Annotated in this window: 110 protein-coding genes (1 of these 110 running past the window's edge); 49 read left to right on the top strand and 61 right to left on the bottom strand. The window is 68.2% G+C overall.

Features of this window, described 5'->3' with window-relative positions:
- On the bottom strand, positions 1-86 hold the start of the coding sequence (locus tag EV653_RS02175) for an S-(hydroxymethyl)mycothiol dehydrogenase (protein WP_134097427.1). The gene continues 1009 nt to the left of window position 1, outside the view; 86 of the gene's 1095 nt are visible here — the first part of the coding sequence; its start codon is at positions 84-86; the stop codon falls past the left edge of the window.
- A gap of 249 nt (positions 87-335) precedes the next feature.
- On the opposite strand from EV653_RS02175, the gene EV653_RS02170 reads away from it, so the two are divergent.
- The 4 genes from EV653_RS02170 to EV653_RS02155 all read left to right on the top strand — a co-directional run bounded on the left by EV653_RS02170 (position 336) and on the right by EV653_RS02155 (position 4028).
- Positions 336-1238 (top strand): ABC transporter ATP-binding protein, encoded by a 903-nt coding sequence (locus tag EV653_RS02170; protein ID WP_134097425.1) that lies wholly within the window; start codon positions 336-338, stop codon positions 1236-1238.
- Entirely contained in the window at positions 1238-2050 is an 813-nt protein-coding gene (locus EV653_RS02165) for an ABC transporter permease (RefSeq protein ID WP_134097423.1), read from the top strand. The genes EV653_RS02170 and EV653_RS02165 overlap by 1 nt, the downstream gene beginning before the upstream one ends.
- A gap of 122 nt (positions 2051-2172) precedes the next feature.
- Positions 2173-3390: a sensor histidine kinase gene (locus tag EV653_RS02160; protein ID WP_238159511.1), complete on the top strand. Its 1218-nt coding sequence runs from the start codon at positions 2173-2175 to the stop codon at positions 3388-3390.
- Entirely contained in the window at positions 3387-4028 is a 642-nt protein-coding gene (locus tag EV653_RS02155) for a response regulator transcription factor (protein ID WP_134097418.1), read from the top strand. Before EV653_RS02160 ends, EV653_RS02155 begins: the two co-directional genes overlap by 4 nt.
- Here EV653_RS02155 and EV653_RS02150 read toward each other — a convergent pair.
- Complete coding sequence (locus EV653_RS02150; RefSeq protein ID WP_134097416.1) at positions 4025-4933, bottom strand: hypothetical protein; 909 nt, start codon at positions 4931-4933, stop codon at positions 4025-4027. The two genes, EV653_RS02155 and EV653_RS02150, sit on opposite strands and share 4 nt — an antisense overlap.
- Before the next feature lie 124 nt (positions 4934-5057).
- Positions 5058-5837, bottom strand: a complete 780-nt coding sequence (locus tag EV653_RS02145; protein WP_370357934.1) for an isoprenyl transferase — start codon at positions 5835-5837, stop codon at positions 5058-5060.
- 799 nt (positions 5838-6636) lie between these two features.
- Between EV653_RS02145 and EV653_RS02140 the strand changes: the two genes are divergently transcribed.
- The 4 genes from EV653_RS02140 to EV653_RS02125 all read left to right on the top strand — a co-directional run bounded on the left by EV653_RS02140 (position 6637) and on the right by EV653_RS02125 (position 9602).
- Positions 6637-7638 (top strand): hypothetical protein, encoded by a 1002-nt coding sequence (locus EV653_RS02140; RefSeq protein WP_134097412.1) that lies wholly within the window; start codon positions 6637-6639, stop codon positions 7636-7638.
- A gap of 233 nt (positions 7639-7871) precedes the next feature.
- A complete protein-coding gene (locus EV653_RS02135) occupies positions 7872-8309 on the top strand; it encodes a hypothetical protein (protein ID WP_134097410.1) in 438 nt (145 codons plus the stop codon).
- Positions 8310-8385: 76 nt separating this feature from the next.
- Positions 8386-8883: a hypothetical protein gene (locus EV653_RS02130; protein ID WP_134097408.1), complete on the top strand. Its 498-nt coding sequence runs from the start codon at positions 8386-8388 to the stop codon at positions 8881-8883.
- Positions 8880-9602, top strand: a complete 723-nt coding sequence (locus tag EV653_RS02125) for a hypothetical protein (protein WP_134097406.1) — start codon at positions 8880-8882, stop codon at positions 9600-9602. The genes EV653_RS02130 and EV653_RS02125 overlap by 4 nt, the downstream gene beginning before the upstream one ends.
- A gap of 42 nt (positions 9603-9644) precedes the next feature.
- On the opposite strand, the gene recO is transcribed toward EV653_RS02125, so the two are convergent.
- From recO to EV653_RS02110, 3 genes are read right to left on the bottom strand one after another with little or no spacing between them, the layout of a single operon-like run.
- Complete coding sequence (recO, locus tag EV653_RS02120; protein ID WP_134097404.1) at positions 9645-10379, bottom strand: DNA repair protein RecO; 735 nt, start codon at positions 10377-10379, stop codon at positions 9645-9647.
- A 12-nt stretch (positions 10380-10391) separates the two neighbouring features.
- On the bottom strand, positions 10392-11285 hold the full coding sequence (locus tag EV653_RS02115; protein WP_134097402.1) for an SDR family oxidoreductase: 894 nt from the start codon (positions 11283-11285) through the stop codon (positions 10392-10394).
- Positions 11282-12271 (bottom strand): aldo/keto reductase, encoded by a 990-nt coding sequence (locus EV653_RS02110; RefSeq protein ID WP_134097400.1) that lies wholly within the window; start codon positions 12269-12271, stop codon positions 11282-11284. The genes EV653_RS02115 and EV653_RS02110 overlap by 4 nt, the downstream gene beginning before the upstream one ends.
- 166 nt (positions 12272-12437) lie before the next feature.
- Between EV653_RS02110 and EV653_RS02105 the strand changes: the two genes are divergently transcribed.
- From EV653_RS02105 to EV653_RS02095, 3 genes are read left to right on the top strand one after another with little or no spacing between them, the layout of a single operon-like run.
- The gene (locus tag EV653_RS02105) at positions 12438-15533 is read left to right on the top strand and encodes an FtsX-like permease family protein (RefSeq protein WP_134097398.1); all 3096 of its coding nucleotides are present in this window, start codon (positions 12438-12440) and stop codon (positions 15531-15533) included.
- Positions 15530-16366, top strand: coding sequence for an ABC transporter ATP-binding protein (locus EV653_RS02100; protein WP_134097396.1), 837 nt, complete (start codon positions 15530-15532; stop codon positions 16364-16366). The genes EV653_RS02105 and EV653_RS02100 overlap by 4 nt, the downstream gene beginning before the upstream one ends.
- Positions 16363-17010, top strand: a complete 648-nt coding sequence (locus tag EV653_RS02095; RefSeq protein ID WP_134097394.1) for an ATP-binding cassette domain-containing protein — start codon at positions 16363-16365, stop codon at positions 17008-17010. The genes EV653_RS02100 and EV653_RS02095 overlap by 4 nt, the downstream gene beginning before the upstream one ends.
- Here the strand turns inward: EV653_RS02095 and EV653_RS02090 are convergent.
- From EV653_RS02090 to leuA, 9 genes are all read right to left on the bottom strand, one after another.
- Positions 16988-17257, bottom strand: coding sequence for an SAV_915 family protein (locus EV653_RS02090; protein ID WP_134097392.1), 270 nt, complete (start codon positions 17255-17257; stop codon positions 16988-16990). The genes EV653_RS02095 and EV653_RS02090 overlap by 23 nt on opposite strands.
- A gap of 63 nt (positions 17258-17320) precedes the next feature.
- Complete coding sequence (locus EV653_RS02085; protein WP_134097390.1) at positions 17321-18778, bottom strand: bifunctional GNAT family N-acetyltransferase/NUDIX hydrolase; 1458 nt, start codon at positions 18776-18778, stop codon at positions 17321-17323.
- Between the two features lie 41 nt (positions 18779-18819).
- A complete protein-coding gene (locus tag EV653_RS02080) occupies positions 18820-20682 on the bottom strand; it encodes an ABC transporter substrate-binding protein (protein ID WP_134097388.1) in 1863 nt (620 codons plus the stop codon).
- 59 nt (positions 20683-20741) lie between these two features.
- Positions 20742-20951 carry a hypothetical protein gene (locus tag EV653_RS02075; RefSeq protein WP_134097386.1) on the bottom strand — a complete coding sequence of 70 codons (210 nt, stop codon included), beginning with the start codon at positions 20949-20951 and terminating at the stop codon, positions 20742-20744.
- Positions 20951-22006: an ABC transporter ATP-binding protein gene (locus EV653_RS02070; protein ID WP_134097384.1), complete on the bottom strand. Its 1056-nt coding sequence runs from the start codon at positions 22004-22006 to the stop codon at positions 20951-20953. Before EV653_RS02070 ends, EV653_RS02075 begins: the two co-directional genes overlap by 1 nt.
- Complete coding sequence (locus EV653_RS02065; RefSeq protein ID WP_134097382.1) at positions 22003-23106, bottom strand: ABC transporter ATP-binding protein; 1104 nt, start codon at positions 23104-23106, stop codon at positions 22003-22005. The genes EV653_RS02070 and EV653_RS02065 overlap by 4 nt, the downstream gene beginning before the upstream one ends.
- A 2-nt stretch (positions 23107-23108) precedes the next feature.
- Positions 23109-24005 (bottom strand): ABC transporter permease, encoded by an 897-nt coding sequence (locus EV653_RS02060; RefSeq protein ID WP_134097380.1) that lies wholly within the window; start codon positions 24003-24005, stop codon positions 23109-23111.
- Between the two features lie 4 nt (positions 24006-24009).
- Positions 24010-25104 (bottom strand): ABC transporter permease, encoded by a 1095-nt coding sequence (locus EV653_RS02055; protein ID WP_238159510.1) that lies wholly within the window; start codon positions 25102-25104, stop codon positions 24010-24012.
- A gap of 247 nt (positions 25105-25351) precedes the next feature.
- Positions 25352-27025 carry a 2-isopropylmalate synthase gene (leuA, locus tag EV653_RS02050; protein ID WP_202871623.1) on the bottom strand — a complete coding sequence of 558 codons (1674 nt, stop codon included), beginning with the start codon at positions 27023-27025 and terminating at the stop codon, positions 25352-25354.
- A 309-nt stretch (positions 27026-27334) separates the two neighbouring features.
- Here leuA and EV653_RS02045 point away from each other — a divergent pair, with 309 nt between their 5' ends.
- Positions 27335-27751: a PPOX class F420-dependent oxidoreductase gene (locus tag EV653_RS02045; RefSeq protein ID WP_134097376.1), complete on the top strand. Its 417-nt coding sequence runs from the start codon at positions 27335-27337 to the stop codon at positions 27749-27751.
- Here EV653_RS02045 and EV653_RS02040 read toward each other — a convergent pair.
- Positions 27741-28715, bottom strand: coding sequence for an AraC family transcriptional regulator (locus tag EV653_RS02040; RefSeq protein ID WP_134097374.1), 975 nt, complete (start codon positions 28713-28715; stop codon positions 27741-27743). The two genes, EV653_RS02045 and EV653_RS02040, sit on opposite strands and share 11 nt — an antisense overlap.
- 84 nt (positions 28716-28799) lie before the next feature.
- On the opposite strand from EV653_RS02040, the gene EV653_RS02035 reads away from it, so the two are divergent.
- Together EV653_RS02035 and EV653_RS02030 are read left to right on the top strand one after the other, a co-directional pair.
- Complete coding sequence (locus EV653_RS02035) at positions 28800-29783, top strand: oxidoreductase (RefSeq protein ID WP_134097372.1); 984 nt, start codon at positions 28800-28802, stop codon at positions 29781-29783.
- 41 nt (positions 29784-29824) lie between these two features.
- Positions 29825-30814, top strand: coding sequence for a GNAT family N-acetyltransferase (locus EV653_RS02030; protein ID WP_238159509.1), 990 nt, complete (start codon positions 29825-29827; stop codon positions 30812-30814).
- A gap of 53 nt (positions 30815-30867) precedes the next feature.
- On the opposite strand, the gene EV653_RS02025 is transcribed toward EV653_RS02030, so the two are convergent.
- From EV653_RS02025 to EV653_RS01990, 8 genes are all read right to left on the bottom strand, one after another.
- Entirely contained in the window at positions 30868-31821 is a 954-nt protein-coding gene (locus EV653_RS02025) for a hypothetical protein (protein ID WP_134097370.1), read from the bottom strand.
- A 355-nt stretch (positions 31822-32176) separates the two neighbouring features.
- Entirely contained in the window at positions 32177-32845 is a 669-nt protein-coding gene (locus tag EV653_RS02020; protein WP_202871456.1) for a GNAT family N-acetyltransferase, read from the bottom strand.
- On the bottom strand, positions 32845-33774 hold the full coding sequence (gene era, locus EV653_RS02015) for a GTPase Era (protein ID WP_134097368.1): 930 nt from the start codon (positions 33772-33774) through the stop codon (positions 32845-32847). The genes EV653_RS02020 and era overlap by 1 nt, the downstream gene beginning before the upstream one ends.
- Positions 33758-34093 carry a cytidine deaminase gene (locus EV653_RS02010; protein WP_134103796.1) on the bottom strand — a complete coding sequence of 112 codons (336 nt, stop codon included), beginning with the start codon at positions 34091-34093 and terminating at the stop codon, positions 33758-33760. Before EV653_RS02010 ends, era begins: the two co-directional genes overlap by 17 nt.
- A 30-nt stretch (positions 34094-34123) precedes the next feature.
- Positions 34124-35428 (bottom strand): hemolysin family protein, encoded by a 1305-nt coding sequence (locus EV653_RS02005; RefSeq protein ID WP_134097366.1) that lies wholly within the window; start codon positions 35426-35428, stop codon positions 34124-34126.
- An 18-nt stretch (positions 35429-35446) separates the two neighbouring features.
- The gene (gene ybeY, locus EV653_RS02000) at positions 35447-35926 is read right to left on the bottom strand and encodes an rRNA maturation RNase YbeY (RefSeq protein WP_134097364.1); all 480 of its coding nucleotides are present in this window, start codon (positions 35924-35926) and stop codon (positions 35447-35449) included.
- On the bottom strand, positions 35923-36849 hold the full coding sequence (locus EV653_RS01995) for a PhoH family protein (protein ID WP_166679420.1): 927 nt from the start codon (positions 36847-36849) through the stop codon (positions 35923-35925). The genes ybeY and EV653_RS01995 overlap by 4 nt, the downstream gene beginning before the upstream one ends.
- Positions 36850-36998: 149 nt before the next feature.
- Positions 36999-37949, bottom strand: coding sequence for a hypothetical protein (locus EV653_RS01990; RefSeq protein WP_134097360.1), 951 nt, complete (start codon positions 37947-37949; stop codon positions 36999-37001).
- A gap of 103 nt (positions 37950-38052) precedes the next feature.
- On the opposite strand from EV653_RS01990, the gene EV653_RS01985 reads away from it, so the two are divergent.
- On the top strand, positions 38053-38562 hold the full coding sequence (locus EV653_RS01985) for a SigE family RNA polymerase sigma factor (RefSeq protein ID WP_238159508.1): 510 nt from the start codon (positions 38053-38055) through the stop codon (positions 38560-38562).
- Positions 38559-39701 (top strand): Gmad2 immunoglobulin-like domain-containing protein, encoded by a 1143-nt coding sequence (locus EV653_RS01980; protein WP_134097358.1) that lies wholly within the window; start codon positions 38559-38561, stop codon positions 39699-39701. Before EV653_RS01985 ends, EV653_RS01980 begins: the two co-directional genes overlap by 4 nt.
- Here EV653_RS01980 and EV653_RS01975 read toward each other — a convergent pair.
- The 5 genes from EV653_RS01975 to EV653_RS01955 all read right to left on the bottom strand — a co-directional run bounded on the left by EV653_RS01975 (position 39694) and on the right by EV653_RS01955 (position 42894).
- Entirely contained in the window at positions 39694-41088 is a 1395-nt protein-coding gene (locus tag EV653_RS01975; RefSeq protein ID WP_134097356.1) for a sensor histidine kinase, read from the bottom strand. The genes EV653_RS01980 and EV653_RS01975 overlap by 8 nt on opposite strands.
- A 10-nt stretch (positions 41089-41098) precedes the next feature.
- Positions 41099-41788 carry a response regulator transcription factor gene (locus EV653_RS01970; RefSeq protein ID WP_134097354.1) on the bottom strand — a complete coding sequence of 230 codons (690 nt, stop codon included), beginning with the start codon at positions 41786-41788 and terminating at the stop codon, positions 41099-41101.
- 23 nt (positions 41789-41811) lie between these two features.
- A complete protein-coding gene (locus tag EV653_RS01965) occupies positions 41812-42030 on the bottom strand; it encodes a hypothetical protein (RefSeq protein ID WP_134097352.1) in 219 nt (72 codons plus the stop codon).
- Positions 42030-42458, bottom strand: a complete 429-nt coding sequence (locus EV653_RS01960; RefSeq protein WP_134097350.1) for a hypothetical protein — start codon at positions 42456-42458, stop codon at positions 42030-42032. Before EV653_RS01960 ends, EV653_RS01965 begins: the two co-directional genes overlap by 1 nt.
- Positions 42459-42564: 106 nt before the next feature.
- The gene (locus EV653_RS01955; protein ID WP_134097348.1) at positions 42565-42894 is read right to left on the bottom strand and encodes an ArsR/SmtB family transcription factor; all 330 of its coding nucleotides are present in this window, start codon (positions 42892-42894) and stop codon (positions 42565-42567) included.
- Positions 42895-42959: 65 nt separating this feature from the next.
- Between EV653_RS01955 and EV653_RS01950 the strand changes: the two genes are divergently transcribed.
- On the top strand, positions 42960-43442 hold the full coding sequence (locus tag EV653_RS01950) for a YybH family protein (RefSeq protein WP_134097346.1): 483 nt from the start codon (positions 42960-42962) through the stop codon (positions 43440-43442).
- A 109-nt stretch (positions 43443-43551) separates the two neighbouring features.
- On the opposite strand, the gene EV653_RS01945 is transcribed toward EV653_RS01950, so the two are convergent.
- The 5 genes from EV653_RS01945 to EV653_RS01925 form a co-directional block, all read right to left on the bottom strand.
- Positions 43552-44268 carry a 16S rRNA (uracil(1498)-N(3))-methyltransferase gene (locus EV653_RS01945; RefSeq protein ID WP_134097344.1) on the bottom strand — a complete coding sequence of 239 codons (717 nt, stop codon included), beginning with the start codon at positions 44266-44268 and terminating at the stop codon, positions 43552-43554.
- 210 nt (positions 44269-44478) lie between these two features.
- Positions 44479-45621 (bottom strand): molecular chaperone DnaJ, encoded by a 1143-nt coding sequence (dnaJ, locus tag EV653_RS01940; protein WP_134097342.1) that lies wholly within the window; start codon positions 45619-45621, stop codon positions 44479-44481.
- A 25-nt stretch (positions 45622-45646) separates the two neighbouring features.
- Positions 45647-46669 carry a heat-inducible transcriptional repressor HrcA gene (gene hrcA, locus EV653_RS01935; protein ID WP_134097340.1) on the bottom strand — a complete coding sequence of 341 codons (1023 nt, stop codon included), beginning with the start codon at positions 46667-46669 and terminating at the stop codon, positions 45647-45649.
- Positions 46670-46774: 105 nt separating this feature from the next.
- On the bottom strand, positions 46775-47878 hold the full coding sequence (locus tag EV653_RS01930) for a Gfo/Idh/MocA family protein (RefSeq protein WP_134097338.1): 1104 nt from the start codon (positions 47876-47878) through the stop codon (positions 46775-46777).
- Positions 47863-48513: a ThuA domain-containing protein gene (locus tag EV653_RS01925; protein ID WP_238159507.1), complete on the bottom strand. Its 651-nt coding sequence runs from the start codon at positions 48511-48513 to the stop codon at positions 47863-47865. Before EV653_RS01925 ends, EV653_RS01930 begins: the two co-directional genes overlap by 16 nt.
- 109 nt (positions 48514-48622) lie before the next feature.
- Between EV653_RS01925 and EV653_RS01920 the strand changes: the two genes are divergently transcribed.
- The 3 genes from EV653_RS01920 to EV653_RS01910 all read left to right on the top strand — a co-directional run bounded on the left by EV653_RS01920 (position 48623) and on the right by EV653_RS01910 (position 52169).
- Positions 48623-49393, top strand: coding sequence for an MBL fold metallo-hydrolase (locus EV653_RS01920; protein WP_134097336.1), 771 nt, complete (start codon positions 48623-48625; stop codon positions 49391-49393).
- A 90-nt stretch (positions 49394-49483) separates the two neighbouring features.
- Positions 49484-51019 (top strand): NCS1 family nucleobase:cation symporter-1, encoded by a 1536-nt coding sequence (locus tag EV653_RS01915; protein ID WP_134097334.1) that lies wholly within the window; start codon positions 49484-49486, stop codon positions 51017-51019.
- Between the two features lie 325 nt (positions 51020-51344).
- On the top strand, positions 51345-52169 hold the full coding sequence (locus tag EV653_RS01910) for a DUF3097 domain-containing protein (protein WP_134097332.1): 825 nt from the start codon (positions 51345-51347) through the stop codon (positions 52167-52169).
- Here the strand turns inward: EV653_RS01910 and EV653_RS01905 are convergent.
- The gene (locus EV653_RS01905) at positions 52144-54720 is read right to left on the bottom strand and encodes a DUF3376 domain-containing protein (protein ID WP_134097330.1); all 2577 of its coding nucleotides are present in this window, start codon (positions 54718-54720) and stop codon (positions 52144-52146) included. The genes EV653_RS01910 and EV653_RS01905 overlap by 26 nt on opposite strands.
- Before the next feature lie 118 nt (positions 54721-54838).
- Between EV653_RS01905 and EV653_RS01900 the strand changes: the two genes are divergently transcribed.
- Positions 54839-55435: a hypothetical protein gene (locus EV653_RS01900; RefSeq protein ID WP_134097328.1), complete on the top strand. Its 597-nt coding sequence runs from the start codon at positions 54839-54841 to the stop codon at positions 55433-55435.
- Position 55436: 1 nt separating this feature from the next.
- A complete protein-coding gene (locus EV653_RS01895; protein WP_134097326.1) occupies positions 55437-56273 on the top strand; it encodes a hypothetical protein in 837 nt (278 codons plus the stop codon).
- Between the two features lie 28 nt (positions 56274-56301).
- On the opposite strand, the gene EV653_RS01890 is transcribed toward EV653_RS01895, so the two are convergent.
- From EV653_RS01890 to EV653_RS01880, 3 genes are all read right to left on the bottom strand, one after another.
- On the bottom strand, positions 56302-57309 hold the full coding sequence (locus tag EV653_RS01890; RefSeq protein WP_134097324.1) for a LacI family DNA-binding transcriptional regulator: 1008 nt from the start codon (positions 57307-57309) through the stop codon (positions 56302-56304).
- A 105-nt stretch (positions 57310-57414) separates the two neighbouring features.
- Positions 57415-58740, bottom strand: a complete 1326-nt coding sequence (locus EV653_RS01885) for an ABC transporter substrate-binding protein (protein ID WP_134097322.1) — start codon at positions 58738-58740, stop codon at positions 57415-57417.
- A gap of 200 nt (positions 58741-58940) precedes the next feature.
- The gene (locus tag EV653_RS01880) at positions 58941-59804 is read right to left on the bottom strand and encodes a LacI family DNA-binding transcriptional regulator (protein ID WP_134097319.1); all 864 of its coding nucleotides are present in this window, start codon (positions 59802-59804) and stop codon (positions 58941-58943) included.
- A 73-nt stretch (positions 59805-59877) separates the two neighbouring features.
- Between EV653_RS01880 and EV653_RS01875 the strand changes: the two genes are divergently transcribed.
- From EV653_RS01875 to EV653_RS01850, 6 genes are all read left to right on the top strand, one after another.
- Complete coding sequence (locus EV653_RS01875; protein ID WP_134097317.1) at positions 59878-61092, top strand: ROK family transcriptional regulator; 1215 nt, start codon at positions 59878-59880, stop codon at positions 61090-61092.
- Between the two features lie 216 nt (positions 61093-61308).
- On the top strand, positions 61309-63003 hold the full coding sequence (locus tag EV653_RS01870) for an ABC transporter substrate-binding protein (RefSeq protein WP_134097315.1): 1695 nt from the start codon (positions 61309-61311) through the stop codon (positions 63001-63003).
- Between the two features lie 9 nt (positions 63004-63012).
- On the top strand, positions 63013-64002 hold the full coding sequence (locus EV653_RS01865) for an ABC transporter permease (protein WP_134097313.1): 990 nt from the start codon (positions 63013-63015) through the stop codon (positions 64000-64002).
- A 15-nt stretch (positions 64003-64017) separates the two neighbouring features.
- Entirely contained in the window at positions 64018-64938 is a 921-nt protein-coding gene (locus EV653_RS01860; protein WP_238159506.1) for an ABC transporter permease, read from the top strand.
- The gene (locus EV653_RS01855; protein ID WP_134097311.1) at positions 64935-65837 is read left to right on the top strand and encodes an ABC transporter ATP-binding protein; all 903 of its coding nucleotides are present in this window, start codon (positions 64935-64937) and stop codon (positions 65835-65837) included. The genes EV653_RS01860 and EV653_RS01855 overlap by 4 nt, the downstream gene beginning before the upstream one ends.
- Positions 65834-66634, top strand: coding sequence for an ABC transporter ATP-binding protein (locus EV653_RS01850; protein WP_134097309.1), 801 nt, complete (start codon positions 65834-65836; stop codon positions 66632-66634). The genes EV653_RS01855 and EV653_RS01850 overlap by 4 nt, the downstream gene beginning before the upstream one ends.
- A 66-nt stretch (positions 66635-66700) precedes the next feature.
- On the opposite strand, the gene hemW is transcribed toward EV653_RS01850, so the two are convergent.
- Positions 66701-67912, bottom strand: a complete 1212-nt coding sequence (gene hemW / locus EV653_RS01845; protein WP_134097307.1) for a radical SAM family heme chaperone HemW — start codon at positions 67910-67912, stop codon at positions 66701-66703.
- Positions 67913-67998: 86 nt separating this feature from the next.
- Here hemW and EV653_RS01840 point away from each other — a divergent pair, with 86 nt between their 5' ends.
- From EV653_RS01840 to EV653_RS01815, 7 genes are all read left to right on the top strand, one after another.
- Positions 67999-70014 carry an MDR family MFS transporter gene (locus tag EV653_RS01840; RefSeq protein ID WP_134097304.1) on the top strand — a complete coding sequence of 672 codons (2016 nt, stop codon included), beginning with the start codon at positions 67999-68001 and terminating at the stop codon, positions 70012-70014.
- 32 nt (positions 70015-70046) lie between these two features.
- The gene (locus EV653_RS01835; protein ID WP_134097302.1) at positions 70047-70733 is read left to right on the top strand and encodes a Crp/Fnr family transcriptional regulator; all 687 of its coding nucleotides are present in this window, start codon (positions 70047-70049) and stop codon (positions 70731-70733) included.
- 104 nt (positions 70734-70837) lie between these two features.
- Complete coding sequence (locus EV653_RS01830; protein ID WP_238159505.1) at positions 70838-71734, top strand: N-acyl homoserine lactonase family protein; 897 nt, start codon at positions 70838-70840, stop codon at positions 71732-71734.
- On the top strand, positions 71731-72165 hold the full coding sequence (locus EV653_RS01825) for an SRPBCC family protein (protein WP_134097300.1): 435 nt from the start codon (positions 71731-71733) through the stop codon (positions 72163-72165). Before EV653_RS01830 ends, EV653_RS01825 begins: the two co-directional genes overlap by 4 nt.
- A 38-nt stretch (positions 72166-72203) precedes the next feature.
- Positions 72204-72521: a response regulator transcription factor gene (locus EV653_RS40925; RefSeq protein ID WP_166679238.1), complete on the top strand. Its 318-nt coding sequence runs from the start codon at positions 72204-72206 to the stop codon at positions 72519-72521.
- 17 nt (positions 72522-72538) lie between these two features.
- Positions 72539-73414: an alpha/beta fold hydrolase gene (locus EV653_RS01820; RefSeq protein ID WP_134097298.1), complete on the top strand. Its 876-nt coding sequence runs from the start codon at positions 72539-72541 to the stop codon at positions 73412-73414.
- 3 nt (positions 73415-73417) lie between these two features.
- Positions 73418-74098 carry an IMP cyclohydrolase gene (locus tag EV653_RS01815; protein WP_134097296.1) on the top strand — a complete coding sequence of 227 codons (681 nt, stop codon included), beginning with the start codon at positions 73418-73420 and terminating at the stop codon, positions 74096-74098.
- 22 nt (positions 74099-74120) lie between these two features.
- Here the strand turns inward: EV653_RS01815 and EV653_RS01810 are convergent, their stop codons facing one another.
- The 4 genes from EV653_RS01810 to EV653_RS01795 all read right to left on the bottom strand — a co-directional run bounded on the left by EV653_RS01810 (position 74121) and on the right by EV653_RS01795 (position 77919).
- Complete coding sequence (locus tag EV653_RS01810; RefSeq protein WP_134097294.1) at positions 74121-75956, bottom strand: AMP-dependent synthetase/ligase; 1836 nt, start codon at positions 75954-75956, stop codon at positions 74121-74123.
- Positions 75957-76133: 177 nt separating this feature from the next.
- Positions 76134-77159, bottom strand: a complete 1026-nt coding sequence (locus EV653_RS01805) for an aspartate-semialdehyde dehydrogenase (protein WP_134097292.1) — start codon at positions 77157-77159, stop codon at positions 76134-76136.
- A 125-nt stretch (positions 77160-77284) separates the two neighbouring features.
- Positions 77285-77470 carry a tautomerase family protein gene (locus EV653_RS01800; protein WP_134097290.1) on the bottom strand — a complete coding sequence of 62 codons (186 nt, stop codon included), beginning with the start codon at positions 77468-77470 and terminating at the stop codon, positions 77285-77287.
- Positions 77471-77508: 38 nt separating this feature from the next.
- A complete protein-coding gene (locus EV653_RS01795; protein ID WP_202871455.1) occupies positions 77509-77919 on the bottom strand; it encodes a hypothetical protein in 411 nt (136 codons plus the stop codon).
- 148 nt (positions 77920-78067) lie between these two features.
- Between EV653_RS01795 and kduI the strand changes: the two genes are divergently transcribed.
- Genes kduI through EV653_RS01780 form a run of 3 tightly spaced genes read left to right on the top strand, consistent with a single transcriptional unit; the run spans position 78068 to position 80429 of the window.
- Entirely contained in the window at positions 78068-78892 is an 825-nt protein-coding gene (gene kduI / locus EV653_RS01790) for a 5-dehydro-4-deoxy-D-glucuronate isomerase (RefSeq protein WP_238159504.1), read from the top strand.
- Positions 78889-79641 (top strand): SDR family oxidoreductase, encoded by a 753-nt coding sequence (locus EV653_RS01785; protein ID WP_134097288.1) that lies wholly within the window; start codon positions 78889-78891, stop codon positions 79639-79641. Before kduI ends, EV653_RS01785 begins: the two co-directional genes overlap by 4 nt.
- Before the next feature lie 23 nt (positions 79642-79664).
- Positions 79665-80429 (top strand): IclR family transcriptional regulator, encoded by a 765-nt coding sequence (locus tag EV653_RS01780; protein ID WP_238159503.1) that lies wholly within the window; start codon positions 79665-79667, stop codon positions 80427-80429.
- Between the two features lie 3 nt (positions 80430-80432).
- Here EV653_RS01780 and EV653_RS01775 read toward each other — a convergent pair whose 3' ends face one another.
- Genes EV653_RS01775 through EV653_RS01760 form a run of 4 tightly spaced genes read right to left on the bottom strand, consistent with a single transcriptional unit; the run spans position 80433 to position 84301 of the window.
- Positions 80433-81686, bottom strand: coding sequence for an MFS transporter (locus EV653_RS01775; protein ID WP_134097286.1), 1254 nt, complete (start codon positions 81684-81686; stop codon positions 80433-80435).
- Positions 81683-82309, bottom strand: a complete 627-nt coding sequence (locus EV653_RS01770) for an MOSC domain-containing protein (protein ID WP_134097284.1) — start codon at positions 82307-82309, stop codon at positions 81683-81685. The genes EV653_RS01775 and EV653_RS01770 overlap by 4 nt, the downstream gene beginning before the upstream one ends.
- A 40-nt stretch (positions 82310-82349) precedes the next feature.
- Positions 82350-83732 carry an MFS transporter gene (locus EV653_RS01765; RefSeq protein ID WP_134097282.1) on the bottom strand — a complete coding sequence of 461 codons (1383 nt, stop codon included), beginning with the start codon at positions 83730-83732 and terminating at the stop codon, positions 82350-82352.
- On the bottom strand, positions 83729-84301 hold the full coding sequence (locus tag EV653_RS01760) for a TetR/AcrR family transcriptional regulator (RefSeq protein ID WP_202871454.1): 573 nt from the start codon (positions 84299-84301) through the stop codon (positions 83729-83731). Before EV653_RS01760 ends, EV653_RS01765 begins: the two co-directional genes overlap by 4 nt.
- Positions 84302-84492: 191 nt before the next feature.
- Between EV653_RS01760 and EV653_RS01755 the strand changes: the two genes are divergently transcribed.
- A complete protein-coding gene (locus EV653_RS01755; RefSeq protein ID WP_134097280.1) occupies positions 84493-85485 on the top strand; it encodes a glycosyltransferase in 993 nt (330 codons plus the stop codon).
- Complete coding sequence (locus EV653_RS01750; protein WP_134097278.1) at positions 85482-88019, top strand: YfhO family protein; 2538 nt, start codon at positions 85482-85484, stop codon at positions 88017-88019. The genes EV653_RS01755 and EV653_RS01750 overlap by 4 nt, the downstream gene beginning before the upstream one ends.
- Before the next feature lie 20 nt (positions 88020-88039).
- On the opposite strand, the gene EV653_RS01745 is transcribed toward EV653_RS01750, so the two are convergent.
- Both EV653_RS01745 and lepA read right to left on the bottom strand, forming a co-directional pair.
- Positions 88040-88942: an aminoglycoside phosphotransferase family protein gene (locus tag EV653_RS01745; protein ID WP_134097274.1), complete on the bottom strand. Its 903-nt coding sequence runs from the start codon at positions 88940-88942 to the stop codon at positions 88040-88042.
- Complete coding sequence (gene lepA / locus EV653_RS01740) at positions 88943-90832, bottom strand: translation elongation factor 4 (RefSeq protein ID WP_202871453.1); 1890 nt, start codon at positions 90830-90832, stop codon at positions 88943-88945. It abuts the gene before it with no gap.
- 105 nt (positions 90833-90937) lie between these two features.
- Between lepA and EV653_RS01735 the strand changes: the two genes are divergently transcribed.
- Genes EV653_RS01735 through EV653_RS01725 form a run of 3 tightly spaced genes read left to right on the top strand, consistent with a single transcriptional unit; the run spans position 90938 to position 93584 of the window.
- Positions 90938-91834, top strand: a complete 897-nt coding sequence (locus EV653_RS01735; RefSeq protein ID WP_134097272.1) for a phosphotransferase — start codon at positions 90938-90940, stop codon at positions 91832-91834.
- 50 nt (positions 91835-91884) lie between these two features.
- A complete protein-coding gene (locus EV653_RS01730) occupies positions 91885-92412 on the top strand; it encodes a sigma-70 family RNA polymerase sigma factor (protein WP_238159502.1) in 528 nt (175 codons plus the stop codon).
- The gene (locus EV653_RS01725; protein ID WP_134097268.1) at positions 92409-93584 is read left to right on the top strand and encodes a hypothetical protein; all 1176 of its coding nucleotides are present in this window, start codon (positions 92409-92411) and stop codon (positions 93582-93584) included. Before EV653_RS01730 ends, EV653_RS01725 begins: the two co-directional genes overlap by 4 nt.
- Positions 93585-93637: 53 nt before the next feature.
- On the opposite strand, the gene EV653_RS01720 is transcribed toward EV653_RS01725, so the two are convergent.
- The gene (locus EV653_RS01720; protein WP_238159501.1) at positions 93638-96634 is read right to left on the bottom strand and encodes a S8 family serine peptidase; all 2997 of its coding nucleotides are present in this window, start codon (positions 96632-96634) and stop codon (positions 93638-93640) included.
- A 127-nt stretch (positions 96635-96761) separates the two neighbouring features.
- Here EV653_RS01720 and EV653_RS01715 point away from each other — a divergent pair, with 127 nt between their 5' ends.
- Entirely contained in the window at positions 96762-97238 is a 477-nt protein-coding gene (locus EV653_RS01715; protein ID WP_166679264.1) for an SRPBCC family protein, read from the top strand.
- 120 nt (positions 97239-97358) lie between these two features.
- Positions 97359-97619 carry a 30S ribosomal protein S20 gene (gene rpsT / locus EV653_RS01710; RefSeq protein ID WP_134097262.1) on the top strand — a complete coding sequence of 87 codons (261 nt, stop codon included), beginning with the start codon at positions 97359-97361 and terminating at the stop codon, positions 97617-97619.
- Positions 97620-97852: 233 nt separating this feature from the next.
- Here the strand turns inward: rpsT and holA are convergent, their stop codons facing one another.
- A complete protein-coding gene (gene holA / locus EV653_RS01705) occupies positions 97853-98836 on the bottom strand; it encodes a DNA polymerase III subunit delta (RefSeq protein ID WP_134097260.1) in 984 nt (327 codons plus the stop codon).
- 69 nt (positions 98837-98905) lie between these two features.
- Between holA and EV653_RS01700 the strand changes: the two genes are divergently transcribed.
- Positions 98906-99460 carry an isochorismatase family protein gene (locus EV653_RS01700; protein ID WP_134097258.1) on the top strand — a complete coding sequence of 185 codons (555 nt, stop codon included), beginning with the start codon at positions 98906-98908 and terminating at the stop codon, positions 99458-99460.
- Between the two features lie 231 nt (positions 99461-99691).
- Here the strand turns inward: EV653_RS01700 and EV653_RS01695 are convergent, their stop codons facing one another.
- From EV653_RS01695 to EV653_RS01675, 5 genes are all read right to left on the bottom strand, one after another.
- On the bottom strand, positions 99692-102055 hold the full coding sequence (locus EV653_RS01695) for a ComEC/Rec2 family competence protein (protein WP_238159500.1): 2364 nt from the start codon (positions 102053-102055) through the stop codon (positions 99692-99694).
- A 121-nt stretch (positions 102056-102176) separates the two neighbouring features.
- Positions 102177-103493, bottom strand: a complete 1317-nt coding sequence (locus EV653_RS41945; protein ID WP_238159499.1) for a ComEA family DNA-binding protein — start codon at positions 103491-103493, stop codon at positions 102177-102179.
- Between the two features lie 101 nt (positions 103494-103594).
- Entirely contained in the window at positions 103595-104509 is a 915-nt protein-coding gene (locus EV653_RS01685; protein ID WP_134097254.1) for a M56 family metallopeptidase, read from the bottom strand.
- Positions 104506-104883 (bottom strand): BlaI/MecI/CopY family transcriptional regulator, encoded by a 378-nt coding sequence (locus tag EV653_RS01680; RefSeq protein ID WP_305000362.1) that lies wholly within the window; start codon positions 104881-104883, stop codon positions 104506-104508. The genes EV653_RS01685 and EV653_RS01680 overlap by 4 nt, the downstream gene beginning before the upstream one ends.
- A 64-nt stretch (positions 104884-104947) precedes the next feature.
- Positions 104948-105832 (bottom strand): class I SAM-dependent methyltransferase, encoded by an 885-nt coding sequence (locus tag EV653_RS01675; RefSeq protein WP_202871452.1) that lies wholly within the window; start codon positions 105830-105832, stop codon positions 104948-104950.
- A 197-nt stretch (positions 105833-106029) separates the two neighbouring features.
- Here EV653_RS01675 and EV653_RS01670 point away from each other — a divergent pair, with 197 nt between their 5' ends.
- A complete protein-coding gene (locus tag EV653_RS01670; protein ID WP_134097252.1) occupies positions 106030-106275 on the top strand; it encodes a hypothetical protein in 246 nt (81 codons plus the stop codon).
- Entirely contained in the window at positions 106272-106904 is a 633-nt protein-coding gene (locus EV653_RS01665) for a DedA family protein (RefSeq protein WP_134097250.1), read from the top strand. Before EV653_RS01670 ends, EV653_RS01665 begins: the two co-directional genes overlap by 4 nt.
- Before the next feature lie 49 nt (positions 106905-106953).
- On the opposite strand, the gene EV653_RS01660 is transcribed toward EV653_RS01665, so the two are convergent.
- A complete protein-coding gene (locus EV653_RS01660; RefSeq protein WP_134097248.1) occupies positions 106954-107796 on the bottom strand; it encodes a DegV family protein in 843 nt (280 codons plus the stop codon).
- 53 nt (positions 107797-107849) lie between these two features.
- On the opposite strand from EV653_RS01660, the gene EV653_RS01655 reads away from it, so the two are divergent.
- Complete coding sequence (locus EV653_RS01655; RefSeq protein ID WP_134097246.1) at positions 107850-108362, top strand: pyridoxamine 5'-phosphate oxidase family protein; 513 nt, start codon at positions 107850-107852, stop codon at positions 108360-108362.
- A gap of 724 nt (positions 108363-109086) precedes the next feature.
- Here EV653_RS01655 and EV653_RS01650 read toward each other — a convergent pair.
- The 4 genes from EV653_RS01650 to leuS form a co-directional block, all read right to left on the bottom strand.
- The gene (locus EV653_RS01650; protein ID WP_134097244.1) at positions 109087-111657 is read right to left on the bottom strand and encodes an ATP-binding protein; all 2571 of its coding nucleotides are present in this window, start codon (positions 111655-111657) and stop codon (positions 109087-109089) included.
- Between the two features lie 170 nt (positions 111658-111827).
- Positions 111828-112022, bottom strand: a complete 195-nt coding sequence (locus EV653_RS01645) for a hypothetical protein (RefSeq protein ID WP_134097242.1) — start codon at positions 112020-112022, stop codon at positions 111828-111830.
- 100 nt (positions 112023-112122) lie between these two features.
- Positions 112123-112527, bottom strand: a complete 405-nt coding sequence (locus tag EV653_RS01640) for a YjbQ family protein (RefSeq protein ID WP_134097240.1) — start codon at positions 112525-112527, stop codon at positions 112123-112125.
- A gap of 10 nt (positions 112528-112537) precedes the next feature.
- Complete coding sequence (gene leuS / locus EV653_RS01635; RefSeq protein WP_255510598.1) at positions 112538-115018, bottom strand: leucine--tRNA ligase; 2481 nt, start codon at positions 115016-115018, stop codon at positions 112538-112540.
- Positions 115019-115077 lie beyond the last annotated feature (59 nt).

Raw genomic sequence — 115077 nt, 5'->3', positions numbered from 1 at the left:
GGACCCGGGTCCGGGATCGTGATCTCCTCGATCGTCACCGGCGCACCCTTGCCCGCCGCCACCACACCACGCACCGTCTGAGCCATTCCCCGAACCTAACCGCCCCACCACCCCTCCGTCACGCCGCACGCGTGGCGCGCCACCCCCACACCCCGACTTTGAGAAGCCACCGACCATTTTCCGGGCCGCGAAATGGTTGGTGGCTTCTCAAAGTCGGACCTGACGACGGTGTGGGGACGGCCGCTGTCCACACGGCTGCTGTCCACCGGTCGGGGGACAGCGAGTCCGCCGGGTGGTGCTCCCTCGGGAGGGTGGCGCGACGGGAGAGTTGAGGCATGGAGAACGACAACGCAGTGAGGGTGCGCGGCCTGGTCAAGCGGTACCCGGACAAGGTCGCGGTCGACGGTGTCGATCTGGACATCCACCGGGGCGAGGTCTTCGCCCTGCTCGGCCCGAACGGGGCCGGGAAGACGACGACCACGGAGATTCTGGAGGGGTATCGCCGGGCCGACGACGGTGAAGTGAGCGTGCTGGGGACGGACCCTGTGCACGGCGACCGGTCCTGGCGGGCGCGGCTCGGGATCGTGCTGCAGACCTCGCGTGACGAGGCCGAGTCGACGGTGTTCGAGCTGGTCAACCACTACGCCGGCTACTACCCGAACCCGCGCGATCCGGACCAGGTCATCGCCGCCGTCGGCCTGGAGGAGAAGCGCAAGACCCGGCCACGCAAACTGTCCGGCGGGCAGCGCCGGCGGCTCGACGTCGCGCTCGGGGTCATCGGCAACCCGGAGCTGCTGTTCCTGGACGAGCCGACGACCGGCTTCGACCCGGAAGCACGCCGGCAGTTCTGGACGCTGATCGAGGAACTTCGCACCGAGGGCACCACGATCCTGCTCACCACGCACTACCTGGACGAGGCGGAGCACCTGGCCGACCGGGTCGGCGTGATCGCGGACGGCCGGATGATCGAGATCGGTACGCCGGAGACGCTCGGCGGGCGCGGGGCCCGGACCGCTCGGGTCTCCTGGTCCGACGCCGACGGACCGCACGAACTGCGCACCGACCAGCCGACCGCCGAGGTCGCCGCGCTGATGGCCCGCTTCGGCGGCGAGGTGCCCGAGCTCGAGGTCCGGCGCCCGAGCCTGGAAGACATCTACCTGGACCTGATCGGCAAGGCCGCCGTGACCGCCGTGGCCGCCGACGCCCCTGCCGTTGCGATGGAAGCTGGAGCACTCTGATGGCCGACACCAAAGCCCTGCCGTCCACTCTCTCGGTCGGCCTGGCCCGGACCAGGCTCGAGGTCCGCGAGTTCTTCCGCGAACGGGAAGCGCTGATCTTCACCTTCTTCTTCCCGATCATCTTCCTCGCGATCTTCTCCGCCGTCTTCGGCAACACCGACTTCGACGGCGTCAACGCCGCGACCTACTTCACCCCCGGGATGATCGCCTCCGGCATCTTCCTGAGCAGCTTCCAGTCACTCTCGATCAGCATCGCGCTCGAGCGTGACGAGGGTCTGCTGAAGCGGCTCCGCGGTACGCCGATGCCCCCACAGGCCTACTTCATCGGCAAGATCGGCCAGGTCCTGATCACCTCGGTCCTCCAGATCGCGCTGCTGCTGGCCATCTCCGGCCTGCTGCTCGGTGTCGACCTGCCGACCGAGCCGGACCGGTGGCTGAACTTCGTCTGGATCTTCATCCTCGGCACGGCGTCGGGTTCGGTGCTCGGGATCGCATTCAGCGTCGTACCGAAGTCCGGCAAGGCGGCGTCCGCGGTGATCACGCCGATCGTCCTGCTGCTGCAGTTCATGTCCGGCGTGTACTTCGTCTACAGCAGCTTGCCGGCGTGGATGCGCAACGTCGCCGCGGTGTTCCCGCTGAAGTGGCTCGCCCAGGGGATGCGGTCGGTGTTCTTGCCGGACGGGTTCGAACTGACCGAGCCGGCCAAGTCCTGGCAGCTCGGCACCGGCGCGATCGTGCTCTCGATCTGGCTGATCGTCGGCCTGTTCCTCGCCCAGCGGGTGTTCCGCTGGACCCGCCGGGACGCGGGCTGATGAACGGGATCACCGGTACGACGTCGGACCTTCCGGACCGGCGTCGTACCGGGCTGTCTTCAGAGGTCTCCGCGGCGCCGGCCTGGACTGGACCTCGTGTGTGGATCCTGATGTGGAGGAAGATGGGGTCCGTGCAGAGCTCGAGCGGTGGCGCCGGTCAGCCCGTGTGGACCCGGGCGTTGATCGGATGGCACATCGTTTTCTGGGTGCTGCTCGGGATGACGCTGGCGCTGTCGTTCCTCGGGCACCTCGGTGCGCTTCGGCAGACGGTGTTCGCCGGTACGGTCGTGGTGCTCGGAGCGGCGTACCAGTTCATCGGGATGCCCGCGATCCGCTCGCGGCGGGCGCTCCCGTCGTACGCCTATCGACTGGTACTGATCGCGTCGCTCGTGGTGCTGATCGGGATCTATCCGCAGTCGGTGTTCCTGATGTTCATCGGGTCGGCCCAGATCTGGTTGCTGTGCGAGGACGTCCGCGAGGGGATCGGGCTCAGCCTGCTACTGGTGGTCGGCGTGGGTACGGCGCAGTTGTGGAGCGCAGGCTGGGGCTGGGCGGCGTTCTGGGAGATCCTGCCGTGGATGCTGGTCAGCCTCGTGGTCAGTCTGCTGTTCGGGATCTGGATCGAGAAGGTCATCACGCAGAGTCAGCAGCGGGCCGAGCTGATCGAGCAGCTCGAGGCCGCGCGCGACGAGCTCGCCGAGGCGCACCACAGTGCGGGTGTGATGGCTGAGCGGGAGCGGATGGCGCGGGAGATCCACGACACGCTCGCGCAGGGGATGACGAGCATCGTAATGCTGGCGCAGGCGGCGGCGGTGGAGTTGCAGCGCGGCGCCGATGCGTCGGCGCGACTGGCGGCGATCGAGGACACCGCCCGGGAGAACCTCGCCGAGGCGCGGGCGTTGGTTGCCGCGTTCACCCCGGTTGCGTTGTCGGAGGCAACGTTGACCGAAGTACTGCGGCGGCAGGCGGAGCGGTTCGCGGCCGAGACCGGAGTCGACGTCCAGGTCTCGCTGGACCTGCCTGATGACGAGGTCGCGGCGCTGCCGCAGGCGCAGCAGGTCGTGCTGTTGCGGTCGGCGCAGGAGGCGCTGGCCAACGTACGCAAGCATGCGCGGGCGACGCAGGTGCTGATCACGCTCGGGTTGTCGGACGACGGGGTGTGGATCGAGATCCGCGACGACGGGTCCGGGTTCACGCCGGGCGCCGAGTCGGCCGGATTCGGGTTGAACGCGATGCGCGGGCGGGTCGAGGAGTCGGGCGGCTCGGTCCAGGTGGAGAGTGCGCCGGGACGCGGTACGCGTGTGCAGGTGTTGATCCCGGCTGTGCAGGAGGATGCGTGATTCGGGTTCTGGTGGTCGACGATCATCCGGTCGTACGGTCGGGGCTGACCGGGATGTTGTCGGTGACCGAGGACATCTCCGTCGTCGGTGAGGCCGGGGACGGTTCGGAAGCGGTGGCGCTGGTCGAGTCGACGCGGCCCGACGTCGTACTGATGGATCTGCGGATGCCGCGGATGGACGGCGTGACTGCTACCGGGGCGATCGTGTCCGGCTATCCGTCGACTCGGGTGCTGGTGTTGACGACGTACGACACGGACACCGACATCCTGCATGCCGTTGAGGCCGGCGCGGCCGGGTATTTGCTGAAGGACACTCCGCACGCGGAGCTGCTGAACGGGATTCGCGCCGCCGCTCGAGGTGAGACTGTGCTGGCTCCGCCTGTTGCGGCTCGGCTGATGTCCCGTCTTCGTACGCCGCCCGCGCCCGCCGCCGCGTCGCCGTCGCCACGTGAGCTGGAGGTGCTGGCCGCTGTGGCCCGAGGTCTCAGCAATGCGGAGATCGGCCGGGAGCTGTTCATCGGCGAGGCCACCGTGAAGACCCATCTCCAACGCCTCTTCGCCAAACTGGACGTCGACGACCGCACGCGAGCCGTCACCGTGGCCATCGAACGCGGGTTGCTGCCTTCGCCAGGGCGTTAGAGCTTCAGGCCGCCTTCCTTGGCCGGGCCGTTGAGTCGACGGCTGAGGTCCGATTGCGCCTGGTGCGCCACGGGGTGCTGGTCGGCGCGCGCGGTTGGATTGACGCCTGCGCGCACCGCGTCGGCCAGCTGCTCGGCTTCCTGGTCGGCGTGTTGCTTCTCGGCCAGCGCACCGTTGGCGACGTCGACGGAGAACTCGGCAACCGCCTTGAATCCGTCGCTGTTCTTGGCGAGGGCATCGTGCAGCCGGCGCGCGTGGTCGCGGGTGTCGGCGATCGAGTCCTCCATCCGGCCGATGGTCCGGCCGAGGTCGGCGGACGGCTCGAGCTCGCCGGGCGCGGCGGTGTGGAACTTGTACGCCGCCTGCCGACCGGCCGACAGCTGCTCGGTCATCCGCTCGACCCGGCTGTCGACGTCGTCCACGACCTTCTTCAGGTATTCGACGCCCGAACGAAGCTTCGTCACGTCGTCCGTCGAGCGATCGGGCATCTGCTCGATTCTTTCCAGATTCTTCAGCGCGCTCTCGAGGGCCTGCGAACTGGCCTGCAGAGTGTGGCGGTCCTGCGGGTTCGTGCCGGCACTTTGAGCGCTCAGCTCCCGCTGGACGGCCCCGATCTGCGCCGACTGCTGTTCGACGACACCCTGGTACATGGCGAACCTACCGGAAAGGCTCTCCCTGGCCGGCGCCACGCCGGCGCCTTCGGCTCGCTGAACCTCCTGCTCGGCCGCGGCCAGGCTGTCGACGCCCGGTCGGACTGTCGCGAGGTCTTCCGACCGGTGCTTCAGCATCCGGCCGATCTCCTCGTCGCCGAGCGCATGGGTCACCGACCGCAGCGTTGCGTGCACCTCGATCACCGCCCTCGCGATCTGGTCGGTGTAGTGGGCGTACTCCGCCTCGTTCGCCATCAGCTCGCCTTCGTCCGCCGCGCGCCGGTCCGGCCCACGCTGCCGTCATGATTGATGCCTCGCACAACGAGCGTAGACGCAGCGGGGCCGACGGCAGGTTCCCACCCCACTTACGAGTCAAGCGTCAGTTGCCGCCGGTGACCTCGTTCGGGATCGCGCCGCCGTACCTGCGGTCGCGCTGCGCGTACAGCTCGATCGCCCGCCACAGATCACGGCGGTCGAAGTCGGGCCAGAGCGTGTCCAGGAACACCATTTCGGCGTACGCCAGCTGCCACACCAGGAAGTTGCTCGTCCGCTGCTCCCCCGACGAGCGGACGAACAGATCCACCTCGGGGATGTCCGGCGCGTACAGGTGCCGCGCGATCGTCTTCTCGGTGATCCGGTCCGGCTTGAGCTTGCCTGCGGCAACTTCCGCCGCGATCGACTTCATCGCGTCGGCGATCTCCGCCTGACCGCCGTAGTTCACGCAGAACTGCAGCGTGATCGTGTCGTTGTCCTTGGTCCGCTCCTGCGCGTACTCGAGCTCGTCGATCACGCTCTTCCACAACCGCGGCCGCCGTCCGGACCACACCACCCGGACGCCCATCGCATCCAGCTCGTCACGGCGCCGATGGATCACCTCCCGGTTGAATCCCATCAGGAACCGGACCTCCTCCGGCGAGCGCGCCCAGTTCTCCGTCGAGAACGCGTACGCCGAGATGTACTTCACGCCGATCTCGATCCCGCCCTTGATCACATCGAGCAGGCTCGCCTCCCCCGCCTTGTGCCCCTCGGTCCGCGGCAGCCCTCGCTGCTTGGCCCACCGCCCGTTCCCGTCCATCACGATCGCCACGTGCCTCGGCACCAGCTCCTTGGGAATCTCCGGCACCCGAGCCCCCGAAGGATGCGGCTCCGGCGGCACCACCACCTTCTTCTCCCCCGAACCCCCCAAAACCCCTCGACCCCGACGACGACCAATAGGCGACATACCCCGCATCCTCCCACCCCCTCCCGCACCCCACTGCAGGAACCTGCAACCTGTGGATAACCCACCCCCGCGAACACCCTCCGTATGCAACCCTTACACCACTAGCAACCCAAGAACGGAGCCCCATGCCCCGCCGACCATCCCTCGGACGCGCCCTCGTAGCCCTCTGCGCCCTCACAGCGCTGACCGCCTGCAACGGATCCCCGGAGGCCGGCAGGCCGAACACCACCCCAGCCCCGTCATCCGCGTCCAAGACGCCCGCTCCGACATCCACTGCGCCCACCAGCCCAGCCTGGACCCCTGAGGAACAGACGGCGATCACGGCGGCGACCGCGCGTTATGTCGCTGCGCGCCGGGCGACAGAGCTGGCTCTGCAGAACCCAGCAAAAGCCGATAGGACCGCCCTCGAGCGAACCGGCAACGGCGGGAAATGGCTTGCCGACATCATCGACGACCTCACGTTCTATCGAGACAACGGTTGGTATCAGGCAGGTTCAGTCAAGCTGTCCTCGCCCAGTGTTAAGTCGGTTCGGCTGGGAATACCGCAACCGGAAGTCGCCTTGACCAGCTGCGTCGACTCCAGCGCCGTTGTCGTTCGGTACCAGACCACGAAGAAGCCTGTACCGCTCGGCCCAGACAACGGCTCGCGCCATCTGACACAGGCTCGGATGGTTCTCGCCCCGGGACCTGACGGTCAGAAGGCGTGGTATCTGATCGACGAGAGCGGCGATGCGAAATGCTGATCTCCAGACGTCTGGTGCGTCAGTTGCTGCCGGGAACGCTTGCCGTCATTCTCAGCGTTGCCGGATCCACCGCCGGTCCATCTCTGCCGCCGAAGCCCAAGGGAGACGTTGTCCTCAAATGCAGTAAGCAGCTCAGAAAGTGCTGGTGGGTGCCAAGATCCCTCATTCATGTAGGTGGCAAGCCACCGAAGACAGGCAAGCCCGGTGGGACCCAAAAGATCACCAAACCGGTATGCGAATTCAAAGGCGCGGCTCAGGCATGCACGGATGGGCTCAACGGCAACTGGTCTAACACCCAGCAGTGTTACATGCGGCGCGAGGTGCCTCAGCCACCGTTTGGCGATCCCCGCTGGCAGGGACACACGGATGGCAGTATCTGGGCCTGCGTGCGGGAGCAGGGCTATGACGACGGCAAACACCTGGTGACGAAATGGGTCTGGCTACCGGGCAAGCCCGATACCGTCGTCGTTGATCCGCTAACCCTCGTGTACGAGGCAATCGCCACCATGCAACTCGCGCCCCCGTTGATAAAGACAGCACCAGGAGCGGGACAGATCGGGCTCGTGAACATGCCCGTCTGGCTGTGGCTGACCAAAACCGAGAACACATGGGGACCCATAGTGCGATCGGCGAGCGTTCCGGGGTTGTCGGTGACCGCGACGGGGCACGTGAAAGCGGTGGACTGGACCTTGGGAGACGGCAGCACCGTTCGTTGCGAGGGGGCTGGGACGCCGTACGACAAGTCTTCGGGCGTCAAAGACTCGCCGGATTGCGGACATCGATACAAGACGACGTCGCGCGATCTGCCCCACTGCATGTACCCGGTGACGGCTACAGCTCAATGGGAGATCACCTGGCGGAGCACACTAGGCGACACCGGCCAGATCGCAATGACCGAGCAGGCCGCGACGCAGGTACGAATCGGTGAGGCCGTGCCGGTGTTGGTTGATCCGGGTGGTGGGGATGCGGTTGCGCCTGCGAAGTCCGGGTGTTGAGGCAGCGATCACGCCGTACGACGGTGCCGAGCGTTAAGGACGGACATCAACTCATGCGCCGCGGACTGGCTCTTGCTGCGCTTGCGACGCTTGGGCTGGTGAGCGCTTGTGGCGGCTCCCCAGAAACAGGAGGACCTGAGGCGGCGCCTGTGACTAGTACGCCTTTCGAAGGCCGATCAGCGCCTACGCGGACGCCGAGCGGGGTGTCGACGTCGGCTTGGAGTTCCGCGGAGTTGGCGGCTGTTGAGGCTGCGAAGGCGCGGTACCTGGCTGCCCGGGCTGCCGTCAACGAGGCGGTCAAGCGACCGGGGGACGTCAGCGCATCTGCTCTCGCGCTCGCGGGGAACGGGGGCACCTGGCTCCCGCGAGTCGAGGCGGTGCTCGCCTTCTCGGTCAAGAACGGCTGGTACGAGACCGGCGATGCCAGGATCACCATGCTCGCGGTCCGCGCGGTGAAGCTCGACCTGGCGCAGCCTGAGGTCAGGCTCACTAGTTGCATCGACAGCTCCGCAGTCGTGAGCCGCTATCGATCGAACAGCAAGCCGATCCCGGTCGTCAGCGACAACGGCGACCGTCACCGGTTCGAATCACGCCTCATCTACACGAAGAGTGCCGAGACGGGACGGCGCATGTGGATCCTCGTGGACGAGCAGACAACGAAGACCTGCTGACCCTGACATCGCGGTTCCGGCTCGGTGCTGTGGATAACTGACGCGGGCGAAGGGCCGGAGGCAATAGATTCGGGGTATGACGACTTGGGCTTCTGTTGAGGGGATTCGGGGGGATCTGGCGGGGGTGCTGTCGCGGTTTCGGGAGGGGCGGACGCGGGCGTTCAGTTTTGGGGATGGCGGGCCTGAGGCTGTGATGCTGACGTACGACGAGTTTGAGGATCTTGGTGGGGAAGGGAAGTTCACGGTCGGGGATGAGGTGGTTGAGCCGGCCGCGCTTGCGGAGCAGTTGCCGGGGCTGATGGAGGCTTTGCGGGCGGGGAGCGGTACGCCGGTGGTGTGGGGCGACGACGGCGAGCCGGAGGCCGTGGTGATGTCTACGACGCAGTACCGCGATCTCCGGGGGGACGACCATCCGCCGGCGGGCGTTGTGGACGACCCGACGGTGCGGACTTATGCGACGGAGCCGCTCCCGGATAGCCGGCCGCTGGATCTGGATGAGTGGGCGGCTCGGATGGGGCCGGACACGCAGGAAGTGTTGGAGGAGTTGCGCCGTGAGGACCGCGAGGGGTCATGAGCGCTGGGGTCGGGTACCAGTTGGTGGCTGGGCCCGGCTTCGATCTGGACTATCGCCGGATCGATGTCGCGGCGAGCAAAGACCGCTCCGGTCCTGCTGCCGAGCTCCGACGGCAGGTGCTGCGGACGATGCTCGACCTCGCGAGCGGGAAGTCCGACGGTCACCATGCCTTGAGCTACGCGCCGGGCAAAGGCGATCTGCGTGATTGCGTGACGGCGTACCTCCGGTCAGACCCGCAGAAGCCGGCTGATTACCGCATCGTGTTCCGGGAGATGGGACCGACAGCGCCGGGCGGGTTGGCGCGGCGGGAGTTGCTGGCGATCAAGCCTCGTCGCAGGCCGAACAACATCTATGCCCACGTCTGTGCTCGCCTGCACCGCCATCTTGGCGATAGGCAACCCGGCCTCGACCGGTTCGACAGTTGGCAGGATCTGAGCGGCGGGGTCGCGACCCGGCAGGCGGAGCTCGACGCGAAGCGTGCGATCGCCCATGCGTGGGTTGGGCAGCAGCCTCTGCAGTTCGCGCGGCCCATCGTCATCGGCGCGCCTCTCGGCGCACGCCACGAGGCGACACTGCGCCAGGCTGCCATGGCACAGGACGGCGATGCGACCAGGACGTCCGAGCCGACCGGGCATCCAACGACGCGATCTGTTTCGCCTCGGGCGTTTGGCGGTCGGCCGAGGCAAGGACCAACCGGGTGGCCTGACCGGAATAAGTAACGCTGAGGCAGTTGGCTCGCGACTATCCGCAGCCAAAGGCTGCTAGGAGGTCAGGTCCAGGTGGGGGAGGGAGCGGAGTTGGTTTTCTTGGTGGTAGGTGAAGAAGGCGGCTATTAGGCCGGTGGATTCTCGGCGGGTTCTGGGGTCGGCTTTGAGGGCGGTGGGCCAGTCGCCGGTGAGGAGGGCGGCTAGGTGGGTGACGGTGGCGGAGGCGGGCATGGCTGAGGCTGGGGGGCGGCAGGTGGTGCAGACCATGCCGCCGGAGGCGGGGTTGAAGGCTCGGTGGGGGCCTGGTTCGCCGCAGCGGGCGCAGTCGTCGAAGGACGGGGCGTAGCCGGAGATCGCCAGGGAGCGGAGGAGGAAGGAGTCGAGGACGAGGCCTGGCTCGCGTTCGCCGGTGGAGAGGACGCGGAGGGCGCCGGCCAGCAGGAGGTGGTGCTGGGTGGCGGGTTCCTTCTCCTCGACGACGAGGCGGTCGGCGGTCTCGAGCAGGACGGTGCCGGTGGTGTACCGGGCGTAGTCGCCGACGATGCCCTCGCCGTACGCCGCGATCGACTCGGCCTGCGTGACCACGTCGAGGGTCCGGCCGGTGGCGAGCTGCAGGTCGACGTGGCTGAACGGCTCCAGGCGGGCGCCGAAGCGTGAGGACGTACGGCGGACTCCTTTGGCGACCGCTCGGACCTTGCCGTTGGCGCGGGTCAGGAGCGTGGCGATGCGGTCCGCCTCACCCAGCTTCTGGGTGCGCAGCACGATCGCCTGATCCCGGTAGAGCGGCACTGCACCAGTCTCTCACTGAGCGCGGACATACTCCTCGAACCCGGTCGGCTCGACGCCGGTGATGTCGCGTACGGCGGTGGACACCTGGCTGAGCTCGCCGCTGGCGATGGCGGCGTACGACGTGACCCAGCCGGCCACCTCCCAGGCGGGAGCGCCGTAGGACTCGCGGGATCGGTAGGCCTCGTCGAGCGTCTCCGGCTCGTAGCGGATCTTGCGGCCCCAGACGTCGGTCAACACCGCGGCCGCCTCGGCGAGGGTGAACGCCCGCGGCCCGGTCAGGTCGTACGTCGCCCCCACGTGCTCGTCACCCGAGCCGCCCGAGGCGGACGAGGCGGACGAGGCGGACGAGGCGGACGAGGCGGACGAGGCTGAGTGAGCAGCGCGGAGGATTGTGGCGGCTACGGCGGCTACGTCGTCTCGGGAGACGGCTGCGACTCGGCCGTCGCCGGCCGGGCCGCGGATGACGCCGTCCTCGCCGACGCCTCCGAGGACGAAGTCGAGGTACAGGTTGTCCCGCAGGAAGGTGAAGTCGACGCCGGTCGACCTGATGTGCTGCTCGGTGTGCCAGTGGTCGCGCGCAAACGTGAACGTCGCCCCCGGCGACGCGCCCACGAACGACGTGTAAACGATCCGCCGCACCCCAGCAGCAACGGCCGCGTCGACGGTTGCCTTGTGCAACGCCACCCGATCGGCCGACTCCGATGCGCTCAGCAACATCAGTACGTCGACCCCGTCGAGCGCGTTGAGCAGCGCCGCATGCTCGCCGTACGCCGCCTGCGCGACCGTTGCACCGGGCACCGAAGGAGCCCGGCCCGGATCACGCACGATCAACCGCAGCGGTACGCCGGCCAACCGCGCGACGATCCGGGAACCGAGCTGTCCGGTCGCCCCGGTGACACCGATCACTTGCCCACCAGGCCCATCCCGCTGTCGGTGTACCGCTGCCCGGCGACCGCGTCCGGCGGGAACGCCTCGTCCAGCTCGGCCAGCTCCGACTCCGACAGCACCACATCCAGAGCACCGAGGTTCTCGGCCAGGTACGTCCGCCGCTTCGTCCCCGGAATAGGCGCCACGTCATTGCCCTGAGCAAGCAGCCACGCGAGCGCCAGCTGTCCGGGTGTCACGCCCTTCGCGGCAGCCAGGGCCTGCACCTGCGCGACCAGGTCGAGATTGCGCTGGAAGTTCTCACCCTGGAACCGCGGCAGCCCGCGCCGCATGTCGTCCTCCGGGAAGTCCGCCTCCGACTTGATCTGCCCGGTCAGGAACCCGCGACCGAGCGGGCTGAACGGCACGAACCCGACGCCGAGCTCCCGCAGCGTCGGCAGTACGACGGTCTCCGGGTCGCGCGTCCACAACGACCACTCGCTCTGTACGGCGGTGATCGGATGTACTGCGTGCGCCGCCCGCACCGTGTCGCCGTTGACCTCGGACAGCCCGAGGTACCGGACCTTGCCCGCCTCGACCATCGAAGCCATCGCCCCGACGGTCTCCTCGATCGGCACGGCCGGGTCGCGCCGGTGCAGGTACCACAGGTCGACATGGTCGACGCCGAGCCGTCGCAACGACGCATCCAAGGCCTCCCGCGCATAAGCAGGCGAGCCGTCGACAACAGTTGGCACGGCCGAGTCCGCGGACGCCCGCTTGAAGCCGAACTTCGTCGCGAGCACCACCTCGTCGCGGCGCCCCGCCAGCGCGCGGCCGACGAGTTCCTCGTTCGCGCCGTCGCCGTACACATCGGCGGTGTCGATGAAGGTGCAGCCCGCGTCGAGCGCCGCGTGCAGCGTCGCGATCGACTCGGCGTCGTCCGCGCGGACGCCGTACGACTGGGACATTCCCATGCAGCCGAGGCCGAGGGCGGAAACGGTCAGGTCACCGAGCTGGGATTCACGCATGTCCCGAACCTACCGCCGCGACGCGCCGACCGGGGGCACGGGGCACGGGGACGTGAGACATGTTCCTGCCTAGACAACAGTAATGTGACATTTTGCCGCCGCGAGGCACACAGGCCGCAACATTCCATATCTTCGGCTGGCACGAGTGAGCCGCAAAGGGGTGGACATGTTCCTGCGTCGGGCGCTGCGGTACCGCTGGGCACAGGCCCTGGTACTGACCGGCATCAGCCTGCTGATCGGCGCCTGCGCCGTCTTCGGGCCGTGGTTCGCCCGCGCCGTCGAGCAGACCGTGATGACCGAGACGCTGTCCGGCCAGCGCCTGCCCGCGTCCTGGCTACTCGCCTCGACGGGGCCGCAGACGGGGCCTGCCACGCGCCCGGAGGACCTCGACAAGCTCCTCCCCGACGATCTCAAGCCGCTCTTCACCCCGCCCCTGCACGGCATCTACAACGACGTCGGCTGGAGCACTCCGGCTACCGAGGGTGACCAGCCGCCCAGCGCGCGCCTGCGCTGGCGGGACGGGTACTGCGCTCAGCTCACCCTCACCGAGGGCCGCTGTCCGCAGGCGGCGAACGAGGTGATCGCGTCAAGCGTCGACAAGACCACCTGGGACTTCCGCGTCGGCACGACCCTGACCGCGACGCCGAGTGACGTCGGCAAGGGCGGCGGCCGGCTCACCATCGTCGGCTTCTACCAGCCCAAGGAGGAGCGCGGCGACTTCTGGTACGGCGACTATCCGACCGGCCACTCGCACCAGCCGGCCGACAAGGACCCAGGCGCCACCAACGAGTTCTTCACCGACAGCGCGACCTTCGCCGGCACCCAGTGGTCGCAACGGGTCACGTCGGACTTCCGGCCGATCCCCGGAGTCGCCCGGCTCGGTGACCTGGATCGCCTCAAGGAAGCGACCGAGACCGTCAACGGCAACGCCCGGGAGATCGGCGTCGCCGCGCAGAACACGTCGTCACTGGCCACGCTGGTCGACCAGATCCAGGCGGAGCGCAAGCAGGCGACCACGATCATCCCGCTGGTGATGGTGCAGGTCGCGTTGTTCGCGGTCGTCGTACTGGCGCTTGCGCTGGCTGCCGTCGTCGACCAGCGACGCCCCGAGATCGCGCTGTCCCGCTTGCGTGGATCCTCGACCAAGCGAACCCAGCGCGCTCTGAGCATCGAACTCGGCCTACCCGTGCTGGTCGGCACTCTGCTCGGCGGGCTGGCAGGCTTCGGGTTGCTGCTGATCGTTCGCGCGACCTGGCTACGGCACGGCGCCCCGATCGAGCTGCCCTGGACGGTTCCGGCCGCGCTCGCGGTAGCCGCCGTACTCGCGCTGATCGTCGTGGTACTCCAGGTCCGGGGCACCGTCCGGCAGTCGATCTCCAACCTGCTCAGGCGTGTGCTTCCCCGCCGCCTCGGCCGGACGATCGGTGTCGCCGACCTGTGCATCATCGTCTTCGCCGTGGCCGGGCTGATCGCCGCGCTCACCGGCGACGGCCGCGGCCCGCTGCCGGTCCTCACACCCGCTCTGCTCGGGCTCGCGGCCGGCCTGATCTTCGCGCACCTGCTGCTTCCGACGGCCGGGTTGATCAGCCGCAGCGCACTCCGCCGAGGGAGGCTGGGCCTCGCGCTCGGCGCACTGCAGATCTCGCGCCGCCCGGCCGTGACCCGGATCGTCGCCGCTGTCGCGGTGGCCGCCGCGCTCCTCACGTTCGCCGGCCAGGCCTCGTCGATCGCCGCCGCCAACCGGGAGACTCGCTCCGGCTACGAGACCGGTGCCGAGGGCGTACTGCGGATGAACGCCCTGTATCTCGGATCGTTCCTGCAAACCGTCAACCAGATCGACCCCGATCGCCGCTGGCTGACGCCGGTGGTGATGGCTCACCCGCCCTCCCCCGACACGCTGCAGTCGGAGATGATCGAGCCGGCCAGCTTCCGGCGGATCGCGTTCCAGGGCGACCGGCTCACCGACGAGCAGGGCTGGCAGACGTTGCAGGCACCGGCCGACGTGCCGCCGATCCAGTTCCGCAGCTCGCAGCTCACCGCCACGGTCGCGGTGAACGCGATCAAGCCGCTCATCAGCCGTGCCGCCAACGGTGACAAGATTGACGGCGGTACGCCGAAGTCCGTCGTCCTGCGGGCGAACGTGGTCAGCCATCGCGACGGCTCCCGCTTCCTGGTCTCCTTCCCGCCGGTCCGCTTCCCGGCGACGAAGCCGGTCGTACTGCGGGCAGCCGTCGAATGTCTGGGCGGATGCGACCTATTGCGGCTCGGCATCGGCCGCGAGGCGCTCGACCCGGCCGGTCTGCAGGGCAATCTGGTGATCAGCAAGCTTTCCAGCGACGACCACCCGACGATCGCGCTGGGCGGGGCGGACGCCTGGCGGACGGTCCCGCAACTCGGGTCCGATCAGAGCTCGGTCACGGCCAAGCCAGGCGGTGAGCTGACGATCGCGATGAAGAGCTTCGGCAACGACGAGTTCCTCCAGTACGCGACCGTGCCGCCGATCGTGCCGGCCTTGGTCACACCGGAGTACCACTGGGTCGACGGTGCCACCAGCAGCCCGGCGGCCGACGGCAGCCCGATGACACTGGCGAGGATCGACCGGCTGCGCGGGCCGGTGAACAGGCACGGCGATCGCACCGCGGTGGTCGATCTGGAGACGGTACGGCGGCTCGGCGGCGTCGTGGACGAAGGCGGGACCGACTTCGAGCTGTGGCTGAACAAGGACGGTCTCGCGAACGTCGACACGATCACCGTCAAGCTCGCGAAGGCCGGATACAACGCCGACCTGGTGGATCGCCGGGACGACCGGATCGCGGCGTACGGGCGTTCGGCGAGCGCGCTGGCGTTGCAGCTGACGCCGGTGGTGGGGATTGCGGCGTGGGTGCTGGCGATCGTCGTACTCCTGCTGACGGTTGTCACGTCATGGCGGTCGCGAGCGCAGGACTACGCGAGCCTGAAGATCACCGGCGTACCGGCGAGGGCTACCGGGCGAGCCGCGCGCTGGGAGCAGACCGGTCCGGTCGCACTGGCCGTCCTGCTCGGGACGATCTGCGGGCTGGTAGGCGTGCATGTCGCGCTGCCGCTGATACCGCTGTTCGCGACCAGCGGCGGCCCGGTGCCGCTCGACCTCGGCATCAGCTGGACGGTCGCAGTGATCCTCTGGGCCGGAGGTACGGCGATCCTCGCAACTGTGACGTTGTTCCTCGGCAGCGGCGTCAACAGACGCTCCACCTACAACCGCATCCGGGAGGAGCTGACATGACCGGTCTCGCGATCAGTACGACGGGATTGGTGCACATCTACCGTGCGCACGGTCACGACGTCGCCGCGCTGTCCGGTATCGGGATCACTGTCCGGCCCGGCGAACTGGTCGGACTGCTCGGACCGTCCGGTGCCGGGAAGTCGACGTTGCTCCAACTGTGCGGCGGTCTGCTCACGCCCAGCGCGGGCCGGCTGCAGATCGGTGAGCACAACGTCGCCACGATGACCGACGCCGAGCTGGACCGGATGCGGTCCGGTGACGTAGGCATCGTGCTCCAAGGTGCCGGCCGCAACCTCATCCCGTACCTCACGCCGGCCGACAACATCCGCTACGCCCAGCAGGCCGCGTCCGACGATCGCGACCTCCCGACGCCGGAGACCATCCTCGAACTCGTTGGCCTGGGCAACCATGCGGCGACTCCCCTGTCCCAGTTGACACCTGGCCAGGTGCAGTTGTGTGCCGTTGCCGTCGGCATCGCAACCCTTCCCGGCCTGCTGCTCGCCGACGAACCGACCAGCCAGCTCGACCACCACGCCCGTGACGAGGTCCTCGCGGCGCTCCGCACGATCAACACCGAAACCGGGATGACCGTCCTGCTCGTCACCCACGACCCGGAAGTCGCCGCGACCCTCCCCCGCACCATCACCATCCGCGACGGCCGGATCGCCTCCGAGGGCAGGTCCGGTGAGGAGTACGCCGTGGTCGCGGTGGACGGATCGTTGCCCCTACCACCGCATGTGGCAGAGCTGTTGCCGGCCGGAACGCTCGTCCAAGTCACGACCGACGACGGCGTCATCCGGCTCACCCCCGTGGAGCAGGAGGGGAACCGGTGATCAACGTCAGCCAGGTGACCGTGCGGTACGGCGACTTGACCGCGGTGTCGGACGTGTCGTTCACCGTCCCACCGGGCTTCGTGCTCGCGGTCAGCGGGCCGTCGGGTGCAGGCAAGAGCTCGTTGCTGTGGGCAATCGCCGGTGCGGTGCCGGTGGCGAAAGGACAGGTCGAGATCGACGGGCTGGTGATCACCAACCGTCCGGCGGCGGCCGCGCACGGCGTCGTACTGATCCCGCAGGGCAACGGACTCGCGCGGGTGCTGACCGCACGCGAGAACCTGTCGATCCCCTTGCTGGCCGAGCGCAAGCCGAGTGAAGAGGTCGAGCGGACGATCGAGCAGGCGCTAGCGGGTGTCGGACTCGAGGAGAGCGGTGACCACCTGGTCGAGGAGCTGTCCGGCGGCGAGCAGCAGCGCGTCGCAGTCGCTCGCGGGATCGCCCAGCAGGGCCGGGTGATCCTTGCGGACGAATCGACCAGCGAACTCGACAGCACCAACCGCGAGCGCGTCCTCGGCCTGCTGCAGGAGGAGGCCCGCCGCGGCGCGGCCGTCGTGATCGCCACCCACGACCCGAATGTCGCGGACAGCGCCGACGGCCACGCCGTGATGGACGAGGGCCACCTCAGCTGGCTACGGCGCCTCTGACCGGTACGGCGACCACCGTCGGGTCGAGCTGGATCCTCACGATCCCCACCTGCTCGAGCATGTCGTGCAGGCCGTCCTCCGAGAGGCGCATGAACTCCTGTGCACCGGAAGCGGCGCGGAGCCGTTCCAGCGAGCTGAAGGCGATGCCGACGCGGAGCCCGTCGGGCAGCCTTCCGGTCTGGAGGGTGGCGATATCGCCGACGCAGCGGACGGGGACGAACCAATCATCGGTATGTCGAGTGCTCACACCTCGAAGCTAGGCCGTTTCGTTGCCCGCATCCCCTGTTCTCACAGGGTTCGCACGGCATTCTCACAGCGCGAGCTGGGTGGGTGTGGTCGGTGGGCCGGCTGTCAGCAGGCGGTCGATCAGGGCGGGAAGGTCGCGCGGGGCGAAGCGGCCCTTGTGGGCCGCCAGCTCGGATCGGGTCCACCACTTCATCGCGTGGACGTTCTCGGCGCGGAGCTCGGCTGCGCTGAGCGTGCCGGCCGGGTCGAACGCCGCAGTACGGATCAGGAAGTAGTCGTTGAGGACGCCGTCGTAGCCGGTGGCGTGGCCTTCGGCAACGACTTCCTGGTGCCAGAGGTGTGGCGGGTCGGTGAAGTCGCGCAGGCCGACCTCCTCCACGAGCTCGCGGCGGAGGCCTTCGACCACGGTCTCGCCGGGCTCGAGACCGCCGCCGGGCGTCGCCCACAGCGGGCCGTCGTCGAACTCGAACCGGACCAGCAAGATGCGCTCGTCCTCGTCCACGATCACCGCACGGGCCGCCGGGCGCAACCTCGGCAGGCGCAGCTCGAGTTCGCGGTGCTCCTCGACCGGGCGGAAGCCGAAGCGGGCGTTGACCTTGCGCATCGGGGCGTTCGACAGCGCGGTCCAGGTGTGCAGATAGCGTTGCGTCGTGCGGTGTTTCGCCAGCTGCTCGAGGTTCGCCAGCTTCAGGTGGGTGCCGAGTTTGTGGCCGCGGTGCTCGCGCAGTACGAGCGTGTCGTCCTGCTGGGCGTGCTCGGCGTCGGCCCGCGGCAGGTAGAGCAACGTGTACCCCGCCGGCCTGCCGTCCAGCGTGTGGGCCATCGTCACCAGGGCGAGGTAGTTGCGGTCGATCCGCGCCTCGCTCGCCTCGAGCTTGTCGACCGTCCACGGCACCAGCTCGCGCGTCATGCCACCTGTCGGCACATCCAGATCCATCGCGGTGTGCAGATCGGCGTACGCCTGCTGATGCTCCGGCGGGCACACGCCCGCCCACGAGGTCAGCTGGTATCCGTCCAGGCGCCCCACTGATTCCCGCAGCTCGTCCAGCCGCAGGTCGTCGTACGGCAGCGGCACGACGAGGTGCTCCTCGACGTGCTCCACCTGGAAGCCGAGCCGCTCCGCGAACGCGGCGCCCGCCCAGGGCTCACACGGGACACCGAGCTCCGCCTGGACGATGGTCCGCCCGAGCTGGGCCGAGCGCGTCGCGGCCCATTGCCACAGCGCAGTGCCGATCCCGCGCCGCCGGTGCTCCGCGGGTACGTCGATGTCGACCTCGACCGTGTCGAGGTTGTCGGTCAGGCGGTACTCGAACAGCATCCCGCCGAGCACGCGGTCGTCCTCGAAGGCGCCGACAGCGATCCGCTGCTTCAGCGGGCTGGGGTTGCGCAGCGAGTAGCCGAGCGTCTCGCGCCCGGCCACCAGCGCGGCCTTCCGGCCGGCGACCGCGCCGGCCCGGAAGGCGTCGTACCACTCGTCGAACAAGGCCAGGTCGGCCGGGTCGATCTCGCGTACCAAGATCACCCGGCCGACCCAATCAGACAAGCAGGTCAAAAAGCCAGTGGTTAGACCGGCGCGACCTTGCCCTGGTACATGTACATGATCACGAAGTTGTCCGCGTACGGCGCGTTCTTCAGGATCGGGTCGTCGTCGGCCGGGAACTTCGCCACCCGGGTGCCCTCGAGCGCGGGGTTGTTACCGTAGCGCTCCCAGAGCGGGATGATCGGCAGCAGTTCGTTGAAGGCCATCGCCGCGGCGGTGACGTTCTTCTTCTGCTCGTCGATGTTCAGTCCCTGTGCGGACTTGTCCACCACGGCCTGCAGGTCGATCGGACCGGCCGAGGTGGTCTGCTTCAGCGGGAAGTTCATCCCCTTGCCGCCCGAGTTCGCCGCCGTCACGTAGTTGAACGTGTACAGGTTCTGCACGAACGCGAAGTACGGGTGCGGGTGGTTCGACGCGCCCCAGGTCTGGATCGCGAAGTCGAACTTGCCGGCCAGGACGTCGGGGTTCAGCTGGGTGAAGGTGATACCCCGCTTGGTGATGTTGAAGCCGAACTTGTTCAGCTGGTCGGCCGCGTTGGTGGCGGCCGGGTTCCAGTCGGCGAACTCGGTCGGGAACTTGATGTCGTACGCCGCCGGCTTGCCGTTCGGCAGCATCCACTTGCCGCCGGACTGCTTCCAGCCCGCCGACTGCAGCAGGCTGGTGGCCTTGGCGAGGTCCTTCTCGTAGGCGTTCAGCTTCTTCTGGTCCGCGTCGGAGATCCAGTCCGGCACGGAGATGTCGGAGAAGCCGGCCATGAACTTGCACGGCTTGCCCGAGTCGCCGAGCGCGACAGTGCCGTTCTCGTTGCGGTCGAGGACGTAGGCGATCGCCTGGCGTACCTTCGGGTCGGACAGCTCCGGGTGCGCGGTGTAGTTGAACACGAGCGCCGGGCCGGAGTACACCGGCGGCCGGAGGATCCGGAAGCCGCTGGACTGCAGCGTCTTCTCGGTCGCGACCGCGAAACCGTGGGTCGCGTAGTCGACGTCCTTGTTCAGGACGACGGGGGTGATGTCGGAGGTCTCACCGTTGTACAGGAGAACCTTGCTGAAGCCGATCTTGTCGGCGAACAGGCCCTTGTCGTTCTTGACCAGCGTCATCTGCGAGTTGGTCATGTTCTTCGCGTCGAAGTTGAACGGACCGGACACGACCGGGTTCTCCGGACGGAACTTCTGGAAGTCGCCGTTGAGCTGCTTGCCCTCGGCGCTGTCCAGGCTGGTCTTGGCCTTACGCATCGTCTCGGCCTTGGTGGCCCACTCGCCATACACCGAGTCGGGCATGATCGGCGCGCGGAGGATGTACCGCTCGAGCACGGTGGACGGCGTACCGATGGTGAAGGTCACCGTGGTGTCGTCCTTGGCGTTGACGTCGGACAGGAACGTCCACGACTGCTGGCGCATCAGCCAGTGCAGGTTGAACGTCGACACGACGTCCTTGGCGGTGACGGGCTTGCCGTCGCTCCAGGTCAGCCCGGACCGGAGCTTCATCGTGTACGTCTTGGCCGCCTCGTCCAGCGTGCCGGACTCGGCCATCATCCATTCCCACTTCTTGTCGGCCCAGTAGTACAGGCCGCCGCTGGGGTAGACGAGGTCGAGGTACGGGCTCTGCTGCTGGATGCCGTCGGTGACACCGGCGGCCAGGTTGAAGTGACCCTTCGGCGGCAGCTGGTACGGGTACGCGCCGTGGAACTCCTTGGTGGCGTTCTTGCTGCTGTCCCCGCTGTTGCTGTTCGGGGAACTCGGCGAGCAAGCCTCCAGCGACCCGATGCCGGCCACGCCGACGCCGGCGATGCCGAACAGCTGGAGCACGTGCCGGCGCGAGATCGCGTTGGTCCGGGGGCTGGGCCCCGGGGGGTTGGTGCCGGAATCGTTGGTGCCGGTGGGACTCATTCCTTCGTCCTTTCTGATCTGACCGCACGACTGTGTGGGTCAGGCACTACTGGTTTGAGTTACTGCGAACCGCCCTCGCGTTTTTCCCGCCGCCGGGTCCAGACGACCCCGACGACGACGATCAGGCCCAGTAGCAGGCCCAAACACAAGGTGAACAGGGTGACGACGAACTCCGGAGTGCCGGGCGACAGCGTGAGCAGCAACGCTCCGCTGGCCAGGATCAGGAACGTCGCCCAGCCGAGCGCCGCCCGGCCGATCTGCGGTGACATCAGGCCACCGGCTCATCGGGCCGGACCTCCCCGGCGCCGTCGCGGGCCACCACGTGGCAGGCCGCGGACTGACCGGGACGGATCTCGACCAGCTGCGGAACCTCGCCGTCGCACAGCCCGTCCTCGAACAACGGGCAGCGCGGGTGGAACGAGCATCCGCTCGGCAGGTGGGCCAGGCTCGGGATCTCCAGGCTGCGCAGGGATTCCCGGCCCTTGGTCTTGGTCAGGTCCGGATCCGGCTCGGGGATCGCGTCGATCAGCGCCCGGGTGTACGGATGCGTCGGCGCGTTGATGATCTTCGGCGTCGGACCGAACTCGACGATCCGGCCGAGGTACATCACCGCGGTCTTGCCGTTCCAGCCGAAGTACTTCGCGATCGCGAGGTCGTGGGTGATGAACAGGAACCCGACCCCGAGGTCGTCGCGCAGCCGGCCGAGCATCGCCAGCACGCTGATCCGGATCGACACGTCGAGCATCGAGGTCGACTCGTCCGCGATGATCAGCTTCGGGTCCAGCGTGAGCGCCCGCGCGACCGAGACCCGCTGGCGCTGTCCGCCGGACAGCTGGTGCGGGAACTTCGGCAGGTAGTTCTCCGGCGGGGTCAGGTCGACCTTGGTGAGCAGCTCGGCGGCCTTGTCGGCGGCCGCTTTGTTGCCCTTGACAACACGGTGCTTGAGCAGCGGGGCGGTGATCGTCTGCAGGATCGTCCGGGTCGGATTCAGCGACGCGTACGGGTCCTGGTGGACGTACTGCACGCCGCGGCGGAACCTGCCGAAGTCGCTGCGGTTCATCGACCAGATGTCGTTGCCGGCGAACTCGACCTTCCCGTCGGTCGGCCGCGCCAGACCGGCCGCCATCCGGGCCGCGGTGGTCTTGCCCGAGCCGCTCTCGCCGACCAGGCAGAGCACCTCGCCGGGGTTGACCGACAGATCGATGTTGTCGACCGCGCGGATCGGACCGGCCTTGGTGTCGAACACCTGGCTGACGCCGGCCAGCGTCATCAACGGCGTACGGCTCTCCGCGGTGGTCTCCGGGGTCTTCTCCAGCGCGCTCATGACGCGGTCCCCAAGTCTTGGTTGGGCACCTCGCGGTCGAGGTGCACGTCCTTCCAGTGGATGCAGGCGACGTCATGGGCGCTGCCCGGCTCGTCGGTCACCGGGAGCAGGTCCGGTTCGGCCTCTCGACACTCGTCCGTGGCGAACTTGCACCGCGGGTTGAAGGTGCAGCCCTTCGGCAGCGCGGCCAGGCTCGGCGGACCGCCCGGGATCGACTCCAGGTCGGGCAGATCACCCACGATCGGCGGCACGGCCTTGATCAGTCCGAGCGTGTACGGGTGCCGCGGGCGGTAGAACAGATCCCGTACGCCGCCGGTCTCGACCAGCCGTCCGGCGTACATGGTGGCGACCCGGTCGGCGAGCTCGGCGGCCAGCGACAGGTCGTGCGAGATGAAGATCATCGAGAAGCCGAGCCGCTCCCGCACCTCGTGCAGTACGTCGACGATCGACCGCTGCGTGAGGATGTCGAGCGCCGTGGTCGGCTCGTCCAGGATCAGGACCTCGGGCTCGAGCAGCAGGCTCATCGCGATCAGCACGCGCTGCCGCATACCGCCGGACAGCTCGTGCGGATAGCAGTCCATCACCCGCTCCGGCTCGAGCCGCACCAGCCGGAGCAGCTCACCGGCGCGGTCCTCGATCTCCTGGCGGGTCGCCTTGGTGTGCGCGCGCATCGTGTCATGCATGTGTGCGCGGATCTTCAGCACCGGGTTGAACGCGTTCATCGCGCCCTGGAAGACCATCGCCGCGTCCCGCCAGCGGAACTCCCGCAGGTCGCGCCCGTCCAGGCCCAGGATGTCGATCTCGGTGCCGTCGCCGCGGTTGAAGATCACCTTGCCGCTCGCGTGACCGAGCCGCGGCAGCAGCCGGAGCAGCCCGAGCCCGAACGTCGTCTTGCCGCAGCCACTCTCCCCCACCAGGGCGAGGCTCTCGCCCGGGTAGAGGTCGAGGTCGACGCCGCGGACCGCCTGCACCGTCGCGCCGCCGCCGGTGCGGTACTCGACCTTGAAGTCGCGGATCGACAGCAGCGGCTTGCCCTCGCCGCCACGCACCGCGCGGGCGGTCGCCGTGCTTGTCTTACCCGAGGGAGTCGTCGTCACCATCGTCACCGGTCCCGGAGACGCGGGTTGAGGATCTCTTCGAGGGATCTCGTCATCATCACCAATCCGAGCAGCAGCAGGATGATCGCGACAATCGGGCTGAGGATCCAGGCCAGGCTGTTGTCGTTGAAGATCGCGCCGGCGATCCAGGCGCGGTTGAGCATGATGCCCCAGTTCGACCCGGTCAGCGGGGCCAGACCGAGAAGGTAGAGGCCGACCAGCTGATAGATCGCGTTCGTCACGCCGATCATGAAGTTCATCAGGATGAAGCTGGCCATGTTCGGCAGGATCTCGACGAACACCACTCGCGGCGTGCCGAGATCCAGCAGTCGTGCGGCTTCGACGAACTCACGTTCCTTCAGTGAGAACACCTGGGCCCGGACGGCCCGGGTCAGCACCGGCCAGGACAGGCCGCCGACCAGCAGCGCCAGCAGGACCGGCGAGTCGAGCTTGAAGAACGCGCCGAGGACCGCGAGCAGGACGATCTGCGGAACGGTCAGGAAGACGTCGGCGGCCGTGACGACGACCGAGTCGACCCAGCCGCCGAGGTAGGCGGCCAGGGAGCCGAGCACGATGGCGATGATGGTGGAGATCGCCGCGGCGACGAAGCCGACGAAGATCACCGTCCGGCCGCCGGCGATCATCTGGATCAGGACGTCCTTGCCCTCGTTGTCGGTGCCGAGCAGGTGCCCGGGCGTTCCCGCCGGGAGCAGGATCTCCTTGACGTTCGGCGCCACTTCCGGGGTGAAGAACGGCCCGATCGCGCTGATCAGCACCAGCAGGGCCACCAGCACGAAGCCGATGAATCCGGCCGGACTGCGCCGCAGCGACTTCATGATGCCGGCGAAGCGTGACACGCCGGTGGTTCCGATCGCGGTGACCGGGATCGTTGCTTCAGTCATCTCGTCACCCCTTGCCCTGGACGCGGATCCGCGGATCCAGCCGGCTGTAGAGAATGTCGGCGAGCAGGTTGGCGGCCACCACCGAGATCGTGATGACCAGGAAGATCCCCTGCAGGACGGCGTAGTCCCGACCGTTGACCGCGTTGAAGAGACTGAACCCGATGCCCTGGTACCCGAAGATCTTCTCCACGAAAATCGCCCCGCCGACCACGAATCCGAGCGAGACCGCGAGCGCGCTGAACAGCGGCAGGACGGCGTTGCGGCCGACGTACCCGTTCCTGATCCGCGAGTCGGACAGGCCGCGGGCCCGGGCGACGGTCACGTAGTCCTCACCGAGCGTCTCCACGGTCGACGACTTCATCACCAGCGCCCAGGAGCCGACCGTGGTCAGCGTGTAGGCCAGGATCGGCAGCGCCGCGTGGTAGAAGATGTCGTTCAGGAAGGACAGGCTGAACGACGGATGCACGCCTGGTGTGTACGAGCCGCGCGCCTCGGTCAGGTTGAACCATTGCAGTTTCACCCCGAGGAAGACGACGATCAGGATCGCCAGGATGTAGTTCGGGATCGCGTGCAGGAACGCGCCGATCGAGGTGAGCGAATGGTCGACCCAGGTCTCGCGGCGGTACGCCATGATCATGCCCGCGACGATGCCGATGACGAACGCGAGCACCGTCGCCACCCCCACGGAGAACAGCGTCCAGGGCAGGTAGGTCTTGATGACCGAGGCAACGGACGTGCCCGGCGAGAGCGCCGAGTTGCCGAAGTCGCCTTTCAGCAGGTTCACCATGTACGTCGCGTACTGCTGGATCAGCGGGGCGTTCGGATCCAGGGAGAACAGGTTCTTCGCCTGCGCTGCGGCGGCCTCGTACGAGATGCCGGTCTGCGCGATCTGGGTCTGGATGTAGGTGTCGACCGGGTTACCCGGCAGCAGCCTGACCAAGAAGAACGTACCGCTGGTGACGATGAAGACGGTCAGGACGGCCTTGAAGAGTCTTCGGACAAGCCAGGCGTTGAAGAAGCGCGAAACAGCCGAGGGTCTCGGTTCGACAACCGGTCCTTCGATCAGTTTCGACGCGGGTGTCTCGACCGCACCGCTCACTGCTCACCTCCACGCGACTGCCAGGGAAAGTCGGTGGCGCAGACCACTCAACAGCACGACTTAGTAACGCTGTCTTGCAAGGATCTGCGCATAGTGACGACAGTGTGCGCAACCTCGGTCATCGAGTCAACGTCTTGAGGCAACGTTGAGACAACGTTGCGGTCAGTGACGCAACGGTACCGGGGCGTACTGGAAACGCCCGCCTCTGAAACAGAGACGGGCGATTCGCCGGAAGAATGTGACGCGGTCAGCGCGTGGCGCGGTTGACAGCCGAGACCACGGCCTTCAGCGAGGCTGTGAGAATGTTCGCATCCCGCCCGACACCCCAGAAAACGTCCTCGCCGACCTCGCATTCGACGTACGCGGCGGCGAGCGCGTCACCGCCGGCGGACAGCGCGTGCTCGTGATAGTCCAGTACGCGTACGTCGTACTTGAGCGGCTTGAGCGCGTCCACGAAGGCCGACACCGGTCCGTTGCCCTCGCCAACCAACTCGTGGGGCACACCATTGGAATAGACCTGAACCCGGAGCTGGTCGCCCTGCCCCTCGCCGGAGGTCGAGTTGACGCTCAGCAGCGACAGCTTGCCCGGTGCAAGGTACTCGGCCGCGAAGATGTCCCACATCTGCTGCGGGCCGACCTCGCCGCCCTCGTTGTCGGTGTGCTGCTGGATCACCCGGCTGAACTCGATCTGCAGCCGGCGCGGCAGGTCGAGGCGGTGCTCGGACTTCATCATGTACGCGACGCCGCCCTTGCCGGACTGCGAATTGACCCGGATCACGGCCTCGTAGCTGCGGCCGACGTCCTTCGGGTCGATCGGCAGGTACGGCGCCTCCCAGGCGATGTCGGCGACCGGCCTGCCCTCGGCCGCGGCCTGCTTGTCCAGCGCCTCCAGGCCCTTCTTGATCGCGTCCTGGTGCGAGCCGGAGAAGGCGGTGTAGACCAGGTCGCCGGAGTACGGCTGGCGCTCGGGAACGCGCATCTGCGTGCAGTACTCGACCGTACGGCGGATCTCGTCGATGTCGGAGAAGTCGATCTGCGGGTCGATGCCCTGGCTGAACAGGTTCATCCCCAGCGTGACCAGGTCGACGTTGCCGGTGCGCTCACCGTGCCCGAACAGACAGCCCTCGACCCGGTCGGCGCCGGCCATCAGCGCGAGCTCGGTCGCCGCCACCGCCGTACCGCGGTCGTTGTGCGGGTGCAGGCTGATCGCGCTGTGCTCACGCCGGGTCAGGTGCCGGCCGAACCACTCGATCTGGTCGGCGTACACGTTCGGGGTGCACATCTCGACGGTGGCCGGCAGGTTCAGGATGATCTCGCGGCCCTCGGCGGGCTGCCAGACGTCGCTGACCGCCTCGCAGACCTCGAGCGCGAACTCCAGTTCGGTGCCGGTGAAGATCTCCGGGCTGTACTGGTACCCGAACTCGCAGTCGCCGAGCATCTCGTCGGCGTACTTCATCACGGTCTCGGTGCCGCGGACGGCGATGTTGCGGCACTCGGCCTTGTCGACGTTGAAGACGACCCGGCGGAACAGCGGCGCGGTCGCGTTGTAGAGGTGGATCGTGGCCTTCGGCGAGCCCTGCAGCGACTGCACGGTCCGCTCGATCAGCTCCTCGCGGGCCTGGGTCAGCACCGAGATCGTCACGTCGCCCGGGATCGCGTCGGACTCGATCAGGCTGCGGACGAAGTCGAAGTCGTACTGGCTGGCGCTCGGGAAGCCGACCTCGATCTCCTTGTAGCCCATCTTCACCAGCAGGTCGAACATCCGCCGCTTGCGGGCGGGCGACATCGGCTCGACCAGGGCCTGGTTGCCGTCGCGGAGGTCGGTGGACAGCCAGCGCGGCGTGCGGTCGACGGACTTGGCCGGCCAGGTGCGGTCCGGCAGGTCGATCGGCGGGAACGCGCGGTAGCGGTGGGTCGGCATACCGGACGGCTGCTGGACGGGCTTCGGCTGGTTTTTGGGTGCCACGGGGTTCTCCTCGAGAAGCTGTCTACTGCGGGGTCGCTAGGACGACCGGCGGCTGCACGAACGGCGCAGGCAGAACTCCGCGGCGAGGGAACCGGCCTTAACAGGCCTCGCCGCGGCAGCGAAGGAGGAGAAGCTGGTGCCGCATGATGGCAACCACTCTATGCACAACTCCCCCGGCCCGTCGAACCGGGGGTCTCCCGGACGAGACACTCAGAGTGACGTCGTCCTTGCCTTCAAGGGCACTTGAAATTTTAAGCTGTCGGTATGACGGAATCCCTCCTCGACCGGATCGGCACGCACGGGCTCGGCGTCCTGGTCACCATCAAGCGCGACGGACGGCCGCAGCTGTCCAATGTCACCTATGTGTTCGACGGCACCCGGGTCCGGGTCTCGCTGACCGACGACCGGGCCAAAACCAAGAACCTGCGCCGCGATCCGCGCGCCAGCCTGTACGTCGACGGTCCGCGCGGGCGCACGTACGTCGTACTGGAAGGCAAGGCCGAGCTCAGCCCGGTCGCCGCCGACCCGCACGACGCCGTTGTCGAGGACCTCGTCGACTACTACCGGACCGCGTCGGGCGAGCACCCGAACTGGGACGAGTACCGCGCGGTGATGGTCGAGGACAAGCGGCTGATGTTCTCGATGACCGTCGACCACGCCTACGGAATGCCTAAGCCGTAGCTTCGTCCACTTCCGGAGCTGCCCGGGTCGCCCGCGCGGCCTCGCGGAATCGCCGGGGAGCGACGCCGTTGACGCGTTTGAAGGCGTTGCTGAAGGCGCTGTCGGACGTGTAACCGAGCGAGTGCGCGAGGGCGGACAACGACTGATCGTCGTCGCGCAGCGCTCGCTCGGCGAGGCGCATGCGCCAGTTGAGCAGGTAGGTGAGAGGCGGCACGCCGGCCACGGAGCGGAAACGCTCGGCGAACGTCGTACGCGACATCGCGGCGGCCCGGGCGAGCTCGTCGAGCTGCCACGCCCGACCGGGCTCGTCGTGCATCAGACGCAGGGCCGGGGCGATGCGCTCGTCGGCGATCGCGCGCAGCCAGCCGACCGGGAGGTCCTCGGCCTGCGCGAGGCAGGCACGCAGCGCCTCGAGGAAGAGCAGGTGCGCGACGTCGTCGGCGGCCAAGCTCGCGCCGAGTTCGGCGGTTGTTGCCTCATGCAACAACCGGTTCAGCAGCCAGTGGAACGTCGACGACTGCTCGTCGGTGGCGCGGAGATGGATGACCGGCGGGAGGGCGCGCATCAGCAGTTCCTCGCCGGTGCGATTCAGGCTGACGTGGCCGCCGACGCCGACGACCCGTGGACCTTCTCCGGTCAGGGTGCCGCTGCCGAAGCGGGCGATCGGCCCGTCGGTGGCGCCGAACGCGGCGACCGCGTCCTCGACCGGTACGGCGTCGGAGTTGCCCTTCACGAACTCGTGCCGGCCGTCGAACAGCACGACATCCCCCGGCTCGAGCTCGATGCGGCCCGTGGCGAGCTCGTCGTCGAAGTCGATCCAGCACGTCCCCTCGACGGCGGCGGTGAACTTGAGCCGGTTGGTCGCCGGATAGTGCAGCGCCCACTCGCCGGTCGCCTCGAAGCCGCGCGAGACGTGGCAGTGTGCCTCGGTGAGCGCGAGGGTATCGGTGAGCGGATCAGCCATACCTCCACTATATCCGTACGATCACGCAAGTTATCGGCACTCTCAAGCATTCTGCGTCCGGATATCCCGGCATACCGTCGAAGTATGCAAACACCGATGGGTTCAGGATTCAGCGCGGCTTCCACGACGTACGACGTACTCGAAGGCGTCGAGTTGCACGGGAAGGTCGCGATCGTCACCGGCGGGTACTCCGGGCTGGGCAAGGAGACAGTCCGCGCCCTCCGGTCCGCGGGAGCCGACGTCATCGTGCCGGCGCGGGATGTGGCGCGGGCATCTGCCGAGTTGGCGGATATCGACGGAGTTGCCGTGGAACAGCTGGATCTGCTCGATCCGGCGAGCATCGACGCGTTCGCGGACCGGTTCCTGGCGTCGAGGCGGCCGCTGCACATCCTGGTGAACAGTGCGGGGATCATGGCGAATCCGCTGACCCGGGATGGCCGCGGGTACGAGTCGCAGTTCGCGACGAACCACCTCGGGCACTTCCAGCTCACGACGCGGTTGCTGCCGGCGTTGCGGCAGGCCGGCGGCGCGCGGGTGGTGGCGGTGTCGTCGCGCGGGCACCGGTACAGCGCGGTCGATTTCGACGACCCGAACTTCGAGCATCGCGAGTATGCGCCGTACTCGGCGTACGGGCAGTCGAAGACCGCGAACATCCTCTTCGCCGTCGAGCTGGACGAGCGGGAGCGGGCGAACGGGATCCGCGCCTTCGCCGTCCATCCGGGCAGCATCATCACGCATCTGGCCCGCTACTCGAACCGCGAAACGTTGCGCGAGGGCGGGTTCCTGGACGAGAACTACGAGCCGATCATCGATCCCGCGCGCGGGCTGAAGACTGTCGAGCAGGGCGCGGCGACGCAGGTGTGGTGCGCGGTCAGCCCGCAGCTCGACGGGTACGGCGGGGTGTACTGCGAGGACGTGGACATCGCGGCGGTGCATGCGTCCGACGTACCGGACACCGACGTGCTGGCGGTGACGCCGGGCGCGTTCGGCGTACTGCCGTATGCGATCGACCCGGAGAACGCGCGGCGGCTGTGGAAGCTCAGCGAGGAACTTCTCGACCGCGGATAAACCAGTCGCGGTAAACCGGTCGCCCGGTGGACGCTGGGCCTGTGGAGATCACGAGACTGTCCCCCGACGACGAAGCCGGGTGCACCGAGGCCGTTGCGCTGAAGAGCGCCGGCCTCAAGCTCGACTGCCCGGAGATGCTGGAGCCCACGGCGCGTGGGTTCGCGAACATGCTGCGCTACGGGTGGGACATGGAGCCTGAGTATGCCTACCTGGCGCGGGAGGCGGACGGGACCGCCGTCGGACTCCTGGCAGTGGGCGTCAACACCTACGACAACACGAACCAGATCTGGGTCGACGTCGACGTCCATCCGGATCATCGCGGTCGTGGTGTCGGGTCGGCGCTGATCGAGTACGCCGAGGGGTTCGCCCGCGAGCTCGGCCGGGACACGATCGGCTACGGCTGCATCGACCTGCCCAAGGCGGACGCGTTCGCCCGGCGGCACGGGTTCGTCCAGAAGGCCGTCGAGGTGAACCGCCGGCAGGACCTGACAGGGCTGGACTACGGCGTGGTGCAGCGGCTGTACGACGACGCGGTCGCGGCGTCCACGGCGTACGAGCTGACGAAGCTGACCGGCCCGCTGCCGGAGGAGTTGCTGGAGGACATGGTCACGCTGACCGCCTCCATCAACGACGCCCCGAAGGACGACCTCGACATGGAGGACGACGTCTACAGCCCCGAGCGGCTGCGGGCGTACGAAGAGGCGCAGTCCAGGAGCGACCACACCGTCTACCGCGTGATCGCCCGCGAGAAGTCCACCGGCGCGTTGGCCGGTCACACGGTCATCTCGGTCGAGCGCGAACGCCCCCACATCGGCGAACAACACGACACCGCGGTCGACCGAGCCCACCGCGGCCACCGCCTCGGCGCCCTGGTGAAGTCCGCCATGCTCCTCTGGCTCCGCGAGGCCGAACCGGCCCTGACCCAGGTCGACACCTGGAACGCCGAATCCAACAACCACATGATCAGCATCAACGAACAACTCAACTACAGGATCATCGCCCGCATCCTGGCCTACCAGAAGAAGCTCTGAACAGACCGGGGGCGCCGCAACCAGCGACGCCCCCGGCTTCTACTGCTGAAAGCTCACTCGCCGATCAGCTGGTTCCAGTGACCGGTGATCGAGAAGATGCCGGTGCCCGGGATGGTGCCGCCGGTGACCCGGCCGTAGGACGTGACAGCCGTCGCCGAGCCGTTGAACTTGCTCATCGCGTACTGGTACGCCGAGTCGGTGTCGTTGTCGAAACCGGTCACCAGCGTGCCGCCCTTGACGCCGCACTCCCTGGCGGCCAACGACTCGTACGCCGCGAAGCCCGTGCTCCGGACCAGCTTCAGGATCGGCTTGGTCGAGGCCGCGGCCGGGATCCGGACCGTCCAGAGCGCGCCTGCCTTGGTGGTCATCAGCAGCGTGTCGTAGGTCGGGGTCTCGGAGATCACGGTCATCGCCTTGAAGCCCTCGAAGCCCGGGAAGTGGCCGAGCGCCCGGAAGGTGGCACCCGACGCCGCGTAGCGGTAGAGGCTGCCGTTGGTGCTCAGCCCGTACAGGTACGAGCGGTTCGGCGCGGTGATCGCGTAGTTCGACGTCACGAGCTGAGTGAAGCTGGTCCAGCCGGAGCCGATCCGCGCGTACGTCGGCCGGGCGTTGTCGGTGTCGAAGTAGGTAACACCGCGGTACAGCGTGCCGCCCTGCACGAACAGGCTGTGGTAGTAGAAGTGCGTGTCGGTCAGCACGCCGTACCACGTCGTGTTGAGACGGGTGCCGACGAACTTGAACTCCCCGAACCACTCACCGCGCGGGGGCTTGGCCGGCGTGACCAGGACGTCGTTGATCCCCGGCGTCGGGGTGTTGAAGCCGACATCCTGCAGGCATCCCGCGGAGGCGAGCTTGGTGTTCGGCGTCGTCTTCAGGTTGCCCTCGGCCGAGTGGGCGATCGCCGGCGTCGGGTTGGACCGGACGGCGGCGGTCGCCGGGCCGGCAGCAGCCGTGGCGGCGAGCATGCCGACCCCGGCCAGGGCGAGCGCGAAGCGCTGCAGTTTCATACTGGGAGTCCCCCTCAGGACATGTGTGACCTCGATGGGCCTCGAGATCGTGCGCGAGCTTAACGCGCGCGGGGGACACAACGCGCCGCATTTGCACCTTGTTGCAACAGTTCCAGGCTAGACCGCCTGAACCACTGTGACCTTCATCTCGCTGGAGAGGGTGAAACCCAGCAAGCGGTACCCAGGCTCAAGGGTTTGAGGCAGCAACCGGCGCTGGGGACAGGAACTGGGGTCCGGAGACAGGTTATTGCCTGTCTCCGGACCCCACAGCATGTCCACAGCCCCGAGAAGTGGTGAGCATCCGGTCGCGCTGCAACAGGTTGCCCAAGGCCCGTTCTGGCGTGGGCGAGGTCGTTCACGCCGGCTGGACGATGGTTACGTGCATCTGGTTGGTGAGGGTGAAGCCTACTTTGTTGTAGAGGGCTATGGCGGTGGTGTTGGAGGCGCCGGTGTGGAGGAACGGGGTCCGGCCTGACGTGGCGATCTGGGCGGCTACTGCGCGGATGAGGCGGGTGGCCAGGCCTTGGCCCTGGTGGGCCGGGTGGGTGCAGACGGCGCTGATCTCGGTGTGGGCGGGGAGGGCGAACCGCGTCCCCGCCATTGCGATCAGCTCGCCCTCGCGGCGGATGCCCAGGTAGGTGCCGAGCTCGATCGTGCGGCCGCGGAAGGGGCCCGGGTCGGTGAGGGCGACGAGCGCGAGCATCTCGGGTACGTCGTCCACGCCGAGAAGCACGACCTCGGGATCGGGAGCAGGCAGCGACGCGGGGGCGACGAACTGGACCAGCGGGATCTCCAGGTCCACCTTCAGGCTGTCCGGCACCGGAAGCGCCGGTCGCATCAGGGCGCCCGTCGTACCGGGACCGAGCAGCGCGGTCGCGTCGGCCCAGTCCTGCTCGGTGGGCCGGTCGGGCAGCGCGAGGAACGGCGCTACGGCCGACGGGTAACGGCGGGCGTTGCCGCGGAACTCGGCGAGCTGGGAGTGCGGGCCGGTGAGAGCGGCGTACACGGGGTTCTGCAGATTCATCAGAATCCCAGTTTGCGCAGGTTCTTCGCGTCTGTCTGCCAGTTTTTGGCGATCTTGACGTGCAGGTCGAGGTACACCGGCGTGCCGAGCAGGGCCTCGATCTGCTTCCGGGCCGCCGCGCCGACCTCGCGCAGGCGGGCGCCCTTGTGGCCGATCACGATGCCCTTCTGGCTCTCCCGCTCGAGGAAGATGTTCGCGTAGATGTCCAGCAGCGGCTTGTTCTCGGGACGGTCCTCGCGCAGGTTCATCTCGTCGATGGTGACCGCGATCGAGTGCGGCAGCTCGTCCCGCACACCTTCCAGCGCGGCCTCGCGGATCAGCTCGGCGACGAGCGTCTCCTCCGGTTCGTCGGTGATGTCGCCGTCCGGGTAGAGCGGGAAACCCGCCGGCAGGAGCTTCACGAGCTCGTCGGCGACCACGTCGACCTGGTAACCGGACGTCGCCGAGACCGGGACCACGGACGCCCACTCGATCCCGACCGACTCCCCCAGCTTGGCGATGTCGGCCAGGTGCTCGACCATCCGATCCGGCTCGACCAGGTCGGCCTTGGTGGCAAGCGCAACCTTCGGCGTCTTCGCGACCTTCGCCGCCTCCGTCACCAGGAACCGGTCACCGGGCCCGATCTTGTCGCTGGCCGGCAGGCAGATCGCGATCACGTCGACCTCGGCCCAGGTGGTCTTCACCAGATCGTTCAATCGCTCGCCGAGCAGCGTGCGCGGCTTGTGCAGCCCCGGGGTGTCGACCAGGATCAGCTGCGCGTCCGGCCGGTGCACGATCCCGCGGACCGCGTGCCTCGTGGTCTGCGGCTTCGACGAGGTGATGACGATCTTCTTGCCCACCAGCGCGTTGGTGAGCGTGGACTTGCCGGCGTTGGGCCGACCCACGAAGCAGGCGAACCCTGCCTTGAAGTTCTCAGGTGTGGACGACATCGCGGGCCTCTCCGGTGCCATTGGCATGTACGACGGGAATGTTGGCGCCGGCGAAGTGCCGTACGACCCCGACATCGACGGAATCGGCGTCGGTGACGACCGCGGCGGCTTCCAGACCCTTCACACCCGACGCGAGCGCCATCGCGACCGCAAGCTGCAGTGCGGTCAGCTCGACCGTGTCGAGCGCGACCGTGCACGCGGCGTACGTCCGTCCGTCGGAGTCGCGGACCGCGGCTCCTTCAGCGGCCCGTGTCCGGGCCCGGGCAGCCCGTGCGAGCGTGACGAGTTTGGCGTCCTCCGCCGAGAGGTCTGACAACAAAAACTCCAAAGGAAGGAAGGAAGGAAGGGGCTAGGCGTGCTGGTGGTTCTGGTCCTGGGGCGCGGGAGTGGGCTCCTCGCGTCGTACCAGAACCGTACCTACCTGGTTGCGGCGGCCGGACGGCCGCTCCGCCGTCAGCGACAGGCCCGCGATCGCGACCTCGGCGCCGGGGATCGGCACCTTGCCGAGCAGCTTGGCCATCAGGCCGCCGACCGTGTCCACATCGTCGTCGTCCAGCGGTACGCCGAACAGCTCGCCGAGCTCGTCGATCGGCAACCGGCTCGACACCCGGTACGAGCCGTCGGACAGCTCCTGCACCGAGTCGGGATCCTCGTCGTACTCGTCGGTGATCTCGCCGACGATCTCCTCGAGGATGTCCTCGATCGCCACGAGTCCCGCCGTACCGCCGTACTCGTCGACGACGATCGCCAGGTGCATCCGGGCCGCCTGCATCTCGCGGAGCAGCTCGTCGACCGGCTTGGAGTCCGGGACGTACATACACGGCCGCATCACCGACTCGACCCGCTCGGTCGACTCGGCCTGCGCATTGTCGTAGACGCGGCGCATCACGTCCTTGAGGTAGGCGACGCCGAGGATGTCGTCGAGCGACTCGCCGATCACCGGGATCCGCGAGTAGCCGGACCGCAGCGCCAGCGAGGTGAGCTGGCGGAGCTTCTTGTGCCGCTCGATGTAGACCATATCGGTCCGCGGCACCATCACCTCGCGGACGATCGTGTCACCGAGCTCGAAGACCGAGTGGATCATCTGCCGCTCGCCGGACTCGATCACCGCGGACTTCTCCGCGTAGTCGACCAGCGCCCGCAGCTCGGCCTCGGTCGCGAACGGGCCTTCGGCGAACCCCTTGCCCGGGGTCAGCGCGTTGCCGATCAGGATCAGGAACTTCGGCAGCGGCCCGAGGATCTTGGTCAGCGCCATCACCGGCCCGGCCGAGATGATCGCGAACCGGTCCGAGTGCTGCCGGCCGAGCGTCCGTGGCGCGACCCCGATGATCACGTACGACACCAGCACCATCACCACGGCGGTGATCAGGATGTGCTCCCAGGTCACCGAGAGGACTCCGGACAGCGCCTGGGTGACCAGCACGATCGCAGTGATCTCGCAGATCAGCCGCAGCAGGAGCAGCGAGTTCAGGTACCGCGGGGCGTCGGACAGCAGGTCCCGCAGCCGAACGGCCCGCAGGTTGCCCAGCTCGACCTGCTCGTTCGCGCGCACCTTCGAGTACGACGACAGCGCTGCCTCGGCGCCGGCGAACAAGCCGGCGAGCAGGACAAGCACCGCAGCCACAACCAGGAGAACGAGGTCGTGGGAGGTCACCGCAACGTCACTCCTGCCTCAGACACTCTCGAGCCGGTTCCCAGGTGCCCGCCATGCTTCCAGCAGGCGGCCCTGGACGTCCCACATCTCCGCTTTCTCGGCGGGTTCCGCGTGGTCGTACCCGAGCAGGTGCAGGATGCCGTGCACCGTCAGCAGTTCCAGCTCGGCCCACGTGCCGTGGCCGGCCTTCGCGCCCTGCGCGGCCGCGACGGTCGGGCAGAGCGCGATGTCGCCGAGATGTCCGAGCGGCAGGTCGCCGTCGTCGTCGTCGGACGGACCGGGGCGCAGCTCGTCCATCGGCCACGACATCACGTCGGTCGGACCCGGCAGGTCCAGGAACTCGACGTGATACCGCGCCATGGTGTCCTCGTCGACCAGCTTGATCGACAGCTCACACTCCGGGTGCAGCTTCAGGGACGACATCACGAACCGGCTGAGCCGCATCAGTCCGTGGGCGTCGATCTCCACCCCGGACTCGTTGTTGACCTCGACGTTCATCGGTGGTTGTCAGCACTACCTTCATAGTTTTCGTACGCCGAGACGATCCGTCCGACCAGCTTGTGCCGGACCACGTCGTGCGAGGTCAGCCGGCAGAAGGTCAGGTCCTGCACGCCCTCGAGGATGTCCTGGACGACGCGCAGACCCGAGTTCGTCCCGGTCGGCAGGTCGACCTGGGTGACGTCGCCGGTGACGACCATCTTCGAGCCGAAACCGAGCCGGGTGAGGAACATCTTCATCTGCTCCGGCGAGGTGTTCTGGGCCTCGTCCAGGATGATGTAGGCGTCGTTCAGCGTCCGGCCGCGCATGTAGGCCAGCGGCGCGATCTCGATCGTGCCGGCCGTCATCAGCCGCGGGATCGACTCCGGGTCGAGCATGTCGTGCAGGGCGTCGTACAGCGGGCGCAGGTACGGGTCGATCTTCTCCGACAGGGTGCCGGGCAGGAACCCGAGCCGCTCGCCGGCCTCGACGGCCGGCCGGGTCAGGATGATCCGGTTGACCTCCTTGGCCTGCAGCGCCTGGACCGCCTTGGCGACCGCCAGATAGGTCTTGCCGGTGCCGGCCGGGCCGATGCCGAAGACGATCGTATTCTTGTCGATCGCGTCGACGTACCGCTTCTGGTTCAGCGTCTTCGGGCGGATCGTGCGGCCGCGGCTGGACAGGATGTTCTGCGTCAGCACGTCGGCCGGGCTCTCGGCCGTGGCCTGCTTGATCATCGCGATGCTGCGCTCGACCGAGTCGGCGGTCAGCCCGTGCCCGGTCCGGACCACCGCGATCAGCTCGTCGATCAGCCGCTCGGCCAGGGCCAGTTCGGCCGGCTCACCGTTGAGCGTGATCTCGTTGCCGCGGACCATGATGTCGGCGGCGAACTCCTTCTCGACGATGCGGAGGAACTCGTCCCGGGCTCCGAGCAGGGCCACCATGTCGATGCTGTTCGGCACGACGATCTTGTGTGATGCCTGCGCACTGGCGGCGGCGCCTTGAACTGTGCCGTTCGCGCGCGCCTCCGGTTCGATACTGCGTGGCCTGGACAGGCTCTTCCTCCTGAGTACGGGTGATGTGACCTCCCATGCTAGCCGCCCCGTCCGACAGCCTCACTCGTAATTCCCCGGGACACGCTCCCGGAGGGCCTCCGGGGCGTTGCCTGCTGCTTGCCCGCCCGGCCCGGCGCGGCGCTCGGGGCCAGGATCCCGCTCAACCGGGCGACTTCGTCCGCCTCCGGACCGGGCGTGATCACACCGTGCTCGAGCGCGAGCCGCCGGTTCCGTTCGAGGGTCCACTCCCGGCTCGGGTGCAGGCTGACGGTGACACCGGCCGGGGACGGTTGAAGCATCGGGCCGAGGTCGGCCTGCAGCGCATTCTCCAGCGAAGATCCCCGGTTGAGCTCGTAGGAACGCAGCATCCGGTACGTCGCCTCGACCGCCGCACGAGTGGACCCGGAGGTCGCCGGCGGGGTGTCGAACTCGTCGGAGTGGGTGTTCCTGCCGTCGTCGACTCCCACCGCGTGCGCCGGTGTGAACACGTGCAGCGAGACGACCGGGGCGGTCGGATCACCGTCGTACACCGAGTCCTCGCGCCAGGCGTGCGCTCCGGAATAGCTGTCCTGCAGGGCATGAGCGGCCGCACCGAGATGGCCGAACTCGAGGTGTGGCGAGGCGTGCGCGGCCGTCAACTGCTCGAGGATGTACGCCGCGTTCGTGTCCAGGTTGTCCCAGCCCTTGCGGAACGGGTCGGCCATGAAGTGCTCGCGCTGCGCGTCCGGGTTCGAGTACGCCGAGTGCGTGGTCGGGCCGAGGCCGACGTACGGGAAGGACTTGCCGAGTCCGCCGAAGTTCGTGATCACGCCCACGCCGAACGGGCGGTCCTGATAGGCCTGGGCCTTGTCGACGGCGGCGGCGTACTCGTCCTGTCGCAGACCGCGGACAGTCCGATCCGGTGCGGCAACGTGCTGGTACAGCCGCGCCACCGCGGCGTACGTGATGTCGTGATGGCCCGACCACCGGCCGTCACCGCGCTGCTTCATCCCTTCAGGTTCCCACCAGATCGGGCCAACCTGTTGTCAACCTGGGACGGGGTCTTGGCGTCGTCTTTTCGTGGCTCAACCGGCCGTGGTGTACGAAGAGTGCGTGACACATGAGTCCTCGTGGGATGCCGACGAGGCGCTGACGGCTGTCTACACCGCTCATTACACCTCGCTCGTCCGCCTCGGCGCCCTGTTGCTGCGCGACACCGGCGCGGCGGAGGAGATCGTGCAGGACGCGTTCGTCGCGATGCACGGACGCTGGCACCGGCTGCGCGACCCCCACAAGGCACTCGCGTACCTGCGGACCGCGGTGGTGAACCGCTGTCGGTCCCGCCAGCGGCACCTGGTGGTGGTGGACAAGCACACCCCGAAGACCCTTCCCGATGAGCCGAGCGCGGAGCAGGCGGTACTGCGGACCGCCGAGACCGACCGCGTCATCGAGGCGATGCGGACCTTGCCGGAGAAGCAGCGCACCGTGATGGTGCTCCGGTACTACGGCGACCTGTCGGAGGCCGAGATCGCCGACACGATGGGCATCAGCCGGGGCTCCGTGAAGAGCCACGCCGCGCGCGCGACCAAGTCGCTGCGCCAGCTCCTGGAGCAGAACCTATGAACGACCAGAACCCGAACGATCCGTTCGACGAGCTGATGCGCCGGGCCCTGCGGGACGAGGCGGACCGGATCGAGCCGGCCGACGCGCTGCCGGAGATCCGCGCCCGCGCGCACGCCCAGCGCCGGCCGGTCGCCCGACGCCCCTGGCTCCTGACCGCCGGCGTGGCCGCACTGGGTACGGCCGCGGCGGTCGGCGCGTTCACGGTGTTCAACGGGAACGACACCACCGCGAACGACGGCGACGCGGTCGCCGGCCCGGGTACGACGACCAGCGCGACCGGCGTACTCCCCAGTCAGACGCCGTCCGTCGCCTCCCCCGCACCGTCGCCGGTCCCGACCGCGGCCACCCAGCCGCCGACCGCGTCGACATCGGCAGCGGTGAAAACGGTCGGCCCGACCGCAGGCGGCGTCCCCGAGCAGCCGGTCCGTAGCGCCCTCGTCCCGGTCTACTGGCTCGGCCAGCAGGTCGGCGTACCGAAGAAGTCCGCCGCGAAGCTGTACCGCACGTGGGCGAAGGTCAGCGGCCGCCCGGCCGAAGAAGCGGTCCGGATCATGACCACCAAGCAGCCCGAGGACCCGGACTACTACTCGGTCTGGCGCGGCGCCGCAGTGAACCGGGTCACCCGCTCGGACGGCGTCGTCACGGTCGATTTCAAGCAACTCCCGAAGACCGACCTGGACCCCGATCTCGCCAAGGTCGCCGCCCAGCAGCTGATCTACACCGTGCAGGGCGCGCTCCAGGACGACACCACGTCGATCCAGGTCACCCAGGCCGGCCGGGCGGTCCAGAAGCTCTTCGGCCAGGTCGACACCAGTACTCCGCTCGGCCGCGCGCAGGCGGCGGATGTCCAGGCGCTCGTCTGGATCACCTCGCCCAGCGAGGGCGCGGTCACCGGCGGCAAGGTCACCGTCCAGGGCACCGCGAGCGCGTTCGAGGCGACCGTCAACTACCAGCTGACGAACCTGAAGACCCGCGAGACCAAGAAGAGCTTCACCACCACCACGGAAGGTCAGAAGTTCTCGCCGTTCGCGTTCTCGGTCTCGCTGACGCCCGGGCCGTGGCAGATCGAGGCGTATCTGATCTCCGACGCCGACGGCAGCGTCACCAACACCGATTCGAAGACGATCCTGGTCAAGTAGCCGGCAGCACGATCGTGAACCCGGCGCCGCCCTCCGGCGCCGGTCCGGCCGTGAGCGTGCCGCCCAGTCTGGTGACCAGCCCCTGAGCCAGCGCGAGCCCGATCCCCGAACCGACCGGCCGTCGCCCGCGGTACTTCTGGTTGAGTACGCCGGGCTGGAAAGCGACCGCGTAGTCCTCCGGCGACAGGCCCGGACCGCCGTCGCGGACCTGGATCGTGACGTGTCCCGGCGTCCGCCCCAACCACATCGTCAGCTGTGCGCCTGCCGGGGTGACGCGGAGAGCATTCTCGGCCAGACCGTCCAGGACCTGCCGGATCCTTCGCGGGTCCGTGGTCGCGACGGCCGGCACCGGCGGCAGCTCGAGGTGGAACCGGACGCCCTGGCGCTCGCAGCGCACGCGCCAGACTTCGGCGCAGGCGACGAGCGTCTCGCGCAGATCCACCTGGGCGAGGTCGAGCCGGAACTGATCCGCACCGATCCGCGCCAGGTCCAGCAGGTCGCTGACCAGCCGTTCGAGCCGCTGCGATTCCTGCTGGATCACCTGACCGGCATGCCGCGGATCGGTCGCGACCCCGTCGGCGAGCGACTCGGCGAACCCGTGAACCGCGGTCAGCGGAGTACGCAACTCGTGCGAGACCGACAGCAGGAACTCGCGCTGCCGCGCCTCGCTGTGCTGCAGGGCGATCGAGAGTTCGTTGACCGCGGCCGCGACCTCGGCGACCTCGGTCGGTCCTTCGACCGGTGCTCGGAGATCACGCCGGCCCTGACGCATCGCGGCCGCGACGTCCGCCGTACGGCGCAGTGGACGGCCCAGGAGCCGTCCGAGTAGGGCACCAGCGAGAGTGGCGACCAGCAGACCGGCGCCGAGTGCGAACAGGATGTTGCGGATGAGGATCCGCTGGGTGTCGGCGGCCAGCCGGACCGGTTCGACCAGAGCGAACCCCGAGCTGTCGCCGAGACCGCGAGCTTCGACCAGGTAGTCGGTACCGCCGACCCGTACCTCGGTGGAGATCCGTTGCGTGCTGCCGATGCCCTCGAGGCCGGCCGTGATTGCAGCCTGGGTCGAGGATCCGTCGGTCGACTGGATCCCCCTCCGCGGCAGGAGCAGTACGACGACGATGCCCTGGCCGCGGACGACCTGCGCAACCCTTCCGAGCCCGGCCGCACGCGAACTCAGGCCACGCTGATCCACCTGGCCGGCGATCACGTCCGCCTGCGCGGCCAGCGACTGCTGCAGCACGGTCTGCGCGGACCGCTTCGCGAGCCCTGCCATGACCAGACCCGCCACCAGCACAGCGACCCCTGCGACAGCCACACACGTCAACACGATCCGGGTGGCCAGGGAGCCACGGCCGGCCTCGTCGGGGGCCCGGACCTCGACGGGCATCAGTCGGCCATCAATCGCGGTCGGCCGCGTAGCCGACGCCGCGGACGGTACGGATCGGGCTGGCCGCCCCGAGCTTCGCGCGCAACTGGGCGATGTGCACGTCAACGGTCCGCGTGCCTGCGGCGGACTGGTATCCCCAGACCGAACTGAGCAGCTCGTCGCGTTCGAACACCCGGCCCGGGCGCCGGAACAGCTGCGCCAGCAGGTCGAACTCGGTCGACGTCAAGCTCACCTCGGTCTCACCCGCCCAGGCCCGGCGGCGGCCGATATCGACCCGCACCAGACCCACCGAGAGCACCTCGCCCGCCGCCGGAACGCCGCCTGCCGTGCGCCGGAGGACGGTCCGGACGCGGGCGGCCAGCTCGCGCGGGCTGAACGGCTTCGTGATGTAGTCGTCCGCGCCGAGTTCCAGCCCCAGCAGACGATCGACTTCGTCGTCCCTGGCGGTGACGAACAGGACCGGCGTCCAGTCCCCCGCCGCCCGCATCGTCCGGCACACGTCCGCGCCGTCGCGGCCCGGGAGACCGATGTCGAGGATCACCGCGACCGGGTGCAACCGACGCCACGCCGCGAGAGCCGCCTCGCCGTCGGACTCGATCCGGACGTCGAAACCGTCCCGGCGCAGGTACAGCTCGATCACCTCGGCGATCGCTGCCTCGTCCTCCACCACCAGAACCAGCCCGCGGCCGGGTTCGGCCATCCTCTGCTCCTGGAGACTCTCGGTCAGGGTGCGTCCCCGGCCAGTTCGCGATCGATCGCGTCCAGGGTAGACCCGATCTGATCCAGCTCCTGCTCCGGCGACCCCACCTGTTGGGTCGCCGGAGCAGGACCGGTGCCCTGCCCACCGGGCTGGTTGCCGTGCCTGTCCCCCGAGCTGCCACAGGCGGACAGTCCGAGGCCGAGACACGCCGTACCGAGCAGCACGGCCAGCGCCTTACGCATCACTTGGCTACCTGGCAGTGCTCGGTCTTGAAGGACTCGAGCTTGGTCTTCACCATGCCGAGTTCCTTCAGTCGCTCCGAGCGGCGCTCGGCCCGCTTCTCGAGTCGCGCGGCCACCTTGTCGTGGCCGTCCGCCTTCTGCTTGGCCGCGCGCGCCTTGAGCCACGCGACCGAACCCTTCACGTCGGCGCCACCGTTGATCCGCTGCGCCAGCTTGTCGCGCCGGGCGATCATCTTCGGCAGCCGCTCCGCGCACAGCTTCTGCGACTCCTCGGGGCTCAGCGTGACTGGCTTGTACGACGTAGCCGCCGAGGGCGACGGGGTCGGAGTCGGATCGGCCGCGGCGATCGTCGTACTCCCGACGAGTCCGCCCACCAGGACGACGGCCGACGTACCGGCCGCGATCGCGCCGCGCACAGACCTGCGCATGTTCTGCTCCTCGTTCTCGTTCGTGCTTGTCGTGCTGACGAGAACAACTCTCCCCGGCAGGCGTTCGAGGAGGTTCGGGACAGTGTTCGGGGTTTGTAAGAGTTCGTCAGTCCGCGCGGTCGATGGTGGCGGACAGCAGGCCGGGGAAGGACCGGTCGAACTCCTCGCGGCGGAGGCGGTTGAGGCGACGGGCGCCTTCGTCGCGTTGCTCGATCAGGCCGGCGGAACGCAGTACGGCGAAGTGGTGGCTGGCGGTCGCCTTCTTGACCGGGAGGTCGAACGTGCCGCAGGCGCGGGTCCAGTCGTCGTGGGTGGCGAGGTCGCGCAGGATCGAGCGCCGGACCGGGTCCGCGAGCGCGTCCAGGGCCGACTGCAGCGGCACCTCGGCCGGATCCACGTGGCTGAGCGTGCGGGCGCGGGCTGACTCGACGACCATGGTGTTCGATCCTTGTCGTACAGTTGTGTTCGGTTCCTGTCTAACAGTCTAGCGAGGGGTTCGCGATGATCGAGCTGGTCGACTACGGATTCGGGCCGGGAGCGCGGTTGCGGGCGGACGAGGCGCGCCTGCCGGGTCGGGAGGGTGCGCTGGCGGCGCTGGAGACGTTCTACTACGCGCTCAACGGGAAGGACCTGGAGACGCTGGTCGCCGGCTGGGCCGATGATCCGCTGGTGCAGTTGAACAACCCGATCGGCGGGATCCTGCGGTCGCGGGAGGCTGTGCGGTCGCTCTACGAGCGGGTGTTCGCGGGCTCGCTGGATGTGCAGGTGACGTTCGGCGACGCGGCGACGTACTGGCTGGACGGCTCGGTGGTGTTCGCGGGACGCGAGGTCGGCACGTACCGCCATCCGGCGTTGGGCGAGCAGCCGCTACACATCCGGACAACACGGATCTTCCGGTACGACGGGGTGTGGCAGCAGGTCCACCACCACGGAAGCATCGACGACGCGGATGCGCTCGCGGCTTACCAACGAGCGGTGACCTAAGGACAGGTAGTACACCGGCGAGACACTGTACGCGCGGACGCCACCACGCTCAGGTGCACTATCCGCGCGTCCGACACCTCCTGTCGTTGGCGCAGGCGACGGCCGTGGGTCAGGCCCACCGGGTCGGCGCGAGGAGAGCGGCTGCGGCGGCGACGCCGGCGGTCGAAGTCCGCAGTACGGTGTCGCCGAGGCGTACCGGTTCGACGTCGAAGGTCTTCAGCTCGGTCGGGGCAATACCGCCTTCGGGGCCGATGACGAGCACGATGTCGCCGGACGACGGGACCTGCAGCGACGCCAGCGGGGCGGTTGCGTCTTCATGCAGTACGACGGGCAGCGCCGCGCGGGCGAGCCGTTCCGCGACGTCGGCCGTGGACGCGATCGGTGCGACCTCCGCGAACCACGTACGCCGCGACTGCTTACTCGCCTCGAACGCCCACGCCCGCCACTTCGCGACCGTCTTCTCCACCCGCTCGGGGTTCGCCCGGAACTGACTCCGCTCCGCGTTCCACGGCACGATCACATCAGCGCCGACCTCGGTCAGCATCTCTACCGCAAGCTCGCCCCGCTCCCCCTTGGGCAACGCCTGCACCACGACCACCCGCGGATCAGCCGCCGGCACCGTCCCGCGCTCGTCGACTGCCACCGTCAGCGCAGCCTTCGAAGCAGCCACCACCGGCCCTTCGGCCCAGGCGCCACACCCATCCGTCAACCGAACGCGCTCCCCGGGCCCGATCCGCCGTACGACCGCCGCGTGCCGACCCTCGGCGCCGTCGAGCACCAGCTCCTCGCCGCCCAGCTCCGCCCGGAAAAACACCGCGACACCCACCTACCGCACACCTCCACACCGTCGGCCATCTGAGGGGTCAACCCCTGAGATGGTGCGTTGCCCCCTCAGATTCTCAGGGGGCAACCGACCAGCCGAGGGGTTGACCCCTGAGACGTCCAGGTGAGCCGGACGGCCGGACCGGGCGCGTGCCGGGCCGGGGGTTCGACCGGCCGGCGGCGCGGGAGTGCGCCGGCGGCGCCGGTTTGGCATCTAGTGGGTGCCGAAGGCGTCGCGGAGGCGGCCGAAGACGCCCTTGTGGGTGGCTTGGACCTGGCCCTGGGGGCGTTCCTCGTCGCGGGCTACGGCGAGCTGGCGCAGGAGGTCGGCTTGGGCGTCGTCGAGCTTCGTCGGGGTTTCGACGATCACCTGGACGATCAGGTCGCCGCGGCCGGCGTGACGCAGCCTCGGTACGCCGCGCGCGGTCAAGGTCAGTCCGGTCCCGGACTGCGTACCCGGCCGGATCTCCAGCGGCGTCGTCTCGCCCTCGAGGGTCGGCAGGTCGATCGTCGTACCCAGCGCGGCCGCCGTCATCGGGAGCGTGACCGTGCAGTGCAGGTCGTCGCCGTTGCGGGTGAAGATGTCGTGCGGTTCGACCTCGATCTCGACGTACAGGTCGCCGGCCGGTCCACCGCCGGGGCCGACCTCGCCCTGGCCGGACAGCTGCACCCGGGTCCCGCTGTCTACGCCGCCGGGGATCTTCACGGTAACGGTCCGGCGCGAGCGCACCCGCCCGTCGCCGGCGCACTCGACGCACGGGCTCGGGATCGTGGTGCCGTAGCCGCGGCAGTTCGGGCACGGGCGCATCGTCCGCACCTCGCCGAGGAACGACCGCTGCGTGTGGGTGACCTCGCCACGCCCGTGGCAGATCTCGCACGTGACCGGCTCGGACCCGGCAGCAGCGCCGGACCCGCTACAGGTCGGACACAGTACGGCGGTGTCGACCTTGAGCTCCCGCGTCGTACCGAAGGCCGCCTCGGCCAGGTCGATCCGCAGCGGGATCAGTGCATCCTGGCCGCGCCGCGTCCGCGGTCGCGGCCCACGGGTCGCGCCGCCGGTCTGGCCGAAGAACGCGTCCATGATGTCGGTGAACGTGAACGCCTGCCCGAACCCGGCACCGCCGGGCCCGGCGCCCGCGGTCGCGAACGGATCGCCGCCGAGGTCGTGCATCTGCCGCTTCTGCGGATCGCTGAGCACCTGGAACGCGCGCCCGATCTCCTGGAACTTCTGGTGCGCATCCTCGGAGTCGTTCACATCCGGGTGGTACTGGCGTGCCAGCTTGCGGTACGCCTTCTTGATCTCGTCCGCTGACGCGTCACGGCTGACGCCGAGGACGGCGTAGTAATCGGTGCTCATACTCCAGACCAGGGGGTTGTAATCATCAGGATTCGGCCAGGATCTGGCTGACGTAGCGCGCGACAGCCCTCACCGCGCCCATTGTGCTCGGGTAGTCCATGTGGGTCGGGCCGACGATGCCGAGGGTGGCCAGCGCCTCCGACTTGGACCCGTAGCCGGTCGCGACCACCGAGGTGGTGGCCAGCTCCTCGAACGGGTTCTCGTGACCGATGCGGACGGTCAGGGTCTGCGGGTTGGTCGCCTCGCCGAGCAGCCGGAGCAGGATGACGTGCTCCTCGAGCGCCTCCAGCACCGGCTTGACGTTGCGCTCGAAGTCGTCGCCGTACCGCGTCAGGTTGGCGGCGCCGCCGACCGCGATCCGCTGCTCGCCGACCTCGTCGGTGAACGCTTCGAGCAGCGTGGTGACGATCGACGCGACCAGCGACCGGTCCGCAGGCGCGAACAGCTCGGGCACGCCGGCCAGCGACGTGGTCGCGTCGGTCAGCCGTTGCCCGGCCAGGACGGTGTTGAGCCGTGAACGCAGGTCGGCGATCAGCTGCTCGTCGACGTCGTGCGGGTGCTCGACGATCCGCTGCTCGACGCGGCCGTTGCTGGTGATCAGCACCAGCAACAGCCGCCGCGGGCTCATCGTGACGACCTCGATGTGCCGCACGCTCGACCGGTTGAGCGACGGATACTGCACGATCGCGACCTGGCGGGTGATCTGCGCGAGCAGCCGGACCGTACGGCGGACGACGTCGTCCAGGTCGACCGCACCGGCCAGGAACGACGTGATCGCCTTCTTCTCCGCGACCGACAACGTCTTGACCGTGCTCAGCTTGTCCACGAACAGCCGGTACCCGGCGTCGGTCGGGATCCGGCCGGCGCTGGTGTGCGGCTGGGTGATGTACCCCTCCTCCTCCAGCGCGGCCATGTCGTTGCGGACCGTGGCCGGCGAGACGCCGAGGTTGTGCCGGTCCACCAGCGCCTTCGACCCGATCGGCTCATGGGTCGCCACATAGTCCTCGACGATGGCGCGGAGCACATCCAGCTTGCGGTCGTCCAGCACGCGCGCACCACCCTTTCTCGATCGACCTTGGCACTCGAAAGTTCCGAGTGCCAGTCTACCGAGCCGTGGGAGCCGACACGGACACGTTGCGGCGTGGGGCGGATCTCATGCTGTCTCGGGCGACGCTCCCAACGGTACGGCGGCAGGCCGCTCGACCGTACTCGCGACGTCCACAGGCTGATCCTGGACCGCCGCGTCGAGCAGTGACTCGAGTACGTCGAGCACGTGGTACGCCAACGCTCCGTCAGCACGGTGTGGCTCACCGCGACGCAGTGCCCGCGCCATGTCCGCCACACCGACGCCCCGACCAGCACCGGCGTACCCACCGGCGACGGAGACCTCGGTCCACTCGCGCTGCGCCGCCGTGGCGATCTCGACCGTGCCGTCGAAGGTATTGGGGTCCGGCACCGACAGGCTGCCCTCGGTCCCGTGTACTTCGATCCGCGGCAGCCGGGCGGCCCAGACGTCGAACGACATCAACACCGTGGTCAACGCACCGGACTCGTGCTCAAGCACGCCGGTGACGTGCGTCGGCACCTCGACCGGGAACGTCGTACCCGCCCGCGGACCGGTGTGGATCTTGCGCTCCTGCTTCGACTGACCAGCTCGCGCGGTGACCCGGCGTACCGGACCGAGCAGGGTGACCAGACTGGTCACGTAGTACGGCCCCATGTCGAGGACCGGGCCGCCACCCGGCTGGTAGTAGAACTCCGGCGCCGGGTGCCACAGCTCGTGGCCTGGTGTGGTGAAGGCCGCAAAAGCCGCATGCGGTACGCCGATGTCGCCGCGGTCGATCACTGCGCGAGCGGTCTGGGTTCCCGTCCCGAGCACGGTGTCCGGTGCGCAGCCGACCCGGAGGTTGTTCGCGGCGGCGTACTTGAGCAGCGGCTCCGCGGCGGTGCGGTCCGCAGCCAGCGGCTTCTCGCCGTACACGTGCTTGCCAGCTTCCATCGCGGCCTGGTGCACCGGAGCGTGCGCCGCCGGGATGGTCAGGTTGAGCACGATCTCGACGTCGTCCGCGGCGTACAGCTCGTCCGGTGTGAGTGCGCGGATGCCCTCGTGCTGGTCCGCGATCGCTTCGGCGCGGCTACGGTCCAGGTCGGCCACTGCGACCACGTCGACACCTGGCAGCTTGCCCAGGTGGTCGAGGTACGTGCCGGAGATGACTCCGGTGCCGACGATGCCGATGTTGGTCACTTGCTCGCCCACAGCAGCCCCCGCTCGATGATCGTGCGTACCTCGGGCGTCTCCAGGTCGTCCAGCTTGTGGCCGACCGTGCAGACGAAGACCTTGCCCTCACCCCAGGTGCGGGTCCAGACCGCCGGCATCACCGCGCCCTCGATCCACGGGTAGTCCGGGTGCGACTCGAACGTCGTCGTCGCGAGCACGTTGTTGGTCGGGTCGTAGTGCACGTAGTACTGCTCGGTGTGCACGTCGAAGTGCTCGATGCCCTGGACGATCGGGTGGTCGGCCTTCTCAGGCACGATGTCGACCCGGTAGTCGGTGAAGCCGTGCGGGTGTGAGATGAACTGCCCGCCGGTGATGAAGCTGTAGTCAACGTTCTTGCGGAACGAGTCCGCGATACCGCCGTGCCAGCCGGCGAACCCGGTGCCGCGCCGGATCGCCGCCTCCAGGCCCTTGAAGTGCTCGGGCTCGATCTCGCTCATCGTCACGCACTGCACGATGAGGTCGACGCCGTCGAGCTCGAGGTAGGTCGCGGTCGTGTCGGAGACCGTGACCTCGTAGCCGTTCTCCTTCAGGAACGGGATGAACAGGTCGGTCGCCTCGACCGGGGAGTGCCCTTCCCAGCCGCCCCGGACCACCACAGCACGTCGTGTCGTCACACCGACCACCCTTCGAAAGTTTCGACGTTCCGATCGGAACACTTGCGAGCCTAAGTCCCGGGGAGAGGGCTTGCCAAGGGCGACGTGCTCAGCAAGTAGTGTCGGGGGCATGAGTGAGTGGGCCGAGATCGGCGATCGCACCTGGGTTCGGCGGTACGACGAATGGGACCTGAACGTCGGCCTGGTCGTCGGATCCGATGGCGCACTGGTGATCGACACCCGCGCCACCACCGAAGAGGCCGAGCAGCTGCGTGAACACATCCGCGAGCTGACCGACCTGCCCGTCCGCTGGGTCGTCAACACCCACGCACACTTCGACCACGTCGCCGGTAACGGCGTCTTCACCGACGCCACCGTCTACCTGCACGAGAACGCCGCGGCCGAGGAGAACCTCGCCGGTACGACGTTCGCCGCCGCCAAGGTGATCGACCTCGGCGACCGTCGCGTCGAGCTCCTGTACGTCGGCAACGCGCACACGTCCGGCGACACGGTCGTCGTCGTACCGGATGTGGAAGTGGTCTTCGTCGGCGATCTGCTCGAGGAGTCGGCGCCGCCGTCGTACGGCGAGGACTCGTTCCCGCTCGAGTGGCCGGACACGATCGAAGCCGCGGTCGGGATGATGACCGCGGCAACCAAGATCGTCCCCGGGCACGGCGCCGTCGTCGACATCGAGTTCGCCCGCGACCAGGCGATCGACCTGGGCAAGGTCGCCAACACGATCTCGACGCTGCACCACGCCGGTACGCCGCTCGACGACGCGCTCAAGCACACCGAGGACTGGCCATGGCCGGTCGAGAAACTCCAGGACGCGATCCGTCGCGGCTACCAGGTCTTGGGCACGCCGCAACGCCCGAGCCTGCCGCTTCTCGGCCCGGGATGACCTTTCGGGTAGTTGTCCGTTGACACGACGTCATCTCGTCGCGCAACTTGTTCGGAACGGACATCGCCCGACCGGATGGGGTGGTACCTCATGGCCACGATTGAGCAGACTGTTCACTCCGACGGACGGGTCGAACTGACCGATCCCGGCGCGCTGGCGAACAGTCCGTACGCGAATGCCGAGCTCGCGCCGACCCGGTTGCCCGAGCGGACGTGGACGACGTACAACTACGCGGCGCTGTGGATGGGGATGGCGCACAACATCCCCAGCTACCTGCTCGCGTCCGGGCTGGTCGCGATCGGGATGAACTGGTTGCAGGCGTTCCTCACCATCACGCTGGGGAACCTGATCGTGCTCGTCCCGCTGCTGCTGAACAGTCACGCGGGAACGAAGTACGGCATCCCGTTCCCGGTGTTCGCGCGGGCGTTCTACGGCGTCCGCGGCGCGAACTTCCCGGCGCTGCTGCGGGCGTTCATCGCCTGCGGCTGGTTCGGGATCCAGACCTGGATCGGCGGCCAGGCGATCTACGTGATCGTCGGCGAGCTGTTCGGCAAGGGCTGGCTGAACGCGTCGGCGATCGGCGGTCATCCGTGGACGATGTGGCTGAGCTTCGCGTTCTTCTGGGTGCTGCAGATGGTGCTGATCTTCCGCGGTATCGAGGGTCTGCGCCGGTTCGAGAACTGGGCGGCGCCGCTGGTGACGGTCGCGTTCGTGGCGCTGATGGTCGCGATCCTGGTCAAGGCCGGCGGTTTCGGGCCGATCCTGTCGCAGCCGTCGAAGCTCGGCTGGGACGCCGACTTCTGGAAGATCTTCGCACCGTCGCTGATGGGCATGATCGCGTTCTGGGCCACGCTGTCGCTGAACATGCCGGACTTCACCCGGTTCGGAAAGGGCCAGCGGCAACAGGTCTGGGGGCAGATCATCGGCCTGCCGACGACGATGTCGTTCATCGCGCTGGTCTCGATCATCACCACCTCCGGCACGGTCGTGCTGTACGGCTCGGCGATCTGGGACCCGGTCGAGCTCACCCGCCGGTTCGAGAACCCGGTGATCGTCACGATCGGCCTGATTATGGCGATCCTCGCGACGATGTCCTGCAACGTCGCAGCCAACGTGGTGAGTCCGTCGTACGACTTCGCGAACGCGTTGCCGCGCTGGCTGAACTTCCGGACCGCGGGTCTGGTGACCGGCGTGATCGGCATCGTGATCCAGCCGTGGCGGCTGATCTCGGACCCGTCGATCTACATCTTCGTCTGGCTGTCGTTCTACGGCGGTCTGCTCGCATCGGTGGCCGGTGTGCTGATCGCGGGGTACTGGCTGATCGACCGGACCAACTTGTTCCTCGCCGACCTCTATCAACCGAACGGCCGCTACTGGTACGCCGCCGGCTGGAACTGGCGCGGTGTCGTCGCGACCCTCCTCGGCTCACTGCTCGCCGTCGGCGGCGCGTACTCGAACCCGGGCGCCGGCCCGTTCCCACAGGACGGCCTGATCCCGTTCCTCAAACCGCTCTACGACTACTCGTGGGCCGTCGGCCTGGCCGTCGGTTTCCTCGCGTACTTCGCCCTCACGGCGACCGCTTCCAGCCGGCGGACCACAGCCACGCACGCCGCTCCCACGTACTAGCAGTTGGGGTTTCTGGGCCGGATGTGGTCCGTCCCCGGGCTGCATGATGCTGCCGGTCGTTGCGGTGTGAGGCGTGGACACGGGCGTGATGTGGTTCCTCTAGGTGGATAGTGCGGTGGCGGGAGACATCCCATGGGGCCTGGAGACAAGCTATTTCCTGTCCCCATCCCCCAGACAATGTCCACACTCCCGAGACAATGTCCACACCCCCAGACCATGTCCACACCTCCCGGGACCCGGAACCCCGCCGTCATCTGCGCGACTCGGCGAGAAAGGGGTGTGTGGTTGAGGGGGAAGGACAGACGGGGGTCATAGCGTTGGGCGCGTGGCTGACAGGTATGGGAACGACGTGCTCAGTGGGGACTGGCGTAAGCCGAAGAACGGGCGGACCGTCGAGGTCGAGATCGAGAAGGGGATGGTCGTCGAGGAGCCCACGTCGGGGTTCGTCGGCGCGATCGTGCGCTGGGAGCACGGCGTCGTCGACCTCGAGGACCGGCACGGCAAGATCCGCACGTACCCGCTCGGTCCGGGCTTCTGGATCGACGGCAAGCCGGTCAGCCTGAAGCCGCCGAAGAAGGCCGGCCCGGCGAAGAAGACCCGCACCGCGTCCGGCTCGGTCGCGGTCGACAACGTCCGGGCCAAGGTCGCGCGCGCCAGCCGGATCTACGTCGAGGGCCGGCACGACGCCGAGCTGGTCGAGAAGGTCTGGGGCGACGACCTGCGGATCGAGGGCGTCGTGGTCGAGTACCTCGAGGGCGTCGACGATCTGGTCGAGATCGTCAACCGGTTCCAGCCCGCCCCCGGCCGGCGCCTCGGCGTACTCGTCGATCACCTGGTCGAGGGATCGAAGGAATCGAAGATCGCCGCGCAGGTCAGCAACCGCTATGTGCGCGTTGTCGGCCACCCGTTCATCGACATCTGGGAAGCGGTGAAGCCGTCGTCGGTCGGGATCAAGGCGTGGCCGCGGATCCCGAAGGGTCAGGACTGGAAGAAGGGCGTGCTGCAGTCCTTCGGCTGGCCGGCCACCGATCAGGCCGACGTCGCCGCCGCCTGGAAGCACATCCTGTCCAAGGTCAACAGCTTCGCCGACCTCGACCCGGCGCTGCTCGGCCGGGTCGAGGAGCTCATTGATTTCGTGACTCTGGACTGATCTCCGGCATCCGCCGCTCGAGCCACCCGCGGATCCGCCGGCGGGCGCGCCGTACGTACCAGGTGACGACACCGAGTACGGCGCTCAAAGCAAGCACCGCTCCGGCGAGAAGCGCTGTGAGGAGCCGTAAGGAGTCGACGGTGCCCGCGAGGATCAGCAGCAGGATGCCGATCACAGCTGTTGCTACAGGCAACCATGGCTCGAAGATCTGCGGCCGCTGCGCCGGAGTCAGCTTGGCGCCGCGGACCATCCGCTCCCAGGCCGTCTGCCGGGCCGGCTCGGTGAACCAGCGCGCCGTGCGCAGCAGCCACGAACCGGGCTGATGCTTGCGGCCCGCGGCAGCCTTCACCCAGTTGCCGACCTCGGGACCGAGACCGGACGAGACGTCGACCATCCGGTCCGCAATGCCCTTGGTGATCGCACGGCCCTCGGGCGACGCGTTGAGCTCGTTGCGCATCGTCACCAGCGCCCCGATCCCGGCATCGACCGGGAAGTCCTGGGCCAGCCGCTCGATCCGCTCGGCGACAGCTTTGATCTCCCAGCCCTCGGCCTGAAGCACCTGCCGCTGGGTCTCGCGGATCCAGTCCCCGTCCGCACCGAGCATCGCGCCGAGATGCGCGACGCAGTGCAGCCGGCCCATCAACCAGTCCCACCGCCGCCAGTCGGCCGCGCCGAACGCGCCGAAATGCCCGACCTGACTGCCGTACAGGATGCGCTCGTTGAGCTGGTTCGCGATCGAGCCTTCCTGGAGTTCGTCGAGTACGGCGAGTGGAATGTCCGGCCCGAGCCGCAGGAACTGGAACGGCGCGCTGCGCTGCTGCGGCGTGCGCGCCGACGTACAGCGAGACACGATCTCTACTTCGAGCGCTGTGTCGACGAGCTCCCAGCCGACGATCGCGACCAGCTCGGCGAAGGCGTCACCGAGCGCCCGCTGGATCTGCAACTGCTCGAAGATGTCGTTCAACCCAACCGCAACCGCCTCCGCCCCACCGGCCGGTCGCAGGTCCAGATGCGCCGCAGCCAACGCGTCGTCGAGAGCGTCGCGGACAGCCTGCACCTTCATCAGACAGTCGCTCGTGGCGGTCAGCCGTTTGTCCAACTCCGCACGCTCGGCGCGCGGCGCCTTGCTGATCTGATTCCGCAGCGAACGCAGGATCAGCCGGACGGTGCGCTCGGCCGCCCCGGTCCCCCACAGCCAGCTCGGGTTGCCGTCGGCATCGTTGCGTACGGCGGTCGTCGAACCGTCCGGCCCCGGCACCCACGGATGGTCGGTCGCGAGGATCTCGTCGATCTCCGGCTCCGACAGCGCGGTCGCGGCATCCAGCACGGTCGACTGGTCGTGGCTCGCGATCGTCACGGCCTCCCACACGCCGCCGGCCGCACGACCGCGCGAGTACGCCGGTTGCAGCGCCGTCGCCGCCGCCTTCAACCGGGCCCGCTCTTCTGGTTGCTTCAGGCAACGGTCAAAGAGCCGCTGGGTGTCGGACCAGGACGCGTCCGCCTCCAGCAGCAACCGCTCGAGCTGCTCGACGTCGGACCGGAAGTCCACTTCGCGCGGGAACTGCACCGCGGACAATGCGGCCACCCGCCAGCTCGGCTCCTTTGCACCGGGCAACGCAGTCGACGCGTGCCCGATCCCCGCGGACGGTACGACGTACAGCACGTAGCGGGTGGCCTTGCCGGTCACCGGCCGCCGGGCGACCACGTCGAGCACGGGACCGAACGGCGCGTTGTCGAGCACGCCGCCGTCCACCAGCCACGATCCCGCCTCGGCCGGACCGGGCTGCATCCGCGGCGGGCTCGCGGCCAGCTCGGGCGTCTCCAGAACCGGACCGAACGCGGCCGGGAACGACGCGGATGCGCGCGCCGCCCGCGCGAGCAGCTCGGTGTCCTTCAGCCCGTTCTTGTCCTTGACCGAGAACTTGCGCCTGGCCCCGTCGTACGTCGGCGCGTCCTCGCTCGTGAACCCGTACAGGTACCGATGATCCGGTACGACGAACGCCTGCCCGGCCGCGTCCTTGGCCTTGAACTGCTGCACGCCCAGCCCCGACGCCGTGACGAACAACGTCACCGGCTCCTCGGCGTCGCTGTCACCCGCGTCGGCCACGCCCTTGAGCAGGTCCTCGAGCTGCTGCAGGAAGTACTTGCCGTCGAGCACCGATGTCGTCTTCACGCCGGCCGACGGCACCAGCTTGCCGACGTCGAGCGATCCGAGCCCGACCCACTTCTGTCGCAGCCAGGGACCGTTGTCGCCGTCGGGGTCCAGCGTCGAACCGTTCGCGATCGCTGTCGCCAGCAACGAACCGTTGAGGCCGCCGGCACTCGTCCCCGCGATCACGTCGACCACCACACGCCGCCGCTCCTCGCCCCGATGGCACAACTCCCGCCAGCGGTCCGCGAGCACAGCGTCGTACGGCTGGGACGGCGGCGCATCGGACCCGCCGGACGCACGCCGGATCAGATCCAGCTCGTGCGTCACCCCGCCCATCCAGACCGCCAGGCTGACGCCACCGTTCAGAACCAGCGCGATCCGGATCTCGTGGTCGGTCATTCACGTCCCCCTTTTGTTCTTAGGGATATCACGGATGCACCGTTGTCGCAGCGGAGAGTGAACAAAAGGTTGTCGCGGTCTGCACAGAGGGTCATTCTGGGTCGTGGGGGTGGTTGTCATGCGAGCGTTGGTTGCGACGGTTTCGGTGACAGTGCTGTTGCTGACGGGATGCTCGTCGAGCGACGGGGGTACGCCGACGCCGGTGGTGACCGCGACCGCCGACGACACCGCCGAACCGGCACCCGAACCGACCGCTGCCGAGTCGACCCAACCGGAACAGAAGCAACCGTCGATCAGCATCGCCTCGCTCCCGATCGGCGGCTCGTCCGTCGACGACCAGCATCCGAACTGCTACTCGGTCAGCTTGACCGACACCTCGCTCCCGGACGGCACCACGATCGAGTTGGGCTCGGCAACCTTCAAGCCCGAGGGGGTCTTCGCGGCCGACCAGCAGTCCTGTCCCGGTGACCTTCCGGCCTGCAGCGGCGTTCGGTGGACAGCCGATCAGCACGACACCTGCTATGTCGGTGTCCGCCAGCTCGCCGGCTCCGGCAGCACCACTCTCGAGGTTCCGGGCCAGGCAACGTGCGAGAGTCAGTCGGACTGCGACAGTCTGCTCGGCCGGAGTGGCAGTCAGATCGTCCTGACGGCCTTGCCGAGCGAGACTCCTGAAACCCCTGAAACCCCCGAAACGCCTGAAACACCGACGAGCTGAGATGGCCGACGAACGGTCGCAGGCCGAGCGCTGGATCAGCTTCGCCGCCGGCATCATCACCCCGGTGACGCTGCTCAGCGCACTGCTGTTCTACTTCGGGTACGTCTCGTCGCGTTCGCAGTACGAGTACTTCGGGATCGACGTCGACACGATCGGCCTGAGCACGCAGGACTACGTGATGCGCAGTCCACAACCGCTCCTGGTCCCGCTCCTGGTGATCACGTTGCTCGCGGTGGCCGCTCTTCTTCTGCACAACGCGATCCACCCGACCCCGGGCGCCGTACGCCGCGCCGCCCGCGTCGCCGTAGTGATCCTCGTGGTGGGCGTAGCCGGCCTCCTCGCCTATCCACTCATCGGCCAGCTCCCGTACTACGCCCTGATCGTCCCCGTCGTGATCGGGTTCGCGGCCGCGGCGCTTGCCTACCTCACCTATCTCCGCCGCAAAGCCGACCCGACCCTCGGCCCGCAACACATCCTCATCGCGCTCCTCGCCGTCGCGACCGTCACCTGCGCCTTCTGGGCAACCGCGACCACGGCGCAGTACTCCGGCCGTGGCCTGGCCCGCGCCGACGCCCGCCACCTGAACCGCTTCCCGGTCGTCATCCTCGACACCAAGGAGAAGCTGGCCCTCCGCTCCCCCGGCATCGAAGAAACCACCCTCCGGGCGGGCACCGGCCAGACCTTCAACTACCGCTACCGAGGCCTCCGCCTCCTCGTCGTAGGCCAGAACCGCCTCTTCCTGGTCCCCCAGACCTGGTCGCCGTCCAACACCACCGTCGTCATCCCCCTCGACGACTCGATCCGCGTCCAGTTCCAGTTCCAGAACGACCCGCCCTAGCCCCGAGCTCCCCCAGGTCGGACGGAGGTCAGGCGCTGTCGCGGATGATGAGTTCGGTGTTGTAGATCTCGGGGCTGGTGAGGTTCGCTCCGCCGATCTTGGCCAGGAGGATTTCGGCCAGGCGGGCGCCGAGTTGTTCGACCGGTTGGCGGACGGTGGTGAGTTTGGGGGTGGTCATGGTGGCCAGGACCGAGTCGTCGAAGCCGACCACCGCGACATCGGAAGGAACCCGACGCCCGCGCTCGGACAGCACGCGAAGAGCAGCAGTCGCCATCAGGTCCGACGCGACGAACAGCCCGTCAAGATCCGGATGCGCATCCAGCAACCGCAGCGTCGCCTGCTCGCCGCCGTCAGCCGTGAAGTCGCCGTACTCGATCAGCGCCGGCAGGCCGGCTTCCTTCATCACGTCCTTGTAGCCGGTCAGGCGGTCAAGACCAGCAGTCATGTCGAGCGGCCCGGCAATCGTCGCGACCTTCCGCCGACCGATCGCGAGCAGATGCTCGACACCCGTCCGCGCGCCGGCCACGTTGTCCACGTCGACGCTGGCCACCGGTACGTCGACCCCGAGCGGCCGCGCGCTGAAAACGATCGGAAGCGGCAACTGCGCCAACTCCTGCAGCACGTTGTCACGACCGTGATGGCTGATGATGATCGCGCCATCCACATGCCCGCCGCGCAGGTACCGCATGAACCGCTGGTCGTCCCCCTCAGCCGGCTCGATCAACAGCACCAACTGCGACGACGTCGGCGCCAACGTCCGGCTGACCCCGCTCAGCATCCCAGCGAAGAAAGGGTCCGAGAACACCCGGCTGTCCGGCTCGGGTACGACGATCGCCACCGAATCCGTACGACGTGTCACCAGCGCGCGAGCCGCCCGGTTCGGTACATACCCCAACTGCCGGATCGCCTGCTCAACCGCGGCGACCGTCTCCGGCAACACCTTCGGCGAGCCGTTCACGACCCGCGAGACCGTGGCGCGCGACACCCCGGCGACGGCCGCGACCTGTTCCAGCGTCGGAGAACCAGACCCGTCCATCGGCCCTCCTCGGCTGTCGATCGGCCTGCGTTCACACGGTAGTACGTCCTCGGTCGAACGCGCGTCAGCCGTTGGCCACCCCACGGGGCGTGTTGACAGATTTCTTCAGTTCCCGACCCGCGTCTCCGCAACCTTCTCTGCCTGGTCGAGGGCCTGCTCCCATGCAGCATCCGGCGACTGCTTGCCGTTGTCCACCCGAGCGAGCGCGGCGCTGAAGATCTGGTTGATCTCACCGTCGCGAGGACCCTTGTGCTGCTTGAGGATCACGTTCCGAGCCCGGTTGATGAAGATCTGTCCCACTGGCGCCTTGTTGAAGTACGCATTGACCTGAGACTTCACCTGCGGGTCGTTGTACGCGTCGAGCGTCGACGGGAACGACCCGATCTTCTTGAACACCTTGACCTGCTGCTCGGGAGCGGTCAGCCAGGCAGCCAGCTTCGCTGCCTCTTCTGGCTGGGGCGACTGGATCGGCACGGTCAGGTACGAGCCGCCCCAGTTGCCGCCACCGCCGGGGAACACGTCGGCGACGTCCCACTTGCCCTTCCCGAAGCTGCCCGCGTTGTCCTGGATCACGCCGAGCAGCCAGCCCGGGCATGCCATCGTCGCGAACTTGTCGGTGCGGAAGGCCGCGTTCCACTCGTCGCTCCAGGCGACCAGCCCGGCGGACAGACCGTCCTTGCTCCCGGCCACCACCTGCTTCCAGGTCGACTTCAGTCGCGGGTTCTCGTCGGCGAGGAAGCGGTCCTCGTTCGAGTAGTACGCCTGGATCAGCTGGTTGCGCATCGCCTCCCAGGTCAGTACGGCGGAGTCGTACCACGCCGAACCGGGAACCCGCTGCTTGAACTTCCGCCCGGTCGCGAAGTACGACGGCCAGTCCTGGAACAGCTTCGCCACCTGCGTCCGGTCGGTCGGCAGCCCGGCCTTCGCGAACAGGTCGCGCCGGTAGCAGATCGCCTCCGGCCCGATGTCGGTGCCGTACCCGATGATCTTCCCGTCCTGCGTGGTCGCGCCGGCCACCTTCCAGTCCAGCCAGCGGTCCTTCAGGTCGTTCGCGCCGTACTGCCGCAGGTCGACGAACTTGTCGGCCTTGGCCAGGTACTTGTAGATCCAACTGACCTCCATCGCCTCGATGTCGGCCAGCCCGGTCCCGGACGCCAGGTTCGCGTCGAGGTTCTTGACGTGGTCGTCGACCGTCTTGGCGTGCTGCTCGACGATCGTGATGTTCGGATGCGCGGCCTCGTACTCCGCGTACAGGTCGTCGTACCCGAACTCGTTGAAGGTTGCGATGGTCAGCTCGATCTTCGGCCCGTCCGTCGCGGCGGCGCTCGGATCGGACGAACTGGAACCGCCGCCGCACGCCGCGGTGACGAGCACGACCGCGGCGCAGGCCAGCAGTCCGGCGATGGGGCGGTAGCGGGCACTGGGCCGCATGTGACGTGCTCCCTGGAACTTGGACGGAGTTGAGAGCGCTCTCGGATCGCGAAAGTGACCTGAGTCTCAATCGTCCAAACCGGATATGTCAAGCACCCCCCGGTCACGCTGAGATACGAGCCCCACCAGGTCCTGACATAGTGTCACCCCTGGTCACGCTGCGAATCCCGACGATCACCGAGGGATGCACTACCTGCGAGTTAGCTGTGAGTGATCACCGCGCGGCTGACCGATTGCGTCAGCCGGATCGTCGGCTTCGGCACGTGGTACGTCGTCACGTCGGCGCCGTCCATCGCCGCGAGGATCGCCTCGCCGACGATCGCGCCCAGCCCGTGGACGTCGACCGTGACCACGCTCAACGGCGGATGCGCGAGCCGGGCCACGGCGGTGTCGTCCCACGCGATGATCGACAACTCCTCGGGAACCGCGACTCCCAGCTCCTTCGCGACACTGAGGCCACCGATCGCCATCAGGTCGTTGTCATAGACAACAGCACTCGGCATCGGGCCGCCGGTCAGCAACTGCCGGGTCGCCTCCCGGCCGGACTCCTCGGAGTAATCCCCCTCGATCACCTGCCCTTGTACGTCGCGCTCCGCACAGGTGGCGATGAACGCCTCGTCCCGCGCCTGGCAATGCACCATGTCGCGTGGACCGCTCACCCTGGCGATCTCCCGGTGCCCGAGGTCGGCGAGCGCCCGAACGGCCGCCCGGGCGCCTTCGGCGTTGTCGACCAGCACGTTAGTGATCGGCGCCTGGAGTTCAGGTCCGCCGAGCAACACCCCCGGCGTCCGCAGGCGGACCAGCTCGTCCAGCCGGGGGTCGTCGCTGCGGAGATCGACCATGACGATCCCGTCGACGTACTCGTGCGCCACCCAGCGACGCCAGATCTCGATCTCGCCGGCGACGTCCGCGGTGAACTCGATCAGCAGGCTGCAGCGCCGCCCGGCGAAGTACTCCTCGATGCCCTGGACGACATCGGCCATGAACGGCTCCATCCCGAGGACCCGGTCAGGACGCGCCAGCACCAGCCCGGCAATACGATCCCGGGGCTTCGTGTCCTGCATAAACTGCCCTCCAAGACGGCTGTTCCCACTATATTCACAGATCTAACTAACCGGACAGAAGGCGGATGGACCGATGCAGCAGGTCAGCGACTCCTCGCAGTCGCCGGGCTACGATCCGGCGCCGACGAGCAGTCGCGGCCTCATCGTCGACCGCATCCGCTCCGCCGGCACCCTCAGCCGGGTCGAACTTACCCAGCTGACCGGCCTGAAGGCACCATCGGTCACCGCGGTCGTCCGCCGGCTGATCGACGACGGCCTGGTCGCCGAGACCGGTCGCGGCGCCTCGACGTCCATCGGCGGCAAACCCCGCACCCTGCTGCAGATCCGCGCGGCGGCGCGGTACGTCGTCGGCGTGCATCTGAGCGAGGACCACCTGACGTACGTGCTGGTCGACTACGCCGGCGGCGTGGTCGCGCGCTGGCGGCGGGACGGTCCGGGCGACGACAGCGACCCCGAGCAGGTCGTCGCGCGGGTGGCGATCGAGACGGGCGAGCTGATCGCGAGCTCCGGCGTCGATCCGGCGCTCGTGCTCGGGCTCGGCTTCGTCTGCCCCGGCCCGCTGATCCGCAACCGCGGAGTGACGTCGGCGCCGCCGTCGATGACGCGCTGGGTCGGCTTCCCGATCCGCAGCCGCCTCGAGGAGCGGCTCGGCATGCCCGTACTCCTCGAGAACGATGCGACCGCGGCCGCCGCGGGCACCCGCCTCACCACCAGCCACGACGTCTCGGTGATGGCCGCGTTGTTCATGAGCGAGGGCATCGGTTCCGGCCTGCGACTCAACGGCAACGTCTACCAGGGCGCGCACGGCAACGCCGGCGAGGTCGGGCACATCTGCGTCCAGATCGGCGGTCCCCGCTGCTGGTGTGGAGGCACCGGCTGCCTTGAGGCGCTCGCCGGTCCGGCCGCCGTCGTCGCGAAGGCCCGCGCGGCCGGGCTCGATCTCGGGTCGCACCGGCATTCCGGTGTTGCGGCCTTCGCCGCCATCGCGCGGCTGGCCTTGAGCGGGGACTCGCGCGCGGAGGCGATCATCCGGGACAGCGCCGCCTGGATCGCGCTCGGCGCGCAGACGATCGCGAACATGTACGACGTACAACTGCTGGTCCTCACCGGGCCGGCCTTCGCCGTCGCCGGGACGATCTACCTGCCGATCCTGCAGGAGCGGATCCTGAGCTCGGTCTTCGGGCGCAGCGTCGGCACCAAAGTGGTGCTGGACGAGCGCGGGCACGACGCGGCGGCGATCGGCGCCGCGCTGATGATGCTCAAGTCCGAGCACGCCATCTCCGCCTAGCAACCGCCTCGCGGCATCGCACTCTCGCGCCGCCCTCAGGCGCGCGCCGTCGCCCGCTCGCGACCCTGCGCGGTCAAATCGTTACCCCCGCGAACCCTTGCGCCGAGTTTATTAGGCCAACTAAGTTACCGCCCAGCTTCCCTGGCCGGTGCCGGGTGACGCGTTCCAAGGACCGCGTTCGGCGCGGTCCCTGCATGCCCGGAAAGGAATCCCCCCATGCTCCGGAACTCCACGAACCGCCCGCCGCTACGACGCCTGGTGAGCGCCGTCGCCGCCGTGACCGCGACGGCCCTCACGCTCGGCGCCTGCTCGGGCGCCGCCACCGGTGGCCAGGCGACCGCGAAGGACGCCTCGATCACCGTCGCGGCCGGCGACATCACGGCCAAGAACTTCAACCCGTTCAGCAGCACCGCGCTGCAGCCGACGCTCGGCGTCATCTACGAGCCGCTGTACTGGTACAACTTCGCCAAGCAGTCCGAGGCGACCCCGGTGCTTGCGACCGGCTACTCCTGGAACGCCGCCGGCACCGAGCTCACCATCAAGCTCCGCCACGGCGTCAAGTGGAACGACGGCCAGCCGTTCACCGCGAAGGACGTCGCCTACACGTTCAACCTGGTCGCGAAGACCCCCGCGCTGAACCCGTCCGGCCTCGCCGCGACGGCCAAGGCCACCGCGGACGACACCGCCGTACTGACCTTCAAGTCGAAGTCCCTGATGCAGGAGCCGGCCGTCCTCGCGAACCAGGCGATCGTGCCCGAGCACATCTGGAAGGACATCAAGGACCCGACCACGAACCTCAACGAGAACCCGGTCGGCACCGGCCCGTTCAAGCTGAAGTCGTTCACGCCGCAGAGCTACGTGCTGACCAAGAACGACCAGTACTGGGAGACGGGCAAACCCACGATCAAGGAGGTCCGCTATCTGCCGGTGCAGTCGGCGGACGCGGCCAGCGCGGCACTCGTCGCCGGCAAGGTCGACTGGGCGAGTGCGTACCTGCCCGGGATCGACAACATCATGAAGTCCAACAAGGACCTGACCTACGTCAACACCCCGGTCATGACGACGGTGATCGTGACGTGCTCCAACGCCCAGCTCGGATGTTCCGGCCCACAGACCGATCCCGCCGTACGCAAGGCGATCTACCTGGCGATGAACCGCGAGCAGCTCGCCAAGCTGGCCGGCGGCGGAGTCGCAGGTGTCGGATCGCCGACGCTGTTGCTCCCGGGCCGGGACGACCAGTGGATCGCGGACCCCGGTTCCGCCAAGCTTCCGCAGAGCGCCAACGCCGACGAGGCGGGCAAGCTCCTCGACGCGGCCGGCTGGACCAAGGGCAGCGACGGCGTACGGACCAAGGCCGGCAAGCGCCTGACGCTGACCGTCCAGACCGTGACGGGCTGGAGTGACTACATCTCGATCAACGACACACTCAAGCAGCAGCTGGCCGCGGTCGGCATCGAGCTGAAGCCCAGCCAGGTCTCGTGGAACGAGTGGAACGCCGCCCAGACGAACGGCAAATTCCAGTTGTCGCTCGACTCCGTCGGACTCGGCGCCTCCACGAACCCGTACTTCACCTACGACAGCAAGCTCGCCTCGACGAACACCGCCGCGGTCGGCAAGAGCGCCTCGGCCGGCAACCAGTCGCGGTTCTCGAACCCGACCGTCGACGCCGCCCTGACGGCGGCTGCCGGGACCACGGACCAGGCCGCGCAGAAGGCGGCGTACGCGAAGATCCAGAGCATCATCGCCGACCAGCTGCCCTACATCCCGGTCTACGTGAACTCGATGCTGACCGAGTTCAACACCTCGCGCGCGACCGGCTGGCCGACCAAGGACAACACCTACGTCCTGCCCGCGGCCTGGAAGGCGTGGGACGCCGGGATCGTGCTCAAGACGATCACCCCGGCGAAGTAGCGGCCGACTGTGCGCTATCTGCTGCGAAAGCTCGTCTTCTACGTCGCCGCCCTCTGGGCAGCACTGACGCTGAACTTCCTGATTCCCCGGCTGATGCCGGGGAACCCGGTCGACCTCATGCTGTCCAAGCTGGCGACGAAAGGTCCGGTCACCCCGACGACCCGGGCGGCCATCGAGGCGCTGCTCGGGACGGACACGCACTCGTCCCTGTGGGCGCAGTACTGGACGTACTTGCACCAGCTCGTGTCCGGGAACCTCGGGACCTCGATCGCGTACTTCCCGGAGCCGGTTTCCCAGGTCATCGGCCAGACGCTGCCCTGGACCGTCGGCCTGATCGGGCTGGCGACGGTGATCTCGTTCGCCGTCGGCATCCTGCTCGGCCGGGCCGCCGGCTGGCGCCGCGGATCGTGGATCGACAACCTGATCCCCGTCACCACGATGCTGCAGTCGGTGCCGTACTTCTGGCTGGCGTTGCTGCTGCTGTTCCTGCTCGGCAGCACGTGGCCGGTCTTCCCCCTCAACGGCGGGTACGACGTGTACTCCGTGACGCCGGGGTGGAACCTGCCGTTCGCGCAGTCGGTCGTGTACCACGGCGCGCTCCCGGCGCTGACCATCGTCATCTCGTCGATCGGCGGCTGGATGCTCGGGATGCGCAACATGATGGTCTCGACCCTGTCCGAGGACTTCGTCGTCACCGCCGAGGCGAAAGGACTCACGCCACGCCGGATCCGTTCGCGCTACGTGGCCCGCAACGCGATCCTGCCGTCGATCTCCGGGTTCGCGATCTCGCTCGGCTTCGTGGTCGCCGGTTCGATCGTCACCGAGGCGGTGTTCACCTACCCCGGGATCGGCTCCGCCCTGTTGCTTGCCGTCGGCAACAACGACTACGCGCTGATGCAAGGCGTCTTCCTGATCATCACGCTCGCGGTCCTCGGAGCCAACCTGCTCGTCGATCTGCTGTACGGCGTCATCGACCCGCGCACCCGCGCGCGATCCTGAACGGGGTGAACTGATTTGGCCATCACCACTGAAGGGGCGGCGCAGGCGGCGACCTCGCAAGCGGCGCCGGCCCGGCGCCGGCTGCCGCCGATGACGCTCAAGCTGGCCGTCGGCCTCGGCATCGCCGGCATCATCGTCGTGTTCGGTGTCGTCGGCCCGCTGCTCGTCGGCAATCCGTCGACCGTCCGGGACCTGGGACTGACCGGCCCCGGCAACGGCTTCCTGCTCGGCACCACGCAGACCGGTCAGGACGTCTTCGCCCAGCTCGCCTACGCGACCCGCGGATCGCTGATCATCGGCGTCGTGGTCGGCGCGCTCACCTTGCTGCTGTCGTCGTTCTTCGGCATCGTCGGGGCGTTCGTCGGCGGCTGGGCGGACGAGGCGTTCTCGCTGTTCACCAACATCATGCTCGTCATTCCCGGCCTGCCGCTGGTGATCCTGATCTCCAGCTACGTGCCGAACAAGTCCATCTGGCTGGTGGCCGCGGTCCTCGCGATCACCAGTTGGGCCGGGTCGGCGCGCGTCCTGCGCGGCTTCACCCTGAGCGTGCGCAGCCGGGACTACGTGCTCGCCGCCCGGATCAGCGGTGAGAAACGCTGGCGGATCCTGTTCGTCGAGATCCTGCCGAACCTGATCCCGCTGCTCGCGTCGCAGGTGGTGTTCGCGGTGATCTTCGCGATCCTCGGGGAGGCCGGGCTGTCGTTCCTCGGCCTGGGCGCATCGGGATCGTTCACGTGGGGCACGATGCTGTTCTACGCGCAGAACGGGCTCGCGCTCCGGCTCGGCGCCTGGTGGTGGTTCGCGCCACCCGGTCTGGCGATCGCGCTCTTCGGCGCGGCCTTGTCGCTGATCAACTTCTCGATCGACGAGATCATCAACCCGAAGCTGCGCTCGCAGACGCGCGCCGAGCGCAACAAGTGGAGCGTGAAGTCATGAGTCCTGTACTCAGCATCGAGAATCTCAGCATCGACTACCTGGCCGAGACGACCGTGCACGCGGTCCGGGAGGTCTCGCTCACGCTGGAACGCGGCGAGATCCTCGGCCTGGCGGGCGAGAGCGGCTGCGGGAAGTCGACGCTCGCGTACGCGATCACCCGGCTGCTCAAACCGCCGGCGCAGATCACCTCCGGACGCGTGGTGTTCTCGTCGCGCGAAGGGTACGACGTCGACCTGTCGAGGCTCGCCGGGGACGACCTACGGGCGTTCCGCTGGGACAAGATCGCGATGGTCTTCCAGGGCGCGATGAACTCGCTCAACCCGGTACTGCGGATCTCCGAACAGCTCGAGGACGTGTTCATCACGCATCGGCCCGAGTTGACCAAAGCCGAACGCCGGATTCGCAGCGGCGAGCTCCTCGAGCGGGTCGGTGTCGACCGGAACCGGCTCAGGGCCTATCCACACGAGCTGTCCGGCGGGATGCGGCAGCGGGTGATGATCGCGATGGCACTCGCGCTCGAGCCGCAGGTGCTGATCATGGACGAGCCGACGACTGCGCTCGACGTCGTCGTACAGCGGGAGATCCTCCTCGAGATCACCAGGCTGCGTGCGGAGCTCGGGTTCGCGGTCATCTTCATCACCCACGATCTGCCGCTGCTGCTCGAGATCAGCGACCGGATCGCGGTGATGCGGGCCGGCCTGATCGTCGAGCTGGACGACGCGCTCACGCTCTACACGAAACCCAAGCACCCTTACACGCGGCGCCTGCTCTCGTCGTTCCCCAGCCTGACCGGCGAACGCGGCGGATTCGTCCGCAGTGGCGACCTCGGCGACCTAGACGGCACGGAACTGGACGAGACGGAGCAGACCGTGGAGGCCGTCGAAATGGAGAGCCGATGAGTGTCCTCGAAATGCGCGAGATGGTGAAGGAGTACCGGCTCCGCGAAGGCCTGCGGACGACGCGATTGCGAGCGGTCGACAACGTCAGCTTCGAGCTGACGCCGGGGCGCACGATCGCGCTCGTCGGTCAGTCCGGCTCGGGCAAGTCGACGATCGCCAAGCTGCTGATGCAGCTCGAACGGCCGACGTCCGGATCGATCCTCGTCGACGGCGAGCCGATGCAGTATCGCGGTGCGCGCGCGGCGGCGTACCGGAAGGCTGTGCAGATGGTCTTCCAGGACCCGTTCGGGTCGCTGAATCCCTACCACACGATCGGCCATCATCTGGCCCGGCCGGTGACACTGCACCATCCGGACTTCACCCGTGAGCAGGTGGACGAGCGCGTACTGGAGCTGCTGCGGCGGGTTCGGCTGGACGAGGACTACGTCGGCCGGAAGCCGCACGAACTATCTGGTGGCCAACGGCAACGAGTGGCGATCGCACGGGCGCTCGCACCGGAGCCGGCGATCCTGGTCGCCGACGAGCCGGTGTCGATGCTCGACGTGTCGATCCGGCTCGGCGTGCTCAACCTGCTGGCCGCCCTGCAGCGGGAGGAGAACCTCGGGGTTCTCTACATCACCCACGACCTCGCGACCGCACGCCATTTCAGCGACGAGATCATGGTTCTGTACCACGGCGCAGTGGTCGAGCACGGGTCGGCCGACGACGTGATCCTGAACCCGCAGCACGAGTACACGCAGCTGCTCGCCGAGGCGTCTCCCGCACCGGAGCGCCGATTGGCCGAACTCGGCCACTGAGGACATCCTTCGAGGGGTCTGCTCACAACAGTCGTCAACGGCCTGCTGTGATCGCTTCTGATCAATTCACGGCAAGAGATCCCGAACCACCGCGTCGGCCAGCAGCCGGCCTCGGTCGGTCAGCACCAGGCGGTCGCCGTTGAGCACCGCGAGACCGTCCTCGACTACCTGGTCGGCGGCGGCGCGGCCGGGCTCGTCCAGGACCTCTCGCGGCAGACCGGCTTCCAGACGCACCTCGAGGAGGACTCGTTCGATGCGGCGGGTTTCCTCGTCGAGGGTTTCGCGGGCTTGAGCTGGGCTTTCGTCGGTGTTGAGGCGTTCGGCGTACGCGCTGGGGTGCTTCACGTTCCACCAGCGGGTGCCGCCGACGTGGCTGTGGGCGCCGGGGCCGATGCCCCACCAGGTGTCGCCGCGCCAGTAGAGCTCGTTGTGGCGGCAGCGGGCCGCCGTACTGCGAGCCCAGTTGGAAACCTCGTACCAGCGCAGACCCTCGGCGGAGAGCAGCTCGTCGGCCAGGATGTACTTGTCGGCCAGATCGTCGTCGTCCGGCATCGGCAGTTCACCGCGCCGGATCCGCCGCGCCAACTGCGTCCCGTCCTCGACGATCAACGCGTACGCGCTCACGTGATCCGGCTGAGCGGACAGCGCCGACTCGAGCGATGCGCGCCAGTCGTCCAGTGACTCGCCCGGGGTGCCGTAGATCAGATCGAGGTTGACATGCTCGAAGCCGGCCGCGGTCGCCTCCTTGACAGCCTGCAACGCACGCCCCGGCGTGTGCTGGCGGTCGAGGATCCTGAGCACCTGCGACGACGCGCTCTGCATGCCGAAGCTGACCCGGTTGAAGCCGACGGCCCGCAGCTCGTCGAGGTACGCGGGATCGACCGACTCGGGGTTGGCCTCGGTCGTCACCTCCGCGTCGGGAGCCAGCCCGAACTCGTCCCGAACGGCGGCCAGCATCTTCCCGAGATCGGCGGCCGGCAGCAACGTCGGCGTACCGCCGCCGAAGAACACGGTGTCGACCGGACGGTCGAGCTCCCCCAGCACGCGACGAGCCAGTCGCACCTCGCGGACGGCGGTCTCGGCGTACGACGCCTGCGACCCACCGCCACCGAGCTCCTTGGCGGTGTAAGTGTTGAAGTCGCAGTAGCCGCACCGCGAGGCACAGAACGGCACATGCAGGTAGAACCCCAACGGCCGGTCCGCGGCTTCGCGCACGGCAGACTCCGGCAACGCCCCGTCCCGGGGCGCAACCTCCCCCTCGGGCACTGTTGACGGCACCCACCCATCCTACGGACCTATTTTTCTTGACCGGATCTCCGTCGTTTCGTGGTCACACGATGTCCGGAAATGGCTACATTCGGCGTATGGACACCGAGGCCCAGCCTGTCGGACGTCGCACCCGGAACGCGGTCGTGGTCGCGATCATGCTCGGAATGTTGCTCGCGGCCCTCGATCAAACGATCGTCGCAACCGCACTGCCGACCATCGTCAGTGACCTCGGCGGCGCCAACCACCTGTCCTGGGTCGTCACGTCGTACCTGCTCGCCGAGACGATCATGACCGCGCTGGTCGGCAAGTTCGGCGACCTGTACGGACGCAAGCCGATGTTCCTGATCAGCGTCGTGCTGTTCCTCGGCGGCTCGGCCCTGTGCGGGATGGCCGACTCGATGCTGTGGCTGGTCGGCTCCCGCGCGATCCAGGGCCTCGGCGCCGGCGGGATCATGGTGACCGCGATGGCCGTGATCGCGGACGTCGTACCGCTGAGCGAACGCGGGAAGTACCAGGGCGTGATGGGCTCGGTCTTCGGTGTCTCGACCGTCGCCGGACCATTGCTCGGCGGGTTGTTCGTCGACCACCTCAGCTGGCGGTGGGCGTTCTACGTGAACATCCCGCTCGGCATCGTCGTACTGGTCGTCGCCTCGATCACGTTGCCGTCGGTGAAGGCCGCGATCGAGCCGAAGATCGACTATCTCGGCATCCTGTTCATCGCGCTCGCCGCGACCGGGCTAACGCTGGTGACGACCTGGGGCGGCAACGAGTACGACTGGACGTCGCCCGTCATCATCACGATGGCGATCGGCTCATTGGTTGCCCTCGGCTTGTTTGTCCTGGTCGAACAGCGTGCCTCGGAGCCGTTGCTGCCGTTGCGTTTGTTCCGGTCCGGGGTGTTCACGGTGTGTGCCGTGATGAGCTTCATCATCGGGTTCGCGATGCTCGGCGGGGTCACGTACCTGCCGACGTACCTGCAGTTCGTGCACGGCGCCTCGGCGACCGAGTCCGGCCTGCAGATGCTGCCCCTGGTCGGCGGTCTGCTGGTTGCGTCGGTCGTGACCGGTCAGACGATCAGCAAGACCGGCCGTTACCGCGTGTTCCCGATCGTCGGCACGGTCCTCATCGGTGTCGGGTTGTTCCTGCTGTCCCTGCTCGACAACTCCACGTCGTACGTCGTCACGGCCGGCTACATGGTCGTCCTCGGGGTGGGTGTCGGTCTGTGCATGCCGGTCCCGACGGTCGTTGTCCAGAGCACCGTCGATTATGCGGATCTCGGGGTCGCGACGTCCGGGGTGAGCTTCCTGCGCACGATGGGCAGCTCGTTCGGGGTCGCAGTGTTCGGGTCGATCTACTCCCACCATCTGCCGGTTCATCTGGAGGAAGCCGTCCGGGCCACCGGCGCGGATCCCCGCGTGGTGACGACGGTCGAGGGCGTTCGCAATCTCCCTGAGTCGATGCGATCAGCGGTCACAGCGGCGTACGCGGACTCGTTGCACACCGTGTTCCTGTGGGCCGTCCCGGTGGCGGCGCTCGGGTTCATCACTGCGCTGCTGCTGAAGGAGGTCCCGCTCCGCGACTCCGCGCGGATGGCCGCCTCCGATGTCGGCGAGAACTTCGCGGCCCCGGCGTCGTTCGACTCCGAGCACGAGCTTCAGAAGCTCGCGGCACTCGTCGTACAGCACCACAAGCGCAACCCCGCGCCCGAGGTCCTGGCCGAGTCCGGTATCCCGCTCACCAACGCCCAGGCCTGGATGATCATGCGGGTCTTCCGCGGCGGCGCCGAGAAGGGCTCGGCGACCCTGGCCGAGATCACCGGCGACCTCCGCATGCCACCCGGTGTGCTGGAACCGCTCGCCGACCAACTGGTTGCCGACGGCTACCTTTCCGAGACGCTCGGGCACTACCGCTTCACCCAACTCGGCATGGAGATGTTCCAGCGCTTCGTCGGCGCCTTCCGCATCTGGATGCTCGACCGCCTCACCGACTGGGACCCTGAGAACTCCGAAGCCTTCTCCCACGCCGTGGACCGCATCGCCGAACAAATGATCGACCAGGGCCAATCCCTCACCACCGGCAAACACGCCGCGGCCCTGGCAAGTACTCAGTAGCTTCGCCGGTGCCGGTGCCCCATGCTTGGGGGATGGCTGATGGGGACGTGGCGGCGGCTCTGGCCGGCAGCTTCCTCGGAGGATTGCCGGCTGAGCTGATCGAGCGGTTGCTGGCGACGGGTGATCGGATCGATTACCCGGCCGGCAGCACGCTGTACCGGGAGCGGTCCACGCCGCGCGCAGTGCTGGTTGTTCGGGGGTTGCTGCGCGTTTACATGTCCTCGCCGGAAGGGCGCCAGGTGACAGTCCGGTACGCGCGGGCTCGCGACGTACTCGGGATCGCCGTACTTGTCGCGGGTCCGGCCGACGTCGGCGTACAGACGCTGGCCGAGTGCACCATCTTCCGGATCGACGCGGGGCTGCTGACGACTGCGGCGCGTGCCGACAGCCGGGTCGGGTGGGCGCTGGCGGAGGAGCTCAGCCGGCGGCTGTACGAGAACCTGCAGCAGACCGCGGTGAACGCCTTCGGCACGGTGCGACAGCGGGTCGCCTCTCACCTGCTCGACCTCGCGTCGACCCAGCAGGGTCCACGCGGCGAGCTCGTCGCCCGAGTGTCCCAGCAGGACCTCGCGGATTCCGTCGGTTCGGTCCGCGAGGTGGTGGCGCGCGTACTGCGGGAGTTCCGGCTGGCCGGGCTGGTTGCCACGTCGGCCGACAAGGTCCACATCCTCGATCCGACCGGTCTCCACGACCAGACCTGGAACCCCGACGACGCGTGACCTCGGTTACGCCCGCGCACTACAAAAGTCACAGACGCGGCCGCGGCTCTCCCGAAGACTGATGCCCTCGGCCCCGAATCCGTCGGGGCCCGAAGGGAGTTCAAGTGTCCACGGAAGCGACCAGATTGCCGGCGCGCACCGGCACCGGTGACCCGGTCCGGGCGGTATCGGTGATCAGCACCGGCAGCGTCGAGATCCACCCCGAACACGCCTACGGCTCGCGGAAGCCGTTGTACTGGTGGCTGCTCACGTCCCGCCGCTGGCTGCCGCCCCGCCCGATCAACGTGTACGTCATCGAGCACGCGAACGGACTGGTGTTGTTCGACACCGGTCAGGACCGCGCCTCGGTGACCGATCCGTCGTACTTCCCGGGCGGGTTCAATGGGGTCGTGTACGACCGGTTGGCCAAGTTCCACATTGCCGAGCAGGAAACACTCGACGCGCAACTGGGCACCCTCGGGTACTCGACCGCCGACGTCGACAAGGCAGTCATCTCGCACCTGCACCAGGACCACATCGGCGGGATCCCCCACCTCGGCGGCAGCGAACTGCTGATCACCCGAGCGGAATGGGACCAGCTGTCCGGCTTCTCCCCCGAGGCGCGCGGCTTCCTCCGGTCGCACATCGACGTACCGGGGGCGCGCTGGAAGCACATCGACTTCACCACCGACGTCGACCTGACGCCGTTTCCTCGAGCGTACGACGTCATGGGTGACGGATCGATCCTCCTGTTCCCGACGCCCGGTCACACGCCTGGGTCGATCTCGATGCTCGTACGCCGGCGCGAGCTGCCGCCACTGCTGATGGTTGGCGACCTGACGTACGAGGCCGGGCTGCTCGAACGCCGCCAGCTACCCGGAGTCGGCGACCGCGGCGAACTCGCACGGACCACCGACAAGGTCCTGACCCTCGCCGACCACCTGCCGGGCCTGGTCGTTCTCCCCGCCCACGATCCGACCGCGGCTCAGCGCCTCGTCGACAGCTCACGGCGGCCGCAATGAAATTCACCAACACGATCACCATCGAGCGCCCGCCGGCCACGGTCTTCGCCTACCTGGCGAACCTCGAGAACCTCCCGCGGTGGAACTACGCGCTATCCGAAACCCGGCAGCTCACCCCCGGACCACCCGGCGTGGGCACCCGCTACCTGCAGACCCGCACGATCCCTGTGCACAGCGAGGAATCCCTGGAAATCACCGAGCTCGTCCCTGACCAAAAACTGACCGTCTCGGGCACGCTCAGCTCCCTCCCGGCCGTCCTCACCTACACCCTCGAAGCGGTCGACGGTGGTGTGATCCTCACCAACACGGTCAACCTCCAGCCATCGGGTCCGTCAAAGCTCTTGGCCCCGATCGCCGCCGGCCGCATCAAATCAGCGGTCGCCGCAAACCTCGCCGCACTGAAGCAACTCCTCGAACAGACTCCGCACTGACCCACGGGATTGCGATGCTGGGTGGGGATAAGTGCAGGGTGGTTGGGCAGTCGCAGGACGTCGAGCAGCTCTATGCGCGCGAACTTCTTGCTGATGGCAATGGTTCGGTCGGTTATCTGCTGAAGGACAGGGTGTTCAACACCGAACAGTTCGTCGAGGCGGTACGGTCGGTGGCCGCCGGCGGTACCGCGATGGATCCGCAGCTCGTCGCCAAGCTCCGCGATCGGGCAACAACTCACGCTGTCCATCAGCGCCGTCACCAAACACATCGCCGCGATCTTCGCCAAGCTCGACCTGCCCGCGTCCGACGACGAAACCGTCGCGTTCTGGCCGTCCTCGCGTATCTGAACCGCTGAGCCGTATCCTCGCACCCATGTTGAGTGACGGAGTGCGGACGATCTCCGCAGGTGGGGTCGATCACTGGGTCCGGGTCGCGGGCGGTTCGCATGACGGAGTACCGCTGGTCTTGGTGCACGGCGGGCCGGGCGAGAGCTCGTACTCGATCGAACGCTCCGTCGGTGGCGCGGTCGCGGAGTTCGCGCCGGTCGTCTTCTACGACCAGCGCGGGTGTGGGCGAACGGCGCGTCCGTCGGACCCGAGCACGTACACGATGGCGCAGCTGGTCGCCGACCTGGACGACCTGCGTACGGCGCTGGGCGTCGAGCGGATCGTGCCGTGGGGCGCCTCGTTCGGCTGCCTGCTGGCCGCGGAGTACGCCGTTGCCCACAGCAATCATGTGGATGGGCTGATCCTGCACGCTCCCCCGATCGTCGACCCGCTCCACCCCGGCCTGTGGACGATGCGCCCGGCCGCGGTCGACCCGATCCTCACCCCGGACGAGCGCACTGCTCTTCGCGATCAACTCGAGCCTCTCACCGACCCGATCGAGCGCACTTTCGCCGCCATCGGCGCCATCGCCCAGAGCGAGAACGCGGCCGACTTCTTCTACTACGACCCGGCCAACATCCCCGCCGACGACCCCGACGCCCCGGAATCCAATCCGGAGATGGCAATGGCCCTGGTGGGCACCGAGCGCGCGGACCTGGCCGACGATCTGGCCGGCATCGAAGTACCCACCCTTATCCTCGCCGCGCTGTGGGACCGCCACGTCGGCTTCGACCTCCCCCGCGACCTCGCCACCCGCCTCCCGCAGTCCACCCTCGAGATCTTCGATCGCTCGGCCCACTCGATCCATGACGAGGAACCGACGAAGTACGTCGAGTCGATCCGCAAGTTCCTGGGGCGCTGAGGCGTGCGCTCACTCGGAGAATCAGTCGAGTACCCCGGCCGCGGGCTCGCGATCGGCCGCGACGCCGACGGCGTACCGTTCTTCACCTACTGGCTGACCGGCCGCTCACCCGCATCGCAGTCGCGTGAGCTCGTCGTCCACGAGCGGGAGATCGTCGTCCGCGACACCTCGGGCGGCCCGACCGACGACCTACGCCACTACACCGCCGCCACCCGCGGCGACCACTGGGTCATAGTCGGCAACGGCACCCAGGTCAGCGACCTCACCGCGCTCCGCCCCCAGCAACCCGATCTGCAACTCGCTCTCCGCCACCTGACCTACGAGCCCGACCCACCCATCCGCACGCCACGCATCACCGCCGCGGCGACAATCACCGGCTTTGAACTCAACGAGGTAGTGGTCGGCTCGGCGCGGGCGTACGACGGCGCACCCGAGCTGACCCAGCACCCGTCCCTCTACACATCCCAGGTCGCCACCGCTACGGCAGTCACCACAACCACCTACTCCGGCTCCGCGGCCCAGATCGTGACCAACGGCCATCCGCAGGTGGTCGCCGTCCCCTTCACTTGGTCCGACCTCACCGACCTCGTCTGGCGGTCATTGCAACCATCTCTCCGCGTCGCAGCCATCACCGTTCGCCTCGATACTCCCGCCTTCGGCGAGGTCCGCTTGCAGCACAGGTGACGCCCTCTGCAGTCGCAGACGGCTACTCGTACATCTTGTCGAGAACGTCGGCGTACTCGGTTTCGACGTACTTGCGTTTGAGTTTGAGGCTCGGTGTCATCTCGCCGGACTCGACCGTCAGGTCCCGGTCGAGGATCGTGAACTTCTTGATCGTCTCCCAGCGGTTGAGAGTCGCGTTGAGTTCGTCGACGTAGCCCTGGACCATCGCCTGCGCCGCGTCGGACGTCACGATCTCGGCGTACGGCTTCCCGCCCATGCCGTTCGCCGCAGCCCAGCCCTCGACGGCGTCGGGGTCCAGCGTCACCAGCGCGGAGACGAAGTTCCGCTTGTTCCCGTGGACGATGAACTGGCTCGCATACGGGCAGATCGTCTTGAAGCGGCCCTCGATCACCTGCGGCGCGACGTACTTCCCGCCCGACGTCTTGAACAGATCCTTCTTGCGGTCGGTGATGAACAGGAACTCGTCCTCGAAGTGGCCGATGTCCCCGGTGTGGAACCACCCGTCGACGTCCAGTACTTCGGCCGTCTGCGCGGGCTGGTTGTGGTACCCGCTCATCACGCCGTCGCCCTTGATCAGGATCTCCCCGTCCTCGGCGATCTTGAACTGCGTCCCCGGGAACGCCGGCCCGACGCTCCCGAGCCGGTACTGCGAGGGCCGGTTCAACGTCGAGCCCGCCGACGTCTCGGACAGCCCGTACCCCTCGAGGATCAGCAACCCGGCCGCGTGGAACCACTCGGCCAGCGTCTTGTCCAACGCCGCCGAACCCGACACGAAGAACCGGATCCGCCCGCCGAAGCGCGCCCGGATCTTCGACAGCACCAACCGATCCGCGACCGCGAACTGCGCCGCGAGCACACCCGAAGGCTCCCGCCCCGCCTGCCGCAATGCGGAGACCTTGGCCCCCACCCCGAACGCCCAGTCGAACATCCGCGCCCGCGCGCCTCCCTCGGACTGGATCATCGTCCGGATCCGCGCGTGCGCCTTCTCAAAGATCCGCGGCGCCGCCGCCATGAACGTCGGTTGGACAACGGCCGCGTTGTCGACGATCTTGTCGATCCGGCCGTCCACCGCGGTCGCGAACCCGATCTGGCACTGTACGGCGAGCAGCACCTGCCCGAACACGTGCGACAGCGGCAGCCAGAGGAACTGCAGGTCGTCCGGCGACAGCACCCGCATCCCCTCGACCGCGACGCCTTCGTACGTCCACGCCGAGTGCGGCAACCGCACGCCCTTCGGCCGGCCCGTCGTACCTGAGGTGTAGATCAGTGTGCACAGATCGTCCGGCTTGATCGCCGCGATCCGCTCGTCGACCGCGGACGGGTGCTCAGCGAGGTACTCGTCGCCGAGCGCGTCGAGGTCCCCCAGGGAGATGACCCAGTCGCCGTCGCTCTCCACCGGCGTACCGTCGATCAGGACGACCTTGCGCAGCGACGGCGTCTCCGTCCGGTGCTCGCGGAGCTTGTCGACCTGGCCCGCGTCCTCGGCGAACACGAGTTGTACGTCGGCATCGGCCACGATGAAAGCCACGTCGGACGAGATCGTCGTCGGGTAGATCGTGGTGGTCGCGGCAGCCGCGAGTACGGCGGCCAGGTAGCACTCGATCCACTCGATCCGGGTGCTGGAGGCGATCGCGACCCGCTGCTCCGGCTCGACGCCGAGCGCGATCAGCCCGGCCGCGCGCCGGCGAGTCAGCTCCTCGGTCTCGCGCCAGGTCACCGACGTCCATTGCTCCCCCCGCGGGAACCGGAACGCCTCCCGCGCAGGAGTCGCCTCCACGCGCTCCAGGAACATCTGGGCCATCGTGTCCTTGCGGTTGCTCAGGAGAGCAAGCTGGCCGGAATCGGCGACAGGCTTCATAACTGGCCTCCATCGGGGGTCAAGTAACCGGAGGGTAATCGCAAGCGACCGGTCCTGACCATGGCACTCGCTCGCCCGGGTGCACCTTCTCCATTACGTTTCCGCAACATGCACACACGGCGGGTGGCATTCGTCTCACTATCCGTGCTGATCGTCTCCGGCCCAGCGTCGCACTGCTTATCGCTGGGCGAGGAGTTCTGCGATCTGTACGGCGTTGAGGGCGGCGCCCTTGCGGAGGTTGTCGTTCGACACGAACAGGACGAGACCGCGGTTGCCCGGCACGGACTGGTCCTGGCGGATGCGTCCGACGTACGACGGGTCCTGACCGGCCGCGAGAAGCGGGGTCGGGAGGTCCGTGACGGCGACGCCCGGTGCGGATCCGAGAATCTCGGTGGCGCGCTCCGGCGTGATCGGCTCGGCGAACTCGGCGTGGATGCTGAGCGAGTGGCCGGTGAAGACGGGCACCCGGACGCAGGTGCCGGCGACCGGGAGGTCCGGGATGTGCAGGATCTTGCGGCTCTCGTTGCGGAGCTTCTGCTCCTCGTCGGTCTCACCGGTGCCATCGGCAACGATCGACCCGGCGAGCGGGAGCACGTTGAAGGCGATCGGGCCGGCGTACACCTTGGGTTCCGGGAGGGTGATGCCTTCAGTCCCGCGGGCAAGCCTCCCGCCTGGTACGGCGAGGGCGCGGGCCTGGTCCTCGAGCTCTTCCACACCGACACCGCCGGAGCCGGACACGGCTTGGTAGGTGGAGACGACGAGCCTGGTCAGCGTCGCCTCGTGGTGCAGCGGGGCGAGGACCGGCATCGCGGCCATCGTGGTGCAGTTCGGATTGGCGACGATGCCCTTGGGCAGATCGTCGAGGTCGCCCGGATTCACCTCGGAGACGACGAGTGGTACGTCGGGATCCATCCGCCACGCAGACGAGTTGTCGACGACCACAGCCCCCGCCGCGGCAACTTTCGGCGCAAGCTCCTTCGACGCCGTCTTCCCGTTGGAGAACAGCGCAAGCTCCAGCCCGGAGAAGTCCGCCGTCGCGGAATCCTCGACAGTGATCTCGTTGTCACCGAACGGCAGCGTCTTCCCCGCCGATCGCGCCGATGCGAAGAACCGCACCTCGTCCACCGGGAACTTCCGCTCGATGAGCAGCTCCCGCATGACGCTTCCGACCTGGCCCGTGGCTCCGAAAACACCTACTCGCATATCCAAAACCCTAATCCCCCGGCCCGCCGCGCTTCGGCGCATTTCACCATCCGGCGACCTTGAGCACCCACCAACCATTCCGCGGGCGCGAAAGTGGTTGGTGGGTGCCCAAGGACGGCGGTCGGTCAGACGTCGGCGGCGAGGGTCCCGCCGTTGGCGACGTCGGTCTTTTCGATTTCCTGGAAGACGATGCGGACGGACTCGCGCTTGGCGCCGAGGATCGCGATGGCGGAGTCGGTGACGGCGGCGACGAACTCACGGCGCTGGTCGAGGGTGCGGCCGGAGAGGAGTTCGACGGTGATGTTCGGCATGGGGTTGTTCTCCTGAGGGTTGGGGTCGGGCCAGTGTTTCAGGACAGGACCGCGGCGGGGCGGGCGGCGGTCTCGTCCGGGTCGGTGTTGAGCGAGTCGACCAGGTCGTCGACCTCCGAGCGGTTCTCCGGCAGGAGCACGCCGAGGCCGATGTACACGACCAAGGAAGTTGCCAGCGGCAACGCAACGACCACGGTCTGGTCGGTGGAGCCGGCGCCGTACTTGACGATCGCCCACGCGATCAGGCCGATCGCCCACGATGCCAGCGCGGCGCGCAGTCCGCTCCGCCGGAACCACGGCAGCAGGCCGAGCATCAGCGGGATCGCGATCGGCCCCATCGTCGCGGCGACCAGGTCGACGACGGTCTTGATCTTGGTGCGCGACCGGAGCCCGATCAGCACCATCAACACGAAGTACGCGACCAGGAGCGTCCAGTCCAGAGTGGTCATCAGGATCCTCCCAGGGGCGATGGGCGATTGACTGGAAGGTTCCGTGGACCAGAACTCAGTGTCAAGACACGGAACATGGAACATTCCGCGTCGCGTTGCAACGGTTCGACGATTGACATAGTGGTTCCGTTATATAGAACCTAGTTCTGTGACTCTGCAGATCAGGCACGCCACCCATCCCGAGCAGCTGCCCGGTTTCGACACCGCCGCGCTGCGCCGCCACTATCTGGTGGACGACCTCTTCGTCCCGGACGCGATCACCGCGGTGCTCACCCACCACGACCGGATCGTGCTCGCCGGCGCCCGCCCCACGAACGGGCCCCTGACGTTGGAGACATATCCACAGCTGCGCAGCGAGTACTTCCTCGAACGCCGCGAAGCCGGCATCGTCAACGTCGGCGGCCCCGGCACGGTCACCGCGGACGGCACGAAGTACGAGCTGACCACCGGCGCCTGCCTGTACGTCGGACGCGGCGTACGCGAGGTCGTCTTCGAGGGGCCTGATGCGGCGTTCTACCTCTTCTCCGCGCCCGCGCATACCGCCTTCCCGACCGCACAGGTCAACCCCGGTGAAGGCAATCGGCTCGAGCTCGGCGATCAGCAGACCGCGAACCGTCGCACCATCGACCAGTACATCCACGCGGACGGCGTCCAGAGCTGCCAGGTCGTGCTCGGCGTGACGACACTGCACGCAGGCAGCACCTGGAACACCATGCCCGCCCACACCCACGACCGCCGTACCGAGTGCTATCTGTACTTCGGTCTGCCCGAGACCGAGCGGATCGTCCACCTCCTCGGCGAACCCGACGAGACCCGGCATGTGCTGGTCGCGGATCGGCAGGCGATCATCTCGCCGAGCTGGTCGATCCACTCCGGCTGCGGGACGTCGTCGTACAGCTTCGTCTGGGCGATGGCCGGCGAGAACCAGGCATTCGGCGACATGGACGGTGTCGACGTACAGGACCTGCGGTGACGTTCAGCCTCGAGGGGCGTACTGCGCTCGTCACCGGCGCGCGTCGCGGCATCGGCGCCGCCATCGCAGCGGGGTACGCCGCGGCCGGCGCCGAGCTGATCCTGATGGCGCGGGACGCGGCGCTCGAGGACACTCTCGAGGCGATCAAGCAGAACGGCGGCGGCGAGGCGAGCGTGGTGATCGCCGATTTCGCGGATCCTGCCGCGGTCGAAGCGACCGCTGCCGGGCTGGCCAGGGAACGCACGATCGACATCCTGGTCAACAACGCCGGTACGATCCGGCGCACGCCGGCGGCCGAGACGACGACCGCGGACTGGCAGCACGTGATCGACGTCAACCTCAACTCCACCTGGGCAGTCACCCGGCCGATCGGGGCCGCGATGGCCGAACGCAGTACCGGGAAGATCATCACGGTCGCCTCGCTGCTGAGCTTCCAGGGTGGGATCTCGGTTCCGGCCTACACTGCCAGCAAGCATGCGGTGGCGGGACTGACCCGGGCGCTGGCCAACGAGTGGGGTCCGGCCGGTGTGCAGGTCAACGCGATCGCGCCCGGGTACATCAGTACCGACAACACCACCGAGCTGCGCGCGGACCCGGCCCGTGAGGCCGCGATCCGGCAGCGCATCCCGGCCGGTCGCTGGGGACGGCCTGAGGACGTCGTCGGCGCGGCGGTGTTCCTCGCTTCCACGGCGGCCGACTACGTCAACGGCCACGTTCTCGCCGTCGACGGCGGCTGGCTGGCCAGATAATTCGTCCGGAGAGGAGTGGCAGGATGAGCGACATGAGTTCGCCCTCGGCCATCGACAAGACGTTGATGGTGCTGGACGCCGTACTGGAGCACTCGCGGTTCACCGACGTGGTGAACGCGACCGGGCTGGCCAAGTCGACCGTGCATCGGATCATGGCGTCGCTGGTCGAGCACGAGTTCGTCACGCAGGCCGACGACGGGTCGTACCACCCGGGCCCGAAGGCGCTGCGGCTGGCCGGTCACGCGTTGACCAACGTCGACCTGGCCACCGTCGCCCGCCCGGTCCTGGCGGACCTCGTCGCGCAGACGCGCTGCACGGTGCACGTCGGGCTGCTGAACGGCGACGAGGCGATCTATGTCGCCCGTCTCGACGGCCCGAAGCCGTACCGGATGCCGTCGCGCGTCGGCAAGGCGATCTGGCTGCACTGCACCGGCATCGGCAAGGCGCTTCTTGCGGAGAAGGACGAAGAGGAGCTCGACGTCCACATCACCCGAACAGGTCTGCCGGCGCGTACGCCGCTCACGCACACCACCGCGGCCGCGCTCAAGGCCGATCTCGCGCAGGTGCGCGCCCGTGGCTACGCGCTCGACGACGAGGAGAACGAGCCCGGCATCCGCTGTGTGGCCGCCGTCATCCACGACCACACCGGCGCGGCCGTCGCCGCCGTCAGCATCTCCACGCTGTCGCTGGAGCAGTCGATCGCCCAGGTGGCTCTGATGGCCCCGGCCGCGATCGAGGCCGCCCGGAAGATCTCGGCCGCCCTCGGCTACCGCGAACCAACCAACTGAGGGCTACACCGCGACCGGTGCCGGCCGACGACTCTCCGCCCACCGGACCACCGGCACGAACAGCGCGCCGGTGAGGGCGAACCAGACGCCGAGGATGATCCAGCCGGGGACGCCGAGCCCGAGCGGCAACAGAGCCAGAACGGTCGGCGCGATCATCGTGCTGATCGACATGCTGGTGTTCCAGACGCCCTGGTACTGACCCTGAGCGTGGTTCGGCGCCAGGTCGAAGCTGAGCAGGAACGAGCCGGAGGACTGCATCAGCTCGGCGATCACCTGGACCAGCGCGCCCGCGGCAAGCAGCGCGACCGCGATCAGCGCGTTGCCCCACGTCGCGCCGGCCAGCAGCACCATCGAGGCCAGCAGCAACAACCCGGCGGTGCGGGTGGCGCGCGCGGCTGTGGTGGGATCGGCGATGCCGCGCGACGACCGCACCTGGAACAGCGAGACCACCACGGTGTTGATGGTCAGCAGCAACGCGACCGTCCAGCGCGGGGCGTCGGTGTGGTCGACCACCCACAGCGGAATCGCGACATCGAGAACGGCGAAGTGGATGCTCATGCCCGCGTTGAGCGCCGCGACCGCGAGGTAGCCGCGGTCGCGCAGCGCGATCCACACCGGTCCGTCGTCATCACGATGGTGCGGTGCGACCCGCGGAATCGCCAGTACGACGAAGGCCGCGATGCTGCTCAGCACCGCGTCGAGGACGAACATCAGGCGGTACGCCGTGGCGGTGTCGAAATGCAGCGCGAAAGCGCCGACCGCGGCGCCGGCCATGATGCCGATGTTCGTGACGGCCCGCAGGTACGCACGAGCCGCGACCCGTCCCGCGCCGACCGTCACCGCGGCGATCAACGCTGCCCGGACAGCACCCGCGCCGCGATCGATCATCGTCAGCACGATGCTCACGACGAGGAACTGCCAGAAGTTGTGCACACCGAGGTAGAGCAGCGACAGGCCGCACACCATCAGGCTCAGGACGACGAACAGACCGCGCGGCCCACGCCGGTCCGCCAGATGCCCGAGCGGCACGGCGGACAGCAGCCCGAACAACCCCGCGACCGTGAGACCGAGCCCGACCTGTGCGATCGACAGTCCGACGATCCGGTTGAAGTACAGGACGCTGACCGTCATCAACAGGCCGTTGCCGACCCGGCTGAGCAGAGTGGCGAGAGCTAATGGCCGCAACGGTCCGGGCTCGGGCAGGACTCCCCGGCGTACAGACCGCGTCCCCGACTGCGCCCCCGACGGGGCGCTCATCCGCGTGCTGCCACGCGTTGCGCGACGTCGCGGAGTTCCTCCATCAGGTCGACGCCGGAGCTGAGCATTTGCTGCATCTTCGGGGCATCCTGCTCGGCGAACATCAGCGCGATGGTGACCTCGTGCTCCGGGCGGCTGACGATCTCGATCGGGTCGCCGGCGCCGATCGTGCCTTCGCGCAGCACCTTCAAGTAAGCCCCGGGACGGCCCGCCTGGTGGAAGCGCTTGACCCAGTGGGGCTCCTGCATGCGGTGCTGGAAGGTGATACACGGGATGCGCGGCGCACGGACCATGACCTCGACCTCGTCACCGATCCGCCACACTTCACCGAGCAGCGCACCGTTGATGTCGAGCCCCTCGGTGCGCAGGTTCTCGCCGAACAGGCCTGTCGGGATGTCGCGATCGAGTTGGGCGGCCCACCAGTTCGCATCCTCTTCGGCGTACGCGTAGAGGGCGAGATCCGGACCGCCGTGGTTCTCGGTGTCGCAGACGCGGTCGCCGGCCAGGCCGAGCTCACCGACGCGGACCCGGCCGGGCTGCGGCCGCTTGTCGATCGCGGTGAATCCCGTGTCCTTCGGACCCGGAATCAGCTTCTCCACCACATTGACCGTCAGAACGCGCATACCAGCATCCTCCCCGGCCGCCCGGCCGCGAACCACTGGTTTATTGCCGCTTGAGCGGGAGTATGGCGATGATCACCAGGGTTGCCGCGGTCGCGGCGGCGCCGATCCACGCGGCAGCGCCGTACCCGGACTCGCTGGGGAAGACGCCGGTGGTGTGGGCGGCGAGGATGAGGCCGCCGAGGGCGCTGCCGGTGGAGAAGCCAACGCTGCGTACGACGGCGTTCACGCTCATCGCGCTCGCGGTCTCCGCTGTCGGTGTCACAGCCAGGATGACGGCGGGCATAGCCGCGGAGAACGCGCCGACGCCGAACCCGAGGATGCCGATGGCAAGGATCGGTTCAATCAGGTGTGAGCGGGTGACCGCGAAGAGTACGAACGCCGCGAGGACCACCGCAGTACTTGCTGCCAGCAACCATCGGGCGCCGAGGCGGTCGCGCCAACCGGGGACGAGGCGGCCGGCGACGAAGCCGAGGATCGAGAACGGGACGAGCACCAGACCGGCTTCGAAGGTGTTCAGCCCGAATCCGTAGCCGGCGTCGACGGGGGTCTGCACGTAGCGGGTGATGAGGCTGAAGAGCAGGTACATCCCGACGCCGCCGGTCAGCATCACCAGGTTGGCGGCAGCGACCGCAGGATGACGGAGCAGGCGTACGTCGACCAGCGGCTTCTCGGTGTGAGCCTCGAGGATTGTCCAACCGACGAGGAGCAGGAGTGCAGCCGCCAGGATGCCGATCGCCAGGCCCGCGTGATGCCGCCAGAGGCCGGTATCGCCGATGACGAGCAGCAGGGCAGGCAACGCGATCGCCAGCAGGATCGCGCCGCGGATATCGAGCCGCGCCGCCGGGCGCTCTGGTGCGTGCGGCAGGGCGACCACCGCGGCGATGAACGCGGCCGCGGTGATCAGGAGGCCGAGCCCGTACGCCGCGCGGACGCCGGCGAGGTCGGTCAGCAAACCGGACAACGGGTAGCCGATCCCGATCCCCGCCGTCGACGCGACCGACAGCAAGGCGATCGTCCGCGCCGCGCGGTGCTCCTCGAGATGGTCCCGCGCAACGGCCATCATCAGCACCACCAGACCGAGCCCGGATCCCTGCAACGCGCGGCCGATCAGCAGGAACGCGAACGGCAACGGCAGAACCGTCAGCAGGCTGCCGACGACCTCGGCCCCGAGCATCCCGAGGACGACGGTACGCCGCCGCGGGCCGGCCCCGAGCCGACCGAACACCGGCGTCGCGACGGCTCCCGCCAGCAGCGCGATCGTCAACGTCCACTGCGAGGCGGCGAGCGAAACGTCGTACTCCTCGGAGACCGCCGTGATCAGGGGTGCACCGAGGCTGCCGATCACCGCGCCGGCCAGGCCGACGGACACCAGGAACCCGGCCAGCAGTCCCGGCGCCGGGGCGTGCCTGGTGGCGGTGTTCATCGGTTCGTCTCGGTGGTGATGTGGTTGAAAAGGCCTGGTTTTATTCGGGTTCTGGCCTGTTGGGACCACGATTCGTCGACCTGTGACAGGTCGAGGGCGGCGTTGGTGTTGAGAAGCATGCCGAAGGCAAGGAACGACTTGATCGTGACCGGATCCAGTTGCGCGGTGTCGGCGACGGCCTGCCACAACCGGGCGAAGCTTGCCCGGACGGCGTCGCGCACCTCGCCGTCACCGGCTGCGGCGGCTGCGGTGCCCTGGAGCTGGAGCAGCAGCGTCGTCCGATCGGCGAGCATGTCGTTGTACTCCTGCCCCATCGCCGTCAGCGCCTCGATCCCGGACGACCCGCCCGCGGCCGCCAGCATCGCCAGTGCCATCCGCCCGAACGCGGCATCCACACACGCCAGGAACAGTTGCTTCTTCGTCCCGAACAGCCGGAACACGTACGCCTGCGTGATCCCCGCCCGCCGCGCGATCGTCTCGGTCGACGCGCCGTACAACCCGGCGGTCGCAAACTCCTCCTCGGCAATCCCGAGAATCTGCTCACGCCGCTCCCGCCCAGTCATCCGCATACCAACGAAGTTAGTAGGTAGTAACTACTAACTTCAACTCCGTTCCCTGACCCGTGGTGAGCGTCACGTCGCAGACAGCTCACCGAATGTAAAGATTTCTGGTCTAGATAACTATTTCTGCGATTCATGCAACCGAAAAGCCGGCCCGGAGCATCTGTCGTGTGTACCTCGGGGGAGGTGACGGAGGGGACATGAGACAGGTGCACACCACGGGGGAAGCCGAGATCGCCGTGATCGTGCCGTGTTACAACGAGGCGGCGGCGGTGCGGAAGGTGGTCACCGAGCTGCGCGACTCGTTGCCGACGGCGCGGATCTACGTGTACGACAACAACTCGACCGACGGCACCGCGGCGATCGCCGCGGACGCCGGCGCGATCGTTCGACTGGTCACGCGCAAGGGCAAGGGCAACGTGATCCGGCGCGCGTTCGCCGACGTGGAGGCCGACGTGTACCTGCTGATCGACGGTGACGACACCTACGACGCCGCCCGCGCGGCCGACCTGGTCGAGGTCCTCCTGACCGGGCCGTACGACCACGTCGTCGGCGTACGACGCCACTCGACCGTGGCGGCGTACCGCCCGGGGCACACGCTCGGGAACCGGATGCTGACCGGTGCCGTCGGCACGCTGTTCGGCCGCGAAATCACCGACATGCTGAGCGGGTACCGCGCCTTCTCCCGGCGCTACGTCAAGTCGTTCCCCGCGTTGTCCCAGGAGTTCGAGATCGAGACCGAGCTGACGATCCACTCGCTGCACCTGCGGGTCCCGGTGGCCGAGGTCGAGGTCGGGTACAAGGAGCGGCCGGAGGGCGGCGAGAGCAAGCTCCGGACGTATCGCGACGGTGTGCGGATCCTGGGGTGGATCCTGCACCTGGCGCGGCTCGAGCGACCGACCTTGTTCCATGGCGCTCTTGCGGCGGCGTTCGGTCTGCTGGCTCTGGTGCTCGGCCTGCCTGTCGTCCTCGAGTACCTCGACACCGGGTTGGTCCCACGCTTCCCGACAGCGATCCTGGCGTCGTCGATCGGACTGGTCGCGATTCTGCTGGCGGTGCTCGGCTATCTGCTCGACGCAGTCGGCCGGAACCGGCAGGAGGCGGCGCGGCTGAGCTACCTCCGGCACCCCGCGCCGACGCAGTTCCTCGAGTCTGCAGAGGCCGGTGTCGACGCACGCCGGACGGTGGGATGAGGCGAGGTCCCGGGGCCCGGATCCGGCGACAGTGGCCGGTGCTCGCCGCCGCGGTCGCAGCCGGGCTGACGTTCGTGATCAGCGGCGTCATCCGCGGCACCTATCCGTTCGGGGACGGCCCGCGGAGCACGAACGACCTCGGGCAGCAGTTCGTCCCGATGTACGCGCACTACCGCGACATGCTCACCGGCCAGGGCGTCGGGGACCTGTTCTTCAACTGGTCGAGCGGTTTCGGCGTACCGTTCCTGGGCGATTTCATGGCGTACGTCGGCTCGACGCTGTCCTGGATCGTGCTGCTGTTTCCCCGCGACCACATCGACCTCGCACTGTTCCTGGTCGACGTCTTCGCGATCGGGATCGCGGCCGGTGCGATGACGGCGTACCTGCGCCGGCTGCGTCCGGGTCCGGCATGGATCGCGGCCGTCGCGGGTATCTCGTACGGCGCGTGCGGCTGGGCGATCGACGACGCGGCGTACATGAGCGTCTGGCTGAACGGCCTGATCGCGTTCCCGATCATCTGCCTGCTCTGCGAATGGATCCTCAGCCGGCGGTCGGCAGTCTCGCTCCTCGTCTCACCGCTCGTGATTGCGTTGCTGTGGACGTCGCATTTCTACACGGTCTACATGGCAACGATCGGCGCCGCGATCGTCGTAGCGGCGCGGATCCTGGCGTACGACGCAAGCGTGTCGTGGCGGCATCGACTGACCGGCGCGGTCCGCTGCATCATTGCCGTCGGACTCGGCATCGGGTTGGCGGCGCCGCTGCTGCTGCCGACGTTCCGGATCGTGCAGGCGGCGCGGCCGAGTCCGGATGTCGCGTTCAGGCCGATCGGCGCGATCGACTTCCTGGCCAGGTTGCTGCCCGGCAGCGAGGGTGTCGGGGCCACACCGGGGCTCGCGGTCGGCACAGTGCTGTTGCTGCTTGTGGTCAGCTTCCCCTTCAACCGAGCGGTTCCGGGGCGGGAGCGAATCGTTTGGACGGTGACGGTCGCTCTGACGATGCTGAGCATGCAGGTGGACTTCACCCACGATGTGTGGCACGGGTTCGACACCCCGAACGGCAGCCAGTACCGGCAGGCGTTCGTCGTCGCCGGTCTGCTGGTGATCGTCGGCTGGATGTCCGCGGCGTCCGGGCTCCGTACGGCGCTGGCCGTCGCGGCGCCGGTCGGCGTCGTACTCGTTCTGTACGTGGTGACGTGGAACGTCCGGACCACCACGACGACCACACGAGTCGTCGTACCGCTGCTGATCGTGATCAGCGTCGCCGCGTGGCTGGCGAGCCGTCGGCCGGACCGGTTCAGAGGCCTCGCGGTGGCGATCCTGGTCGGCGCGGTCATCGCCGAGGTCTCGGTCTCGTCGGCGGCGATCGACGCGCAGCGGAGCAAGATCCTCAGCGCGAAGGCGCCGTGGGGCGAGCAGCATACGGCGATCCGGGGCCTGGTCGAGTCGGCCTCGGACTGGCCGATGCATCGCGCGGCCCCGGGCGCGGACCAGACCGTCAACGATCCGATGCTGATCGGTGGCGAAGGCCCGCAGTACTACTCGAGCACCATTCCGGACCGGGTTTCGCAACAACTGCTGGACCTGGGATTCGGGTACAGCTCGTACGGGCGGGCGACGATCGACCCGCAGAACCCGGTGATCGACGTCGCGTTCGCGATCCGCCACCGGGTGGTCGTCGGCGACGACGAGGTGCCGAAGCTCGAACGGTACGACTCTGCGCCGTTGGTCACCGTGCGGCCGGCGAAACCCTTCCTTTCCCGCGATCCGGGGCCGTTCGGGGTCCAGGAGACGGCGTTGGGCGCTGACGTCTACACGATCCCGAAGGTGCTGGGCGAGAAGGACCCGGAGGTCAGCGTGTCCGATCGGCGGGGTGGGCTGACGATCGCGCCGACTGCCGGCGCTGTGTTGCCGCTCGAGACGCGGTTGCACGCGACCTGTGCGCCAGGTTCCGAGGTCTGGTTCGCCGCACCGATCTATGTCGGCGACGTACTCGTCGACGGCCACCACTGGGTGACGAACCTGGACCCGAAGGCAAAGAGCCCGGGCATCTACTCCGGCGCGCCGATGCTCCGGGTGGGGACCGCCGGGGCGGACGGCAAAGTCGAGGTGCAGCTGCGGCTCTCGGCGCGCACCAAGCTGCCCTCGTCGCCGATCGGCTGCCTGCACCGGGACCGGCTCGAGGCCGCCGCGACCCAGCTCGGCGCGAGCAAGGTGTCCGCGGTGACCGTCGGCGGTCACAGCATCCATGTCCGGCTGCAGCCGGGCGAGGCCGCGGCGGTCGTGATCGCGGTGGTCCGGATCGACGGCTGGCGCTGCTCGGTGGACGGCAAGGCGAGCCGCAACCCCAGCGCCCGCGGCGGTCTGCTCGCGGTCGCGGTACCGGCAGGTGCGTCGGACGTCTCGTGCGCGTATCGGCCTGTCGGGGCACGAATGGGGCTGGCCGTCGGCGCGATCGCGTTGCTCGGGTTGATGCTGGTGGCCGCCGCGTTGCTCGTGCTCCGGCGGCGGGCAGCAGGACGGCAGGGGTGGTAGTGCCGTAGTCCTGGCTGTGGCTAATTCTGTATGGCCTTCACGATCGCGATGTTGCGGGTCAGCCAGTCCTGGGGCAGCGTGCCGTCGGTGTTCTCGAGTGTTCCCAGCACGTTGAGCATCTGGCGGACGATCACCCAGTCGCGGGCGCGATCCTCGTCCAGGCCGGCGGCGTCGATCGCTGTGTAGAACCGTTGCCGGACCGCGAACCGAAGGTCGCCGGCGGCAACTACTTCGTCCCAGCGGTTCCAGATCAGCGGTGCGACCTCGAAGTGCGGGTCACCGGACAGCGGCTTCGGGTCGATCACCAGCCAGGGCTCACGGTCCGCGGCCAGCATGTTCTCGTAGTGCAGGTCGGTGTGGATCAGCCTGCCGTCGGTGGCCGGGTCGGCGATGAAGTCCTCCGACAACGAGATCGCCTGCTCGACGTACCGATGCGGCACCGGCGCCGACGCGGGCAGCCTGCGGAAGCCCTCCACCCAGCGCTTCAGCTCCCCCGACAACGGCCGGTACTGCGGGCCGGCGGCGACGTGCAGCCGCTTGTAGGTCTGGCCAACGATCTCGCAGGCGTCCAGCGCGTCGATCGTGGTCAGGTCGCGCGACTCCAACCGCTCCAGCAGCAAGGCGAACCGCCGCGGGTCGGCGCGCAGCAGCTGTACGGCGCCGTTGCCGGCCCAGGTCCGCAGCGCGAGGTGCTCGGTCTCGGCCTCCCAGTGCGGGAACTGCACCTTGAGTACGGCGCGCTGCCCGCCGGCAAGCACCGGTACGACGATCGCGCAGTTCCCGTAGGCCGCCGTACCGTCGACCTGCAACGACCACTCGCCGAGCAGATCGCGCAGCAGCCGCGGAAGCCGATCCAGCCAATCCGCCCACTCCTGCCCCCGCGAAGCAACTGCAAGCAGGCCAGCCGGGATGTCGACCGGCACCTACTTCTTGCCGGCTTTCTCGGCTGGTTCGGAGGTGCGGAGGGCGGCGATGAAGGCCTCTTGGGGGACCTCGACGCGGCCGACCATCTTCATCCGCTTCTTGCCTTCCTTCTGCTTCTCGAGCAGCTTGCGCTTCCGGGTGATGTCACCGCCGTAGCACTTCGCCAGCACGTCCTTGCGCATCGCGCGGATCGACTCGCGGGCGATGATCCGGGACCCGATCGCGGCCTGGATCGGCACCTCGAACTGCTGCCTCGGGATCAGTTCCTTCAGCTTGCCGGCCAGCGCGACGCCGTACGCGTAGGCGTTGTCGCGGTGCACGATCGCCGAGAACGCGTCGACGGTCTCGCCCTGCAGCAGGATGTCGACCTTCACCAGCTGGGCCGACTGCTCACCGGTCGGCTCGTAGTCGAGCGAGGCGTAGCCCTTGGTCTTCGACTTCAGCTGATCGAAGAAGTCGAAGACGATCTCGGCCAGCGGCAGCGTGTAGCGGAGCTCGACCCGGTCCTCGGACAGGTACTCCATGCCGAGCAGGTTGCCGCGCTTGGACTGGCAGAGCTCCATGATGACGCCGATGAAGTCCTTCGGGCTCAGGATCGTCGCGCGGACGACCGGCTCGTAGATATCGGCGATCTTGCCCTCGGGGAACTCGCTCGGGTTCGTGACGACGAACTCCTTGCCGTCCTCCATCTCGACCCGGTAGACCACGTTCGGCGCGGTGGAGATCAGGTCCAGGTCGAACTCGCGCTCGAGCCGCTCGCGGACGATCTCCATGTGCAGCAGCCCGAGGAACCCGCAGCGGAAGCCGAACCCGAGCGCGCCCGAGGTCTCCGGCTCGTACTGCAGGGCCGCGTCGTTCAGCTGCAGGCGCTCGAGGGCGTCACGCAGCGTCGGGTAGTCGTCACCGTCGATCGGGAACAGACCGGAGTACACCATCGGCTGCGGGTGCTTGTAGCCCCCGAGCGGCTCGGTGGCGCCATGCACGGCCGCCGTGACCGTGTCACCGACGCGGGACTGGCGGACGTCCTTCACGCCGGTGATCAGGTAGCCGACCTCGCCGACGCCGATGCTCGGCGACTTCATCGGCTCCGGGGAGATGACGCCCACCTCGAGCATCTCGTGTACCGCACCGGTCGACATCATCTTGATCCGGTCCCGGTGGGTCAGCTCGCCGTCCACCACCCGGACGTAGGTGACCACGCCGCGGTAGGTGTCGTAGACCGAGTCGAAGATCAGCGCCCGGGGCGGAGCGTCCTTGATGCCCTTCGGCGGGTCGATCTGCGCGACGATCTCGCTCAGCAGGTCCTCGACGCCCTCACCGGTCTTCGCGGAGACCTTGAGCACGTCGGACGGGTCGCAGCCGATGATGTGCGCCAGCTCGGCCGCGTACTTCTCCGGCTGGGCGCTGGGCAGGTCGATCTTGTTCAGCACCGGGATGATGTGCAGATCCGCGCCCAGTGCGAGGTACAGGTTCGCCAGGGTCTGCGCCTCGATCCCCTGCGCCGCGTCGACCAGCAGGACAGCGCCTTCACACGCCTCGAGCGACCGCGAGACCTCGTACGTGAAGTCCACGTGGCCGGGTGTGTCGATCATGTTCAGGATGTACGTCGTACCGTCCGGCGCGAGCAGGCCACCCGGCGTGTCCGGGCCAGGGGTGAACGGGAGCCGGACCGCCTGCGACTTGATCGTGATGCCGCGCTCGCGCTCGATGTCCATCCGGTCGAGGTACTGCGCCCGCATCGAGCGGTCGTCGACCACACCGGTGATCTGCAGCATCCGATCGGCCAGCGTCGACTTGCCATGGTCGATGTGGGCGATGATGCAGAAGTTCCGGATCAGCGACGGGTCGGTACGACCCGGCTGCGGCACATTCGTGGGGCCAACGGGCACGGAGGGGATCCAGTTCTGGTCTCTAGGGTGATATCCGGTCAATCATCCCATGCGGGTCCAGCAGATTCGAAAATCACTAGCAAGGGCCCGATAGCGTGGTGAGGTATGGCGCACGCTGCTGGGGTCAGGCTGCCCTACGAGAAGATGCCCGTACCGGTCCGGGACTGGGTCGAGCGCGCGCTCGGTTCGGCGGTGGTGTCGGCCGCCACCCAGCAGGGCGGCTTCTCTCCCGGCGTCGCCGCCCGCCTGGTGACCGCATCCGGCCGCCGGGCCTTCGTCAAGGCCGTCGGTACGTCGCTGAACCCGAAGACGCCGCAGCTGTTCCGCCAGGAGATCACCGCCATGCAGGCCATCGGCCCGCTCCCGATGGCTCCGCGGCTGTACGACGTGTACGACGACGGCGACTGGGTCGGCATGCTCTTCGAGGACATCTCCGGGCGACTGCCCGCGCACCCGTGGGAGCAGGCTGACGCGGACCGGGTCCTGGACGCGCTGGCGGAGCTGACCGACGTACTGGACCCGTCGCCGTGGCCGGACGCGCCTGTGGTCGCTGTCCGGAGCCGCGACTTCCTGAGCCGGTGGGACAACGTGCTGGAGGACGGTCTCGCCGTACCGTCCTGGATGGAAGACCGGGTCGAGGAGTTCGCGGAGCTGGCCCGGAAAGGGCTCCGCGCGCTGGCCGAGGGTAAGGCCCTGGCGCATTACGACCTGCGGGCGGACAACATCATCCTGACCGACGACCGGGTGGTGTTCATCGACTGGGCGCATCCGGGGCTGGCTCCCCGCTGGACCGACACAGTCATCCTGCACGCCGAGATGCGAGGGTCCGTCGTACTGCCGGATCTGCCTGACGACGAGGCGATCACAGGGTTCATCGCGGCCGTCGGAGGCGGGCTGTGGTGGGGTTCGGCGCAGCCGGCGCCCCCTGGGATCCCCACTATGAGGACATGGCAGCGGGAGAGCGCCATCGTCCACCTCGACTGGGTACGCCATCGGCTCTGATGCAGCGTTCCCGGCGGCCGGACGTCTCTCAGGGTGTGACGAATCTAGTGGTGAGTATCGAGCAGCATCCTCACCAGGTGGCGGCCGGCGACGAGGCACGTGACGCCGTGACAGCGCTCTACGGCCGGGAGTGGCGCGGTCTCGTGCGCCTGGCCGTCCTGGTGATCGATGACCGACAGACAGCCGAAGACATAGTCCAGGAGGCGTTCGCCCAGCTCTATCGGCGATGGCCGCTGAAGGACTCCGACAAGGCGCTCGAATACCTGCGTTCGACCGTGCTCAACGCGGGCCGGTCCGCGCTGCGGCGCCGCAGGGTGGCCCGCCTCTACACCCCACCGCACCAGGCGCCACAGGACTCCGCGGAGAGCACCGCCGTGCTCGGGGAGGAGCGGCTCCAGGTACGGCAGGCGCTCCAGTCGCTGGCCACCCGGTCCCGCGAGGTGCTCGTCCTGCGCTACTACCTGGACCTGCCCTTCGACGAGATCGCCGAGATCCTCGGCATCAGCGCATCCACCGCCAGGGCGACCGCGTCGCGCGGCCTGACGGCTCTCACCAGGAAACTCGAGGAACTCCGATGAACGACACCGAGACCCGCCTCCGCGACTACCTACACGCCAAGGCAGACACCGTGCCTGACTCCGCCCACGGCCCCGGCCTGGAACTGGATAGCACCGGCACGTCCACCCGCCGCCGATGGGTGCCGATGGCGATCGCCGCTGCCGGTATCGCGGCGGTGCTGACCCTGGCCGTGCCCTTCCTGCACGGCTTGGTCAAGCACGACGAGCAGCCGTCCGTGAGCGGCCTGCCGGCCAGGGGACCGGTTTCGGCCGGAGCACCCAAGATCCCGTACACGACTCTCGTCCAGAACAACCCGGACAACCCGCTCGACACCTGGTGGGCGGCAGTCCACGACGGCGGAAAGTCCGTCAAGAACCCGGGCGTGAAGGGCAATGTCGTCGCGCGGACCGAGGGCGGCTGGCTCGTCAACACCGGCTACCCCGATCCGGACAAGGCACAGGTCGCCGTCGTCTCGACGAGCGGCAAGGTCCGGCCGATCGGGCCGCTCGGAGCCTTCGGCCCGAGGGTCTCACCCGACGGGCAACAGTTCGCCGTCGCGCTCTCGAAGTTCGGCCGGGCCGAGAATCGAGTGGTCGTCGTCGACATCAGGACCGGTAAGGAGGTGTCGAGCCTCACCGTCAAGACCCCGAACCTCGAACTCCTCGGCTGGAACAAGGACGGCATCTGGCTGGACGAGCACTCTCCGGACCCGGTGGCCGTGAAGCTCTGGCAGCCCGGATCGAAGGACGTCCGGACGGTCGGGACGTTCAGTGCCGGCACCCTTCACGTGACGCGCAGTAACAACACCGTCACGCACATCACCTTCAAGGGCGACCGGTCCTGCGTCACAGCTGCCACGCTGGGAGCCCAGGGGCTCGAGGCGAAGCGTGAATACTGCTTCAAGGCCCCAGTGGCCGCGGCGTACGTGTCGGTGTCACCGGACGGGGCGACGATGACCATCAGCAACATCGGGGTCGCCGTCGACATCGCGACGGGGAAGGTCACGAAGATGAAGCTTCCGGCCACGGCGAAGTGGTTCGAGGACGCGATCTTCGAGGACCCGGACAACATCATCGTGGTCGACGAATCCGGTCCCGCGCAGAAGCTGTTCCGGTGCGCCGTCGCGACCGGCGAATGCAAGCAGGTCGCGGTCGCCAAGCCCGACGAGATCATCCAGCAGGTACAGCCCTGATCCACGCCCATCGGCTCAGCACGCTCATTGCGTGCTGAGCCGATGTTCTGTGTTCAGCCGTCGACTCGGACGATGGTGGAGCCGGAGCCGGAGCCGTCTGCGCCGTCGGAGAAGCGGAACTGGCCCAGGTACCGGGTGCCGGCGGTCAGGCCGGTCCAGCTGGCCGTCACTTCAGCTTGGCCGGCTACTTGGACGCTTTGGCTGGCCGGTGTGGCTGTCAGGTTGCCCGCAGCTTTCTGCAGCTCCCAGTGGTTGAGCTTGACGGTCTGCTCGTTCGCTCCGGCGTACAAGTCGACGTACACGTCCACCTGACCGCCTGCCGGCCGTAGGAGGTTGATCTCCTCCTCGGCCGAACCACCTGTGCTGCTACCGAGCAGAGTGGTCGTCCCGGCTCGGTAGACGAACACATCCAGGTCGGTGCCCGCCGGGTAGTCCGCGTCGAACGTGGAGAACCTGGCGTGCGTCGTACCGGCCGGGACGTTGACCGTGAACTTCGCGACGTGATCGTTGGCCTTCGGGGCGGTCGTCGGGAACGCCACGCCGCCCGGGCTCTTCAGTGCTGCCTCGCCGACCGCGGCCGCGTCCAGACCGACGGCCGTCGTGTTGAGCGTCCCGGCGTACCCGGCCGTGACCGGGACCTGCACGGAGCCACTCGTCCCGGTGCCGTTGACCTGGGTCGGCGCCTTCACCGTGAGCGGCTTGATCGCGAGCGTGCTGGCCACGGAGTGCTTCGTCGACTTCCAGACCAGGCGGCCGAACGAGTACTGCTCGAGCGGGGCCCCGCTGTTCTCGAACGTCACCTTGTACGTCGTACTGCGGCCGGGCAGCGTGACCAGGATCCGCGGCGACACGGTCACCTTGAGACCCGTCACGCCCTCGACCTTCGGGAAGTAGATCTCGGGCAGCTTGCCGACATTCGTCACGGTCCGGGTGACGGTCTGCCTACCGGCCAGGTCGCCGATCGCGACCGTCGGGTAGTTGAGGTCGCTCAGGTCGATCTTGCCGTTCGCGCACAGCTCGTGCGTGGCCGGGACCTGACCGGATCCGCAGACGAACTTCGTCCAGTCGGTGTACGTCGAGTCGTAGACCAGGCCGGGGTCCATGCCCAGCTTCGGCTGCACGAGGCCGGCGCCGTACCCGAACGGGTTGGCCTGCGAGCCGGAGTCGTTCTTGATCGGATTGCCTGCGGTGTCCTTGTCGGTCGCGGTCGTCATCATCGCGGACTTGATCGCCATCGGGGACCAGGTCGGGTGCTTGGCCTTCAGTATGGCGGCAATGCCCGCGACGTGCGGCGTCGACATCGACGTACCGCTCATGAACGCGTACTCGCCGCCGGCGGCGCTGAACGCGGTCGTCGCGGCGAGGACGTTCGTGCCCGGCGCCATGACGTCCGGCTTGAGCAGGTCGCCATTGCCGGCCGGGGACGGGCCGCGGCTGGAGGAGGCGGCCACCATCGGCGCGGTCACGCGGACCGGCGTACCCGCGCTGATCGTCGCGGTCGGGTCGGTCGTGCCACCGACGTACGCCTTGACCTCCGGGGCGGCCTTGTCGTCGAGGTGGACGGTCGGGACCGAATGGAGATCGGAGTCGAGCGTGCTCGGGGTGAGGTTGAGCAGGATCATGCCGACGCCGCCGGCGTTCTTCACCTGCAGGCTCTTGTCGACGCGGGCGTTCACGCCGCGGTCACACACCACGATTTTGCCCTTGACCTTCGCCGGGTCGAGCGTGCCGGCCTGGCAGAGCGTGAGGTTGGCCGGGTCGGCGCCTGCGAGGCCTGCATCCTTGGCCAGGATCACCGACGTTTGTGGCACGCCGGCGCCGATGCCCGCACCCGTGTACGACTTCCCGTTCCCGAGCGTGACCGTGGTCTGGATGTCGCGGTCATGGGTGCCGTTGGCAACCGATGTCACCCACGGATACGTCTTGCCGACCGTCGCCTCGCCCGGGCCGGTGTTGCCGGCGCTCGTCGCGACGAACACGCCTGCCTTGGCCGCCCTGAGGAAGGCGAGCCCGGTGGCGTTCACGTATGACGATCCGCTGCCCGAGATGGAGTAGTTGATGACATCCACGCCGTCCGCGACCGCGGCATCGATCGCGGCCACGATGTCGGCGTCCGTACCGCTGCCGCCGCCGGTCGCGTCGACCGCCCACAGAGCCTTGTAGATCGCGAGGCGAGCGTGCGGCGCCATGCCGGAGCCCTTGCCGTAGTCGCGGCCCATGACGCTCATCTCGACGCCGTAGTTGCCGGCTGCAGTGCTCGCGGTGTGCGTGCCGTGGCCGCCGTAGTCACGTGGCGACTTGTACTCCTCCGGGATCGGGCGGGTGCCGATGCCCTTGTCGAAGTACCGGGCGCCGATCACCTTGTTGTTGCACGTGACGGGCGCTTCCTCGCCGGCCTGGCAGGTGCCCTTCCACTTCTTCGCGATGATCGCGTCGGACTGCTTGGTGGTCTTCATCGGCGCGAAGCTCGGGCGTTCCGGGGTGTACCCGGAGTCGATCATGCCGATGATCACGCCGTCGCCCGCCTTGTCGACGCCGCCGGCCTGCTGCCACGCGCCGCCCTTGCCGGACAGGCCGAGGAAGCGCGGGGTGTCGACGGTGTCGACGTGCTCGAGCTCGCTCGGCTCGACGCTCTTCACCCCGGACGACTTCGCCAGCTTGACCGCGTCGTCGTACGACATCTCGGCGGAGAAACCGGCGTACGTGTAGTTGTAGTCGTAGAGCTTCTTGACGTTGGTCGTCTTCAGGAGCTGGTCGCGCTCACCGGCCAGGTGCTTGACGTAGTCGATCACCGGAGCGGCGGTCTTCAGCAGCTTGCCGCCGGGCGCGACCTTGGTGGCGGCGAGGCCGGCGATGCCGCCGTCGTACTCGGCGACTGGCGAGTCGTCGAGCTGGACGATGTACGAACCGGTCTCGGAGCGCTTGACGTCCGGGTCAGCGGTTCGGGTCGCCGGTTGGCTGGCGTTGGCCGCGTTCACCAGCAGCGGTACGCCGGCGGTTGCGGCGATCAGCGCTGAGGCGACGATGATCGCCTGGCGTTTGCGGGTCACGGAGATCCTCCAGGGCTGGACGGCGCGATGGCGGAGCGTTGGCTCGCGGGGCCCTGAGTATGCCGTCAGCCGCCGACAGTGTCACCCTCGCTTCAGCAGGCCGATGCCAACAGCAAGGGAAAACCCGATGCCCGATCTGACCGAGTCGATCTCGGTGGCTGCCTCGCCCGCGACGCTGTATTCATTGGTGAGCGATCTACCGCGGATGCGCGAGTGGAGCCCCGAATGCACCCGGGTCACCTGGACAACGTCGTCGCGATCGGCTTCGTCTGGTTCGGTCGCCGGCCGGCGGTTCATCGGCCACAACCGGGCCGGCGTGGTGCGCTGGTTCACCTTCGGGCGCGTGGAGGCCGCCGAGCCGGGCCGCCGGTTCACCTTCTCCATCCACTTCGGCCCGATCCCGATCTCGCTCTGGAACTACTCGTTCACCCCGACCGCGAGCGGCTGCGAGGTCACCGAGTCCTGGACCGACCGCCGCCCCAGGGTCCTGCGAGCGGTCTTCCGTCCCGTCTTCGGCAACCGCACTCCGCGCAACGCGAACGGGATCCACACCACTCTGGTGCGGCTGAAATCTGCCGCCGAGTCGGCGCTCACGCCGGAGTGAGTTTGGAGCTGGGGTCGGCTTGTTGGTAATCTGGCTCTTCGCGCGCCCACGGGCGGTGTATAGCCGTGCGCCGCGACACCTTCCGTATTGACCGCACACACCTGATCGAGGCTCTTCTTCGTGGCGAACATCAAGTCCCAGATCAAGCGCAACCGCCAGAACGAGGCTGCGCGACTTCGCAACAAGTCGGTGAAGTCGACCCTCAAGACGGCTGTGCGCCGCTTCCACGAGGCCGTCGAGGCCGGCGAGGCCGACAAGGCCCAGGAGACCGCCCGCAAGGCCGGCCGCCTGCTCGACAAGGCCGTCAGCAAGGGCGTCATCCACGCCAACCAGGCCGCCAACCGCAAGTCGGCCCTCTTCAAGAAGGCCGCCTCCCTCTGAGGCCCCGGCCGCGCCCCTGACGCGCGGCCCCCAAACGATCGGCCCGTCCCCAACGACCGGCCGATCGTTTTTGCGTGCCCGGGGCCGGACACACCATCTGGTGGCCTCGCACAGGTTATTACCTGTTCAAGCCCACCAGATGTTGTGTAAGCGACCCAGATCAGGATCGACGGCGAGATCCCGCCGGCGCCCAGGCGCGTGAGCGGAGGCGCGGGGATGGTGGGGTTGCGTCGTCAGCGCCGGCCGTGGGAGCGGGTGATGGCTAGGACCATGCGCTCGAGGGCGTAGCCGGCGTCGCCGGAGGCGCCTTTGACGTCGGCGTCGGCCTGAGCGACGGCCTTGATCGCGGTCGCGAGTCCGCCGGGAGTCCAGCCACGGGCCTGCTGCTTGAGCTGCTTGAGCTTCCACGGCGGTACGCCGACCTCGCGCGCCAGATCCGCCTCGCGCATCCCGCTGGGCGCACTCGAGTACTTCGCCAGCCCCCGCAAGCCGCCCGCCATCGCGCTCGTGACGAGCACCGGCGCAACCCCGCAGTCCAGCGCCCACCGCAGCTGCTCCAGCGCCGGCTCCGTCCGCCCGGCGATCGCCGCATCCGCGACCGCAAAGCTCGTGACCTCCGCGCGCCCACCGAAGTACTGCCCGATCAGCTCGGCCGTCACCGCCTGACCGCCCGAGTCCGACACCAGCTGCGAACATGCCCCGGCCAGCGCCCGCAGGTCATGCCCGACCGCGTCCACCAGCGCCGACGCCGCGCCCTCATCGACAGTCCCGCCGTGCAGCCGGATCTCTCCCGCCACGAACTGCGGCAACTCCCAGGCCTTCGGCGCCGTCGCGACGACCTCGTTGACCGATGCCTTCCGCAACTTGTCGAGAACGCCCTTGCCCTTCTGACCGCCCGAGTGCACCAGCACCGCGAGTACGTCGTCCGACGGCGACCCGGCGTACTCGATCAGGTGCGGCACCATCTCGCTCGGCAGGTTCTCCAGCGATCGGAGCACCAGCACCCGCTCGCTCGCGAACAACGACGGCCCGGTGAGCTCGGCGAAGATTCCGACATCCAGCGTGGCCGCGTCGACGTCGGTCGCCTCGACCTCGGAAGCGTCCTTCGACACCGCCGCGATCGCCGACCGCACCGCCCGATCCGCGAGGAACGACTCACTCCCGGTCACCAGCAACACATCACCGAGCTTCGGCGCAGAACCCCTACGAGCAGCCACCGAGCCAGCATCCCACGCCGCGCCGACAATCCGAGTGCATACCCTCGGCAAACCAACCAGGATGACCCCATGACCCAACCTGCCGACGCCTTGATCGTCGTGGACATGCAGATCGCGTTCGTCTCCGGCCCGGATGCCGTGCCTGATGCGGATCGCCTGCTAGAACGGGTCGGTGAGCTGTTGGAGCGGGCGCGTCAGGCGGGCGCGGTCGTCGTACATCTACAGAACGACGGTCCTCCCGGTGCCGATGACGAGCCGGAGACGCCGGGCTGGGAGCTGTACCTGCCGGTGAAGCTCGGCGCACGCGAGCACGTGGTCCGGAAGCCGCGGGACGACGGCTTCGATGGGACTGCACTCGGGCAGATCCTGGTCTCGGCCGGCGTACGCTCGCCGGCCATCTGCGGCGTCATGTCCGAAATGTGCGTAGCCGCAACCGCCAAGACAGCACTGGCACGCGGCTACCACGTAGTCCTCCCCCACGACGCCCACGCCACCTACAACATCCCCGCAGTCCCAGGAGTCTCCGAGGAGATCCCCGCCCACCTCGCCTCCCGCGTCGCCGCCTGGTCCCTCGGCAACCAAGCCAAAACCACACTCCCCACCAAAGCCATCACGTTCGCGTAACCGCCACTTCCCCACGCCTGGCTGCTCGCACCACGGCCTCCCCGCCCCCGGCTGCGTCCACGAGCGCCACCCCCGGTTCCTCATACACCGCCTCCCCGCACCACCGCCCGCTTACAGGCAAGAGCGCCTCCCGGCGTGCCCGCACCACCGCCTCCGGGCTACCTTCCTCGCACTCCCGGTTGCTCGCACTGCCGGTTGCTCGCCGCGCGTGCCGCCTGCCGTGCGGTGTGGTCATGGTGCTGGATGTGTTGTGGTGAGAGCTAGGTGGTTGTCGTTGTTGGTGACGGTGAGGGGGCCGTTGACGTTGGTGGTGGCGGTGCGGATGGCGTCGTGGGACAGGAGGTCCAGGGTTCTGGGGGCCGGGTGGCCGTAGTCGTTGTCTCGACCGGCGGATATGAGGGCCAGGCGGGCGTGGGTGGCCGCGATGAACTCGGGCTCCTGCTGGGCTGAACCGTGGTGCGGCACCTTCAGGACGTCGGCCCGCAGATCCACGCCTGATGCCAGGACGGCTCGCTGGGACTCGGGTTCGAGGTCGCCGGTGAGCAAGATGCGGAGACCAGCGACCTCGACCATCATCGCGATGCTGGCGTTGTTCTCCGGCGAACCTTCGTCCGACGAGGTCGCCGACGACGTACCGGGCGGCGGCAGCACCGGCACCCGTGCAGGCCAGAGCGTCGTCCAGCTCAGCTGACCTACTGTCCGCTGCTCGTGGAACGTGACCGTCCGCATGCCGATCCCATAGTGCGCCGCGAGATCGACCACCCGGCTGTACTCCGCCCGTGGCGAGAAGTACGGCGTCACCTCGATCTCGTCGACCTTCCGTCCGTTCAGTACGCCAGCCAGCCCGCCGACGTGATCGGCATGGAAATGACTGAGTACGAGCACGGGGATGTGCTTGATCCCCAGGTCCCGCAGGCATCGATCCATCGCGGCCGGATCTGGCCCGGTGTCGACGACAACCGCCGTACCTTCGCCTGCCCTGAGCACAAGGCCGTCTCCCTGCCCAACATCGCAGACCACGAAGAGCCAGTCGTCGGGCGGCCAACCGAGCGAGCCGACGGGACGCAGTACGACGACGGTCAGAACGACGACCGCGAGGATCATCGCGATCGGGCGGGCCAGGATGCGGTGCAGGCCGAGCACGAGTGCCAGGCAGAGCAGGGTCAGGACGACAATCCCGACTGCGGTTGCAGGCCAGGCGTTGGCGGCATCCGGCAGGTCGGCGCCTTCGCGGGCGACCAGGATGATCCAACGGGCGGGCCAGCCCGCAACCCAGCCGACGAGTTGAGCCAGTTCGGTGCTCAGCAAGGCGGCTCCGGCCGCGATGAAGCCGAGGATCGTTGCCGGACCGACGGCCGGTCCGGCCAGCAGGTTGGCGGCGACTGCGACCAGCGACACCTGTCCTGAGAGCCACGCGACGACCGGCGTACACGCGAGTTGCGCAGCAAGCGGGCACGAGATCGCATCGGCCAGCCACCCCGGCAACCACCTCGCCAACGCATCACGCCAACCGGGTCCGAGCAGGACAATGCCTGCGGTCGCGAGCACCGACAACGCGAACCCCGCGGAACGCGCCAACGACGTATCGAGCAGCAGCAACACAATCACCGCAACCGACAGACTGCGTACGGCGCGACGCCCGGCTCCCCCGCTTGTCATCGCGGCCAGCGCGATCAGGCCCATCGCGGCCGCTCGCAGAACGCTCGGCTGTGGTCTGGCGAGGATGACGAAGACCACGACCATCAGCACGCCGACCACGGTCAGACCGCGGGCGCGCAACCCGGCCAGCCGCGCCAACGGGAGTACGAACGCGAGCAACAACGTGAGGTTCGTTCCGGAGACGGCCGAAAGGTGAGTTAGGCCGGTGGTCTGGAAGTCAGCGTTCAGCTCGGCGGAGACCCCGGACACATCGCCCATCACAAGTGCTGGCACCAGGCCGCGGACGTCGTCAGGCCCGTCGGCTACGGCTTTGCGGAGACCGGCACGGACCTGCTCGGCGGCGCGCAACCACCAGGGTGGTTGGTCGACGATTCGCGGTGGCGAGCGGGTCGAGAGCATCGCGGCTACGTCCGAGCCGTCTTCGACAGCTCCTAACCTCCCGGTGGCATCGACGTGCTGGCCGTATCTGACCGTCTGCCACTTGGCGGTGCCGATGACGAACACCGGCGTACGGATGCGGGTTGTGGTTGTGCCTGCTGGGCGTGAGTGGGTGCGTACCTCCTCGATGGTTGCTTTAACGACTACGTACGGCGGGCGGCGGCTGGTGGTGCTTTGACGAAGTGATGGGTCTCCTTCGATCTTGAGGCGGACGTTGACGGTCGCGGAGGCGGCCGCCAGGTCGCGGATCGGGCCGCTGCGGAGCGTGGCGGATTGGAGGGCGGCTGCGACACCGAGTCCGGCGATCGCGACGAGGCAGCCGGCTGCTGTCCATCCGATCGTTCGTCGCGGATGGGTAGGGTTGTTGCGCAGGACGAGCCCGAATGTGACCGCAACGGCGAGCGCGACGGCGGAGACGAGCACGGCGGTAAGTGGGCGTTGCCCGACCAGCACGACCGCCGTCAGCCAACCGACTGCAGCCGGGACCAACAGCCGCACATCGAGCGGTTCACCAGCGGCCGGTGCGTCGTGGAGTTCAGCGGGTAGTGGGTCGGTGGTGGATGGGTCGGTGGTGGATGGGTCGGTGGTGGATGGGTCGGTGGTGGGTTGGGGGGTGGGGTTAGAGGCGGACATGGGGTTTTAGGGAGTCGAACTTTTTGGGGCCTACGCCGGGGACCTCTTGGAGTTGGTCGATGGTGGTGAAGGGGCCGTTCTGGGTGCGGTAGTCGAGGATGCGTTGGGCCAGGACGGGGCCGACGCCGGGGAGGGCGTCCAGTTGGGCGAGGGTGGCGGTGTTGAGGTTGACGGGGTCGGTGGAGGCTGCGCTCGGGGTGGATGAGGTGGTTGTGCCTGGCGGGTTGGCGGGTGGTGGTTGGGTTGGCAGGCCCACGTTGATCTGTTCGCCGTCGGTGATTTGGCGGGCGAGGTTGAGGGTGGTGAGGTCTACGCCGGGGAGTGGGCCGCCGGCTAGGGCGAGTACGTCGGCCACCCGGGAGCCGGTGGGTGCTCGGACGAGGCCGGGGCGACGGACTTTGCCGGCGACGTACACGACGAGAAGCGGTTGGCCGGGTGAGCCCGCGGCACCTGGTGACTGGTTGGTGCCCGGGGGCTGGTTGGTGCCCGGGGGCTGGCTGGTGGCTGACAGTTGGTTGGGGTCGGGTGACGGGTTGGCTCCTGGTGATTGATTGGCCCCGGGCTGGGTCTGGCCGGTGCCGGGCTGGGACTGGCCGGGGCTTGGTTGGGCGACGGGTGAGCCGGGGGTGGCGATGGTGGGTTGGATGGTCGGGAGAGTTTCTGGGCGGGCTCGGAGGAAGGTCCAGGCGGCCCAGGACAGGCCGATGGCAAGTACGGCGAGTAGGACCAGGACGTGGCGTGGGGTGAGGGTCCAGCGGGCGTCTCGGAGTCGTTCGGGCCGGATCTGTTCGGGTATCCATCCACCGCGCACCTCATCATCACGCTCCTCTAGGTAGTCGTCGCCGGGGTGATCGCGGCGTGGGTTGGTCAGGTCGTGAAGGGGCTCGCCGCCACCGGACCTGACGGCCCAGGTGGGTCGGCCGGCGACCGGCCCAGCGCCGTACTCGGGTTGGTCGGCACCCGGTCCGGCAACGTTCGCAGGCTGGTCGGCCCCCGGCCCGGCGACTGGTGCAGGCTGATCGGCTACCGGTCCAGCGCTGGAGGCAGGCTGGCCACTGCCCGGCCCAGTGACGTACGCCCGCTGGTCGGCGTCGCGGACGACGGCGTGCGCAGGCTGGTCGGCACCCCGCCCGGCGACGTACGCAGGCTCGTCGGTGTCGCGGTGAACGGCGTCCGCGGGTTGGTTGGGCGGGAGGTCTGGGGGTGCCGGTCGGGCGTGGGTCGGCGGGCGGGCGGCGAGGCGGGCCAGGGCTCGCTCTCGGGCGCCCGGTTCGGGGATCGGGGTACGGCGGAAGACCTTCACGCCCAGAGAAGGTACGAGTTCGTGCCTGTCCTGAACTCGCGACTTCGAATCTGTGGAGAACGAGCGATATCCCCGTAGCTACTATGCGGCTTCGGAGTTGGTTAGCTGAAGAAGTGTGGGCAGGGGATGTGGCCGGCGGTGAGGATGAGGATTGGGAGGATTGGGAGCGCTACGAGGGATATTGCTGCGCCGGCGGCTCCGAGACGGGTCGCCACCGGTAGGGGTGCAGGGGGCGCCAGTAGGCGTTCGACGCGGGTGAGCACTGACCCGCCGGTTGCTGCGAGGGCGATCGTCGGCGTGCGGGCGCATCCCATTGCGGCGATTGCGGAGGCGAGACTCTCCGCGGACGCGCGCCGGAGAGTTTGGTCGTCGGCGAGGAGCTCGACGAGGTGGGCGGTGGACTGCTGCATCGCGTTGAAGAGCCGAACCCGGGGGAAGGCCTTCTGCAAAGCGTCGGCCCAGGCAACCAGGAGATGATGACGGCCCGCGAGGTGGGCGCGCTCGTGTGCGAGGACGGCGCGGAGCTCGTTGTCGCTGAGGATCGCGATCGCTCCCTTGGTCAGAACGATCTGCTTTGACCCCGGAACGCAGTACGCCGCAGGCACATCGGCCGGGATGACGTCCACCCCGAGCCTATGGTCGTGTCGGCCGAGCAGGCACACCAGTTTCAGATGGCGATCGCGTTCAACCCGATGGCGTGCCAGTACCTGCCACACGGTCAGCGTGACACGGCCGATCAGCACAGTGGGAACCAGGACGGCGACAGCTGCGGCGACAATTCCTGGTACGCCGCTGCTTCCGTCGATGGCAGTCAGCCAGCCACGCAGCAGTCCGTCGTCGGCGTAACAAGCGACGGTTGCCAGGATGGAAGCCAGCAGGACCGACACGGCGCATGAGTGCCAGAGAGCCAACGCCAGCCGGGGCGACCGAGCGAGCCATTGGCTGCTCAGGAATCGCGGTGAGGCAGCCGCGAGCACAGCGGCGTACCCGAACAGGACGGTCGCGATCGTCGTCATCGGCCAGGTCCTCGCGACCGCAGAGCCCGGCGAATGGCGTCGGCCTCCTCGGGAGTGACGGTCTCCACGAACCGCAGCAGCGTGCCCGCCTGGTCGCCGCTATCGGCGAGAATCTCGCGCATCAGTTCGGCGTTGTACTGCTGCCGGGTGGCGACCGGTGCGTACCGGTAGGCGCGTCCGTCGCGTTCCCGGGTCAGCCAGCCTTTGCGGTGCAGGTTGTCCATCACGGTCATCACCGTGGTGTAGGCGAGGTCGCGCTCCTTGTTGAGGTCGTCGAGCACGTCGCGCACGATCGCGGGGCGACCCCAGGACCACAGCCGGTCCATCACCGCTGCCTCAAGCTCGCCGAACCCACGCACCGTGGCGCCCCCCACTCTCCGTACCGAACACGGTAGTCCACCTCGCCGACCTGGTCAGGGTTCTCTTCAAGGACGGCGGTCAGACAGGCGCTTTGCGAGCGGCGATCAGGTAGCCGGTCCCCATGCGTCCGCGCAGGCCTCGGCTGACGGTGCGCTCAGGGTGGTCACGCCAGCGTCGGTGGTGGCGGCGTACGAGCTTGTCGAACGGCGGGACGGTCGACGTGATGTCGAATGCGACAACGTCGTACGGCGTGAGACCCGCGCCTCGCATGAGCCGGGCGAGACGGCCGCGGCGTACGGCGCGGATGCCCGAGCGGCGGGCGCCGTGGGGCCGACTGGGCTGTATGCCGAGTAGGCCTTCGATGCGACCAGCAAGACGTCGAGCCGGCCAGTAGATGCACCACTCGAACAGACGGTAGGGGCTTGCTGGGTTGAGCATGGTCGCTATGACCAGGCCACCGGGACGGACTATCCGCGACACCTCCGGCAATGCCTGGGCAATGTCGACGTACTCGAGTACGCCGAGCGCGAGAGCGACGTCGAAGCTGCAGTCGTCAAACGGCAGGTCTTCGATCCGGCTCACCGAGAGGCACACCTCCGGGTCCGACGCTGTCAGCCGGCCGGCCGCCGCATCGATCATGGCAGGCGACCGGTCGCAGGCGGTGATGCGGAAGTCGCTCGGCCGAGTGTCGAGGAGGTGTCTCACGAACATCCCTGGGCCGGAGCCGATGTCCACCAGGTCGCCCTGGGACCGGCGGATGGCTTCGTCGACAGCGTGCCGTCGAGATCGGTTGAACCGAGCAACCGATCCCCAACCCTCGTACGCATCCGCATACCCCGAGGCGGACGCTGCTGTGTGGTACTGCGCGTGGGTCGCTCTGTCTCTCAGCTGGCGGCGAAGCTGGCGCCGACGCAGCCCTAGGGTCGCCGTGTCGACGGCGCTCGAAGGTTGTGGATTGTGCACAAGGCCCCCCGGCTCGCGCTCTGGGCGTCAGTGGCCGCCCACAAAGTACTAAGACGGATAGTAGTTAAAGCGCGCCCAGGTCCTGTGTCAAGGGACCGCCGCCAGGCGTGGGCCTCCAGCCCGGAACGGACGACCGGGCAAGGCCCTGCTCCGTCGTCGCCAGGTATTGCGTTCACCGTGGTAGACAGGACGTCGGAATGAACCAGTGGTTGTTCGAGCGGATCAATGCCATCACCGCAGGTGGTGCCACGCTGCTCGCGTTGGCCGTCAACCAGGCGATCGTGCATGCCGCACTGCTTACCAGGCTGCTTCCAGGCTCACTGGACGGAGGAGTGCGCCAGCTCGGAGCAGAACGCCGACCGCTGACAGACCTGGTCGGCGCCGTGGCTGGTGCCCGGTTGCGGCCTGTCCTCGTGACCGCGGGTCAGCTGCGACTGTCATGACCCGGCTGACCGATTGGCTCCTTGGCCTGCATGGCTTGCCTGTGTACGGGCTGGTCGGGTTGCTCGTGTTCGCCGAGGATGCGCTGTTCGTCGGTTTCGTGCTGCCCGGCGAGACCGCCGCCGTACTCGGTGGTGTCGCCGCCAGCCGCGGTCACGCATCGCTGGCGGTGATGCTGGTCGTCGTGGTCGGTGCCGCGATCGTGGGTGACACGGTCGGCTACGAGGTCGGGCGACTGCTGGGTCCGCGGATCCTGCGCACCAAGGCTCTGGAGAAGCGCGGCGATCGCATCGACTCGGCGCGCGATCTACTCGCACGCCGAGTCGGCGTCGCGGTGTTCCTGGGCCGGTTCGTCGCGTTCTTCCGCGCGATCATGCCCGCCCTCGCCGGAACCGCCGGCATGCGCTACCCGAAGTTCCTCGCCTTCAATGCTGCCGGCGGACTGGTCTGGGGCAGCGCGGTTGTGCTGCTTGGCTATCTCGCCGGCAACTCCTACGCCACCATCGAGAAGACCTTCGGTCGCGCGACCGCGCTGATTGTCCTGGCAGTCGCCATCGCCGGGGTTGTCGTCTGGCGGCTCCGCCGTCGTCGCACCAGCCGCCGAACAGACCACTCCGACCAGCGCCCCTGACGGCCGCCGATCCACAACCTGCGGCAGCTGCCCTGCCGTGCGATGTGGGTTAGCGGGGGCTGACTACTACTGCGAGGAGGCCGGGGCCTACGTGGGCGCCTATGACGGCGCCTACTTCGCGGAGGACTATTTCTTCGGCTTTGGGGAGGCGGTTGGCCAGGTCGTCGGCCAGGGATTGAGCCTTTTCCAGGCTTGACAGGTGGTGGACTGCGAGTTGGACGGGGGTGTCGCCGGCGCGTTGGACGGCGATGTCGGCCAGGCGGGCGATGGCTCGGCTGGAGGTTCGGACCTTTTCCAGGGGGACGATGCGGCCGCCGCTGATCGTCAGCAGTGGTTTGACGGCGAGCGCCGTACCGAAGAGGGCTTGGGCGGCGCCGATGCGGCCGCCGCGGCGGAGGTACTCGAGGGTGTCGACGTAGAAGTACGCCGAGGTGAACTTCATCGTCGCGCGTGCCGCTGCCTCGACCGCGGCGGCGTCCTGCCCGGCGGAGGCTGCGGCCGCCGCCGCGAGGACGGGGAAGCCGAGGCCCATGCCGAGCGAGCGGGAGTCGACCACCCTGACCGGGATCGGCGACTCCTTGGCCCCGATCATCGCGGCCTCGAAAGTGCCGGACATGTCGCCGGACAGGTGGATCGACACCACCGCCTCGGCGCCGTCGGCAGCGCAGGCGGCGTACGTGTCGGCGAACGTCTGCGGCGCGGGCCGGCTGGTCGAGACGGGCATGAAGGTCTTGAGCGCTTCCGCGACCGCGTCGGCCGACGTCGCGCCGTCGTCGTACGACGTGCCGCCGATCACGACCTGGAGCGGTACGACGGTCAGCGGGTGGCGGAGCACCTCGTGCGTGGACAGGCCGGCCGTGGAGTCGGTGACGACCTGCACGCGGGCTGACATGCAGCGAGGTTACCGGACAGTTAATGTCCGAGCGCAGTGCCAGACTCCACAACATGAAGGAGACAGTGGCGGAGGTCACCGAGATGCAGGGGTTGCTGGACGCGGCGTACGCGCGGTCGACCCAGCATCTGCGGAACATCATCAAGGATCAGCGCCGGCTGGATGCCGATGAGCTGGTGCGGGTTCTGACCGGGATGTGCACGCTGAACCTCGCCACCGTGACGGCGCGGGGTGAGCCGCGGATCAGTGCGGTGGACGGGCACTTCCTGCACGCGCGGTGGGTGTTCACCACCTCGGGGTCCGCGGCGAAGGCGCGACAGTTGCGGAAGCGGCCGGCGGCGAGCATCTCGTACGTCGATGGCGAGCGGATCGGGGTGTTCAGCCACGGGAACGTCGAGTTCCTGACGCCGGAGCACCCGGACTTCGCCGAGATCGAGGAGCACCTCACCAACCACTACGGCAGCTCACCGTCGAGCTGGGGTGACGACATCGTGTACTGCCGCCTCCAACCGCACTGGATGGTCGGCTACGCCTTCGACAAAGAATCGGTCCTGAAAGACAACTGAAACCCCGCCGCGGGAACCGAACGGCAGCGAGGTGAAGGCCACCCCTCCGAAGCCTTCACCTCGCTTGGGACTTACGCCGGGCTGGTGGCGTCCCCACGTGCGCCATCAGCCCGGCTTGTCCTGCTGACTCCCCCTGGTTGTCAGCTGAAGTTGATGGAGCCTCGACGAGCTACTCCCCGTATCCGGACCACACGGGTCCGGCCTGACCGCGAGCTCGTCGAGGTTCCGGGAGGCCCCAGCGGCCGGCCGGACGACGGGTGACCAAACCCGTCGGTTGCCCGTGCCAACCGGGTCGTGACACTCGTCCCCTGTGTCGTGTGCCTGACCCGCTGCTGGGACCCCGCCCCGAAAGCGGTGCCCTGACGGTGCACTGCGTCCGGTACAGGCAGGACAGATCCACACTCGACAGCACCCCGGAGCTCTCGGCAGCCGCTCGGCGCCCCCACCAACCAGCCGCCGGATGCCCTCCGCGTCGCCTTCGCCGCGCTCCTCGGCAGTCCGGCGATGCCCCATGGCCTCTTCATGGTTCACCGCTCCTTCGCTGCCGCCGCCCGGTGTCGGACTCTGCTTCGTGGAACCTGCCCTACGGCTGTAATTCTTGGTCCGGCAGCCATGTCAGGACGAGGCAGATCAACCGGCAGTTACCCGGCAGCTTCCGCGGATCCGCGTCATAAGACGAAAGGAAGGAAGGAAAGAGGGAGGGAGGGGAGGGAGGGGCCGGCGCTCAGGAAAGCGCAGCGAGTACGTCGTTGGCCAGCCGCTGCACCGCGGCCGCCGGATCCGGCTCGGGCCATCCGTCCGCGACCGAAGCGCTCTCACACGACTCCTGCAGCACTGCCCACGCGGTCGGCAGCATCGGCGGGTCCATCGACCGCTGCCACGCCAGCAGCTGCCCGCACAACGCGTCTCCCGCCTCCGAGCGACCCAGCGCGTGCAGCACCGCCACAGCCTCCGGCAGTACTTCGAGCAGGTACACGACCCGCCCCTCGAGCAACAGCCGGTTCAGGGCGTCGCGGATCGACACCCGGGCCTGTTCGACCTCTCCGGCGGCACGCGCCAGCCGGGACCGATACAGCATCACCAGATAGTCGAAGTACCCGCGGTGTCCGCGGATGTCGGCGTCCGCCTGATCAAGGAGCGCCCGCGCCTCGTCGTACCGGCCGTCGTGGAACTCGACCATCGCCAGACAGCCGGCGACCTTGGTCCGCTCGGGATCGTCCGACGCCTGGCTGTCGCGGGCGAGCTCTGCCCAGTGACGTGCTTCGGCCAGGTTCCCCAGCTCGAGGTCGACCCGGCTGAGCGCCATGTACGCGATCTCGTCCGGGTAGACACCCGGATTGACCAGTGCGGCCTCCCACGCCAGCAGGAGCTCCTTGGCCTCTTCCAGCCGACCCCACCGCAACAACGCCAGCCCACAGGTCGCCTGCACGGTCGCGGACCGCTGTACGTCGCCATGCTTCCGAGCGTCATCGACCAGGGCCGGGATCTCGGCCAGGCTCTGTGTATCGAGCAGGTGCGAACCGGATGACACCCAGCCGCCACGAGCGACCAGCCCCATTTCGGTCTCGCCCGGGATCAAAGTGCGGGCTTCCTCGTAGTGCCGGCGCGCTCCACGGATGTCACCGGTCAGACTCGACAACCGGCCCGCGATAGCCAGCAGGCGGCCGCTGACCTCTTTGTCGGACACCTGAGAAGCGCACAGCGTCGCCCACCGGATCCCGCTCTCGGCCACACTCGCCTGGTACTGCCATGCGATCCGGAAGCCGAGCACGATCCGCGCAGCCGCGTCCCACTCCCCCAGCTCGCCCGCCCGCTCCAAGGCCACCTCGAAAAGCGCAGAGTTCGCATGCGCCGCCCGGTACTGCCGGTCCCGGTCCGGCGACGACCACGCGCCCTCCAGCCCCGCGACGTACGTCGAACACCACGCGACCGCCCGGTCCCGGAACTCGACCAGATCATCGCCCTGCGACGACAGACCGGCGTACGCGTGCTCCCGGATCGTCTCGAGCAGCTTGTACCGCGAGCCGTACAACTGCTCGAACTCGAGCACCGGCTGCAGCAGCGACTTCTCCACCAGCTCGGCCAGCAGCATCGGTACGTCGAGACCGTCGATCGGATCGCCCGTGCATACCCCAGCAACCGCCTCGAGCGTGAACGGCGAGCCGAGCACCGAGCACCGGTAGAGCAGCTGCCGCGCCGCGTCGGACAGCGCGTCGACGCTCCACGCGATCGTGTCGGCCAGCGTCCGCTGATGGGGTGCACCGAACCGCCGCGGCCCCGACAGCAACCGGAACCGGTCGTCCAAGGCCGCCAGAATCGTCTCCACCGACAACGACCCCGCCCGCGCCGCCGCCAGTTCCAGCGCCAACGGCAGACCGTCCAACCGCCGGCACAGCCGCGCCACGGTCGGAGCGTTGGCAGGCGTCAGGACGAAGTCCGGCCGTACCCGCGCCACCCGGCGGCAGAACATCTCGACGGCCGGTGAGGCCGCGATCTCCTCGAAGTTCTCGTCGTTCGCCGGTACGCCGAGCACCTGCACCCGTCGTACGACTTCATCCGGCAGGCCCAGCGGGATCCGCGACGTCACCAGCACGCCGACGCCTGGGAAGCTGCGGACCATCCGGTTGGCGACCGTCGCGACGCCGTCGAGCACATGCTCGGCGTTGTCCTCGACAATCACCAGATCACCCGGCTGGCGACCGGACAGCACGTCGTCCAGGTCCGACGTACCCGGGGCGGTGCCGAAGGCGTCGAGGATGGCCGAGGGTACGGCGGCATCGCGCTGGACCGTGGTGAGGTCGACGACCACCACGGTCGTGTCCGCGCCGGAGAAGCGGTCGGCCGCGGCCAAGGCGAGCTCGGTCTTGCCGACCCCGCCGGGGCCGACGAGCGTGACGAGCCGGTTCTGCCGCAGCAGCGACTCCAGCTCCAACAGCTCCTGCTCGCGGCCGACGAGTCCGTCGGGGATCGGCCGCGTGCCACGCCAGCGCAGCCCGGTCGGGGCGGCATCGGCAACCGAGACGACAGGCGGCTGTACGACGCGCCGGGCAGTACCGTGACCGGCCGCGGCGAGGAACTGCGAGGTGTCCTGCAGACCCAGCGCGGACGCCAGCAGCCGGACCGAATCCTTGCGCGGCCGCGCGACCCGGCCGGCCTCGATCTCGCGGATCGAGCGCACACTCAGCCCGGCGCGGTCGGCCAGCTCTTCCTGGGACAGTCCGGCCTGGACCCTGAGGTCGAGCAACAGATCGGCGAAACCCCGCCGACCGCCAGCCCGGCCATCCGTGTCCGACACAGCATGTCACCCCTCTGGAGGCCCCACGTTCCTGTCACAACATAGCGTGACCGGGGCTTGTGTGGCGGGGTTGACCGGCGTGCGGGATGCGGCCTGGGTCACAGAACTTGTTGGCCGAGGCAACAAGTCTGCGCCTGAAAAGAATAGCTGCGGGGTCAGAAATGCGTGTTTCAAGCAGTTGCGCGAACCGGGTGGGATTCATTGTCGGCGGCGTACAGAGAAAGAATGCCGGACCAGTCGTCGATGCGCGCGCTGGTGTCGGCGCGACCGGCATCGGCATTCAGCAAGCTGCCGTCACAAACCCCTCGGGTCGCGCGGGCCAGCAGGTCAATGGTGACGTCGCGCAGGGTGTCCAGGGCTGCCATGTGGCAATTCAAGCGGAGTCGTGTTTCGCAAACGTAACGCGATCCGCAACATCACGATAAGTCACGAAAATACGCCCGCCGGGAGTTACCGGGTAGTCCACTAACCGGCCAGGAACGACAGCCGAACATGCCGGTCGGGATTGTCGCGATTGGTGTCGACGAGGCAGATCGATTGCCACGTCCCGAGCGTCAGCCGGCCGGCGAGCACCGGAACGGTCGCGTACGGCGGGATCAACGCGGGCAGCACGTGATCGCGGCCGTGTCCGGGTGAGCCATGCCGGTGCCGCCAGCCGAAGTCTCGCGGCAGCAGGTCCTCGAGCACGGCCAGCAGGTCGCTGTCGCTGCCCGCGCCGGTCTCCAGGATCGCGACGCCGGCGGTCGCGTGCGGGACGAAGACGTGCAGCAGTCCGTCGCCGCGCCCCGACACGAACTGTTCACACCGGCTCGTGAGGTCCATGACGACCTCACGAGCACCGGTGTGAACATCCAGTAGGACGGAATCCATCAAGCGTCCATCAGGCCGGGACGATGTTGACCAGCTTCGGCGCCCGCACGATCACCTTGCGGGTACCGCGACCGTCCAGCGCCTTCTGCACGGCGTCGGAGTCCAGCGCCAGCTTCTCCAGGTCGGCCTCGGAGATGTCCGGCGCGACCTCCAGCCGGTCCTTCACCTTGCCCGCGACCTGGACCACGCACGTGACGGTGTCCTGGACCAGCAGCGCCGGGTCGACCTTCGGCCAGCCGGCCTTGGCGACGGTCGGCTCGTGGCCCAGCTCGGCCCACATGTCCTCGGCCGTGTACGGCGCGACCAGGCTCAGCAGGATCGACACCGTCTCGACCGCTTCGCGGACCGCGGGGTCGGCCGCACCAGGACCGGAGTCGATCGCCTTCCGGGTGGCGTTCACCAACTCCATGATCCGGGCCACCATCACGTTGAACCGGTGGGAGTCGATCAGCTCGCTCGCGTCGGCCACCGTGCGGTGGGTCAGCTTGCGCAGCTCGACGTCGCCGGTCGAGGGGTCCGAACCCACCGGCGCCTCGACCGCGGCGGCCAGCCGCCAGGCCCGTTGCAGGAACTTCAGCGAGCCGCCCGGGGACATGTCCGCCCAGTCGATGTCGTCCGACGGCGGACCGGCGAAGACCATGGTCAGCCGGACCGCGTCGACGCCGTACTCGTCGATCATGTCGCCCAGGTTCACGCCGTTGCCCAGCGACTTGCTCATCGCCTTGCCCTTGTTGATCACCTGGCCCTGGTTCAGCAGCCGGGTGAAGGGCTCGACGACGCTCAGCAGACCCATGTCGTACAGCGCCTTGACGAAGAAGCGCGCGTACAGGAGATGCAGTACCGCGTGCTCCTTGCCGCCGACATACTGGTAGACCGACATCCAGCGGTCCGCCGCCTCCTGGTCGAAGGCGCCGTCGGTGTACTGCGGGGACAGGTAGCGCAGGAAGTACCAGGACGAGTCGACGAACGTGTCCATCGTGTCCGTGTCCCGCTCGGCCTTGCCGCCGCACTTCGGGCACTCGACTTCGACCCACTCGCGGTCCGCGGCCAGCGGCGAGACACCCTTCGGCTGCAGGTCCGCGCCGCGCAGGTCGGGCAGCTCCATCGGCAGCTGGTCGTCCGGGACCGGCACCTCGCCGCAGGACGGGCAGTGGATGATCGGGATCGGGCAGCCCCAGTACCGCTGGCGGCTCAGCAGCCAGTCGCGCAGGCGGTAGTTGATCGTCCGCTCGCCCAGGGCCTTGCTTTCCAGCCAGTCGATGATGCGGGACTTCGCGTCGGCGATGTCCAGCCCGTCCAGGCTGATCTCGTCGTTCGCGCTGTTGATCGCGGCGCCCTCACCGGTGTACGCCTTGCCGTCGAAATCGGCGGGCGGCTGCACGGTGCGGACGATCGGCAGGCCGAACTTCTCCGCGAACTCCCAGTCGCGGGTGTCCTGGCCGGGCACGGCCATGATCGCGCCGGTGCCGTAGTCGGCCAGCACGTAGTCGGCGGCCCAGATCGGGATCCGCTGCCCGGTCACCGGGTTGATCGCGTAAGAGCCCAGGAACACACCGGTCTTCTCGCGCTCGGTGCTCTGCCGCTCGATCTCGGTGGTCGCCTTCACCTTGGTCAGGTACTCGTCGAAGGCAGCCTGCTGCTCCGGCGTGACCAGCTCGGCGGCCAGCTTCGCGTCCGGCGCGACCACCATGAACGTGGCGCCGAACAGCGTGTCCGGACGGGTGGTGAAGACCTTGATCGGCTCGTCGCGGCCCTCGACCTCGAAGTTCGCGAAAGCACCCTCGGACCGGCCGATCCAGTTGCGCTGCATCAGCAGGATCTCTTCCGGCCACTGCAGCAGCTCCATGTCGTCCAGCAGCCGCTGGGCGTACTCCGTGGTCTTGAAGTACCACTGGGTCAGCTCGCGCTTGGTCACCTCGTGACCGCAACGCTCACAACGTCCCTGGATGACCTGCTCGTTCGCCAGCACGGTCTGGTCGTGCGGGCACCAGTTGACGTACGACGCCTTGCGGTAGGCCAGACCACGCTCGTACAGCCGCAGGAACAGCCACTGGGTCCAGCGGTAGTACTCCGGGTCCGAGGTGTGCAGCCGGCGGGACCAGTCGAAGCTGATCGCGTACCGCCGGATCGACTCGGCCTGCGTCTCGATGTTGGCGTAGGTGAACGTCGCCGGGTGCTCGTTGCGCTTGATCGCGGCATTCTCCGCGGGCAGGCCGAAGGAGTCCCACCCGATCGGGTTCAGCACGTCGTACCCCTGCTGGAACCAGTAGCGGGCCAGCACGTCGTGCAGCGCGAACACCTCGGCGTGGCCCATGTGCAGGTCGCCGGACGGGTAGGAGAACATCGTGAGGGCGTAGCGCCGCTCGGCCGAGCCGTCGTCCTTCGCCTTGAACGGGTCCAGCTTCTCCCACACCGGACGCCACTTGGCCTGCATGGCGTTGAAGTCGTAGCCACCCCGGTCGATCGGAGTGTCCTCCACCTGCTCGCTCACGGTCCTACTCCATACTTCGTGTGTTTTGTTGAGCCTTAATGTGCCAGACGGCACCCGAG

This window comes from Kribbella pratensis (genome assembly GCF_004365355.1).
Classification (GTDB): Bacteria; Actinomycetota; Actinomycetes; order Propionibacteriales; family Kribbellaceae; genus Kribbella.
Note: the sequence above shows the minus strand (reverse complement) of the source record. Positions and strands in the feature narration are given on the sequence as shown.

Bases quoted from the DNA above. Each gene is read 5' to 3' on its own strand.
- EV653_RS02170 (WP_134097425.1), top strand. From the start codon at position 336: ATGGAGAACGACAACGCAGTGAGGGTGCGCGGCCTGGTCAAGCGGTAC.
- EV653_RS02165 (WP_134097423.1), top strand. From the start codon at position 1,238: ATGGCCGACACCAAAGCCCTGCCGTCCACTCTCTCGGTCGGCCTGGCC.
- EV653_RS02160 (WP_238159511.1), top strand. From the start codon at position 2,173: ATGGGGTCCGTGCAGAGCTCGAGCGGTGGCGCCGGTCAGCCCGTGTGG.
- EV653_RS02150 (WP_134097416.1), bottom strand. From the start codon at position 4,933: ATGGCGAACGAGGCGGAGTACGCCCACTACACCGACCAGATCGCGAGG.
- EV653_RS02140 (WP_134097412.1), top strand. From the start codon at position 6,637: ATGCTGATCTCCAGACGTCTGGTGCGTCAGTTGCTGCCGGGAACGCTT.
- EV653_RS02130 (WP_134097408.1), top strand. From the start codon at position 8,386: ATGACGACTTGGGCTTCTGTTGAGGGGATTCGGGGGGATCTGGCGGGG.
- EV653_RS02125 (WP_134097406.1), top strand. From the start codon at position 8,880: ATGAGCGCTGGGGTCGGGTACCAGTTGGTGGCTGGGCCCGGCTTCGAT.
- EV653_RS02110 (WP_134097400.1), bottom strand. From the start codon at position 12,271: ATGCGTGAATCCCAGCTCGGTGACCTGACCGTTTCCGCCCTCGGCCTC.
- EV653_RS02105 (WP_134097398.1), top strand. From the start codon at position 12,438: ATGTTCCTGCGTCGGGCGCTGCGGTACCGCTGGGCACAGGCCCTGGTA.
- EV653_RS02100 (WP_134097396.1), top strand. From the start codon at position 15,530: ATGACCGGTCTCGCGATCAGTACGACGGGATTGGTGCACATCTACCGT.
- EV653_RS02080 (WP_134097388.1), bottom strand. From the start codon at position 20,682: ATGAGTCCCACCGGCACCAACGATTCCGGCACCAACCCCCCGGGGCCC.
- EV653_RS02075 (WP_134097386.1), bottom strand. From the start codon at position 20,951: ATGTCACCGCAGATCGGCCGGGCGGCGCTCGGCTGGGCGACGTTCCTG.
- EV653_RS02070 (WP_134097384.1), bottom strand. From the start codon at position 22,006: ATGAGCGCGCTGGAGAAGACCCCGGAGACCACCGCGGAGAGCCGTACG.
- EV653_RS02065 (WP_134097382.1), bottom strand. From the start codon at position 23,106: ATGGTGACGACGACTCCCTCGGGTAAGACAAGCACGGCGACCGCCCGC.
- EV653_RS02060 (WP_134097380.1), bottom strand. From the start codon at position 24,005: ATGACTGAAGCAACGATCCCGGTCACCGCGATCGGAACCACCGGCGTG.
- leuA (WP_202871623.1), bottom strand. From the start codon at position 27,025: ATGCCGACCCACCGCTACCGCGCGTTCCCGCCGATCGACCTGCCGGAC.
- EV653_RS02045 (WP_134097376.1), top strand. From the start codon at position 27,335: ATGACGGAATCCCTCCTCGACCGGATCGGCACGCACGGGCTCGGCGTC.
- EV653_RS02040 (WP_134097374.1), bottom strand. From the start codon at position 28,715: ATGGCTGATCCGCTCACCGATACCCTCGCGCTCACCGAGGCACACTGC.
- EV653_RS02035 (WP_134097372.1), top strand. From the start codon at position 28,800: ATGCAAACACCGATGGGTTCAGGATTCAGCGCGGCTTCCACGACGTAC.
- EV653_RS02025 (WP_134097370.1), bottom strand. From the start codon at position 31,821: ATGAAACTGCAGCGCTTCGCGCTCGCCCTGGCCGGGGTCGGCATGCTC.
- EV653_RS02020 (WP_202871456.1), bottom strand. From the start codon at position 32,845: ATGAATCTGCAGAACCCCGTGTACGCCGCTCTCACCGGCCCGCACTCC.
- era (WP_134097368.1), bottom strand. From the start codon at position 33,774: ATGTCGTCCACACCTGAGAACTTCAAGGCAGGGTTCGCCTGCTTCGTG.
- ybeY (WP_134097364.1), bottom strand. From the start codon at position 35,926: ATGAACGTCGAGGTCAACAACGAGTCCGGGGTGGAGATCGACGCCCAC.
- EV653_RS01995 (WP_166679420.1), bottom strand. From the start codon at position 36,849: ATGGTGGCCCTGCTCGGAGCCCGGGACGAGTTCCTCCGCATCGTCGAG.
- EV653_RS01990 (WP_134097360.1), bottom strand. From the start codon at position 37,949: ATGAAGCAGCGCGGTGACGGCCGGTGGTCGGGCCATCACGACATCACG.
- EV653_RS01980 (WP_134097358.1), top strand. From the start codon at position 38,559: ATGAACGACCAGAACCCGAACGATCCGTTCGACGAGCTGATGCGCCGG.
- EV653_RS01975 (WP_134097356.1), bottom strand. From the start codon at position 41,088: ATGCCCGTCGAGGTCCGGGCCCCCGACGAGGCCGGCCGTGGCTCCCTG.
- EV653_RS01970 (WP_134097354.1), bottom strand. From the start codon at position 41,788: ATGGCCGAACCCGGCCGCGGGCTGGTTCTGGTGGTGGAGGACGAGGCA.
- EV653_RS01965 (WP_134097352.1), bottom strand. From the start codon at position 42,030: ATGCGTAAGGCGCTGGCCGTGCTGCTCGGTACGGCGTGTCTCGGCCTC.
- EV653_RS01960 (WP_134097350.1), bottom strand. From the start codon at position 42,458: ATGCGCAGGTCTGTGCGCGGCGCGATCGCGGCCGGTACGTCGGCCGTC.
- EV653_RS01955 (WP_134097348.1), bottom strand. From the start codon at position 42,894: ATGGTCGTCGAGTCAGCCCGCGCCCGCACGCTCAGCCACGTGGATCCG.
- EV653_RS01950 (WP_134097346.1), top strand. From the start codon at position 42,960: ATGATCGAGCTGGTCGACTACGGATTCGGGCCGGGAGCGCGGTTGCGG.
- dnaJ (WP_134097342.1), bottom strand. From the start codon at position 45,621: ATGAGCACCGATTACTACGCCGTCCTCGGCGTCAGCCGTGACGCGTCA.
- EV653_RS01920 (WP_134097336.1), top strand. From the start codon at position 48,623: ATGAGTGAGTGGGCCGAGATCGGCGATCGCACCTGGGTTCGGCGGTAC.
- EV653_RS01915 (WP_134097334.1), top strand. From the start codon at position 49,484: ATGGCCACGATTGAGCAGACTGTTCACTCCGACGGACGGGTCGAACTG.
- EV653_RS01905 (WP_134097330.1), bottom strand. From the start codon at position 54,720: ATGACCGACCACGAGATCCGGATCGCGCTGGTTCTGAACGGTGGCGTC.
- EV653_RS01900 (WP_134097328.1), top strand. From the start codon at position 54,839: ATGCGAGCGTTGGTTGCGACGGTTTCGGTGACAGTGCTGTTGCTGACG.
- EV653_RS01895 (WP_134097326.1), top strand. From the start codon at position 55,437: ATGGCCGACGAACGGTCGCAGGCCGAGCGCTGGATCAGCTTCGCCGCC.
- EV653_RS01890 (WP_134097324.1), bottom strand. From the start codon at position 57,309: ATGGACGGGTCTGGTTCTCCGACGCTGGAACAGGTCGCGGCCGTCGCC.
- EV653_RS01885 (WP_134097322.1), bottom strand. From the start codon at position 58,740: ATGCGGCCCAGTGCCCGCTACCGCCCCATCGCCGGACTGCTGGCCTGC.
- EV653_RS01880 (WP_134097319.1), bottom strand. From the start codon at position 59,804: ATGCAGGACACGAAGCCCCGGGATCGTATTGCCGGGCTGGTGCTGGCG.
- EV653_RS01875 (WP_134097317.1), top strand. From the start codon at position 59,878: ATGCAGCAGGTCAGCGACTCCTCGCAGTCGCCGGGCTACGATCCGGCG.
- EV653_RS01870 (WP_134097315.1), top strand. From the start codon at position 61,309: ATGCTCCGGAACTCCACGAACCGCCCGCCGCTACGACGCCTGGTGAGC.
- EV653_RS01855 (WP_134097311.1), top strand. From the start codon at position 64,935: ATGAGTCCTGTACTCAGCATCGAGAATCTCAGCATCGACTACCTGGCC.
- EV653_RS01850 (WP_134097309.1), top strand. From the start codon at position 65,834: ATGAGTGTCCTCGAAATGCGCGAGATGGTGAAGGAGTACCGGCTCCGC.
- EV653_RS01840 (WP_134097304.1), top strand. From the start codon at position 67,999: ATGGACACCGAGGCCCAGCCTGTCGGACGTCGCACCCGGAACGCGGTC.
- EV653_RS01835 (WP_134097302.1), top strand. From the start codon at position 70,047: ATGGCTGATGGGGACGTGGCGGCGGCTCTGGCCGGCAGCTTCCTCGGA.
- EV653_RS01825 (WP_134097300.1), top strand. From the start codon at position 71,731: ATGAAATTCACCAACACGATCACCATCGAGCGCCCGCCGGCCACGGTC.
- EV653_RS01820 (WP_134097298.1), top strand. From the start codon at position 72,539: ATGTTGAGTGACGGAGTGCGGACGATCTCCGCAGGTGGGGTCGATCAC.
- EV653_RS01810 (WP_134097294.1), bottom strand. From the start codon at position 75,956: ATGAAGCCTGTCGCCGATTCCGGCCAGCTTGCTCTCCTGAGCAACCGC.
- EV653_RS01805 (WP_134097292.1), bottom strand. From the start codon at position 77,159: ATGCGAGTAGGTGTTTTCGGAGCCACGGGCCAGGTCGGAAGCGTCATG.
- EV653_RS01800 (WP_134097290.1), bottom strand. From the start codon at position 77,470: ATGCCGAACATCACCGTCGAACTCCTCTCCGGCCGCACCCTCGACCAG.
- EV653_RS01795 (WP_202871455.1), bottom strand. From the start codon at position 77,919: ATGACCACTCTGGACTGGACGCTCCTGGTCGCGTACTTCGTGTTGATG.
- EV653_RS01780 (WP_238159503.1), top strand. From the start codon at position 79,665: ATGAGCGACATGAGTTCGCCCTCGGCCATCGACAAGACGTTGATGGTG.
- EV653_RS01775 (WP_134097286.1), bottom strand. From the start codon at position 81,686: ATGAGCGCCCCGTCGGGGGCGCAGTCGGGGACGCGGTCTGTACGCCGG.
- EV653_RS01770 (WP_134097284.1), bottom strand. From the start codon at position 82,309: ATGCGCGTTCTGACGGTCAATGTGGTGGAGAAGCTGATTCCGGGTCCG.
- EV653_RS01765 (WP_134097282.1), bottom strand. From the start codon at position 83,732: ATGAACACCGCCACCAGGCACGCCCCGGCGCCGGGACTGCTGGCCGGG.
- EV653_RS01760 (WP_202871454.1), bottom strand. From the start codon at position 84,301: ATGCGGATGACTGGGCGGGAGCGGCGTGAGCAGATTCTCGGGATTGCC.
- EV653_RS01755 (WP_134097280.1), top strand. From the start codon at position 84,493: ATGAGACAGGTGCACACCACGGGGGAAGCCGAGATCGCCGTGATCGTG.
- EV653_RS01750 (WP_134097278.1), top strand. From the start codon at position 85,482: ATGAGGCGAGGTCCCGGGGCCCGGATCCGGCGACAGTGGCCGGTGCTC.
- EV653_RS01735 (WP_134097272.1), top strand. From the start codon at position 90,938: ATGGCGCACGCTGCTGGGGTCAGGCTGCCCTACGAGAAGATGCCCGTA.
- EV653_RS01725 (WP_134097268.1), top strand. From the start codon at position 92,409: ATGAACGACACCGAGACCCGCCTCCGCGACTACCTACACGCCAAGGCA.
- EV653_RS01715 (WP_166679264.1), top strand. From the start codon at position 96,762: ATGCCCGATCTGACCGAGTCGATCTCGGTGGCTGCCTCGCCCGCGACG.
- EV653_RS01700 (WP_134097258.1), top strand. From the start codon at position 98,906: ATGACCCAACCTGCCGACGCCTTGATCGTCGTGGACATGCAGATCGCG.
- EV653_RS01685 (WP_134097254.1), bottom strand. From the start codon at position 104,509: ATGACGACGATCGCGACCGTCCTGTTCGGGTACGCCGCTGTGCTCGCG.
- EV653_RS01670 (WP_134097252.1), top strand. From the start codon at position 106,030: ATGAACCAGTGGTTGTTCGAGCGGATCAATGCCATCACCGCAGGTGGT.
- EV653_RS01665 (WP_134097250.1), top strand. From the start codon at position 106,272: ATGACCCGGCTGACCGATTGGCTCCTTGGCCTGCATGGCTTGCCTGTG.
- EV653_RS01660 (WP_134097248.1), bottom strand. From the start codon at position 107,796: ATGTCAGCCCGCGTGCAGGTCGTCACCGACTCCACGGCCGGCCTGTCC.
- EV653_RS01655 (WP_134097246.1), top strand. From the start codon at position 107,850: ATGAAGGAGACAGTGGCGGAGGTCACCGAGATGCAGGGGTTGCTGGAC.
- EV653_RS01645 (WP_134097242.1), bottom strand. From the start codon at position 112,022: ATGGCAGCCCTGGACACCCTGCGCGACGTCACCATTGACCTGCTGGCC.
- EV653_RS01640 (WP_134097240.1), bottom strand. From the start codon at position 112,527: ATGGATTCCGTCCTACTGGATGTTCACACCGGTGCTCGTGAGGTCGTC.